Annotated in this window: 91 protein-coding genes (1 of these 91 running past the window's edge); 56 read left to right on the top strand and 35 right to left on the bottom strand. The window is 36.3% G+C overall.

Going from position 1 to position 115,343, the window contains the following annotated elements; genetic code table 11:
* From ACFS6I_RS23775 to ACFS6I_RS23730, 10 genes are all read left to right on the top strand, one after another.
* A protein-coding gene (locus ACFS6I_RS23775; protein WP_380924277.1) for a glycoside hydrolase family 16 protein crosses the window boundary here: on the top strand, nt 1–217 show its 3' end. Its footprint begins 611 nt before the window's first position; the window shows 217 of its 828 coding nt (coding positions 612–828); the start codon falls outside the window, past its left edge; the stop codon is at nt 215–217.
* A 127-nt stretch (nt 218–344) separates the two neighbouring features.
* Nucleotides 345–2,720, top strand: coding sequence for an outer membrane protein assembly factor BamB family protein (locus ACFS6I_RS23770; protein ID WP_380924275.1), 2,376 nt, complete (start codon nt 345–347; stop codon nt 2,718–2,720).
* 373 nt (nt 2,721–3,093) lie between these two features.
* Complete coding sequence (locus tag ACFS6I_RS23765; protein WP_380924273.1) at nt 3,094–3,675, top strand: helix-turn-helix domain-containing protein; 582 nt, start codon at nt 3,094–3,096, stop codon at nt 3,673–3,675.
* A gap of 180 nt (nt 3,676–3,855) precedes the next feature.
* Nucleotides 3,856–5,193, top strand: a complete 1,338-nt coding sequence (locus tag ACFS6I_RS23760; RefSeq protein WP_380924271.1) for a DUF5690 family protein — start codon at nt 3,856–3,858, stop codon at nt 5,191–5,193.
* A 14-nt stretch (nt 5,194–5,207) separates the two neighbouring features.
* Entirely contained in the window at nt 5,208–6,365 is a 1,158-nt protein-coding gene (locus ACFS6I_RS23755) for a TIGR03364 family FAD-dependent oxidoreductase (RefSeq protein WP_380924269.1), read from the top strand.
* A 212-nt stretch (nt 6,366–6,577) separates the two neighbouring features.
* A complete protein-coding gene (locus ACFS6I_RS23750) occupies nt 6,578–7,135 on the top strand; it encodes an RNA polymerase sigma factor (RefSeq protein WP_132772195.1) in 558 nt (185 codons plus the stop codon).
* Between the two features lie 115 nt (nt 7,136–7,250).
* Nucleotides 7,251–8,339, top strand: a complete 1,089-nt coding sequence (locus ACFS6I_RS23745) for a FecR family protein (protein WP_380924267.1) — start codon at nt 7,251–7,253, stop codon at nt 8,337–8,339.
* Nucleotides 8,340–8,535: 196 nt separating this feature from the next.
* The gene (locus ACFS6I_RS23740; RefSeq protein ID WP_380924265.1) at nt 8,536–11,790 is read left to right on the top strand and encodes a SusC/RagA family TonB-linked outer membrane protein; all 3,255 of its coding nucleotides are present in this window, start codon (nt 8,536–8,538) and stop codon (nt 11,788–11,790) included.
* A gap of 11 nt (nt 11,791–11,801) precedes the next feature.
* The gene (locus ACFS6I_RS23735) at nt 11,802–13,406 is read left to right on the top strand and encodes a SusD/RagB family nutrient-binding outer membrane lipoprotein (protein WP_380924263.1); all 1,605 of its coding nucleotides are present in this window, start codon (nt 11,802–11,804) and stop codon (nt 13,404–13,406) included.
* 67 nt (nt 13,407–13,473) lie between these two features.
* Nucleotides 13,474–13,947, top strand: a complete 474-nt coding sequence (locus tag ACFS6I_RS23730) for a hypothetical protein (RefSeq protein WP_380924261.1) — start codon at nt 13,474–13,476, stop codon at nt 13,945–13,947.
* A gap of 109 nt (nt 13,948–14,056) precedes the next feature.
* Here the strand turns inward: ACFS6I_RS23730 and ACFS6I_RS23725 are convergent, their stop codons facing one another.
* From ACFS6I_RS23725 to ACFS6I_RS23715, 3 genes are all read right to left on the bottom strand, one after another.
* Nucleotides 14,057–14,758, bottom strand: coding sequence for a class I SAM-dependent methyltransferase (locus ACFS6I_RS23725; protein ID WP_132844501.1), 702 nt, complete (start codon nt 14,756–14,758; stop codon nt 14,057–14,059).
* Nucleotides 14,751–15,923, bottom strand: a complete 1,173-nt coding sequence (pncB, locus tag ACFS6I_RS23720; protein ID WP_168128406.1) for a nicotinate phosphoribosyltransferase — start codon at nt 15,921–15,923, stop codon at nt 14,751–14,753. The genes ACFS6I_RS23725 and pncB overlap by 8 nt, the downstream gene beginning before the upstream one ends.
* A gap of 148 nt (nt 15,924–16,071) precedes the next feature.
* Nucleotides 16,072–17,559 carry a DUF6600 domain-containing protein gene (locus tag ACFS6I_RS23715; RefSeq protein ID WP_380924258.1) on the bottom strand — a complete coding sequence of 496 codons (1,488 nt, stop codon included), beginning with the start codon at nt 17,557–17,559 and terminating at the stop codon, nt 16,072–16,074.
* A 258-nt stretch (nt 17,560–17,817) separates the two neighbouring features.
* On the opposite strand from ACFS6I_RS23715, the gene ACFS6I_RS23710 reads away from it, so the two are divergent.
* The 6 genes from ACFS6I_RS23710 (at nt 17,818) to ACFS6I_RS23685 (ending at nt 21,946) form a co-directional block, all read left to right on the top strand.
* The gene (locus ACFS6I_RS23710) at nt 17,818–18,576 is read left to right on the top strand and encodes an MlaE family ABC transporter permease (protein WP_132772204.1); all 759 of its coding nucleotides are present in this window, start codon (nt 17,818–17,820) and stop codon (nt 18,574–18,576) included.
* A gap of 2 nt (nt 18,577–18,578) precedes the next feature.
* Entirely contained in the window at nt 18,579–19,352 is a 774-nt protein-coding gene (locus tag ACFS6I_RS23705) for an ABC transporter ATP-binding protein (protein WP_021188170.1), read from the top strand.
* Nucleotides 19,353–19,356: 4 nt separating this feature from the next.
* Nucleotides 19,357–20,361 carry an MlaD family protein gene (locus tag ACFS6I_RS23700; protein ID WP_132772207.1) on the top strand — a complete coding sequence of 335 codons (1,005 nt, stop codon included), beginning with the start codon at nt 19,357–19,359 and terminating at the stop codon, nt 20,359–20,361.
* Between the two features lie 153 nt (nt 20,362–20,514).
* Nucleotides 20,515–21,210: an RluA family pseudouridine synthase gene (locus ACFS6I_RS23695; protein WP_380924255.1), complete on the top strand. Its 696-nt coding sequence runs from the start codon at nt 20,515–20,517 to the stop codon at nt 21,208–21,210.
* A 43-nt stretch (nt 21,211–21,253) separates the two neighbouring features.
* Nucleotides 21,254–21,523, top strand: coding sequence for a hypothetical protein (locus ACFS6I_RS23690; protein ID WP_380924253.1), 270 nt, complete (start codon nt 21,254–21,256; stop codon nt 21,521–21,523).
* A 12-nt stretch (nt 21,524–21,535) separates the two neighbouring features.
* Nucleotides 21,536–21,946, top strand: a complete 411-nt coding sequence (locus ACFS6I_RS23685; RefSeq protein WP_132844492.1) for a DUF983 domain-containing protein — start codon at nt 21,536–21,538, stop codon at nt 21,944–21,946.
* A gap of 14 nt (nt 21,947–21,960) precedes the next feature.
* Here the strand turns inward: ACFS6I_RS23685 and ACFS6I_RS23680 are convergent, their stop codons facing one another.
* Nucleotides 21,961–22,245 (bottom strand): DUF4286 family protein, encoded by a 285-nt coding sequence (locus ACFS6I_RS23680; RefSeq protein ID WP_132772211.1) that lies wholly within the window; start codon nt 22,243–22,245, stop codon nt 21,961–21,963.
* A 160-nt stretch (nt 22,246–22,405) separates the two neighbouring features.
* Here ACFS6I_RS23680 and ACFS6I_RS23675 point away from each other — a divergent pair, with 160 nt between their 5' ends.
* The 9 genes from ACFS6I_RS23675 (at nt 22,406) to ACFS6I_RS23635 (ending at nt 31,243) form a co-directional block, all read left to right on the top strand.
* The gene (locus ACFS6I_RS23675) at nt 22,406–24,295 is read left to right on the top strand and encodes a S9 family peptidase (RefSeq protein WP_380924250.1); all 1,890 of its coding nucleotides are present in this window, start codon (nt 22,406–22,408) and stop codon (nt 24,293–24,295) included.
* A 7-nt stretch (nt 24,296–24,302) separates the two neighbouring features.
* On the top strand, nt 24,303–25,961 hold the full coding sequence (locus ACFS6I_RS23670; RefSeq protein ID WP_380924248.1) for a sensor histidine kinase: 1,659 nt from the start codon (nt 24,303–24,305) through the stop codon (nt 25,959–25,961).
* A gap of 13 nt (nt 25,962–25,974) precedes the next feature.
* The gene (locus ACFS6I_RS23665; RefSeq protein WP_132772215.1) at nt 25,975–26,673 is read left to right on the top strand and encodes a response regulator transcription factor; all 699 of its coding nucleotides are present in this window, start codon (nt 25,975–25,977) and stop codon (nt 26,671–26,673) included.
* 142 nt (nt 26,674–26,815) lie between these two features.
* Nucleotides 26,816–27,289 carry a transcription elongation factor GreA gene (gene greA, locus ACFS6I_RS23660; protein WP_132772217.1) on the top strand — a complete coding sequence of 158 codons (474 nt, stop codon included), beginning with the start codon at nt 26,816–26,818 and terminating at the stop codon, nt 27,287–27,289.
* Between the two features lie 118 nt (nt 27,290–27,407).
* Nucleotides 27,408–27,821: an HIT family protein gene (locus tag ACFS6I_RS23655; protein WP_132844486.1), complete on the top strand. Its 414-nt coding sequence runs from the start codon at nt 27,408–27,410 to the stop codon at nt 27,819–27,821.
* Between the two features lie 176 nt (nt 27,822–27,997).
* On the top strand, nt 27,998–28,648 hold the full coding sequence (locus ACFS6I_RS23650) for a DedA family protein (protein WP_132772219.1): 651 nt from the start codon (nt 27,998–28,000) through the stop codon (nt 28,646–28,648).
* Nucleotides 28,649–28,653: 5 nt separating this feature from the next.
* A complete protein-coding gene (locus ACFS6I_RS23645; protein WP_021188159.1) occupies nt 28,654–29,196 on the top strand; it encodes an inorganic diphosphatase in 543 nt (180 codons plus the stop codon).
* An 8-nt stretch (nt 29,197–29,204) separates the two neighbouring features.
* Nucleotides 29,205–30,518: a hemolysin family protein gene (locus ACFS6I_RS23640; RefSeq protein WP_183915732.1), complete on the top strand. Its 1,314-nt coding sequence runs from the start codon at nt 29,205–29,207 to the stop codon at nt 30,516–30,518.
* A gap of 5 nt (nt 30,519–30,523) precedes the next feature.
* Nucleotides 30,524–31,243 (top strand): 16S rRNA (uracil(1498)-N(3))-methyltransferase, encoded by a 720-nt coding sequence (locus tag ACFS6I_RS23635; protein ID WP_380924244.1) that lies wholly within the window; start codon nt 30,524–30,526, stop codon nt 31,241–31,243.
* Between the two features lie 21 nt (nt 31,244–31,264).
* Here the strand turns inward: ACFS6I_RS23635 and ACFS6I_RS23630 are convergent, their stop codons facing one another.
* From ACFS6I_RS23630 to ACFS6I_RS23620, 3 genes are all read right to left on the bottom strand, one after another.
* Nucleotides 31,265–31,741: a hypothetical protein gene (locus ACFS6I_RS23630; RefSeq protein WP_132844481.1), complete on the bottom strand. Its 477-nt coding sequence runs from the start codon at nt 31,739–31,741 to the stop codon at nt 31,265–31,267.
* A 176-nt stretch (nt 31,742–31,917) separates the two neighbouring features.
* A complete protein-coding gene (locus ACFS6I_RS23625; RefSeq protein WP_380924242.1) occupies nt 31,918–33,261 on the bottom strand; it encodes an ABC transporter permease in 1,344 nt (447 codons plus the stop codon).
* 1 nt (nt 33,262) lies between these two features.
* Nucleotides 33,263–33,925: an ABC transporter ATP-binding protein gene (locus tag ACFS6I_RS23620; protein ID WP_380924240.1), complete on the bottom strand. Its 663-nt coding sequence runs from the start codon at nt 33,923–33,925 to the stop codon at nt 33,263–33,265.
* A 266-nt stretch (nt 33,926–34,191) separates the two neighbouring features.
* On the opposite strand from ACFS6I_RS23620, the gene ACFS6I_RS23615 reads away from it, so the two are divergent.
* A complete protein-coding gene (locus ACFS6I_RS23615) occupies nt 34,192–35,430 on the top strand; it encodes a hypothetical protein (RefSeq protein ID WP_380924238.1) in 1,239 nt (412 codons plus the stop codon).
* Nucleotides 35,431–35,527: 97 nt separating this feature from the next.
* Nucleotides 35,528–38,356 (top strand): TonB-dependent receptor, encoded by a 2,829-nt coding sequence (locus ACFS6I_RS23610; protein ID WP_380924236.1) that lies wholly within the window; start codon nt 35,528–35,530, stop codon nt 38,354–38,356.
* A 47-nt stretch (nt 38,357–38,403) separates the two neighbouring features.
* Here the strand turns inward: ACFS6I_RS23610 and ACFS6I_RS23605 are convergent, their stop codons facing one another.
* Nucleotides 38,404–39,561 (bottom strand): hypothetical protein, encoded by a 1,158-nt coding sequence (locus ACFS6I_RS23605; RefSeq protein WP_380924234.1) that lies wholly within the window; start codon nt 39,559–39,561, stop codon nt 38,404–38,406.
* A 208-nt stretch (nt 39,562–39,769) separates the two neighbouring features.
* The gene (locus ACFS6I_RS23600) at nt 39,770–40,399 is read right to left on the bottom strand and encodes a hypothetical protein (protein ID WP_380924232.1); all 630 of its coding nucleotides are present in this window, start codon (nt 40,397–40,399) and stop codon (nt 39,770–39,772) included.
* 869 nt (nt 40,400–41,268) lie between these two features.
* Between ACFS6I_RS23600 and ACFS6I_RS23595 the strand changes: the two genes are divergently transcribed.
* The 3 genes from ACFS6I_RS23595 (at nt 41,269) to rlmB (ending at nt 44,836) form a co-directional block, all read left to right on the top strand.
* Nucleotides 41,269–41,988, top strand: coding sequence for an MIP family channel protein (locus tag ACFS6I_RS23595; RefSeq protein WP_380924230.1), 720 nt, complete (start codon nt 41,269–41,271; stop codon nt 41,986–41,988).
* A 154-nt stretch (nt 41,989–42,142) separates the two neighbouring features.
* A complete protein-coding gene (locus tag ACFS6I_RS23590; RefSeq protein ID WP_380924228.1) occupies nt 42,143–43,954 on the top strand; it encodes a DNA polymerase III subunit gamma/tau in 1,812 nt (603 codons plus the stop codon).
* 108 nt (nt 43,955–44,062) lie between these two features.
* On the top strand, nt 44,063–44,836 hold the full coding sequence (rlmB, locus tag ACFS6I_RS23585) for a 23S rRNA (guanosine(2251)-2'-O)-methyltransferase RlmB (protein ID WP_132772237.1): 774 nt from the start codon (nt 44,063–44,065) through the stop codon (nt 44,834–44,836).
* Nucleotides 44,837–44,998: 162 nt separating this feature from the next.
* Here rlmB and ACFS6I_RS23580 read toward each other — a convergent pair whose 3' ends face one another.
* Complete coding sequence (locus ACFS6I_RS23580; RefSeq protein ID WP_021187941.1) at nt 44,999–46,879, bottom strand: DEAD/DEAH box helicase; 1,881 nt, start codon at nt 46,877–46,879, stop codon at nt 44,999–45,001.
* A gap of 259 nt (nt 46,880–47,138) precedes the next feature.
* Here ACFS6I_RS23580 and ACFS6I_RS23575 point away from each other — a divergent pair, with 259 nt between their 5' ends.
* The 6 genes from ACFS6I_RS23575 to ACFS6I_RS23550 all read left to right on the top strand — a co-directional run bounded on the left by ACFS6I_RS23575 (nt 47,139) and on the right by ACFS6I_RS23550 (nt 55,205).
* Nucleotides 47,139–47,753, top strand: coding sequence for an RNA polymerase sigma factor (locus ACFS6I_RS23575; protein ID WP_183915706.1), 615 nt, complete (start codon nt 47,139–47,141; stop codon nt 47,751–47,753).
* Nucleotides 47,754–47,881: 128 nt separating this feature from the next.
* Nucleotides 47,882–48,844 carry a FecR family protein gene (locus ACFS6I_RS23570; RefSeq protein WP_380924224.1) on the top strand — a complete coding sequence of 321 codons (963 nt, stop codon included), beginning with the start codon at nt 47,882–47,884 and terminating at the stop codon, nt 48,842–48,844.
* 154 nt (nt 48,845–48,998) lie between these two features.
* Nucleotides 48,999–52,370, top strand: coding sequence for a TonB-dependent receptor (locus tag ACFS6I_RS23565; protein ID WP_380924222.1), 3,372 nt, complete (start codon nt 48,999–49,001; stop codon nt 52,368–52,370).
* Between the two features lie 218 nt (nt 52,371–52,588).
* Entirely contained in the window at nt 52,589–53,944 is a 1,356-nt protein-coding gene (locus tag ACFS6I_RS23560; protein WP_183915700.1) for a hypothetical protein, read from the top strand.
* Nucleotides 53,945–54,001: 57 nt separating this feature from the next.
* Nucleotides 54,002–54,817: a hypothetical protein gene (locus tag ACFS6I_RS23555; RefSeq protein WP_380924220.1), complete on the top strand. Its 816-nt coding sequence runs from the start codon at nt 54,002–54,004 to the stop codon at nt 54,815–54,817.
* Nucleotides 54,818–54,890: 73 nt separating this feature from the next.
* On the top strand, nt 54,891–55,205 hold the full coding sequence (locus ACFS6I_RS23550) for a hypothetical protein (RefSeq protein ID WP_380924218.1): 315 nt from the start codon (nt 54,891–54,893) through the stop codon (nt 55,203–55,205).
* 31 nt (nt 55,206–55,236) lie between these two features.
* Here ACFS6I_RS23550 and ACFS6I_RS23545 read toward each other — a convergent pair whose 3' ends face one another.
* The 4 genes from ACFS6I_RS23545 to ACFS6I_RS23530 form a co-directional block, all read right to left on the bottom strand.
* Nucleotides 55,237–56,580 carry a S41 family peptidase gene (locus ACFS6I_RS23545; RefSeq protein ID WP_380924216.1) on the bottom strand — a complete coding sequence of 448 codons (1,344 nt, stop codon included), beginning with the start codon at nt 56,578–56,580 and terminating at the stop codon, nt 55,237–55,239.
* Between the two features lie 184 nt (nt 56,581–56,764).
* Entirely contained in the window at nt 56,765–58,102 is a 1,338-nt protein-coding gene (locus ACFS6I_RS23540; protein ID WP_380924214.1) for an OmpA family protein, read from the bottom strand.
* A gap of 193 nt (nt 58,103–58,295) precedes the next feature.
* A complete protein-coding gene (locus ACFS6I_RS23535; RefSeq protein ID WP_380924212.1) occupies nt 58,296–59,171 on the bottom strand; it encodes a universal stress protein in 876 nt (291 codons plus the stop codon).
* A gap of 5 nt (nt 59,172–59,176) precedes the next feature.
* Entirely contained in the window at nt 59,177–60,019 is an 843-nt protein-coding gene (locus ACFS6I_RS23530) for a universal stress protein (RefSeq protein WP_021191118.1), read from the bottom strand.
* Between the two features lie 383 nt (nt 60,020–60,402).
* On the opposite strand from ACFS6I_RS23530, the gene alaS reads away from it, so the two are divergent.
* From alaS to ACFS6I_RS23515, 3 genes are all read left to right on the top strand, one after another.
* Nucleotides 60,403–63,018, top strand: a complete 2,616-nt coding sequence (alaS, locus tag ACFS6I_RS23525) for an alanine--tRNA ligase (RefSeq protein ID WP_380924210.1) — start codon at nt 60,403–60,405, stop codon at nt 63,016–63,018.
* 7 nt (nt 63,019–63,025) lie between these two features.
* Nucleotides 63,026–64,126, top strand: a complete 1,101-nt coding sequence (locus ACFS6I_RS23520; RefSeq protein ID WP_380924208.1) for a TlpA family protein disulfide reductase — start codon at nt 63,026–63,028, stop codon at nt 64,124–64,126.
* A 100-nt stretch (nt 64,127–64,226) separates the two neighbouring features.
* A complete protein-coding gene (locus tag ACFS6I_RS23515; RefSeq protein WP_132844447.1) occupies nt 64,227–64,919 on the top strand; it encodes a response regulator transcription factor in 693 nt (230 codons plus the stop codon).
* A 92-nt stretch (nt 64,920–65,011) separates the two neighbouring features.
* Here the strand turns inward: ACFS6I_RS23515 and ACFS6I_RS23510 are convergent, their stop codons facing one another.
* The gene (locus ACFS6I_RS23510; RefSeq protein WP_380924205.1) at nt 65,012–65,701 is read right to left on the bottom strand and encodes a DUF3784 domain-containing protein; all 690 of its coding nucleotides are present in this window, start codon (nt 65,699–65,701) and stop codon (nt 65,012–65,014) included.
* 361 nt (nt 65,702–66,062) lie between these two features.
* On the opposite strand from ACFS6I_RS23510, the gene ACFS6I_RS23505 reads away from it, so the two are divergent.
* The 4 genes from ACFS6I_RS23505 (at nt 66,063) to ACFS6I_RS23490 (ending at nt 70,844) form a co-directional block, all read left to right on the top strand.
* Entirely contained in the window at nt 66,063–67,400 is a 1,338-nt protein-coding gene (locus ACFS6I_RS23505; protein ID WP_380924203.1) for a dihydroorotase, read from the top strand.
* Nucleotides 67,401–67,418: 18 nt separating this feature from the next.
* Nucleotides 67,419–68,471: a S66 peptidase family protein gene (locus ACFS6I_RS23500; protein ID WP_380924201.1), complete on the top strand. Its 1,053-nt coding sequence runs from the start codon at nt 67,419–67,421 to the stop codon at nt 68,469–68,471.
* A 4-nt stretch (nt 68,472–68,475) separates the two neighbouring features.
* Entirely contained in the window at nt 68,476–69,954 is a 1,479-nt protein-coding gene (locus ACFS6I_RS23495; RefSeq protein ID WP_380924199.1) for a M14 family zinc carboxypeptidase, read from the top strand.
* Nucleotides 69,955–70,355: 401 nt separating this feature from the next.
* Nucleotides 70,356–70,844 carry a GNAT family N-acetyltransferase gene (locus ACFS6I_RS23490; RefSeq protein WP_380924197.1) on the top strand — a complete coding sequence of 163 codons (489 nt, stop codon included), beginning with the start codon at nt 70,356–70,358 and terminating at the stop codon, nt 70,842–70,844.
* Between the two features lie 71 nt (nt 70,845–70,915).
* Here the strand turns inward: ACFS6I_RS23490 and ACFS6I_RS23485 are convergent, their stop codons facing one another.
* From ACFS6I_RS23485 to ACFS6I_RS23470, 4 genes are all read right to left on the bottom strand, one after another.
* On the bottom strand, nt 70,916–72,385 hold the full coding sequence (locus ACFS6I_RS23485; protein WP_380924195.1) for a RagB/SusD family nutrient uptake outer membrane protein: 1,470 nt from the start codon (nt 72,383–72,385) through the stop codon (nt 70,916–70,918).
* A gap of 132 nt (nt 72,386–72,517) precedes the next feature.
* Nucleotides 72,518–75,715 carry a SusC/RagA family TonB-linked outer membrane protein gene (locus ACFS6I_RS23480; protein WP_380924193.1) on the bottom strand — a complete coding sequence of 1,066 codons (3,198 nt, stop codon included), beginning with the start codon at nt 75,713–75,715 and terminating at the stop codon, nt 72,518–72,520.
* A 122-nt stretch (nt 75,716–75,837) separates the two neighbouring features.
* Complete coding sequence (locus ACFS6I_RS23475) at nt 75,838–76,893, bottom strand: dipeptide epimerase (protein WP_346600433.1); 1,056 nt, start codon at nt 76,891–76,893, stop codon at nt 75,838–75,840.
* A gap of 15 nt (nt 76,894–76,908) precedes the next feature.
* On the bottom strand, nt 76,909–78,135 hold the full coding sequence (locus tag ACFS6I_RS23470; RefSeq protein ID WP_208696335.1) for a C40 family peptidase: 1,227 nt from the start codon (nt 78,133–78,135) through the stop codon (nt 76,909–76,911).
* Nucleotides 78,136–78,317: 182 nt separating this feature from the next.
* On the opposite strand from ACFS6I_RS23470, the gene ACFS6I_RS23465 reads away from it, so the two are divergent.
* Together ACFS6I_RS23465 and msrA are read left to right on the top strand one after the other, a co-directional pair.
* A complete protein-coding gene (locus ACFS6I_RS23465) occupies nt 78,318–79,343 on the top strand; it encodes an isoaspartyl peptidase/L-asparaginase family protein (RefSeq protein ID WP_132845942.1) in 1,026 nt (341 codons plus the stop codon).
* A 78-nt stretch (nt 79,344–79,421) separates the two neighbouring features.
* Nucleotides 79,422–79,937, top strand: coding sequence for a peptide-methionine (S)-S-oxide reductase MsrA (gene msrA / locus ACFS6I_RS23460; RefSeq protein WP_132772269.1), 516 nt, complete (start codon nt 79,422–79,424; stop codon nt 79,935–79,937).
* 91 nt (nt 79,938–80,028) lie between these two features.
* On the opposite strand, the gene ACFS6I_RS23455 is transcribed toward msrA, so the two are convergent.
* Nucleotides 80,029–82,728: a DNA gyrase/topoisomerase IV subunit A gene (locus ACFS6I_RS23455; protein WP_380924190.1), complete on the bottom strand. Its 2,700-nt coding sequence runs from the start codon at nt 82,726–82,728 to the stop codon at nt 80,029–80,031.
* Between the two features lie 175 nt (nt 82,729–82,903).
* Nucleotides 82,904–83,443 (bottom strand): GNAT family N-acetyltransferase, encoded by a 540-nt coding sequence (locus ACFS6I_RS23450; protein ID WP_380924188.1) that lies wholly within the window; start codon nt 83,441–83,443, stop codon nt 82,904–82,906.
* A gap of 78 nt (nt 83,444–83,521) precedes the next feature.
* Between ACFS6I_RS23450 and ACFS6I_RS23445 the strand changes: the two genes are divergently transcribed.
* Nucleotides 83,522–84,223 carry a sterol desaturase family protein gene (locus ACFS6I_RS23445; protein WP_380924186.1) on the top strand — a complete coding sequence of 234 codons (702 nt, stop codon included), beginning with the start codon at nt 83,522–83,524 and terminating at the stop codon, nt 84,221–84,223.
* A 134-nt stretch (nt 84,224–84,357) separates the two neighbouring features.
* Here ACFS6I_RS23445 and ACFS6I_RS23440 read toward each other — a convergent pair whose 3' ends face one another.
* The 3 genes from ACFS6I_RS23440 to ACFS6I_RS23430 all read right to left on the bottom strand — a co-directional run bounded on the left by ACFS6I_RS23440 (nt 84,358) and on the right by ACFS6I_RS23430 (nt 87,591).
* On the bottom strand, nt 84,358–85,554 hold the full coding sequence (locus ACFS6I_RS23440) for an AI-2E family transporter (RefSeq protein WP_380924184.1): 1,197 nt from the start codon (nt 85,552–85,554) through the stop codon (nt 84,358–84,360).
* A gap of 46 nt (nt 85,555–85,600) precedes the next feature.
* On the bottom strand, nt 85,601–86,779 hold the full coding sequence (locus ACFS6I_RS23435) for an MFS transporter (RefSeq protein WP_132772278.1): 1,179 nt from the start codon (nt 86,777–86,779) through the stop codon (nt 85,601–85,603).
* 62 nt (nt 86,780–86,841) lie between these two features.
* Nucleotides 86,842–87,591 carry a TrmH family RNA methyltransferase gene (locus ACFS6I_RS23430; protein ID WP_380924181.1) on the bottom strand — a complete coding sequence of 250 codons (750 nt, stop codon included), beginning with the start codon at nt 87,589–87,591 and terminating at the stop codon, nt 86,842–86,844.
* Between the two features lie 6 nt (nt 87,592–87,597).
* On the opposite strand from ACFS6I_RS23430, the gene tamL reads away from it, so the two are divergent.
* On the top strand, nt 87,598–89,943 hold the full coding sequence (gene tamL / locus ACFS6I_RS23425; protein ID WP_380924179.1) for a translocation and assembly module lipoprotein TamL: 2,346 nt from the start codon (nt 87,598–87,600) through the stop codon (nt 89,941–89,943).
* Here the strand turns inward: tamL and ACFS6I_RS23420 are convergent.
* The gene (locus ACFS6I_RS23420) at nt 89,940–90,467 is read right to left on the bottom strand and encodes a hypothetical protein (protein ID WP_346583462.1); all 528 of its coding nucleotides are present in this window, start codon (nt 90,465–90,467) and stop codon (nt 89,940–89,942) included. The two genes, tamL and ACFS6I_RS23420, sit on opposite strands and share 4 nt — an antisense overlap.
* A 309-nt stretch (nt 90,468–90,776) precedes the next feature.
* Between ACFS6I_RS23420 and ACFS6I_RS23415 the strand changes: the two genes are divergently transcribed.
* Nucleotides 90,777–91,034 carry a hypothetical protein gene (locus ACFS6I_RS23415; RefSeq protein ID WP_021187767.1) on the top strand — a complete coding sequence of 86 codons (258 nt, stop codon included), beginning with the start codon at nt 90,777–90,779 and terminating at the stop codon, nt 91,032–91,034.
* A gap of 255 nt (nt 91,035–91,289) precedes the next feature.
* On the opposite strand, the gene ACFS6I_RS23410 is transcribed toward ACFS6I_RS23415, so the two are convergent.
* The 4 genes from ACFS6I_RS23410 to ACFS6I_RS23395 all read right to left on the bottom strand — a co-directional run bounded on the left by ACFS6I_RS23410 (nt 91,290) and on the right by ACFS6I_RS23395 (nt 95,732).
* Nucleotides 91,290–91,703, bottom strand: a complete 414-nt coding sequence (locus ACFS6I_RS23410; protein WP_021187768.1) for a hypothetical protein — start codon at nt 91,701–91,703, stop codon at nt 91,290–91,292.
* A gap of 45 nt (nt 91,704–91,748) precedes the next feature.
* Nucleotides 91,749–93,398 (bottom strand): M28 family metallopeptidase, encoded by a 1,650-nt coding sequence (locus tag ACFS6I_RS23405; RefSeq protein WP_380924176.1) that lies wholly within the window; start codon nt 93,396–93,398, stop codon nt 91,749–91,751.
* Entirely contained in the window at nt 93,382–94,020 is a 639-nt protein-coding gene (locus tag ACFS6I_RS23400) for a SprT-like domain-containing protein (protein WP_380924174.1), read from the bottom strand. Before ACFS6I_RS23400 ends, ACFS6I_RS23405 begins: the two co-directional genes overlap by 17 nt.
* A gap of 101 nt (nt 94,021–94,121) precedes the next feature.
* The gene (locus ACFS6I_RS23395; protein ID WP_380924172.1) at nt 94,122–95,732 is read right to left on the bottom strand and encodes a DUF4139 domain-containing protein; all 1,611 of its coding nucleotides are present in this window, start codon (nt 95,730–95,732) and stop codon (nt 94,122–94,124) included.
* A 414-nt stretch (nt 95,733–96,146) separates the two neighbouring features.
* On the opposite strand from ACFS6I_RS23395, the gene recN reads away from it, so the two are divergent.
* Complete coding sequence (gene recN, locus ACFS6I_RS23390; RefSeq protein ID WP_132845923.1) at nt 96,147–97,814, top strand: DNA repair protein RecN; 1,668 nt, start codon at nt 96,147–96,149, stop codon at nt 97,812–97,814.
* 61 nt (nt 97,815–97,875) lie between these two features.
* Here recN and ACFS6I_RS23385 read toward each other — a convergent pair whose 3' ends face one another.
* Nucleotides 97,876–98,295 carry a hypothetical protein gene (locus tag ACFS6I_RS23385; RefSeq protein WP_380924170.1) on the bottom strand — a complete coding sequence of 140 codons (420 nt, stop codon included), beginning with the start codon at nt 98,293–98,295 and terminating at the stop codon, nt 97,876–97,878.
* Between the two features lie 125 nt (nt 98,296–98,420).
* Nucleotides 98,421–100,955 (bottom strand): ATP-dependent Clp protease ATP-binding subunit, encoded by a 2,535-nt coding sequence (locus ACFS6I_RS23380; protein WP_132845910.1) that lies wholly within the window; start codon nt 100,953–100,955, stop codon nt 98,421–98,423.
* Between the two features lie 182 nt (nt 100,956–101,137).
* On the opposite strand from ACFS6I_RS23380, the gene ettA reads away from it, so the two are divergent.
* The 7 genes from ettA (at nt 101,138) to ccoS (ending at nt 109,670) form a co-directional block, all read left to right on the top strand.
* Nucleotides 101,138–102,820 (top strand): energy-dependent translational throttle protein EttA, encoded by a 1,683-nt coding sequence (ettA, locus tag ACFS6I_RS23375; protein WP_132772298.1) that lies wholly within the window; start codon nt 101,138–101,140, stop codon nt 102,818–102,820.
* Between the two features lie 3 nt (nt 102,821–102,823).
* Entirely contained in the window at nt 102,824–104,014 is a 1,191-nt protein-coding gene (locus ACFS6I_RS23370; protein ID WP_132845907.1) for a PAS domain-containing sensor histidine kinase, read from the top strand.
* Between the two features lie 5 nt (nt 104,015–104,019).
* Nucleotides 104,020–105,081 carry a response regulator gene (locus tag ACFS6I_RS23365; protein WP_380924167.1) on the top strand — a complete coding sequence of 354 codons (1,062 nt, stop codon included), beginning with the start codon at nt 104,020–104,022 and terminating at the stop codon, nt 105,079–105,081.
* Between the two features lie 195 nt (nt 105,082–105,276).
* Complete coding sequence (locus ACFS6I_RS23360) at nt 105,277–105,690, top strand: Rossmann-fold NAD(P)-binding domain-containing protein (protein ID WP_021190230.1); 414 nt, start codon at nt 105,277–105,279, stop codon at nt 105,688–105,690.
* A 4-nt stretch (nt 105,691–105,694) separates the two neighbouring features.
* Nucleotides 105,695–107,068, top strand: a complete 1,374-nt coding sequence (gene hemN / locus ACFS6I_RS23355) for an oxygen-independent coproporphyrinogen III oxidase (RefSeq protein ID WP_380924164.1) — start codon at nt 105,695–105,697, stop codon at nt 107,066–107,068.
* Between the two features lie 9 nt (nt 107,069–107,077).
* Entirely contained in the window at nt 107,078–109,465 is a 2,388-nt protein-coding gene (locus tag ACFS6I_RS23350) for a heavy metal translocating P-type ATPase (RefSeq protein ID WP_380924162.1), read from the top strand.
* Nucleotides 109,466–109,490: 25 nt separating this feature from the next.
* Nucleotides 109,491–109,670 (top strand): cbb3-type cytochrome oxidase assembly protein CcoS, encoded by a 180-nt coding sequence (gene ccoS, locus ACFS6I_RS23345; RefSeq protein WP_031288414.1) that lies wholly within the window; start codon nt 109,491–109,493, stop codon nt 109,668–109,670.
* 2 nt (nt 109,671–109,672) lie between these two features.
* Here ccoS and ACFS6I_RS23340 read toward each other — a convergent pair whose 3' ends face one another.
* The 4 genes from ACFS6I_RS23340 to ACFS6I_RS23325 all read right to left on the bottom strand — a co-directional run bounded on the left by ACFS6I_RS23340 (nt 109,673) and on the right by ACFS6I_RS23325 (nt 114,843).
* Entirely contained in the window at nt 109,673–110,635 is a 963-nt protein-coding gene (locus ACFS6I_RS23340; RefSeq protein ID WP_380924160.1) for an FAD:protein FMN transferase, read from the bottom strand.
* 23 nt (nt 110,636–110,658) lie between these two features.
* Nucleotides 110,659–112,842: a PepSY domain-containing protein gene (locus ACFS6I_RS23335; protein WP_380924158.1), complete on the bottom strand. Its 2,184-nt coding sequence runs from the start codon at nt 112,840–112,842 to the stop codon at nt 110,659–110,661.
* A 5-nt stretch (nt 112,843–112,847) separates the two neighbouring features.
* Nucleotides 112,848–113,243, bottom strand: a complete 396-nt coding sequence (locus tag ACFS6I_RS23330) for a DUF2271 domain-containing protein (RefSeq protein WP_021190236.1) — start codon at nt 113,241–113,243, stop codon at nt 112,848–112,850.
* Between the two features lie 94 nt (nt 113,244–113,337).
* Nucleotides 113,338–114,843, bottom strand: a complete 1,506-nt coding sequence (locus ACFS6I_RS23325; protein WP_380924156.1) for an ankyrin repeat domain-containing protein — start codon at nt 114,841–114,843, stop codon at nt 113,338–113,340.
* Nucleotides 114,844–115,343 lie beyond the last annotated feature (500 nt).

The following is a 115,343-nucleotide window of genomic DNA, read 5'->3' as shown; positions in this document are numbered from 1 at the left end:
CATAAGCTGGTATCCTGATCGAATTGTATTCCAGTTAAATGGTAAAGATACGTTTACATATCCTCGCGTAGAAGGGGTTGATAAATCACAATGGCCATATGATCAGCCTTTCTTTTTATTAATTGATCAACAATTAGGCGGTAGTTGGGTTGGAAAAGTCGATCAGAAACAATTGCCTGTTGAAATGATTATTGACTGGGTTAAGGTTTATCAATAAAATATCTCACCGATCAGATTTAAAAACACGAGCGAACGCCTTTAAATTCAGCATGACAAAAAAAGGTAGGAATTAGGTTCATTATAAACAAAACAACTTTAAAAGTTAATATACGATAAACTGTAAAATGAAAAAAAAGTATTATCTATTGACATCCTTATTGGCACTAGGGATGGGTGTTGCAAATGCACAGTATAAAGGTCATATCTTTATCGATTCGAATGGAAATGGTCAGTTCGACAGTGGCGAACGTACTGTTGAGCATGCTGTTGTTTCCGATGGTTATCAGGTTTTGAAAACAGATGCAAATGGACAGTTCGAAATACCAGCAAATCCTGCGGCACGATTTGTATTTGTAACTGCTCCGGCTGGTTTCAAGCCTGCAAAAAGTCATTTTTTAAAAATAAGTCCTGACCGTAAAGAGTATTCAATAGGACTTATTGAGGATACTTCTCAAGATCCGGATGTTTTAAATTTTATCCAAATAACAGATACCGAAACATATTTGTATGGTCCATGGATTGAGAATGTCCGTAAATATGCTGCAAATCAAAAAAGTTCTTTGATCATGCATACCGGAGATATCTGTTACGAACCAGGTATGCGCTTTCATGCTCAGCAAGTAAATAGCCAGCTGATGGGCTTACCTGTTTATTATGCCGTTGGCAATCATGATCTCGTAAAAGGAGAATATGGTGAAAAGCTGTTTGAAGATTTGTTTGGTCCGACCTATTATTCTTTTGATGCTGGTCCTGCACACTTTGTTGTTACGCCGATGTGGGGCGGTGATTATAAACCAAGCTATACAAGAGATCAAGTTATCGCATGGTTAAAGAAGGATCTAGAATTGAAAGATAAGAATAAACCGGTTATTTTTATTAATCACGATTTTGATATCGGACCTGACTTTATTCTAAAGGGAAAGACTGAGGAAATCGATTTAAAGAAATATAAATTAAAAGCGTGGTTATTCGGTCACTGGCATAATAACTATTCTTTTGTTAATGCAAGCAGCGGTGTTCGTGTTATTAGTACAAATGCACCTAATAAGGGGGGGATCGATCATGCCGTTGGCCAGTTTCTGCATATTAAAGTTACTCAAGATGGGGTTGAAGATGTGGCTCCAAAATACAGTAATTTGTTTGATCATATTCAATTGATAGATCCTGCATTACAAAGCACTGAAAAAGGGAAAATTCCTTTCCGTGCGCAAGTATACGATAGTAATCGAGATGTAGCATCTGTCCACGTGCGAGTACTGGATAGTAAAGGCAATCAAGTAGCCTATGCACCGTTTAAACCATTATCAGATTGGTCATGGGAGACAGAACCTCTTATGGATGTAAGTAATAAAACATATACTGCTTTTATTGAAGTCAATTACAATGATGGTACCCAGGCAACCAAAAAAGAAACCTTTGGGGTGAGTGATAAAACAAATCAGCTTCAACTTAAATGGACTGGAAACTTAGGTGGAAACACTTGGAAAGTGAGTCCATTACTTGTTGAAGGTCTCGTTTTGGGAGCAACTTTTGATGATGGTGGAAATGGTAAGTCCAAAATTGTAGCTTTAGACGAAAAGTCAGGAAAGACTAAATGGACTTTTTCAACAGCTAATTCCATCAAACAGAAACTCCGTTATGAAAATGGCATTGTTGCAGCAACTGATGTGGCAGGAAATGCCTACGCTTTGGATGCTAAAACTGGGAAGCTGATTTGGAAGAAAGAATTAAGCCAGGGACGCTTACCAAGTTATGTTACAGCAGGAGCAATTTATGAAGGGGTTTATTATACCGGTTACGGTTCTTATCTGACCGCTTTAGATTTAAAGACTGGTCAAGAGCTATGGAGAAATCAGGATTGGAATGGGGGAGAGGCAATGCCAGGAGAGATCATAGTAACCAAAGATCAGTTGTTTACAGGAGCTAATTGGAACAGTTTATTTGCTCATGACCGCAAGACAGGTAAATTGATGTGGAAGAAAAATGAGGATGGTCTACGTTTTAGAAGTGGTGGAGTTGCGGTAGTAGGAAATGAAGTATATGCAACTGGATTAAATACGGTATTTGTGCTAGATAGATTATCAGGAAACGTTTTACGAAAAAAGACACTTGATTATGATTTCAAAGTAATGGCAACACCTGTAATAAGTGGCGAACAATTATTACTATCGACTTCGGATAAAGGAATTGTTGCTTTGGATAAGAATACGCTGAATGAAAAATGGAATTTCACTACTGGAGAGGCTTTAATCTATACTTCATCGTATAGTTCACCCGATCAAAATAAGTTAGTTGCAACTGTAGAAGCAGCTCCGCAGCAAGTTGGAACTGATTTTGTATTTGGCGCATCGGATGGATTTCTTTACCGTCTAGATCCACAGGGCAAATTAAAATATAAAATTAATTTAGGTGCTCCAATTTTAGCAGAGGTGCTTGTAAAAGATAATTTACTTTATGTGACAGATTTTGCTGGAAACGTATATAGTTTCAACAATAATTAGCAAATTTTTGATTTTTGAAAAGGCGAACCATCAGTTCGTCTTTTCTTGTTTTAAATCTTTATTAAAATATGCCAAATAAAAACTCTCATACAACATTTAGAGTTTATCAAATAATAAAATAGCACATCACAGGTATTTGTAAATACGATACAAACACTATGTATGCTTTACGACTTTGCAACATAAGAAATTGTTAACATATGCTATGAAACTTTCTTGTACAAAATTTTCATTCAAGTTTGCATGCTGATAAAACTTGGAAATGATTATACTTTTCACTAATTTATGGTTGTGCTATAATATTAATTGTTTTTGTGGTAATAAAAACTTAATATGCATCAGGGTAATTATTTGTGTACTTTTGAGGTTAATTATGGAAGATAATACAATATTTAAGATCAGTAATAAAATTAAGGAAATCCGAAAGATTAACGGGGTAACCATTCAAGAAATAGCCCATAAAGCTGGTGTCAGTAAAGGGTTGATTTCTCAGATTGAGAATAACCGAACGGTTCCTTCTTTATTTGTTTTGATCAATATCATCAATGCACTTGATGTGGATTTAAATGAATTTTTTAAAGACTTTAATTCCGATAGTACGTTGGGACCTATTATCGTCAAAAGGAAAGAAAATTACGAAGAGTTTGAAAAGGAACAAGCAATTGGATTTCATTATAAGCGAATACTAAGCTCTTCTGTTGATAGCTCTACTTTAGACATAGTCTTACTGGAACTTCTTCCAGATGCTAAACGGCCTATGGTGGAGACTGAAGCTTTTGAATATAAGTATATTTTGAGTGGTCAGGTTGAATATGTGTTTAAGGATCAGGTTATTGTGCTTAATGAGGGTGATTCTATTTTCTTTAATGGGCGTCTATCGCATACACCGCGAAACATCGGAAAAGATAAAGCAATCATGTTAATTGTTTACTTTTTTGAGCAGAACAAAAAATAGCGAACTCATTTAAGATGATATTATAGACTTTCTCCCTAGAAAGTCTTTTTTTGTTTTAGGCTTAATTCAATTTATTTCTATATTTGTTTACAAATACTTAACAGAAGTTTAGTGATGTGTTAATCTTTGAAGTTTACTTTTGGTTGTGGAAAAAATTCACATTTACCAAATGTCTAAATAATGGAATTAACGCAAAGATTTAAACAACGTATTAGTCAACTGGATGAACGCTCTGTTGCCATGATATTGGCATTAACAGCATTTCTTTGCTATACCTGTATGTATTCATTTAGAAAATCTTTTACTGCCGCATCTTATGATGATGCTTCAGTATGGGGGATCAATTATAAAGTCTGTTTAGTTATTACTCAGATGGTCGGGTATATGTTTTCTAAATTTTATGGAATAAAATTTATTGCAGAAAGTAAGCAAAAGAATCGTGGACGCTATCTGATTATATTGATTTGTATTTCCTGGTTAAGTTTGTTAGCATTTGCTTGGTGTCCGCGTCCTTGGAATATTATTTTTCTTTTATTGAATGGATTTCCCTTAGGCATGGTGTGGGGTTTGGTTTTTAGTTACCTGGAAGGTAGACGTTATACAGAAATAATGGGAGCAGTTATGGCTGTCAGTTTGATTTTTGCTTCAGGTTTGATTAAAACAGTAGGACGTTGGTTAATGGCTACTTTTCCAATAGATGAATATTGGATGCCCTTTTGTACAGGTTTTTTATTCTTACTACCTTTTATCGGATGTGTCTGGTTGTTAGAGCATGCACCTGGACCCACAGAACAGGATAAAGCCTTGAGAACAGAACGAGTAGCGATGGATAGTGCAAGTCGAAAAGAGTTTTTTAAAATGTTTAAACCTGGAATTTTGCTCACTGTCGTTATCTATACCATGTTGACAATTATCAGGGATGTTCGAGATAATTTTGAAATTGAAATCTGGGAAATGCTCCATGTAAAAGGCAATGGCATTTTTGCAAAAGTTGACGGTATAATTGCTTTGATTGTATTGGTACTGGTGGCATTGTTGATTGTGGTGAAAGATAATTTAAAAGCATTTAAATTGATTCACATGTTGATTATAGTAGGTTTTCTAATAGCAGGTGGTTCTACTTATCTTTTTAGCCATCAACTTATCGATGGATTAAGTTGGATGTTGCTGGTAGGTCTTGGTCTTTATTTAGCATATATCCCGTACAACGCCATCTTTTTTGAAAGGATGATTGCTACATACAAAATGAAAAGCAATATAGGTTTTGTCATGTACTTAGCAGATTCGATCGGATATTTAGGCAGCTTTATAGTCTTACTGAATAAGGAGTTATTACCTAATTCCGTGACGTGGGGAAGTTATTTCATACAATTGGTTTTTTTCGCATCTATCATCGGTGGAGGATTATCCTTACTATCTTTATATTATTTTGTGCGTAAAAAAGAAGCGATGGACAAACAGGAACAGGAGGCAGAGAAACCTTGGTGTGTGAATAGTAGTGATGTTCAAATAAGTTAATAAAAATACATAAAATGAATTTGAGTAAATATGATCTAATCGTAGTGGGAGGAGGAATCTTAGGAACCTTCCATGCCTACCATGCTTTGGTAAAAGGATTACGCGTTCTCCAATTGGAGAAAGATAACTATCCGGTAAGCTCAACGGTACGCAATTTTGGACAGGTTGTGCCATCAGGGATGTCTGGAAAATGGTTTGATTATGGTGTTAGAGGTTTAGAAATCTATAAGTCCATTCAAAATGAAATGGATATTTCTGTTCGCAATAATGGCAGTATCTATATTGCATCCGACGCAGATGAAGTACAGATGCTGCATGAATTAAGTGCACATTATAAGCAGGTTGGATATGCGCATGAGCTATGGTCAAAAGAACAGATCTTAAAGACCTATCCTATGATGAAGGACACGTATGTAAAAGAGGCTATTGTTTTTAAACAAGAGGTAAGTGTTGAACCAGATTTAATGATCCATCGCTTACATGCTTATATGCAGACTAAGTTTGAGCAGTATACATTAAAATATGATGCAACTGTAATGGCTTGTGATGATAATGCCGACCTTGTTAAAGTGACAACGAGTGATATGCAATTATTCGAGGCTGATAAGGTCATCATATGCAATGGATATGAATTCAAAATTCTTTATAGATCATTATTTGACGATAGTGGTTTAAAGATCAGTAAACTTCAGATGATGCGTACAAAGCCGATGAAAGAGCTGCATTTACCAGGAAATATTTTAACAGGGCTTACGACAAGACGTTATGAAAGTTTCGAAGAATATTGTCCATCTTTCCATCAAATAAAAGTGCCTGAACACTATAAAGAATTGCGTGAACAGGGAATACATATCTTATTTAAGCAAGCCATAGATGGTAGTATCATTGTTGGAGATTCACATGAATATGCACAAGGTAATCAACTGGATGAATTAGGATTTGCTATTAATTCAAAGATTAATGATCTCATGTTGAATGAAGCGAATCGTATTATCACTATGGATCAGTCTATGATTGCAAGCTCATGGGCTGGATTTTACGCTCAGCATGACAATGATATTTTAGAAGTGGATGTAAGTGAGCGTATTCATGTACGTACCGGAATCGGCGGAAAAGGTATGACAGCCAGTGCTGGTTATGCCGAGCAAAGCATTGAAGCGATCTGTGGATAAAAGTAAAAATATAAAGAGTAGTTTTAGAGGCCTAGCATTTAGTTGCTAGGCTTTTTTTATATATCCCGTTGAATATTGGCTTGATATCAGATATGGATTTCGATGAGGTCAATAATAATATTAACTCTTTTTAAAGATATAGTTGATAATTTTTTCTTTTATAGCTATAAAATGATACATTTAGGGAATTAAAAAGAAGTTAACCAATTATAATGAAAAATAAGTTAGGCTATAGATTGCTTTGGGAACGTGTGCGGAATGGTGATGAACAAGCGTTTTTTGATTTATATGCCGCATTATTTAACGAATTGGTGAATTTTGGTATTCGTACATGTGGAGATGCTGATCTGGCGAGTGAAGCAACAGATGAAATTTTCGTTACCATTTGGGAAAAACGAGATCGCCTCGATCGCGTAGAAAATGTGCAGGCATACCTCATTACATTTTTAAAAAGAAAAATCCTTCGGCTCTTAGAAAAACAACATAAAATACAAACTGCTTTGCGACATGTTAAAGCAGAAGATGATTGGATAGAAATGCCTTATGAAGAATTTATTATTAAGGTACAAACAAATGAATGGATTCAGATCCGATTAAAAGAAGCACTCGAAAAATTAAGTTTTCGTCAAAAACAACTCATTCATCTTAAATTTTTTGAAGGATATTCCTACGAAAAAATAGCAGAAACCACTCAAATGACTGTCAAAACTGCGTACAATACTTTGTATGATGCTTTAAAAGTGCTGCGGCAAGAATTAAAGGATCTTTAAAACTACAATAGATTGATGATTTTATTTAATTGATTTAAAGCTTGTTATATTTTATTTTAAAATTTCTTTAGGAAAAAAGTGCAATCGTATGCACTCTATAGTAAAGACCTAAAGAATGAGCCAAAAAGATTATAACAATATTGAAGACTTTTTAATAGATGATACTTTCCAAAAGTATTGTTCTGGAGAAAATACATCTTGCAAACAATATTGGGAACAGTATATTGTCAATCATCCTGAGCAGTTAGAAACGATTCAGCATGCCAAGAGATTATATCAAATTCTTGTAGGCAACAAACCTGCTGTTAATGAAAGGTTGGAGCATATGAAAGCTCGCTTTAAAGAGGAGACAAATGAACTTTCTATTTTTTCCTGGCATCTATCTCACTTATTTCGTATTGCCGCGGCTCTTGTACTTTTCGGCTTGGCTTACTTCTGGTATACACAGTTTTATTCGAAAAGAATTGAACCGTTGGATCAATTTGTGGCCGCCCAGATATTCCAAACTAAAAAAGGAGAGAAGAAAACATTTGATTTGCCAGATGGAACCACAATCACATTAAATTCAGACAGTAAACTGGAACTTGATCAGGATTTTAATGATCATGCACGACATGTCTATCTAACTGGAGAAGGCTTTTTTGAAGTTAAAAAAGATAAAGAGAAACCCTTTGTCATTTATGCTAATGATTTTGATATTTCTGTCCTCGGAACAACTTTCAATGTGAAATCCTATCCTAATGATGGAACATCTGAAGCTTTTTTAGTGGAGGGATTAATTGAGATGCGGAGTAAGGGAGTTAATGAAAACTCCATGATTATCAAACCTAATCAGAAAATTATCTTATATAAAAATCAATTTATTGAGGCTAAAAAAGACTCCGCCGTTAAAAAGGAAGCGTTAAAAAGCAGCGTTAAGGAAATCAAAATTCAAGATTTTTCAGTAGATGAACCTGCCGTTAGTTCCAAGGAGATTGCTTGGAAAGATAATCGATTAGAAATCATGGACCAAGATTTTGAATCATTGCGACATACCTTAGAACGGTGGTATGATGTGGATATAGAGATAAAAAATAGAAATCTTGAAGATTATCGCTTTACAGCGACTTTTTCAAAAGAAAATATAAACCAAGTATTAAATGCATTACAAAAAGTAGAACCTTTTAATTATGAGATATATGGAAGAAAAATAACCATTTACTAGAAAAAAATAGGATGGCGGACCAACGCCATCCTTGAAAAAAAGATTAATTCTTAAGCAGCAATTCTGGAAAAACGTGCTGCTCTTTATTGAATTTTAAACCTAATACTAAAGTATGATAAAAAATTGCTTATTGCAAATGCATAATGGCTACATTGTGCATTTTAGATTCATTATACGGATGAAACTAACCTTGATTATGAGTGCATTTGTCGTAATGAATGTTTCGGCTAATGTTTATTCCCAACAAAAAGTATCGCTTGATGTCCAAAAAACAAAATTGAGCAGAGTACTTAAAATGATTGAAGAAAAAAGTGACTATTACTTCGTCTATGGCTCAAATAACGACAATCTGAATAAGGAGGTTTCTATGCAGGTTGAGAATGGACGAGTTACGGATATTTTAGCCAAATTATTTAATAAGACTGGCCTTACATATAGTATCTCAAACGAGGGCTTGGTAGTTGTCAGTCAGCAACAGAATAAAGTTTATGACGGTATTGTAACAGATGAAAAAGGCAACCCACTCGTAGGAGCCACAGTTCGTGTTAAAGGTTCTGCAGTAGCAAGAGCTACTGATTTAAACGGTAAGTTCTCCATCAACGCACTGACGGGAAATACACTTGTTATTTCATTTGCGGGATATAACTCAGAGGAGCTTGTCCTAACAAATGATAATGCGATCAAGATCGTGTTGACTGAAGATAATCGCATGCTGAATGAAGTTGTGGTAACTGCCTTAGGAATGAAAAAAGAAAAACGTTCTTTAGGATATTCAGTGACACAAGTTCAGGGGGATGCTTTAACACAAGCTCGAGAAAATAATGTTATGAATGCCTTGGTTGGTAAAGTTGCTGGTTTGGATATTAGCAGTACTGCTGGGGGAGCAGGTGCGGCTACGAATGTCACTATCCGTGGTGTTTCCAGTATAAATCAGACAAGCCAGCCTTTGTATGTCATTAATGGTATACCTATGGAAAGCAAGCCAGTCGGTTTAAATAATAGCAATTCTAGAGGTAATTCAGGTAGCCAATGGGATAATGCACCTGATCTTGGAGATGCCATTAGTAATATAAATCCCGATGATATTGAAAGTGTATCAGTATTAAAAGGAGCCGCGGCTTCAGCGTTGTATGGATCTAGGGCTAAGGCTGGTGTAATTTTAATTACGACAAAGTCTGGAAAAGGAAATTCAATAGATTTTAGTAGTAATTATGTTACCGAAAGAATCATTGATCAAACAGATTGGCAGACCCAATATGGACATGGGGGTGGTGGAATTAAACCCACGACCATTAATAATGCTCTGTCAACAGGGGCAAATAGCTGGGGTGCAAAATTAGACGGTACACCTGTATTGCAATTCGACGGTAAAGAAAGACCATATTCCCTTCAAAAAGGAAATCTTGATCGTTTTTACAGAAATGGAAATACCTGGACTAATACGATTGCTTTAAATAAATCTTTTGAAGGCGGATCGATCAGGTTATCAGCAACTGACGTTAAAAACAAATCCGTAGTTCCTAATTCAGGACTAGATAGACAATCATTTAATCTGGCAGGTATGTTTGAACCGATAAAAAGATTAACGATTGACGCTCGTGTTAATTTAATCTATGAGCAGGTGAAAAATAGACCAATGCTTTCAGATGGAGCTGGAAATGCCAATTTCAACGTGATGTTTTTACCGACGAGTATTAATGTTGATGATCTAAAACCTTGGAAAGATGAAAATGGTAAAGAAATAGGTTACTCCGGTAACGTATACGCAACCAATCCTTGGTTTGCCGCTTACGAATTTCAAAATAATACCAGTAGAAAGAGAACGATCAGTTCATTAACAGCTAAATACACTTTGGATAATGGATTGTTTGTGCAAGGACGTGCAGGTCGTGATTCATACTCAGATCGTTATAAAAATGTTGTTGCCTCAGGAACGGCCTATTATCCTAATGGAAAAATTTCAGAGCAAAATACCAGTTTTGATGATATTAACGCCGATATCTTAATCGGTAAACAATTTGTTGTTGGAGATTATACGATCACACCAAACATTGGAGCCAGTTATAGAAACACCAAGTCTAAACAAATCACCAATAATGGAGTGGATCTTGCAGTATTTGGTAATTATAATATTGCAAATGCAGAAAACAAATCGTTGGATTATTTCGAATCTGAGCAAGAGACACAATCGACTTACGGAACGTTAGAGTTTGCATACAAGGATATATTGTATTTAACTGGTAGTCTTCGGTCAGATTGGTTTTCCACGTTAGCCGCTCCAGGTTATGACAATAAATTGAATTCTGTATATCCATCGATATCAGCATCTTTTGTTTACTCCGAGTATCTCAAAGCTCCATGGTTGAATTTCGGAAAGTTGAGAGCTGGTTATGCAACAGTTGGTCAAGCTACCGATCCATACCAAACTGCCTTAAGCTATAAATTGAGAAGTGAAAGCCTTAATGGAACTTCTTTAGGAATAATTGATAATGGTAGTATTCCCAATTCTGGTTTAATTGCCTCATCTGCTTCTGAATTAGAAATTGGTACAGAATTACGTCTTTTTAATGATCGTGTAAATTTTGATTTTACTTGGTATAGTAAAAGATCTAAAAATGAGATTACCTATATCACAACACCTTCATCGAGCGGTTATAGTGCGGCAGTTTTGAATGCTGGTGAAATGCAAAATAAAGGCTTTGAGGTCTTGTTAGGCGCAACTATAGTCAAGACTGAAAAATTCAAATGGACTTCTACGATCAATGGTTCATATAATGATAATAAAATTTTATCCTTAGCAGACGATTTTAATTTTCAATCAGTAGCGACTTCGCGTACAGGTGCCGGTTCTGTAGCTAATATGAAAGGCGAGGCAGCTTTTCAAGTAATGGCATTCGATAATAAATATGATGCCAATGGTAATGTTGTTCTGTTATCTGATAACCGCTCCCCGGCGAAAGGAGATCTAACTGCTTACGGATCGGCTTTTAATAAATGGTTTGCAGGATGGAACAATGAGTTTTCTTATAATAAATTCAATTTATCGTTTTTAATAGATGGTAAATGGGGAGGGAAGCTATTTTCAGCGACAGATTATTATGGATATATCTTTGGTTTACATAAAGGAACGTTAGATAAGCGGGAAGAATATGGCGCAAACGCACCAACTTATTATTCAAATGTCGCGAATAATACCTCTAAAATATTTGTTCATAATGCTGATTTTATAAAGCTTAGACAAGTCGTTTTAGGATACACCTTTCCAGGATTATTTAATAATAAAATTAAATCGCTTAATGTAAGTGCTGTGGGTCGTAATCTATTGGTGTTAATGAAAAAGACAGATAATGTTGATCCTGAATCCAGCTACAATGCAACATTCCCAGGGCTAGAGTTAGGTGGCGTACCTGCTGTACGTACTTTCGGAATTAATTTAAGTGCTAAATTTTAGAAATTGACATTATGAAAAGAAATTTAAACCCAATTATATCAGCTATTGCTGTATCATGTCTTCTTTCATTTACAGGCTGTACAAAAGATTTTGATAAAATTAATACCAATCCTGTAACAAATAGTTCAGAAAAATTTAACCCTAACTTCGTGCTTTCATCTGCTCAGCTAAATTATACAGGTAGCTTTGATATGGCATATGATGCTTTCCGAAGTAATTTCTCTTTGGCAGGACCAATAGTACAAGCTTTAGCTAATTGTACTCAAGAATGGCGAGGTGATAAATATTTAATTTTTGAGGAACATACTGCCGCTTATTGGGGTACCGGGGCTGTGGGGAGTTATATTGAACAGGTAAGAAATATCGTCGATGTTGTCGAAAATACTCGAGGTAAAGAGCAGTATAAAAATCTACATCAGATAGCACGTATTTGGCGTGTCGTAGTATTGTCTAGAATTACGGATTTGTATGGTGATGTCCCTGCTTCGGAAGCAGGTTTAGGTTATTATCAAAAGTTGTATCTGCCAAAGTATGATAAACAGCAAGATATTTATAATACAATGCTGAGTGAGCTTGACGAAGCTGTCAATGCATTACAAGCGTCAGGTGATATTGTAACTGGTGATATCATTTATAAAGGTGATATAGAAAAGTGGAAACGGTTCACGAATTCATTCATGTTAAGATTAGCTATGCGTCTTGTAAAAGTTGATGAAGCGAAAGCAAAAACATATGCGCAGAAAGCCATCGCTAATACTTTTACCTCTAATGCTGATAACGCGTTTGTAAAACATGATGTCAATGGTGCTCGTATTACACAAAATCGTAATAGTCAGGTTTTATTAGGCGATGTCGGTTCACAAGACTATTACTACGGTAAATGGTCCAATACTTTTATTGATTATTTGAAAAAGACAAATGATCCACGATTAGGAAAAATTGCCGTTACAAAATTGCATATTAGTCTATCAAACAAAGATCAAAATCCAAATTTTGTAACAGACCCTCTCGTTCAAAAAGGTATGCCAAATGGAAAGCAGGTAGATGCCGCAAATGGTGATGCTTTTGATATTCGTAAGGATCCAAGTTTTACAGACTATCCAGATTATTCCTCACCTAACCCTAATATGTCTAAACGGGATGGTATAACTTTTATTTTAACATATGCACAAACGGAATTATTAAGAGCAGAGGCTGCAAAACGTTGGGCAATTGGAGGTACTGCAGGTGAACATTACAATAAAGGAGTGGGAGCAGCAATAAGTTGTTTAGGTCAATATGATTCGAAGTTAACGATCTCAGATGCTGAAATCAATGATTACTTGACAAAAATGCCATACAATGATGGAAATGGTTTGAAAATGATCAATGAGCAATATTGGGCACATACCAATACGCTATTTGATTTTTATGAATCCTGGAATAATTGGAAGCGCTCGGGTTTTCCAGTTTTAGTACCAGTCAAACATCCAGATAATAGTACTGGCGGAGTGATACCTAGAAGATATCCTTATCCAATAACAGAGGCTTCTAATAATCCTGATCATTACAAAGTAGCTTCGGCTGCGGTTACAGGAGGAGACTCTTATGTCGGCCGTGTTTGGTGGGATAAGTAATTTCTTGCATCTTTAACAGAGATCAAATGCAAGTATTTTGATCTCTGTTAAAATAAAAAACCATTTTATGAAAAACCTAATAAATCAAAAGTTAATCATTTTGTCATTTGTTGTTGCATGTTCATCATGTGCGCCAGAGTCTGATAAACCTGTGGAAAATAAACAAAATATCTCAGGAACCTATCGTTTACTTGAAAGTAAAACCATAAAAGGAACAGACACGATTCTTGCTTTTACAGATACATCAAAAACAGAGATGTTTAAGATGTTTAATGGAGATCATTTTTCTTTTTTTAATCACGATAAAGAGAAAGGGAAAGGAAAAGAACCATTATTTGTATCGGGAGGAGGTCGATATACATTAAATGGAAATAAATATAAAGAACATCTACAGTATTGCAGTATGCGAGACTGGGAAAATAATACTTTTGATTTTGAATTAACTCAAAAAGGAGATACGCTTATTCAAAAGGGCGAAGAAAATCTTCCAGAATTAGGTGTTAAACAAATAATAATTGAAACCTATATCAAGCTTAAATAGCCAATTTTAATTATCAGGTTGGTAATCGTATTTAAAATTGCTACTTATTAAAAAACAAAGCCTTTCGCAATATTTCCGAAAGGCTTTGTTGTATCTCATTAAGTGGGCACTATTTTCTCTTTTCCATACGAACTAAATATTGGTCGTGCTCATCTTCAAATAGAATTTGTACTACCCAGTTTAATTCATGTGCAATTTTAATGAGCATCTTTTGATCCAGATATAACCACTTGAATTTATCTCCAAAATTTCCCTGATATTGATATTGATAATTTATCTCTCCAAAATAGTGATCAGGTCGTTTTATTTTGTATTCCTCATAAAGATACTCGATGTTTGACGTATCAAAGATAAGCTGTCCACGATCTGTCAATATAGATTCAGCATGAATCAAAAGGTTTTTAAAGCCTTCTATATCGCCCGCTAATCCAATTCCATTCATCAAGAACAAGAGCGTATCATATTTATGATCTTTGAATTGATAAAAATCGTTATGATGTATTTTTTGAACCCCTCTCTGTTGCATGATCTGACAGGCGATGTTCGATACTTCAAGTGCTTCAACGTCGAAATTTTTGTCTTGCAAATACAATGTGTGACAACCTACGCCAGCGCCCACATCTAAAACACGTCCATCACATAGGGAAAGCGCAATAAATTCCAGTTCAGGAATCTCGTCTTCGTCGCGAAAAAATATATCAACGGGCATTTCTTCAATATCACCATAACTACTGTGTAAAAGCAGAGGCGCTACCTCTTTTTGATGAATGTAATAATCGTTTAAGGCTTCGCCGTAAATATCTCTAGTCATGTATCATTAATATTTGTTTTGCTAATTTGATGGTCGCTGGATCTCCAGTGTTCTTTTTGGGTTCATCCGATAATTTAATTACCTGCGTCCATTCATCATCTTCTGGTTGTGTTTCAGTCATTTTAATCACTATATTCATTTGTGTGAGGCCAACATCATTAGTGAAGTTAGTACCCACTCCAAATGAATGTCCAATTTTGCCTTTGCAATACTGTGTTATATGAGCCACTTTATCATAATCTAAACCGTCCGAAAATATGATGGTTTTCGATAAAGGATCGATTCCCTTATTGACATAATGTGAAATGATTTTTTCAGCGAACTCTATAGGATCTCCGCTGTCATGCCGTACACCATCAAATAATTTAGTGAGTTTTTTGTCAAATTGTCTAAAGAATACTTCTGTTGTGTACGTGTCAGATAGCGCGATACCCAAGTCACCTCTGTATACATCGGCCCAATGCTCAAGACCAAGCAAATTTGCCATTTTATAACCATACTTGGCTGCATGAAACATAAACCATTCATGAGCATGTGTGCCAATAGGTTTAATTTGATATTGCATAGCAAGAAGAACATTACTCGTTCCGATAAAAGTACCAGCCCCATATTCTTTTAATGTTTCTACGACAAGTTTGTGAACCTGAAAAGAATGTCTTCTCCTTGTACCAAAATCTGCGATTGTAATATTTAATTTCTTATATTTTTCAATTTTAGTTTTAGCATCATCAATAACCTGTTCATTCGTTAAGCGCTTCTGTTCAGTTATTTCGTAATAAAGTTCACATATTAAAGCCATGATCGGAACTTCCCAAAGAATGGTGCGGTACCAATATCCCTCAATTTTAACTTCTAAATCTTCGCCATTTTGAATAATACTGATTTCATCAGGATCATAGCGATAGCCCTGTAGGAAGTCAAAATAAGTAGGGTCAATGTATGGGCAGTTTTGGGCAAAAAATGTTTTTTCAGCTTTGCTCAATTTTAGATTTGCCATCGCATCGATTGCCTCTCTTAGTTTTTTATCAAATCCTATCGGAAATTTATGTTGACCGCGATTAATGAATTGGTATCGAGCCTTTGCTTTTGGAAATAACTTGACAACAGCATATTGCATCGTGAACTTATAAAAGTCGTTGTCTAGTATGGATGTTAGTTGAGCCATTGGCCTCTTAATATAAAGTGAATAAGGATGTAAATTTAATAATTAACATCAATTTAAAGTAATTGTTCGGAAAATCCAATTTGCGTCTTATTCATAAAAAAGAGGTTTAGTATCATTACTAAAACTCTTCATAAAATTATTTCATTTCTTATCTTGTACGGGTACTGCCGCTTCTGGTAGCTCCTGACTGTGTTGAGCTTCTTTCATTGGTACTATTATTACTTCTTTCCACACTATTTGACTGTGCTCTCGCAGGTCGTTCCGTATTGGATGAAGGGGCAGTTCTACTACTTCTACTTTCGTTGTTTGAAGATGACTGAACTCTTGCGGGTCTTTCGGTGTTCGTAGGTGCAGTTCTGCTACTTCTAGTTTCGTTGTTTGAAGTTTCCTGTACTCTAGCTGGTCGCTCCGTGTTAGTTGGTGCAGTTCTGCTACTTCTAGTTTCATTGTTTGCACTCGTTTGAACGCTAGCTGGTCGATCAGTTCTAGATTGTTCTACTGTATTTGTATTTCTTGTAGGCCTTTCTGTACGAACTGAAGTATTGTTATTATTATTATCGATAGATTGTACTCTCTCCCGGGTGTTTCTAGTATTCGAAGAACCATTATCTGTATTAGATGAATTGCTTCTTGTGCTACCACCATTATTGTTTATACGTCCATCTGTTCTGTTAATTGAACTATTATTGCCTCTTGATCTATCTGTTGATCCATTTTCTCTCGATCTAACAGTAGCATTTCCACTATTATCAATATACAATTCGCGACTACCTCTCGTACTGGTCATATTATCTCTTGTAGATATCACCCGATCATTTCTATTCTGTAAAGATGTATTATTGCTACGTGTACGGGATGAAGCTTCAGCAACCCGGCTTGGTCTTGCATCAGTTCTTGAATTACGATCCACATTTGGACGATAGATATCAACACTGCTACGCGTTACACGTGATGCACCAGGTCTATCAGAATTATTAATACTTCTTACGCTTACACGTCTTCCTGTACTTCTCTCAATATCTGATCTTCTTGGACCACCATAATAGTTTTTATTATTGATGATAACAGTATTATTGATAATTGTAGTTCTATTATAAAAATTATTATAATTACGAGGGTGAACATAATAACGATCTAATCTATTGCTATAGATGTTAGATGACCCAACAAATACCCATAAATTCATAGGAAGGTTGATCGAAATATTAATTCCTAAAGGTGCCCATCCATAATAACCAGAACCTTCTCTCCAATTGACCCAGGCTGGTCCCCATTCATAATCTGGGATCCACGCCCAACCATAATTGTTGTTGTATTCCCATCTACCATAATGGAATGGTGCCCAGCCCCAAGAATAATTTGATACCCACGTATTTCCATATTCAGTCATGGTCCAGTATCCATTGGTTGAATAAGGCTGGAAGTTGGGACCTACATCAGGTATCCACATATAACCATAATTGCGGTCATTTACCCAGTCACCATAAGGCGCTAGTTCATCATAAAATGTTTGAAAAGAAACACCACTGTTATAATTAGAATATCCACGTTGTGCTAACGAAGATTTAGGCGTCGCAAAAAACAGAATACTAAAAACTGTTAATGCGATTAATTTTATATATTTAATTTTTTTCATGATATTTCTTTTTTATCGATCGTGAAAAATAGTTCTTTATTTTGTAGGTATGACACCTATAATGTACATATGGTTTAATCTGTGATTTGTTTTTTATGCAGGCAAAACTTATTCCAGATTATTTTGTTGTTTTCTAGGGCTGTAAGAAAACTTAAGAGGAAACTAAGTGATTATGGTTTGATAATAATTACCTATTTTTTGTACCTTTATCCCTTCAATCGTGTCATAAAATATTGTACACAGGAAATATTTATTTGAATGTTAAATAAACTTCGATCATTTTTTACTGAATTCGCAAATATCCATCGATTCTTAATTCGATTCTGGAAAGAACTTGTCACACCTCCTTATGAATTTAAGGAAATAATACGTCAATGTTTTGAAATTGGATGGAAATCATTACCCTTAATCAGTTTAACGGGTTTTATTGTGGGATTTGTTTTTTCTAAACAATCACGACCTTCATTGGAAGAGTTTGGAGCAACCTCTATGTTACCTTCCTTGATTTCCATTGCTATTGTTCGAGCTTTAGCCCCGTTGGTAACGGCACTGATTGCATCTGGAAAAATTGGTTCGCAAGTAGGGGCTGAATTGAGTTCGATGAATGTTACCGAACAAATCGATGCGATGGAAGTTTCGGGAACAAACCCATTTAAATTTTTAATTGTAAGTCGCATTATAGCGACAACAATAGGTATTCCTATTTTATGTTTTTATGTTGCGGGAATCGGACTTCTTGGTGGCTACCTAAGTATGGCATCCAAAGATGATCTAAGCTTTTTAAGTTTCTTTACACAAGTCTTCGAAACAATTGGTTATCAGGATTTATGGGCAATGGTTTTTAGAGCTATTGTATTTGGTTTTACTATCGGAGCAGTAAGTTGTTATTGTGGATATTATTCTTCAAAAGGAACTGAGGGAGTTGGTAAAGCAGCAAATGCCGCTGTTGTAGCTTCCATGTTTTTGGTTTTTATTGAAGAAATTATCATCGTACAAATTTTATCAATAATAAATTAGTGATGGAAAAAGTAAAAACACATATCGATTATCAAGATTCTGTCATTACAATACGCGGTGTTAGTAAATCATTCGGAGAGAACCATGTATTAAGAAATGTTGATTTAGACTTATACCGTGGGGAAAACTTAGTGGTTTTGGGACGTTCTGGTACTGGTAAATCCGTATTAATAAAACTTATTGCTGGACTTTTACAGCCTGATGTGGGTAGTATTGAAGTTCTTGGGAATTCTGTTAATGATTTGGATAACCATGAGTTGATGAAGCTGCGGTTGCGTATAGGATTTTCATTTCAAAATAGCGCTTTGTACGATAGTATGACGGTACGTGAAAATCTTGAATTTCCATTGATTCGTAATAAAAGAAATCTTACACGTGCTGAAATCAATAAAGAGGTGGAAGATGTGCTAGAAGGTGTAGGACTATCACAGGCAATCAATCAAATGCCATCTGAATTATCTGGTGGACAACGTAAAAGAATCGGTATCGCGCGTACATTAATCTTACGCCCAGATATCATGATGTACGATGAGCCAACAGCAGGATTGGATCCAATAACCTGTTTAGATATTAATAGTCTTATTAACGAAGTTCAAGAAAGGTATAAAACATCATCCATTATCATCACACATGATTTAGCTTGTGCTCGATCGGTAGGAGATCGTATAGTGATGTTACTAGATGGTAAATTTGAAAGACAGGGATCTTTTAAGGAAATATTTGAAACAGATGATGCGCGAGTTAAAGCGTTTTATGATTATAATTTTATTGTTTAAATAAATGAGCAAAGTAGAAAATAAGAGAGCAGTAATAGTTGGATTATTCGTATTTATAGGATTAGCTATTCTGATTGCAGGTATATTTATACTGGGGAGTCAACAGAAAAAATTTACTAAAACTTTCGAAATTGCTACGTCTTTCCCTGATGTTGCAGGCTTAAAAGTAGGTAGTAATGTTTGGTTTTCAGGTGTTAAAGTGGGGATTATAAAGAATATTCATTTTAAAAATTTACAGGATGTTGAGGTTGTTATGACCATTGAGGAAAAATCAGCTGAATATATCCGTAAAGATGCCATTACCAAATTAGGATCAGATGGTCTTATTGGTAATAAAATCATTGTGATTTCAGGTGGTTCTCAAAATGCGCCATCAATTGAAGCTAATGATTTTCTTCGTTCTGCGAAAGCCGCAGACATGGAAGCAATGATGGAAACCCTACAGCTTAATAACCAAAATTTGGCAAAAATTACAACAGATTTTGTTGAAATTTCACGTGGTTTAGTTGAAGGGCGTGGTGTAGTCGGATCTTTATTGACAGATACAGCCATGTTATCTTCGCTTCATATGTCTTTGCAGTCGATCAGTCAGGTTATGGCCAGTACAAATAAAGCAACATCTAACCTTGTTCTATTGACAGAAAAATTAAATTCGAATAAAGGCTTAGTTCACGATCTGACTACAGATACAGCAGTTTTTGCTAGTTTAAGAGCTTCTGCAGCACAACTGCAGGGCGTTTCACAGACAGCTAATGCACTGATGACAAATTTAAATACTGCTTCAGGTAAATTAAGTAGCAAAGATAATGCGATTGGTACATTGATCAATGATCCAGCTGTTGGCAATGAGCTTAGAGAGGCCGTTCGTAATTTAAATAACAGTACCGCTAAATTGGATCAAAATATGGAAGCTTTGCAAAGTAATTTCTTATTGAGAGGTTTCTTTAAGAAGAAAGACAAGGAAGCAAAAAAGGCAGCTGAATTAGAATTGAAAGATTCAGTGAAATAGAAATTTTAATATATTTAAAAAAGTAAAGGGCAATTTTCTTCGAAAATCGCCCTTTACTTTTTTAAGCTATTCTGATTAGGTGTATCTTTGCCTTTATACACAGGCAAGATCTCTTGCATATGTATAATTATTGTAAGATTTTATTTTAACTAAATGCATAATATTACAGATAGAGATGTTATCTATGAAGATAACCACCTCATCGCAATCAATAAAAGGGCAGGAGATATTGTTCAGGTAGACGATACCGGTGATAAGTCTTTAGAAGATATGGTTAAAGAGTATTTAAAATATAAATACAATAAACCTAATGAAGCCTTTTTAGGAGTTATCCATCGTCTGGACAGGCCTGTTAGCGGTTTAATTGTTTTTGCAAAAACAAGCAAAGCATTAGAGCGTATGAATAAACTGTTTAAAGATAGACAGGTAAAAAAGACTTACCTTGCTGTTGTGAGACAACGTCCACAAGAACCTACCGGTAAATTGATCAATTGGCTTGTGCGAAATCGTGAAAAAATGGTAACAAAAGCTTTTAATAAAGAAGTGAAAGAAAGCAGCTATGCCGAATTGGATTATGCTTTGATCGGTGAACTGAATGGTTTTCATTTATTAAAAGTTGAGCCATTAACAGGACGTACTCATCAGATTCGGGTGCAATTATCCACGATGGGATGTCCTATAGTCGGTGACAATAAATATGGGTACCCTCGGGGCAGTTCAAAGGGTAGTATATGCCTTCATTCTAGATCACTTACTTTTGTTCACCCAATCAAAAAAGAGACGATTACATTAAAGGCTCCATTGCAGCATGACGGTTTCTGGGAGAAGTTTTCTAAGTTTAATGACTAGAGTAGCTGTAAAATAATCTTAATTTTTTAAGTATCTTTGTATTATGAAAACGCTTAAGTATTTGCTAGTTACAATTGTTCTGTTTTGCACGATTACGGTAACACCAATCAGTTCAGTATATGCCCAGTGTGCTATGTGTTCCTTAAATGCTGAAAATTCTACTCAGAACGGCAATACACAAGGTAAAGGCTTAAATGATGGAATCTTATTTTTGCTTGTCATTCCTTATTTGGCAGCCGCAGGTTTGGGCTTTCTTTGGTATAAAAAATATCGTACTGTAAAGTCGAGTAAATCTCAGGAAAAAATTCTTTAAAATTAATAAGATATGCCAACATCTAAAATTCATGCGCTTGTACATTCAAAATGTCCAAGATGTCATGTCGGAAATATGTTTGTCGGACCTGCCTATGGTTTACGTAAACAAAAAACAAATGATGTATGTCCCGTTTGTAATTTGACTTTCGAAATCGAGCCAGGTTATTTTTATGCGGCCATGTATGTCAGTTACGCGATGTCGGTGGCTGAAGTGGTAACATTTGCTTTGGCAACAGCAGTATTAACAGGAAGTGAGTCCCCATGGACGTATATGGTAGTCCTTTTTGCAACAATTATTATCTTTTCTCCATTTAACTTTCGTTATTCAAGATTGATATTATTGCATTACATGACTCCAAAAATTGTTTATGATCCCAAGTGGGAGCTACTAGAAGAAAATAAAAATAAGAGCGATATTTAGTATCGCTCTTATTTTTACAAGTATTTCATTGTACTGTCAAAAATGAACGCTTTATCCTTAAAGTTGGATGAAATTTCATGCTGTAAATGGCTAAGATGATCTTGTTGAAATTGTGCAATGTCCTCTTCGCTGGAAACCTGTATCTGAATGCAGTATGTTACTCCTTCATGAGGAGAATTAAGCATTTCCAAAAAACGAGGATTGAAATTAGTGCTGTTTAGAAGATTTTCTTTTATCCAGGAAACTATTTCCTGATGTACAGATTCTTCTGATATGATGGATATGTTATATAAATACATAAGTGCAAAAATATGAACTTTAATTGCCTTATTGAAATATATATCTGTATATTATCGTGGTACAATAAATGTTAGCTGTTCTTGTAAAAATAAAGTTGCACATGATTTGTTATTGCTAATTAATTTTAATCTTTGAGTAGGTTGACGAATGAGTTTGTTTATGCGCGCATATATTACATTTTCTATATTAATTACCTTGCTGTTTCTAGGCATTAGCTGTTCGAATAATAAAACGGAGCGTATACCTATTGAAAGTTTTTTTTCAACTCCTGAAAAGACATCATTTAAAATTTCCCCTGATGGTAATTATATCGCTTATATCGGGTTAGATAATCATTGCAAGAATATTTTTTTATTAAACTTAAATAATCAGGACAGTTCCAAGCAATTGACGTATCAAAATGATATGAATGTTAATAGTTTTGTTTGGGGAGATAATGAAGAGATTATATTTTCTATAGAACAAACCTCTAATGACAGCCTAAGACTATATGCTGTAAATATTTTTACGGACGCCCTTCAACCATTGATTAAACCCATGAAAGCAAAATTTCGTTGGGTACAGCCGGCAAGATTATATGATAATGGAATTATAGTAGCTATCAATGATCGAGATTCTTCAACGTTCGATCTTCATAAGTTATTTATTGATGGGCGGAAATCCGAGATGATCCTTCAAAACTCAGGAAGCATCAATTCTTGGTATCTTTCTCAGGATGGTCAAGTAAGACTTGTCATGGCTAATGATAGTGTGGAAGAATCAATGATGTATAGGGCAGATAATGAGCAACCCTTTCATCAGGTCTTAAAAAATGATTTTGCTTCTACTATTATACCGATGGGCTTCGTTAAAAACTCGACAACAAATATTTACGCACTTTCAAATATCGGCAGAGATAAGCTGTCGTTAGTTGAGTATGATTTGGAGCAGAAGAAGGAAGTATACGAAGTTTTTAATAATAAGGAAGTAGATCTCGATTGGGGTGGATATTCTTCTTATACCAATGAAATGCTCTATGCCTCTTATACTCTTTCAAAAAAGAAAAGATTTTTTTTCAATGATAAGATCGCAGGAATATTTAAAAAAATATCTGAAAAGGCAAAGGGATCAGAATTTGATATTATAGACTCAGATTCTTCCTTTAATAAAATCATCATAAGAACATATACAGACACCAATCCTGGTGCGATTTATTATTTTGATTGCCAGGATAACGAATTACATAAACTGACCGATAACAATCCTAATTTAAAAGATCGTGAGTTATCGCAAACAGAATCTGTGAAATATCAAGCCCGCGATGGCAAGATCATTACAGGTTTTATTACCTACCCTTTGCATGAAGATAGGAAGAATCTTCCTGTTGTTGTAATGCCACATGATGGCCCTAATCAGCGAGAAATTTGGGGTTTTGATCACGAAGCACAGTTCTTAGCCAATCGAGGTTATGTTGTGTTTCAGATGAACTATCGTGGTTCAGTAGGCTTTGGTAAAGAATTTTGGTCGGCAGGTTTTAAAGAGTGGGGAGGTAAGATTCAAGATGATATTACGGACGGCGTAAAATGGTTAATCAGAGAAGGTATTGCGGATAAAGATAGAATAGCAATTGTTGGAAAAGGCTTTGGGGGGTACTCAGCTTTGCATGCGGCGTGTTTTAATTCTGATATGTATGCCTGTGCAGTATCATATTCGGGGTACACGAACTTGTTCACATATTTTAGAGACATACCACCATATGTAAAACCCTATTTGCAAAAATACTATCAGATTATTGGAAATCCAATTCGCGAATCGAGCATGTTTAAGCAGATTTCTCCCGTATTTCATTCTAATCGTGTCAAAATTCCAGTTTTAATAGCACAAGGGGGAAAGGATCGATTAAGTTCGGTAACAGATGCCAATCAATTTGTGCAGAAACTTAAAAATAATAATATTCCTGTACAATATATATTGAAAGAAGAAGAGGGTAGAACTTTTAAAAAGGATGAAAATGTCATTCAATATTATCAGGAGCTGGAGAAATTTTTAGATAAATATATCGGTAAATAGTGGGACGATGAGAGGAACAGGTTATAATTATCGTAAGAATTTTGGTTTGCTTTTTGTCTTCTTTGCTTTCGTTACGTTATTGTATTTTGTTGTCATATTTGCAGCAAGAAATTATACTGTAAATCTCGTTAATAATGAGTTTACGAATCGCAAATCGGAGGTCTTTGATTTGACATTGGTACCCTTCAATGATTTTTTTCAAAATCGTGTTCCCGAAGTTTCTTTTTATCAGGGATACTTGGATTCTTTGGAAGCAGGAAAATATGCTTACAGCGTCTTAAGCTCTTATCCATTCGTTAAGGAGATCGCTTTTTACGATATGCTTTTTAGTAATGATAATAGAATACTTGCCGGCTTTTCGATCAATGGATTAAATATCAGACCTAAAACATTATCCATATTTACAATTAATAACCGAGGTTTAGATAAAAGGTACATCACCAAACGTGAAGAAATGGGGCCTTTTAACGAGGAATTGAATAGTATGGGGATCAAGGTGGCAAGTTATATTGATAAATTGCAGTCCAGCTCAAAATTAACAGATCGTGACATTCTTCGTGTTTTCTATTCTACGCAACCAGGTCGTATTACTTATCTCAATATTCCGCGCATCAATGATCTATTGGTATATAAAGATATCATGGATACAAAATTAGATCATATTGTGAATTATGAACAGGATATGTTTGTCTTTAGCGTCGATCCGACCTTATTGGATGTTAAAAATATATATCCCAATCTGTATGAAAGAATTGAAGTCGTTCCTATAGTACGTGCTCCTGTAACCTCCGATGTCAAAGAATATGTGACCGAAATGCTTTTACCTGGAGCTCTGGCAGATTATAAATTGTTATTCCATTCCAGCGAATCATTTATCTCAAAAGAAGTGAATCGTAGTTTTCTACCTGTTGTGCTGGGGATCTCATTAGTTTATTTGATTTTATTGGTCATTTTATATTTGATTTACCGTAATTTAGAAATTAATGGTAGACTGTTTAAATTGCAATATGATTTTATTAATAATTTGACACATGAGTTTAAAACCCCTGTTAGTGTAATAAAAATAGCAGGTAACAATATTAAAAGTGCACAATATTTATCTGATGAAGAGCGTATAATGTATGGAAACATATTGGATCAAGAATCAGATCGGCTGAACAATTTGATGAACAAATTATTGTCATTTAGTCAAATTGAAAATAAAACAATCAAGCTTAAAAGAGAAGAAATTGATTTAAATACATTTGTCGATAATATTGTGACATCCACACAATTAAAACATGCAGATTTTAAAATAACAAAAGAAATTAACGTCAAATCCAGTCTACTTGCAGATCCTGTATTATTAACAAGTGTGTTTCAAAATTTAATTGATAATGCCTATAAATATTCGGATCAAAAGAGGAAAGTATTAGATATTAAAATACAACAAAATAAAAAGAATTTTGTTATTATCTTTAGAGACGAAGGAATAGGTATAAATAAAAATGAGTTTTCAAATATATTTAAGAAGTTCTATCGGATCAAAAGTCAATACAATCAACAAGGAAGTATTGGTTTGGGTTTAGCCTTTTGTAAAGAGATAACAGAATTTATGGGGGGAGAAATTTCTGTTAAAAGTGAAATCGGTAAAGGAACTACCTTTACTCTCATTTTTTCAGTTTAAAATATAATTAATTATGAGCAAAGAAATAACTGTAGCTGTTATTGAAGATGATGAAAATCTACGCTTTTTAGTTCGTCACAGATTAGAAACGGAAGGGTACAATGTTGTTCAAACGGGGGATGGAAATGAGGCTGAAAAGTTGATTTTAGAGAAAAAACCAGATGTTGTATTGCTAGATTGGATGTTGCCAGGTAAGGAAGGTAACGAGATTTGTGAAAATATACGTAAAGCAGGATTTGAAAATATTGTTATCATGATGACTGCTAAATCACAAGATATTGATAAGATCGAAGCTTATAGCTTTGGTGTGACGGATTACATTAGTAAGCCATTCAATATGGACGTATTAATCGCCATGATTGAGAATAAGGTTCGTTTCTTTTTACCTAAAAATACGCCTGAGATCTATCATTTTGGTAAGACTGAACATCAGCCAAACATTCACTCACTTGTGAGAGACGGTAAGAAAATAGAACTTACCATTTTAGAGAATCGTATTTTACTGCATTTTCTACAGAATGTCGGCAAAGAAATAACACGCGAAGAGCTGATGGAAGTCGTTTGGGGGTACAGTTCAAATGTCAATACACGGACCTTAGATATGCATGTGGTTAGATTAAGGAAGAAGATCGAAAAGAATCCAGATAAACCCTATTACTTGCAGACTGTTAGGGGTTTAGGCTATAGATTTGTTGATGAAGAAGAGAATTAAAATGAATTAATGGGTTTGAATTTGTTTTGTTAAAAACAATTCTTACCTTCGTATTATAGACAGCGAGACCATGTTATCCGACAAGGATAACATGGTCTTGTTTCATTTTTGAATAATTAAGATAAAACAAATAACAATAATTATGGCAGAAGTAACTTATTACACCGCAGAGGGATTACAAAAGCTCAAGGAAGAGTTGCACTATCTTAAAACTGAAGGAAGAACTAGTATCTCGAATGCAATAGCTGAAGCAAGAGATAAAGGTGATTTGTCTGAGAATGCAGAATATGATGCTGCAAAAGAGGCGCAAGGTATGCATGAAGCAAAGATTGCAAACTTGGAAAATACGCTAGCTGGAGCTCGTTTGATTGACGAATCCAAATTAGATACATCAAAAGTATTGGCCTTATCTATCGTAAAGATCAAGAATAAGAAAAATGGCGCTGAAATGACGTATCAATTGGTGTCCGAAACAGAAGCTGATATGAAACAAGGTAAGATTTCTGTTAAGTCTCCTATTGCCAAAGGTTTACTAGGTAAATCTAAAGGCGATGTAGCTGTAATCGATGTCCCTGCAGGTCAGATTGAATTCGAAATCATAGAAATTACAAGATAAATTATATGCGGTTATGTGCGGTTTTGCCATAACCGCATATTAATAAAACGTTATATCATTATTTAAGGTTGCATTACATGCAGCCTTTTTTTATATTTGGGTTATAAACAATTGAAATATGTCTACGATTTTTTCAAAAATAGTGTCAGGAGAGATTGCTGCTTATAAGGTAGCTGAGAGTAATGATTTTCTAGCATTTTTAGATGTTAGTCCATTAGCCGAGGGGCATGTTTTGGTCATTCCAAAGCGTGAGACCGATTATATTTTCGATATCAATGACGATGAATATATGGCACTTTGGGTTTTTTCAAAAATTGTAGCTCAAGGTATCAAACGCGTTTTCCCTTGTAAGAAAGTCGGTGTTGCTGTTATCGGATTAGAAGTAGCCCATGCTCATATCCATTTAGTCCCGTTAAATAATGTTTCAGATTTAAATTTTTCTCGACCTAGATTGTCGCTTACTCATGAAGAATTTACCCAAATTGCGGAAACAATTAAAGAGTCAATTATCAATGTTACAACTGATAATTAATCGAAAACAACCTCATCTAAAAGTAGTATTTTAAATATAAATATAAAAAAAGACTATAATATATCATATCTTTGCAGTCTTATATAGAAATTATATGTCTATATGAAATGTCATAGATAGGGATTATATTATAATGACATTTTTCACAAAATAAGTGAAAACGTAAAAAAGAAATTATGCAAGATCTTTTGTTGTCTTTTCAACAATTACTGAACCCAGAGGAATTATTAAGCTCTGGCGGTTTTTATTTAGTTTTACTCATTGTATTTGCTGAAACGGGTTTGTTTTTTGGTTTCTTTCTACCGGGAGATTATTTGTTATTTTTAGCTGGACTATTTTGTGCATTAAATAAAATTGAAGTTGATATCGTGACGCTTTGCGCAGGTTTAATTGCCGCTGGCGTACTCGGAAACTTTGCAGGATATTGGTTTGGTTATCGAGCCGGTCCTATGCTTTTCAAACGTAAGGATAGCCTTATCTTTAAGCGTAAATACGTTATTATGGCTGAAGAATTCTACCATAAATATGGGGGTACAGCTTTGATCATCGGTCGCTTTGTACCTATAGTACGTACATTTGCACCAATTTTTGCAGGCGTTGTTAAACTCGATTTTAAAAAGTTTGTAATCTTTAATATATCAGGAGCACTGCTTTGGGTACTATTATTAACTTTATCAGGGTATTTCTTAGGTATTGAATTTCCTTGGATTATTAATTATGTCGAATATATTATTGTTGGATTGATTGCAATTGCCTTCTTACCGATCGTCATTGCTTTGATCAAACGTAAAATGAATGAAAATAAAAACAAACAAAATATACAGTAAATCAAATGAGTACACAAAATCCTTGGCATAAAGTATCTCCTGGTACAAATGTGCCAAATTCAGTAAATGCTATTATTGAAATTTCAAATGGTTCAAAAGGAAAATACGAATTAGACAAAGAAACTGGTCTTTTATTATTAGATCGCGTTTTGAGTTCTTCTGTAGTGTATCCTGCTAACTATGGTTTTATTCCACAAACATATTGTGATGATAAAGATCCATTGGATATTTTGGTAATCTGTTCTGTTGATATTCTTCCTTTGACATTGGTTGAAGCACAAATCATTGGTGTGATGAACATGGTTGATGGTGGTGAGCAAGATGATAAAATCATTGCTGTTGCTAAGAATGATCCTGTGTACAATTACATTACAGATATTGAACAACTATCTCCACATAGTATGAAAGAAATTGTTCAATTTTTTGAAAGTTACAAAGCATTAGAAAAGAAAAATGTTGTAGTTGAAGGCGTTCAAGGCCGTGAAGTTGCACAACAAATTCTATTGGATAGTATAGAATTGTACAATAAAGAATTTGGTAATAAATAAACCCCATAATGGCCCTCGATATTTTTTGGACAATATTTTTAGTAGTTGCAAATGGTTTTTTTGTTGCGGCAGAATTTGCTATAGTCAAAGTAAGAGCTTCACAAATTGAGCTCCAAGCAAAATCAGGTAGCAATGTTGCTAAAATTGCAAAAAATATTACGGAGCATTTGGATAAATACCTAGCTGCAACACAGCTAGGTATTACTTTAGCATCACTAGGCTTAGGCTGGAAAGGTGAAGCAGTCATGACCGAAATCGTATCTAATCTGTTTTCTTTTTTTCAGGTAGATACTTCACAAAGCTGGGCTAAATGGACCGGTTTCGCACTTGCATTCGGAACTATTACGTTCTTGCATGTTGTATTAGGTGAGCTTGCTCCTAAATCTATTGCTATTCAAAAACCTGTAGCGACGACAATGAAAGTAGCCGTACCATTGCGTATATTTTATTGGTTATTGATGCCCTTAATATATGTATTCAATGGTTTTGCTAATTTTTTATTGAGATTAATAGGTATTCAACCGCATCCTAGTGAATCTTCACACTCTTCAGAGGAACTTCAATATTTATTGGATAAAGGTAAAGAAAGCGGAGCATTAGAATCATCTGAACATGAATTGATTAAAAACGTTTTCGACTTTAATGAACGGATCGTGAAAAACATCATGGTTCCGAGAACAAAAATCGTAGCGGTTGAAGAGGATTGTGCAGCCATTGATTTTATCAATACGGTAACAGAAGAGGGCTATTCACGTATTCCTATTTATGCCGACAGTATCGATCAGATTGTCGGTATTGTACACACAAAAGATATCTTACCGATCGTTATGAAAGGTAAAGAGGTGGTATTAAAGGATATCATGCGTAAGCCCTACTTTATTCCGGAAACCAAAAAAATCAATGATTTAATGGCCGAATTTCAATTAAAAAGAATTCAGTTGGCGATTGTATTGGATGAATTTGGAGGTACGGCCGGTATGGTTACTTTAGAAGATATTGTCGAAGAACTTGTTGGTGAAATTCAAGATGAATATGATGAAGAAACTCCAGTTGTTGAACGTATTTCTGAAACAGAATATATGGTGGACGCTGGTGCGAGCATTCATGATGTGAATGAATTTTTACCATTGGAATTGCCAGCAAGTCAAGATTATGATACCGTTTCAGGTCTAGTAAGCGATTTGTTTGATAAAATTCCTGAGGTAGGAGAGTATAAAGAAGTATTTGGTTATACTTTTACGATTATTCGTAAAACGCAACAGAATATAGAATTTGTAAAATTGGAACTTGTTGAGTCGATGGATGATGATCAAGATAATTAGCGATTATGCAACTATTTTTTACAGAAGAGATTAAACCTGATTTTAAAAACTTTATTCTAAGTGAAGAAGAGAGTAAGCATGCCATTCGTGTGCTTCGACTTCAAGTAGGTGATAAAGTTCACTTGATTGATGGAAGAGGCGGATTGTATGAAGCTGAAATTTTAGACCCACATCCGAAAAGAACAGTTTTGACTATTTTAAATGTCAAAGAAAATTATCAGCAATCCTCCTATCACTTACATACTGCAATTGCTCCAACTAAAAATATCGATCGTTTCGAATGGTTTCTAGAAAAAGCGACAGAGATTGGTATTCATGAAATTACACCTTTAATCTGTGAGCATTCTGAGAGAAAAGAGGTTAAATTAGATCGTCTTAATAAAGTGATTGTAGCAGCAATGAAGCAATCATTGAAAGCCTATATTCCAAAATTGAATCCTGCGATTACTTTTTCTCAATTCTGTAAGCAACAGGAATCGAATACAGCAACCAAAGTTATCGCACATTGTATAGATAGTGAGAAACAGTATCTAAATGAAGTTATACAACCGGGAAAGCATTATATCTTACTGATTGGTCCTGAAGGAGATTTTTCGACACAGGAGATAGAACAAGCATTAAACCTGGGCTATCAACCGATTTCGTTAGGAGAAGCACGTTTACGAACCGAAACAGCAGGGATAACATCTTGTGTTGAGGTTTCTCTCGTAAACAGATCAAAATAAAAGCCGCAACAGCGGCTTCTTTTATTTTATAATTACTGCATCAACTATCGTAATTTCCGAATTACCTTTTAAAGGATCCTTGTTAAAGACCATTTTGCCTTTTAATTTGATAGGCTCTTCTGTAAATTTTATGGCGTCACCTTTTAGAAATACCTCCACCATCGGCGGGATTCCATTAGAACCGCAAAACATACATTGCGCTACAGGAAGTACCGATATCATAAAGTTTTTATGTGTTCTGCCACTGGTCAAAGGCACCATATAACCGGGCATCTCAACGATTTTATTTTCTAAGGCTTTCAACTCTGCAGGATAGAAAGGAGTATAGATCTTTTTACTGCCGCTATAAGAAACTTTATAAGCCATTTTATCAACAGCTTCCCAAGTTTTATTCATCATTGGCGTATGATCGGGTGTATTGGGATCACGACCTATCTGCGCATTTGCTGTAATACAAAAGGTAATCAGTAAACTAAAGAAAGCGAGTATCTTTTTCATTATAATTGTTTGTTTGTACATTTAAAATTTGCTTTTTGCTGGGCTCTTCAACTTTTCACCTTGAAAATTCCCGTTTTATAATTCCATATTTATATGCAGAAATATTTCGAAATAGTGCGTAAAAATCTTAGTTCAGTTTGTAAAAATACAAAACCTGATGATAATATCATTTTACATTAATTGTTTGATAAAATATGCGAAATCGTTGTTTTATATGCCTTGATCGCAGGAATTAGTGCTGAAATAATACCAATTACACAGGCTAATAAAACAAAAATCAGTTCTATGGGATCAAGCTTAAATGCATCTATAAAGTCAGCACTTTGGCTTGTTTGTGTATTGATATAATAAAGCGCTATGTGGGCGAAAATCAATCCTAAGAAACCCCCAATTACAGTAATGACCATTCCCTCACAGATTACCAGAGAGAAAAGTTTGAGCTTGGAAGCACCCAAGGTACGCATGATCGCTAAATCATATTTCCGTTGTTTTAAGGCATTGTATAAGCTGATAAAGACACTTAATCCAGCAATTGCCATGATGATATAAGCTAATATCTTTAATGAGTCAATTCCCACCCCTAAAAGAGAAAATAAACGTGTGCTCTCTATAGCTGGTGAGGCGGCCTGCATTTGTGTATTTTGTGCGATGTACTTAGGTAATACCGCAATTGCAGCTGGTGAACGGTACTGCACTAACAATGCCGTAATTTCAAGACCAGAAGAATGAATCATATCTGCACCAATTGATTTTACCATCATATCGGGTTCATGTTGATCATCATCACGATGTTCCTCCTCTTCTGCTTCACCATGGTGATGGAGATGTGCATTTTTCGTCTCTTCAAGATCCTCTTTAGCCTGCGCTTCAGCAGGAGTTAATTCATGGTCATGATCGTGGTGTTCAATTCCATGCACATCCCAGACACTACTTAGACTAGTCAGAATGAGATTGTCCGTAATATTATTGTTGTATGATAATATACCTACAACAGTGAACGGTTGATCATCATGACTATGACCGCCTTTACTTAATCCATGTGAACTATGAATCTGATCTCCAATCTTAAGATTTTGCTTACGGGCAACATCAGTTCCGACAACAACTTCATAGTCTTTATCAAATAGCTTTCCTTGTTGTACTTTGGTTTCATACAAAGTAAGAAAGCTAGAATCCGTGCCTACTATGCGATGTCCTCTATAGTTATCTCCCAATGATACAGGAACAGCCAATTTTATTAATGGGTTATGCTGCAATTTTTCAGCTTCAGCCAAAGGGATATTACCAGTAGGATTGTCGATGTGATAAACACTGGATAGAATCAATTGTAAGGGACTTCCTTTAGCTCCGATTACTAAATCAATATTCTTACTATTATTTTCAAGTTGCTTTTCAAAGCTATCGCTGGTTATAGAAAGTACACATAGTATGGCAACACCAAAAGCAGTCAGTAATATGCTGAGTGCTGTTGAGCCTATTTGTTTACTAATATTTTTCCAAACTAATTGAATAGTATTCATGCTATTTGCTATTAGGATTGAGTGTATTTAAATCGTAAGTATTCGAAAAGTTATTTTTAATTCTTTTATCATGCGTAGCGATCAGGAGGGTAGCGCCCTGTTGATCGGCAATTTCCATTAATAGTGTTAATACCCTAGTTGTATTCTGATCATCCAATGATGCAGTAGGTTCGTCAGCAATTAAAAGCAAAGGCTTATTAATAACAGCACGTGCAATAGCGGCACGTTGTAATTGGCCTCGACTTAATTCCTGTGGATATGCATGGGCTTTATCAGACAATTGTAGTTTGTCTAGCACGCTCAAAACTTCATTTTTATTGACTGTTTTCTTTGCTAAAGACTGCGCAAGCTGAATGTTTTCAAGAATAGTTAAGTTTTTCAATAAATGGGCTTCTTGAAAAATAAAGCCGATATGTTGCGATCTAAATTTATCCATTTCAGATGTGCTCATGGCATAGATATCTTTTTCATTAATCCAGACTTTTCCTGCTGTAGGTTTTGAAAGTCCCCCCAAAAGATGAAGCAATGTTGTTTTACCAGTTCCCGAATTTCCAAGAAGCAGTGTATGTTGAGCTTTTTGAATTTGAATAGCAGGAAATTTGATTGGTATACCTCCTTTGTATTGGAAGGAAAGTTCCTGCGTTGCTATGATTGGATTGATCATGAAATCAGATATTGAAAAAGTATTCAAAAATAATAAAATATAAAAATAGCCTAAATATGTTAATAAATTGTGCGGTTAATAATTTTATTACACTTCTTTTATATAGTAGCAATTTCAATCATAAATTTAAATTGAAAATCACTGATTTATATATATATGATTTATACAGTATGTTAACTTAACATATATGTAATGTATTAATAATCCTCAAATAACATAAAGTTAACATACGCAAGGTTACTTTGTGGAGTCATAAAAATTAAATCATGAGAAAGAAATTTTTACCAATTTTCGGAGCATTAGTAGTAAGTTTAGCGACAGTAGGTTGTAGCAGTGATGATCCGATCAGTCCGGGACCTGGTCCAACACCAGAGCCAGGAAAGGATATTGTGAAAACCGGCATCTTAAAATCTAATGAAACTTGGACTTCTAATAATATTTATGTGTTAGATGGCCGTGTTGTTGTAGACGAAGGTGTAACATTAACGATTGAACCTGGGACTATAATTAAAGCAAAGGATGGTCAAGAGTCAAATGCTTCCGCATTAATTGTTGATCAAGGTGCAAAACTTGTTGCGAATGGTACAGCTGAGAAGCCAATTATCTTTACAAGTGTAAATGATAATATTAAAGCGGGTGAGAAAAACAGTACATTAAAAGCTAGTGATGCTGGACAATGGGGTGGTGTGATTGTACTAGGGAAAGCCCCTATCTCGGTAGCCGCTTCATCAGGTAAGGGATATATTGAAGGTATTCCAGCAGGTCTTAGCTATGGAGAATACGGAGGAACAAATGCAGCTGATAATTCAGGATCATTAAAATATATTTCAATTCGTTTCAGTGGTGTTGCTGTTGCACCAAATAGTGAGATTCAAGGTTTGACTCTTGGTGGGGTAGGTAATGGCACTACAATAGAAAACGTAGAGATCTTTTCTAATAAGGATGACGGAATTGAATTTTTCGGTGGAACTGTTAACGTGAAGAATGTTGTTGTTTATGGTCAAGAAGATGATGGTTTAGATGTAGATCAAGCTTATTCAGGGACAATTGATAATGCGCTTATCATCCAAACAGAGAAATCAGATTCAGCATTAGAAATTGATGGTCCAGAAGGAAATGGTACAGGTTCTTTTACCTTCAAAAATATTACTATCAATATGAATAATATTGCGGGTAAAAAGATTGCAGATTTTCGTGATGGAGCTACAGGTAAATTGGAGAATATTTTCGTGAATAATATCAATACTACAGGTAATGTTGTGAATGTTAATGATGAAAAAACCATCGTTACATTAAATGGCAGTAAATTGAATTTTGTGAAATGGGAATTTGTTTTACCAGCAGGTAAAACTGTAGCAAATCTATTTACATCAAAAGGAACAACTGCTCCAGACATTACCAAATTTACAAGCAATAGTATAGGCGTAGAAAATGGTAAGCAAACAGTAGGTGCTAATACTTCAGTTTTTGCTTGGACTTTTACTAAAAGCCTCAATCTGTTTTAATTAAGAAACAGTATATATTCATCTTTCAAGCTGTCCAATCAACTTGAAAGATGAATAAAAAAAACAAACACATTAATCCAAACAAACTAAGATTTTAATGAACAAGCATTTTTCGGTTTTACTATTTGTATTAGTAGTATTGCCAAGTTTATTATTTGCACAAACAGGTAGAATTTCTGGCGTTGTCAAAGACGAAGGGTCCAACTCAGCCCTATCAGGAGTCAGTGTATCTATTGTTGGAGCTGCAAATCAAGCTACAAGTTCAGATTTTGAAGGAGATTATTCTTTTAATATTGCTCCAGGTACATATAAACTCGTATTTAGCTATGTAGGCTATATAAACAAAGAAATCACCGATATTAAAGTGGAGGCAGGCAAGTCAGCTATTGTTGATGTTTCCTTAGCTCCGTCATCAAATCAAATTGGTGAAGTAGTCGTTACCGTTTCGGCTCGAAAAAATACTGAACTCTCTATATTAAATATGCAGAAAAACTCTGGTGTTGTTATGGATGGTTTATCTTCACAGGCTATTCAACGTTCTGGAGCAAGTAATATTGCTTCTGCAGTTCGTGTTATTCCTGGAGTATCTGTTCAAGAGGGTAAATATTTATATGTTCGTGGACTTGGAGATCGTTACACTAAATCAATCTTGAATGGTGTTGACATACCAGGATTAGATCCAGATAAGAATACTGTTCAAATGGACATATTTCCTACTGGTGTATTGGAAAATATTGTTGTTATGAAAACAGCTTCTGCTGAATTGCCAGCAGACTTTACCGGAGGTGTAATCGATATTGTAACTAAAGATATCCCTGCACAAAAGAACTTAGGTGTTTCGATGTCATTGGGTTATAATCCGAATGCTCACTTTAGAAATGATTTTGTTAGTTACAAAGGAAGTAAAACAGATTTTCTAGGGTATGATTACGGTGATAGAAACCTTCCTGTGGTAAAGGATTATACAATTTTAAATCCGGTTGTTCCTGAAAATAGATATGCTGTTGAGCAAGTTGCAAAGGCATTTGATCCGGTAATGGCTGCACAACGTAAATCAAATAATCTTCCCGATTTGAATATGGGAGTCGATTATAGTAATCAATTCAATGTTGCTGGTAATAAGTTAGGTGTTATTGGATTATTGAATTATAAGCGAAATACAATGTTTTACAAAGGATTTCAGAATGGTATCTATCAAAAGCCAAATCAGTCCGACGCTAGTTCTGAACTTAAAGCAGATAAAATTAGCCAGGGAGATTTAGGCGAGCAAAATGTGTTACTTTCTGGAATGTTGGGCTTGAATTATAAAACCGATCGATCTAAATATTCATTGACAGCGCTACGCATCCAAAATGGAGAATCAAGAGCTGCGATATTTAATCAGACAACTGCAATTTCAAATTCAAACGAGACCATGCGCCATACTTTGGAATATACAGAGCGTGCAATTACAAACTTATTACTAAGCGGTAAGCATAGTAATGAAAATGCAGACTTTATTACAGAATGGAAGCTTTCACCAACGTGGGTTAAAGTAAATGATAAAGATATGCGTCAAACTACCTTTGTTTTGAATAGCAGTGGTAATTATGTTATCAATACAGACGCTGGTCTTCCAAATCGCTTTTGGAGATATTTAGATGAGTTTAACGGTGTTTCGAAATTGGATTTTACAAAAAAGTTAAATTTATTTGAAAGAGAATCTGCATTTAAGTTCGGTGGCTTGTATAGTTATAAAAAGAGAGATTACCGTATTAATAATTATAGTATAGAATACAGAAACAATAACAAAGATATTACTAATGGTGATCCCAACGGATTCCTGAATCCGGAAAATGTATATAATGCAAGTGAAGATAGTGGTTTCTGGGTAAGAGGTAATTATCAAGCTGCAAATACCTTTGAAGCTTCACAACAAACTGGTGCTGCTTACGCTTCATTAGAAATACGTCCTATAGAAAAGCTTAAAGCAATAGCAGGACTTCGTGGTGAAAACTATACAACAATTTTTACAGGACAGAATATTGATGGATTGAAATATGATAAAGTAAAAACCATCAATAAATTTGATTTATTTCCTTCATTAAATTTGATATATAATACTTTTGCAAATCACAATTTAAGAGCATCATATTCCCGTACTGTTGCTAGACCATCATTTAAAGAATTATCAGTAGTTCAAATCTACGATCCTTTAACAGAAATTAGATTTTTGGGTAATTTGGAATTGGTTCCTACTTATATTAATAATATAGATTTACGTTATGAGATCTTTGCTAAGGATGCGCAAATGTTTGCTCTAAGTGGATTCTACAAAGGATTTAAAAATCCAATTGAGTTACAAGCTTATAATGATGGAGTACCTTTAGATATTACGCCAAAAAACTCACCATCAGCCACAGTGATAGGACTTGAAGTAGAAGGACGTAAGAATTTTGGATTTATTTCTGAAGATTTGAAAGATTTGACTTTAAACGTAAATGTTACTGTTGTTAAATCTGAAATCGAGATGAGAGATGAAGAGTATGCTTCTAGAATATCATTTGCTCGTGAAGGACAGGAAATTTCAAAAAAGAGAGAATTACAAGGTCAGTCTCCTTATTTAATCAATACTGGTCTGTCTTATAACAGTTCAAGTAAAGGATTCGAAGCTGGTGTTTTTTATAATGTACAAGGAAAAACTTTACAGATAATTGGTTTTGCGAGAAACTCAGATGTATATACTAAACCTTTTAATAGTTTAAATTTGAATTTATCCAAAAAGATAGGAAAAGAGTTTAAAGCAGGTACCATTTCATTTAAAGTAGATAATCTTTTAGACAGTAAACGTCTGAGTGTTTATGAAGCCTTTCAAGCAGCAGATCAAATCTATCAGCAACGTATTCCTGGGCGGAATTTCAGCGTAGGGTATAGCTATAATTTTTAAGACATTAAATTCGATATAAGTCCCGCTAAGTTACTATTAGCGGGATTTTATTTTTTGATTAAAGCGGGTTCGTAATGATATACGATTTCATATTTTTGTTTTTGGTGATTTAGAGACAGTTCTCCAATTCGCAGTTTAATATCTTGAGGTGTGGGCTCACATAAAGTGTAATAGTTTCCATTATAAAGAATACTTTGTCCAATAGGTTTATCAAATTGAACAGCAAGAGTAACATGAGTTGGATATCGCAGTGCTATCATGGGTAAATCATATATTTCTTTGACTAAATAGAAGAAAAGAGCAGCTCGGTCGTCACAATCGCTAATATCATTAATTAATGTCTGTTCAGGCGCAAAGCGTTTTTCAGCCCCGTAAATTTCGCGGTCATCTTCATAAAGAAAAGAATACCTGGTGAATTGCATTAAATAGTCAATTCCCTTTTTTGTTGACATTTTTGATGTATACTCTTTTAAATAAGGGATTATTGACTCATAAGTTTCTTTACTTAATGGAATATTGAAATATGTCTCAAAGTCAACAATTGGATAATTTGCAAAGATATCATTCACTTCGGAGTTGACCTTTAATTTGAAATGATATGCTTTACCATTATACTTAAACCCAATTTCTTTATCAACATAACTATCTGGTCTAAAATCCGGGAGTCTAGTGACTTTATAACTAAAGCTGTTTTTGGCCTCAGGAATTTTTACATCAACTAGCTTATACGGTTCTTGATAGTTGAAAATACTCTTATAATCATGATAATTTAAGCAAACATAATTGTCATCGTTTAAATGGAAAAATGGAAGATCTGATATGTCGTCTTTGCTTTTAATGTAAAATATAGTTTGCTTTTCTCTTAATCCTAATCGTGCATCATAACCAGATTTACACATCAAATACCATTTGTATAAAGTATATCGACTATAGTTTTCCTGTTTGGGACTTATTGCTTGCGCTGTGTGACGTACGAGCTGGTAGTAGATCCAATCATTTAGATTGTATTTCTTTTTGTAAGCAAGTAATGAATTGACGACCATAGAATCATGAGATGATTCTATTTTTTTATAAAAATCAAGAACATTGTTCTCGCTGATTTCAGAAGGAACATTTATAATAAATGTGGAATCTAATGAGAATATAAACGGTGCATTATAGAAATCAACTTTGTATTCTTGCGCATAGCTTTCTCGCTTCTGCATAAAGATAAACAGCAGTGAAAGAGCGCTTGCGACCAAATATGAATATAGAGATTTCAATTCCTTAACAATTTATTAATAATGAAGTTACATAAAAATAACATCAAAAGAAATACCTAAATTCATTACTTACAGCTAAATGACGTTAGAGATCCACAATAAGGTACTGTGATGCAGTTTTCGAACAATAATATTTGGAAGCTTTTATTTTTTATCCGACCATAAATAATAGAGGAGCCGTCCAATGACTTTGACCATGTTTATTGCGCGCTCTAACTTGAAAATAAATATAGTGGCCAGGAGTAAATCCTGAATAATACGCCCTGAACGAGTTTGTTTTATAGAATATTTCTCCCCATTGTGGGAGTCCATATGAGTCAACCTCTGTTGCAAACCTATAATCATAAAACATATCCCGTCCTACAGGTTTAAATCCAAAGGCGACTTCACCACTTGTACGTCCATCACAAAGAAATGGGGCGGATGGAGTATTAGGAACTTGGCCTTTACGTTTTTTGGTGAGTACAGGGAAACCCGAACTGTGTAGTAAAGATAACTTTCCATCACTGACTAAATTGACGTAAGCAACAAGCTGTTGCAACAGTTCACAGAGTTTCCGCTTGCTTTCTCGCTTATAAGACTTCTTTTCTCGGCTTCCGCTTTCAGCCTCGATCACTTTCTTCTGGTAATCTTGGTAAGCATCTTCAATAGTTGGCAGTGGCAAAGTCGGATTAATAAAGACAGTAGAATTCTTCATGCACGATAAAATATAGCTTGCTCTTAAAAGTAGTTTTTCGTCAGTATATCGAATAAAATTGGCTTTTGCACGAATATATTTCATCAGAATATCATCTAGGTTTAATCACTAAAATAACTCTTTTTTGCTATACCTCACAATTGAAACGATAGATAGTAAAGATTATACGCGATGCAACGGCTCTTCACGCGATGGAATTCCTAACAGACGGAAAGGCCGAATTCTTACGCACTATTTCCGATACCCTGAGCATAGTGGGGAGATCATTTTGCGCCATTGCAATTCAGTAATACCGTGCTTCTGAATGCTATCTTCTAGTTTCTTTATGATAATGAAGAGGACAGGAAGGTTTCTTCTTATAACAAGCTTATATCTCCCAACGGCTTGATTATATTGCGCGATCTCTCGTAGATAGTTCTACGTAACATGCTTTTAAGGAAATAGTTGTTTACTCACAGAATGGATAAGTTTATTGAAAGGAAAGTGTTTGGAGCCATTCACCAGTCTGTCAAGATAAAAGTAAACTCCTGTATTGTCTCGGTGCATGCAGGGAGATACTTTTCATTTGACTTATTTATGTTCAACCATTTTGGCGGACTTATATTTCAAGAAAATGTAGCGCATCATCTTAAGAGGATCATCGATTTGCAATACAACAAAATATCTACGCCATACCAGTTTATGGCACCGCCATCCCTCGGCAACATTAATCAATTGCTCTTCGAATCCATGTTACGTAGAAAAGATCACACTAAAAAAACAAAATTTTTTCTCACCCAAAGCATTATTATCTCATGATCTTAGTATTAAATTTTACCTGTTACTATTGTATATTATTTGTACGAAATAATATACATGTAGCTATATCCTTACTTTAATTTAACTCATTGAAAAACAGGTGTAAAAGAGGCAAGATATTTGACGCAAGTTTGACCATATTATAACTTAAAGAAATGGAAACAAATATTTCTACAAAATTTGTTGCTGAACTAATTGGAACTTTTGGTTTGGTACTATTTGGTTGTGGTGCAGCGGCTGTTGCCGGCGCTACGACTTTAGGCGGATTGTCGGGATTGGGATTACTGGGGATTGCGCTAGCATTCGGTTTATCCGTTGTTGTTTTTGCCTATGCGATAGGCGGCATTAGTGGGTGTCACATCAACCCCGCGGTAACAATCGGTGTACTTGTTGCAGGAAAGATTTCTGCGAAAGATGCTGTTATTTATATTGTAGCACAATTAATAGGAGCATTATTAGGTGCTTTTGTTCTACAGCAGATTTTAGGAGGACAGCTAGCTGGTTTCTCTCCAGGTGAATGGGCATATGGGTCGAATGGATGGGGGAAAGGCTATCAGAATGAATACGGCACAACCGCTGCATTTTTAACAGAGGCTGTTTTAACCTTCATCTTTTTATTTGTCATCTTAGCGACTACCTCCAAAGTTGGAAATTCCACTATGGCTGGTTTGGCTATAGGGCTGACCTTAGTTTTGATTCATTTAGTTGCTATTCCCATCACAGGTACTTCAGTCAATCCGGCACGTAGTTTTGGTCCAGCTATACTAGCTGGGGGCCAATCCCTTTCACAACTTTGGTTATTTATTGTAGCCCCTATTGTAGGAGCTATAATTGCCGCAGTCGTTTGGCGTGCTCTTGAACCCAAAGGGAATTAAAACTTTTATATCATGATATTGGATAGCTTCATCGAAAAATGAAGCTATTTTTTTGTCTTCTTGTTTCTGTTATCTAACAGTTTTAAGAGCACACTTTTTTGAAGTATCGCTTTTTAATTTTGTGACGGAGTTACAAAATTTGTATCTTCGTACAATGGAAAATTTTATTGTTTCTGCTCGTAAATATCGCCCGGTCACCTTCGACTCGGTTGTCGGTCAGCAACACATCACCGGTACACTTAAGAATGCTATTCATAACAATCAGTTAGCACAAGCATTTTTGTTCTGTGGACCAAGAGGTGTGGGTAAAACAACTTGCGCGCGTATTTTAGCAAAAACAATAAATTGTGAAAACATTTCAGATATTAGCGAAGCCTGTGGTGTATGTGATAGCTGTAAATCTTTTCAGAATGGTAATTCATTTAGCATTCATGAATTAGATGCCGCATCTAACAACTCAGTAGACGATATCCGAAATTTGATTGATCAAGTACGTATTCCACCACAAGTGGGTAAGTTTAAGATCTATATCATCGATGAGGTTCACATGCTGTCGCAGCAGGCATTCAATGCTTTCCTAAAAACATTGGAAGAACCACCTGCCTATGCCATATTTATCTTAGCAACTACAGAAAAACATAAAATCTTACCGACGATTTTATCACGTTGTCAGATTTTTGATTTTAACCGTATCCGTGTTGAAGATATGGCCAATCACTTGGCAAGCATTGCAACACGTGAAAGTATTCAGTACGATAAAGATGGCCTTCATATCATCGCTCAAAAAGCAGATGGAGGGCTTCGTGATGCATTATCGATGTTTGATCAGATCGTTAGTTTTTCAAATAAGCAGGTCACTTATCAAGCAGTTATTGATAATCTGAATATTTTAGATTACGATTACTTCTTTAAATTGACAGATGCTATATTGATTGAAAATCCAGCAGATACCTTATTAATATTAAATGATATTTTAAATAATGGTTTTGATGGCAGTCATTTTATTTCAGGTTTAGCATCGCATTTTAGAAATCTATTGGTAGCAAAAGAACCGTCTACCTTAAAGTTGTTAGAAGTAAGTGAAAGTATAAAGGCTAAGTATTTAGATCAAGCACGTAAATCTTCAACGGGATTATTATTATCAGCATTGAATATTGCTAATCAATGTGAGATTAATTATAAAACAAGTAAGAATCAGCGTCTTCAGGTAGAATTAGCACTTTTAAAAATATGTCACTTATCAAGTGCTATTAAGTTAAGCCAGATTGGAACCCTTCAGGCTCCCAATACTGTTGAAGGATTAAAAAAAAAACTCCCTAATGTAGCTCCAGCCACAGAAACAGCTGTCGTTGATGCAAAACCCTCATTACCAGTAGTAGATAAAAATATTGCTATAACTCCGATTACAGTACCTCCTGCAACACCAGTAGTAGAACAAACGAAAAGCCCAGAAGTCTCTAACTTACCGCCTAAAGTGAAAAAGGGTGGGTGGGGAGCTTCCAAAAGTTCTATGCCATCACTACCCGATCTAAATTCAATTTTTGAATCTAAAACTGAAGAAGAAGATAGTAATGAGCCGAGTTTAGTTAAAGGTACTGAAGAGGAAGTAGTGACTTATGAAAAATTTATCCAATTTTGGAAAACGTTGGCAACAGATATAAAAAAGCAAAATAAGATTAATCTGTATACCTTGATGACAGCTGTGCCCCCAAAGTTAGTTGGAAATCAAATAGAGGTAGATGTGGAGAATATGGTCCAGATGGATGTTCTGAATATGGCAAAGGTAGATTTATTAAATTTCCTTCGTCCTGCACTGCATAATTTTTCACTAGATCTACGTGGTATTGTTATGGAGCATGATGTTGTACGTAAACCTTATACCTCGCAAGAGAAATATCAAGCTATGGTACAGAAGAATCCACTTTTAGAAACGTTAAGAAAAGAGCTTAATTTGGGACTAAGTTAAAACTTAGACCAACTTTTTCTTGCACTAACCCATATTTCTTTTTGTATCTTTGCCTTTCAAATTGGTTAGCTAATTGCTAGAAACCAATTCTTATTTAGAATATTAAGCATGCAAAATTTTCAAAGACACGATAGATCATCAGATCGTGAAGCCAATCAGATGGTTTTCGGTATTCGTGCCGTTATAGAAGCGATAGATAGTGGTAAAGAAATTGAATCATTATTTATACAAAGAGGTTTAGCCGGAAGTTTAGTTTTAGAATTGAAAGCTCTTTTGAAAGAGCACGACTTAGGGTTTCAACAAGTTCCAATTGAAAAACTAAATCGTATCACACGCAAAAACCATCAAGGTGTTATAGCCGTTATTTCCCCGATTATCTATCAAAAAATTGAAGACATTGTTCCTGAAATTTATGAAAAAGGAGAAGTGCCTTTATTTTTGATGCTAGATGGGGTTACAGATGTGCGCAACTTTGGTGCTATTGCACGTACAGCAGAATGTTCAGGTGTACATGCGATCATTGTACCAAAAAAAGGATCTGCAGAGGTGAATCCTGATGCAATCAAGACATCCGCAGGTGCATTATATAAAATACCAGTATGTCGTCATGAAGGTTTGGCTAAAGTGGGTAAATTTCTTATTGAGTCCGGCATACAGTTAGTTGTAAGTACTGAAAAGACAAAAGATAGCATCTATGATGTTGATTATACTGTACCAACATGTATCATCATGGGAGCTGAGGATACAGGTGTATCAGACGATTTAATTCGTATTGCAGATCATCTTGCCAAAATACCTATGTTCGGAGAAATAGGATCATTAAACGTTTCTGTTTCGGCTGGAGTTGTATTATACGAGGCTATTCGTCAACGCGTGAAATAATACTTGTATAAATACTATATAAAAAAAGAAGAGTGGCTATCTTTAGGGTTAGCCACTCTTCTTTTTTTATGTTAATCACATTAGGAAATAACATAACTGTTGTATAAATAATAAGAGCGGCTATCTTTGGGATATCCGCTCTTATTTTATAAGATGAATCGATTAGTATTTGTTACTAGATTCTTTTCTTTTTCCAGAAAAGTCTCTAAAACCACCACCATTTCCTTCTCTACGATCTCCACCACGGTATCCACCTTCACGTCTTTCACCGCCACCGCTTCTGCGATCACCACCACCGCGGTAACCACCTCCACCTTCACGTCTTTCACCACCGCCAAAGCTTCTACGTTCGCCACTTCCACCACGGCTTCTGTTTCCACCACCACGGTTTTCAGTTTTTCCGTCTCCAGAAACTTCGATACGTACGTTACGACCGTTGAAATCAACGTCTTTAAATCCTTCGAATACTTTTGTTACCTCAGCATCTTCAACTTCAAAGAAAGTGAATACTCCTTTTAAATCAATTTTACCAATTGATTTTCCAGAAATTTTAGCGTTGTTACAGATAAATCCTAACATGTCTCCACGGCTGAATTCATCTACAGAACCAAGGTTCATGAATAAACGAGTAAATCCTTTAGAGCTACCACGTTCTCCTCTTTCACCACGCTCGCCTCTTTCGCCACGTTCGCGGCCATTGCTGCTGATATCACGTGCTTCGATATTTAAATCATGAGCACCTTTGTAATAATCTAAGAATCTATTGAATTCTAATGAAGCAAATCTTTTTACGATATCTTCTTTCGATAACGATTCAAAACCTTCCATAATAGCTGGTAAGAATTGATTGATTTGATCCTCATTAACTTCTACATTCTGAACTTTATTGATGATCGTTAATAATTGTTTTTCAACAACATCAGCTCCTTGAGGAACTTGTTTACGCTCAAATTGTTTTCCGATAACTTTTTCAAGTTGACGGATTTTGCTTTGCTCTTTAATGTTGATCAATGAGATTGAAATACCAGTTTTACCTGCACGAGCTGTACGGCCAGAACGGTGAGTATAGTTTTCAATTTCATCAGGTAAAGAGAAGTTAATCACGTGAGTTACGTCGTTTACATCAATACCACGGGCTGCAACGTCTGTAGCAATTAATAATTGTAAACTACGGTCACGGTAACGTTTCATTACTTTGTCACGTTGTTGTTGAGATAAATCTCCGTGTAATGAATCAGCGTTGTAACCATCTTTAATTAAAGATTCAGCAATTTCTTGCGTTTCAATTTTTGTACGACAAAACACGATACCAAAGATATCAGGATTTGAATCTACAATACGTTTGAAAGCAGCGTATTTGTCTTTAGCTCTAATTAAATAATATTGATGTTCAATATTAGCATTACCAGTGTTTTTCGTACCTACAGTCATTTCAACTGGATCAGTCATATAGTTTTTAGCTATACGGCGAACCTCAGATGGCATTGTTGCAGAGAATAACCATGTTTTTTTAGTGTCAGGAGTTTCTGACAGGATGTTGTTGATGTCTTCTTTGAAGCCCATGTTAAGCATTTCATCTGCTTCATCTAACACAACATATTTCACTTGAGAGAAATCAATAGCATTACGGCCAATGATATCTAACATACGACCTGGGGTCGCTACTACAATTTGCACACCACGTCTGATTTGACGAAGTTGGTCACTAATATTTGCACCTCCATAAACAGCAACAACATGTACGTTGTCGAGGTTTTTAGCATATCTTTCTATATCTTTCGAGATTTGCAAACAAAGCTCACGTGTTGGACACAATACCAACGCTTGAGGATGTTTCTGAGAAAAGTCTAATTGCTGTAATAATGGAAGACCAAATGCTGCTGTCTTACCTGTGCCGGTTTGGGCTAATCCGACAAAATCGTCGTTACCAGTCAATAAAACAGGAATGGCTTTTTCCTGAATTTCAGAAGGTTTTTCAAAACCTAATTCTGAGATGGCATTAACAATTTCCTCACGGATTCCCAGTTCTAAAAATGGGTTCATGAATTAATTTATACAATAGGCTCTATTGCCTAAGGCGATGCAAAGATAGTAAAATAATATTTACAAAACTAATTTATAAGCTAAGTATTTGATATAATGTGTTTTTTGAATGACAAATAAATATTTTTATATCTGTTAAACATAAATAAACCACATTGAAAAGAATTATTTGGATTGTGAAACTAATTTATAACTATTCTGCTTTTTTGATCATTTGTTAATGTAGACTTAATATTTCAACCTTACTTTTGATAGTAGTATGGATCAAATACCAATTATATATCAGCATTGGCTTCAAGCTATTAAAGAGCGAAATGATACAAACGCTTTTGGAGAGCTTTATCGCTATTGTTGGAAAGATCTTTATCAGCATGCTGCCCGGCGGATTTTGGACGCTCAGGATGTAGAAGATATTCTCCAAGAATTATTTGTACAGTTTTGGGAAAAGCGTCATACGATCGACATCCAAATGAATCTTCCAGCTTACCTCAAAGGAATGCTCAAGTATAAGATTATCGATTTTTTTAATGCCAATAAAGTTAAAAATAGACTGTTGGACCATTGGAGCAACCATATTTTTGACTATGTACAACAGCATCCTGAAGAATTGGAAACTTACCTTGCATTAGAAAGATTACTGGAAGAGGAATTAGAAATTATGCCGCATAATATGCGTCAGGCACTCTTACTTAAATGGGAGCATCTGCCAATTCGAGAGATCGCCCTGCGTATGGGGCTTTCTGAGCAGACCGTGAAAAATAACCTGACAGAAGCTTCCAAAAGAATGAGGAAAGCAATAAGTGCAAGACAAAATGTTCAAAATAGCACGCTTAGCGTATTTCTTGTTCTCGCTCTGGAGCAACTATCTAAGTAAATATTATGTACAGCAGACAATGACTGCCACCAACAGTATACTTAACAATTCTTTTATAAAACATTAACTATTTCTTGAAGTACTTTATAGCTTTTTTGCAGACTTATATATAAACAGCAGGCAAAAAAGTGAAAAGAAGAATATTTGAATCCCTGATCTACAGATATCAGCAGAACAAAGCTACAAAAGCAGAGCGTATGTTGGTCGATCGCTGGTATGAAACACTAGATCGGGAAGAGATTCCTGAATGTGTAATTGATGAGGTCCAATTATGGAATAGGATACAACAACAGATTGAAAATACAACTCCTCAAAAATCATCAATTCGGAAAATGGTCTATTGGATTGGATCTGTGGCGGCTACACTTTTGTTTTGCTTTAGCATATTGTTTTGGGAAAACCAAACCGCTCTGGATACTGTAAAACAGGAAGTGAATGTAAAACCAGGGTACCGGATTTTTGAAACAGGAGTTGCACAACGGAAGAAGGTATTATTGGCAGACGGATCAACGATCATTTTAAATGCACGTTCCAAAATTAAATTGGATACCGTTTCATACGACAGAAAGGACCGTGTAGTAGAGCTTCTTGCCGGAGAAGCATTTTTTGAAGTTAAAAAAGATTCCACAAAACCTTTTGTTGTCAATACACAGCAATTACAGACAAAGGTATTGGGTACATCGTTTACGGTAAAAAACTACAGCGAATCGGATGAAATATCTGTCTCTGTATTTACAGGTAAAGTACAAGTAGCGGCCGACAACAAGTCATTAGGCACATTGGAGCGCGGCAGACAGATTCGCTATACCAAAAAGAACCACAGCAGTAACCAAGAGACTTTTGACCTCACTATACGTAATAGTTGGATTGAGGGAAAGATTTACCTAAAGCAAAGCAGTTTTGCAGAAATGGCATTAGCAGTTAAAAATATCTACAATGTAGATCTGAAAGCCGGCGATGATCAGATTGCCCGACAGCGTTATAGCATGCCGATATCGAAACAGCTCTCTTGGTCAGCAACCTTGGAAAGTATAAAAGCTGTCCACCATAACAAGTCTAGGAAGGAGGGGAGTACGGTGCATATCTACTAATTCGGGAATAAAAAAGAGCTGACGACTGCCATCGTCAACTCTGGATCCTATAGCATCCATAAGGTGCTATAAAATAACATATACAAAAACTTATAGAGCTATTATATACGCATACAAATTTATGAAATACGTTACGAAAAACAATATTAAGTTTATGATCAAGTCATCATTGGTGGGACTACTTCTTTTAATCGTATCGGCAGAAATGCTTTTAGCATCAGGTGCATACGGCCAGTTGCTCAATAGAAAGATTTCAGTTTCTTTTAATGAATCTAATATTCCAGCAGCTTTCGAGCAATTGGAATCGCAAAATATACATATTGCCTTTGATGCCAATAAATATAATCTGTCAAAGGAAAAAGTGAATGCCAAAATTTTTAAAAATAGCAGTATAGGAGAAGTAGTGCGCTATCTTCTTAGGGGTACAGATCTGATACCTCAAGATAATGGGGTTTATATTACATTGGTCAAAAAACCAATACAGCAGCTAGGACGCATTTCCGGGAAAGTAATTGATGATCGAGGTCAGTTGTTGGCAAATGCCAGCATTAAGTTGGTCGGAACCAATAAGACGACACAGAGCAGTATTGATGGTAGTTATATTTTAACCGCTGTATCGGGAACCTATGCCTTGGAAGTCAGTTATCTATCATATCAGACACAGCGCATAGAAGGCGTGAAAATAGAGGACGGAGAACTTACAGCATTAAATATTGCGATGAAAACGCAGACCAATAAGTTGGAAACGGCGGTCGTTAGTGTGTCGTTTAAAAAAGCATCTGTAGCAGGACTGTATGCCGCACAAAAGAACGCTGCCTCGGTGACTGATGGTATATCTGCCGAGCAGATTGCACGTACACCTGACAATGATATGGGGCAGGTGCTAAAGCGCGTTACTGGATTGACGACCGTCAACAATAGAAATGTGATTGTGCGGGGTATGTCCGATCGTTACAATCAAGCCATGTTGGATGGCGTAGTCATCCCAAGTACTTCGCAAAATAGACGTGATTTTTCTTTTGATATTATTCCAACCGAGATGGTGAGTTCTGTGGTGGTCAATAAAACGGCAACACCGGATGTATCGGCCGAATTCTCGGGCGGACAGGTTTCTATTAATACGTTAGATATCCCGGATAAGGATTTTACCACAATACAATATGGCGTTGGAGGAAATTCCCGCACAACAGGAAAAGACTTTTATCGTCTTGGTGAATGGCATACCAGCGAATATTTTGGTTTTAATCATTCCTCTTCGAAGCAGCCCGAAGGGATCCAACCTTGGTTTTGGAATGGTGAAGCAAGACGTCTAGATGCTCCTCCAGGATATATATTGAACGATCCAAAGTTGAATGAAGAATTTTTAATGCCAGGTTCAAATCTCAAGTATAATGACATTGATGCAATAGCCCAGTCCAAACAGGTTAACGCAGATGCGATGAAATTATATCGCTACAAGGCCATTCCTAATCAAAATTTAAGGTTTGCATTGGGAAGGCGGTATAATTTTTCAAATGGATTACTGTTCGGTTTCTCTGCTTCTGCTAATATTCGAAATGAACAAAATATTGTCGCCTTTAATAATGTGCGAGGATCTGGTATCATTAACGGGTATGGAGAGAAGCAACATATGATAGAAAGTGACACGATCGGTCAGAATGGTGCAGGAACCTCCTATCGCTTTAATAGTAGTAGCGGATTGGTGGCGAATTTTGGACTAAAAGGACAGGATTTTAAGCTCGCATTTAAAAATATGTACGCTCGGACTTTTAACAATAATTATAGTGAAAATATCCGGTCAACCTTTACAAATTTAAATAACCCTCCGACCAAAAATCAATATCAATTACCTGAAACAATGTCTTTGCAGCAGCATCAGTTAAGCGGTGAATATCAGTTGCCGTGGAAAATCAAGGCTGAGGGTATGTTTGCCTATAATAGAATCAAGCAGCAGATTTTGGATGAACGTAAATTGCGATATGGATTAACGACAATATTAGACGGAAATTATATGTTTCAAAGTCCTAATTTATTAAGTCTTTCTAACTGGTCTAACCATTCCGAAACGGGTTTTGATTCCCGCATGTGGACCGAGATTAATGAAAATGATTTTAACTGGGCAATGGCATTTTCTCGAGTCTTTGGTGAAGGAAAATCCGTTAGCACTTTGGTTAAGGCTGGATATCAAGGCTGGAAAAAAAATCGTAATCTTTCGGTTTTTCGTTTGTTGCCATTTACCCGCTCTTACATGCCCGATGATCCTTCTAAATCGGCACCTGCTATTGAAAAACCTTATGATATATTGTTCTCTCCAGAAACTATCGGAAACGGAGTTGGTCAAGCTTATTATTATCCTGAGCCTATCGGTGGTAATGTTTATGATGGTGATATGAGTTCACATGCAGGGTATCTGATGTTGGATCAGAAATTTTGGAATAAGCTAAGATTAGTCTATGGATTCCGTGCCGAATACTACAATCTGTTAAATCGTCAGGATGAAATGTTTAGAAAGCAGAATGGCGATCCAGATGCAGATAACAATAAATTACTATTGTATAAACTGATGATTCGTGAAAATAATTGGAAATTTCTACCGTCCATTAATGCAACTTATAGTGTAACCAATACCTTTAATGTGAGAGGAAGTTATTCAAAGACGGCCATTCGTCCAGACTTTAGGGAGTCAGGTTTTTTTGGATTTTATGACTTTGAATTGGATGCTATTGTTTCAGGGGATAATGTCGAATCAACTTTTATCGATAATGTTGATCTGCGATTGGAATGGTATCCAAGTCCAGGTGAAATTATATCCTTAACCGGATTTTATAAATATTTAGATAAGCCAATAGAACTGATTGAAAATGAAGATGTAAGTCCCGGAACTGCATATGTTTTCAATAATATGGAGTCCGCAAAAAACATGGGGTTGGAATTTGAAATTCGTAAAAACTTGAGTTTTATTGGTGAGGCCGATTGGCTATCTAAAGCTTTTCTAAATGCCAATGGGACATTGTTGAAATCTGAAGTTAATGCATTAAGTCAGTGGAGACATAAGTTGGTAGATGATCGTACAATTGCAGAACGCGAAAAAGAAAGAGCGCCTAATCAAGATCGTCCACTAATGGGACAATCACCTTGGTTGTTGAATTTAGGTGTCGGTTATTGGGGTGATAGTTTTGGTATAACAGCAAGCTATAATCATAGAGGCTATCGTACAAATACGGCCTCCTTCAACCCAAATAGGGTAGAGTATGAACTTGCGCCAAGGCAGGTTGATTTTCAGGTGTATAAACGTTTTTTGAAACAGAAATTGGAAGTGAAATTTAATGCTGCCAATCTTCTGGATGAATGGACAAGGTATTATCAAAATCAATCAGCGTATAGTAATTCTCAAGGAGAAAAAGGAGAAATAATTTATGAGCTTGTTAAAGGAGATAATAAATATAATAGGGCGGACGACGATATTATAACCTATCGTAAAAAAGACGGTCGAAGATTTAGTCTTTCAGTGACCTATAATTTTTAAAATAATAAAAAATAACTGCGCGAGGCAGCTTCATGCCTCCCTTAAAAAATTGCACATGAGTTCCAAGTTTGTCCACATCGCACAACAGGAAGATAAAATAGAAGCAAAATAAGGGGGGATGAAAACAACTATGCAAACTTATGAAATGCTATCCCATAGGGATGCATAGTCTAAAAAATGATCTTGTGATGGCAAAACTAGTAATTATTTAACATAAAATGAAAAAAATCTTAACAGTAGCAAGTGTATGCGCAATCGCATTGGCTTCTTGTAACAAAGACAACGTAGGACCTAATTCAGATTTGAATGCTGGTTTGCCAAACAAACCTCAAGCAACTATTCCAACAGATGCTTCAGGTATTATTACTAAAACAACTCTTTCTGCGGATACCGTATGGAAAATTGACGGTGTAGCTTTTGTAAAACCAGGGGCAACATTAACTATTCAACCAGGTACGTACATTACTTCTGGTTTGACTAAAGCATACAACGATCAGATTACCGGATTGACACAAAATATCAAAGGAGTTTTGGTTGTTCCTAAAACGGCCAAATTGATTGCCAATGGTACTGCTGCAGCACCAATTGTATTTACTTCTCCGAATGCTGCTAACTCTCGTAATCCAGGTGATTTTGGTGGTGTTGTATTACTGGGTAGCGCAACCACAAATCAAGCTGCAACAAAAAGAATCGAAGGAATTCCTCAACCCGTAGGCGTAGATGTGACTTATGGTGGTACAAATGCAGCAGATAATTCAGGCTCATTAAAATATGTACGTATTGAGTTTGCTGGTTACAATTTAACTGCCGACAATGAAATCAATGGATTGACTTTAGGTGGCGTTGGTACTGGTACTACGTTAGAAAACATTCAAGTATCTTGGGGTAAAGATGATGGTTTTGAGTTCTTTGGAGGTACCGTCAATGCGAAATACCTAGTAGCATTATCAAATGACGATGATGATTTTGATTTTGATCATGGTTATACCGGAACAATCCAATATGCCTTATCATTGAAAGATCCTAATTCTACAAACAGTCTATCAGGCGGTAACTCTGATTCGAATGGTTTGGAGTCTGATAACGAAGGTACAGCTCCATATGCTCAAACACCTAAAACACGCCCAGTTTTGAAAAATTTCACATTCTTGGGTATTAAAGATGTTACTGTAGCCGGAACTAAATTGAAATTTGGTAACCGTTGGAGAAGAGCTTCAGAATATGATATTCAAAACTCGATTATCGCAGGTTATGCAACAGGTGCCGCATTTCAAGACGGCGCAACAGGTACATTTACTGGAAATGTCGTACATGCATACACTGCAGCTTTCAGTGGTGCTACTCCGACAGGAAACCAAACAAATGTGTCAACAGATGCTACAACTTATTTGAAATTGGCCGGTGCTGCTAATATCTTTTATCCGACATCATCTACATTTAATCCTGCTGTGTTAAGACCGTTGTCAACATCACCAGCATATGGTAATGGAACTACAACTTATAGTGGTGCTTTCCATCCAACAAATCCAGTTTGGACTGCGGGATGGGCTCAATTCGCTCCCAAAACTTATTAATACTTATTTTCTTAAGTGAGCCATTTTTATGGCTCACTTCTTTTAATTAACAGACATATGCTTAAAAAATTATTTATCTATTTTATTGTACTTTGGACAGGTTGTGCGTTATATTCCTGTCAAAAAGGAGAAATAGTTGAAGATCAGCGACAGTTGGCGCGTGTGGCCTTTAAATCTTATTCAGGTGAAAATTTAGGAATAAAAAAAATCTCAATAGATGGCGAGTTTACCAATTATGATGGACCGAAAGATAGCTATCTTTTTATCTTTGATAAGAGTAAAGATACTTCTGTTGTAATTGCCTTTGGTAATGAGGATAAAATTGTGCTAAAACAGCGGTTAGCATTGAAAAGTGGAAGCAACATTTTCGGCGTTTATCCAAAAAGTCCACTTGATCCGACATTGGTAGTCGGGAAAAACCCCTTAGAAGGAGCGCAATCAGATGCTACAAATTATCAAATAAAAATATTGAATTATAATAAGATTATTTCTCCCAATGGCGAGCCGGTACGACTGGCTATATATTCAGGAACTTTAGTTTTTGATGAAAATACATTTGAGGAAAAGATGGTGTATGCAAAAGAACCTATTCTAACAACCGATCTAATAACCGATCAAATTCCTGATGATTTTATCAAAATACCTGTCGCAATACCCTATTATAGAGCTACAGTCCTGGATAAAGATTCAAAACCGCTATTGATCAATGGTCAACAAGTCTTTTTATTTTTAAGATTAGCGGCTCTTGGTTCGGATCCGATTGCCTTAATATATCTCCCACAAAAAGATCCTGATGTAATTTTTGAAGATGATTGGGTGACCTTCGTGGATGGATTGGGATTTGAACTGTCAAATGTTTGGCTAAAAAAGTAGATCCTCTTAAGAAAAACAAAGCCTACTATTATTGCGCAGAACGTAAACTATCAATACCATAAAACTAATCCTTATGAAAGGAATCAATGATTTAAAACATCGAAAACTACTGGCGCTCTCCCTGAATTTTCAGGGAGAAATTAAGCATGATATAGATGCCTCCGTGCTATTTGCCTTGGGTAAAGAGCTTAACGACCTGAATCAACTTTATAGTCAATATCAAGAAGTATTACTACAGTTGGAAATATTGGTCAAGGAATATGAAGTAAAAGAGCGTAATATTCGTTCCGGCATATTATCGCGTTCACTTCGTAAGCTTGTTAGAGAAGGACAAACCGGAATTGACCTTCGCACCGTGATCAATTCTTTCAATTCCTGCGCACGCTGAAGAACGAATAGGTATTTTGATGCCTACTTTTCTAACGTGGACTTATTTCAATTGGAATCGTCTCATAACTGCTGCCTAGATATTGATGAATATTAGAATTGGTTTTATGCTTTTTATCAGAAGCGTTTCTAGCTTGAGGTTTATGTGCATTGATTGTATGTAACACTTCCTCAATAAGTGGATCTTGTATATCGCCTATGGGCACCAATGGTAAAAAATCAAATTCATTTATAGGCTTTTGTGGTAGAATTCCCGCATTGTAGTTCCCTTGGTCCAATTTGTTATAAATTTTATAAACCATTGGCAGCAAATGCCAGCTACGTTCGGAACCATGTATTTTTTTCGGTGTAGATATCGTGGAAGAAGCCATGTCCTTTCCGTAGGTTTTATCGCCAACTTGAATGACCTGTATGTAGGGCTGTAATCCATTAATGAGCATTTCGGAAGCCGAAGCTGTGTTGAGACCCGTTAGGATATATATTCTATTTAGTCCCAGGCCTTCTTTTAAAACTTCTTTGGCAACAAAAGAATAACCCTCTGGCTGTCTTTGTAGCGCAGCTGAAAAAGAGTCCTCCAGCTTTTTGATGTTTTTGTTTCCCTGATATTTTGCAAAGATCTCATTTTCTCTAATATTAGCGAATAGCAGCGCACAAAATGAAGCAAAAGCAACCTGTCCACCAGGGTTATAACGCAAATCGACAACAAGATCCTTTACCTGTTTGGATTTAAAATTTTGTACAGCTTCCAATAATAAATAAGCACCACTGAAGTCAAATTGACTTAAAAAAATGTAGCCTACTGTGGGAGACGACGAGATAATCTTAGACATATAAACAACAGGTTGTGAAATATAGGAGGCGGGTAGAATAAATATTTTCCCATCTTTTCGCTTCAGATTGATTGCAGGCAAATGAAAGGATTTATTTATCAGAGCTTTCATATTACTCTTATCCAAAAGCTCGTTGTTCATATAGGATAAAGTATCACCACGTTTTAAACCCAGTAAATCTGCTTCGCTAAATGGAACCACCTGAGTTACGACTTGTATAGTACCCGTTGCAGCCTGCAGCTGCACCATGTCGAAGCCAAAAGTATTTGTCAAGGTATTACCGTAGGTGTCACTGTTCAGGGTTTGCATAATCATTGAATAATGGTCATCTTGAAACAAAATACTTTTGAAGAATAGATCCGGACGTTGCTGATAATCGTTTGTTGTTTTGATTTCAGTATTCCAGTAATAATACTGTTGCATTTGATCCAGAGTCCAGTGATTGATGGCCTCGTTTGAGCCGGGCTCTTTCAGCGAGTCCTCTTTTTCACAGGAGAAAAGAATCACTGAAAAAAGGGCTAAAGCAAAACGATTTAATTTCCACATTTTTTAAAATCTTAACGACATAAAAATACGTATTATGGAAATGATATTGGCGTTATCTTTATGTTGTTCAAATGTTTATTTGGTTTAAACAACTTATCAAAGCATTCATATTGCGATGTTTTTATTTCATAAAAAAAGGCTACTCTATATAGAGTAGCCTTTCTATGCCTGATGTTAAAATCTACTAATATATTGTAAACTCAACACGACGGTTTTGTTGGCGACCTTCTGCAGTTTTGTTAGATGCAATAGGTTGGTTTGGACCGTAACCAGTAGCTTCTATACGAGAAGGATTAGCGCCTTTAGATACTAAATAAGCTTTTACTGACTCAGCACGCTCTTTAGATAATCTTAAGTTCAATTGTAATGAACCAGTGTTATCTGTGTGACCAGCTAATTTTAAACTGAAATCTTTTTCAATTAATAAAGCAGCAACTCGATCTAAAGAATTGTATGAAGTAGAACGGATAACTGATTTACCAGTTTCGAATTCTAAGTTTTTGATTGCCTCATCAACAGTTCTTCTATCCGTCTCAGTGATAACTTTCTCTACAATTTTAGTTTCATTTTTAACAAGAATTGGACAACCAGCACCATCTACTTGAACACCTGAAGGTGTACCTGGACATTTGTCAAATTTGTTAGCAACACCATCACCATCATCATCTTGTAAGTCAGCGTTCAATGACTCTACTTTAGATTGTAATGCTTTATTAGCAGCATCCAATGCATCACGTTGTGCTTTTAAATCATCATATTTTGCAGTATAATCATTTACTAACGTAGCAACTGGATTTGAATTGTTCAAAGTAGGTTTCGAACCATCTCCTAAAGCAATCTCTAAACCAGCATGTGCATACGAGAATAAATCATTTTTGAAGGTAGGCTTTGGATCCACTGCAGGATTAGATCCGTCAAACTTCTGATTTGCCCAATTCAACTGGTACCCTAAATCTAAATTAATCCCTTTTGCAATGGCGAATTTCAATCCGAAATCAGCAGGAACAAATAACTTCGATTGAGAATCATATGTAGTGCTTGTTGACCCCATTGTTACTGTAGCCTCAGAATTTAATACCCCAATACCTAATGATACATAAGGTTTGATAAAACTGTTGAAAAATCTCCAGTTGGTATTAGCCATTGTCCACTCTCCAGATAAAGCTGCCGACCAAGGTGTTTTAGTTTCGAAAGATTGTGAACCATCATCATATGCTCCACCAACTTTACCGCCTAAATAAGAAGCTTTAAATCCAAATGAAGGAGATATTTGTTTCTTAATGTATGCCGAATAACCAACATTGTGGTCTAAGTCATTGTAATCTTTACGGTTGAAACCAAAAATATTAGTTTGATTTAAAACCCCTGCACCAACACCGATAGACCAAGTTCTGTATTGGGTAGATGGTCCTAGCGGTGTAGTGCCCTCTATAGAACCAACTTTTGCATTTTGTGCAAATGAAGCAGATGCAAATAATCCAGCTGCTACTAATAATCCACTTTTCTTAAGGTTAATCTTCATATTATTTAAATTTGATTTTAAATTTCTTCATAGTGCTCTAGACAATAATGTTGCCAAATATTGGACGTCTATTAGAATCAGAGTCACATTTATCCCCTCTTGTAGACAATTGTCTACTTTGCCATTTTATTAATTTTTAAAAAAAAACGCTATAATGTATACTATTAGTAACATTACATCGTTGGATTGTACTTTATTTAGGAATAGTGCTATTCGGATTCGTTTTGCCAAAAAAGTTAGGAATAACAATTCCCATAGCCATTTCCTTAATTATATTTTCATTAAATAAGTTCTGAAAAAATGTTTTACGGCTCTTTGTTATTAAAATAATATCAATATTTTCATCACGAATCATCGTTTGTATTCCATTCGCAATTTTCTCAGCAGAATTTGCAAAATGACTTCTGTTTTTTACGGTATAAGAAACGTCGTCAATGCCCGTTTCTATAATGATATTGTCTATCCATTCCGTAAGCTTTTTATCCAGTATTTTAATATCAACCTCTTGTTTGTTAATATGAATCAATAATAAATGAAATTTACTACCAAAGACAGGAATCGCCTGCTTTAACACCTCTAATTCACCTGGTTTGAAATTCGTTAACAAAGCAATCGTATCCTTTTTATATGCGGTTGCATTAGCAGGTATGGCTAAAATTGGAGTTTGTGAATCACGGATTACATCATAAGTATTACTCCCTATTAATACAGACTCTAATCCAGAGGCACCCTTTGTACCCATAACAACAACTTTATACTGATTTCTTGCCGTTTCTTTACTAATAACTTCAGCAAGAATCCCTTCATCGAAAAGTTGGCTTATGACCAAAGTAGGCCATTTTTCTTTTACCACGCCGACAAGTTGATTGAGTTGTTCCTCAGATTCCTTTATAGTTGGATCAACAATGTGTTCCCCATGGACCATAAAATTGGCGTATTTGTTTACATGTCGGGTGTAAACATGTAAGAAAACAAGTTCATCTTGATTTTCAAGAGCAATTTCTCTTGCGTATCGTGCAGCAATAATCGAGTTTTCAGAAAAGTCGATCGGAACTAATATTTTGCCCATAATAATTAAGCTTTAGAAAAAAATGTTGGAATAATAGGATGATGAATGATTTGTTTGGCGACAGATTTTTTGAACAATCTTTCAAAAAATGACTTACGTGTTTTCGTGATCAATACAACATCGATTTCTTCATCTTTGATGATATCATTGATTACCTCAGGAATAGTGTCCAATTCTTCTACATCAGTTTGTATAGAATCTACTTCTATATCCACATCGGTTATTTCAGTGTGCTTTTTGATTTGATATTTCCAAATTTCTAGTTTATCCTCAATGTCAGATTCAGACTCCGAATGGTAGTGTACGTGAATGATCTGTACTTTGACATCAGATCCGAATATTTTGATGTATTCATTTAACGTATCCAATTCAGCATATTTAAAATTGGACAATAAACCTATTTTCTTAATATCTTTTGTTTGGTAATTAAAGGGGATCGCAATAACGGGAATATTACTTTTCTGACTAACAGCATATGTTGTACTGCCCACTATCACACTGGTATCATCTGTTTTCCCCTTAGTACCCATGATAATAGCCGAATAAGTCGTATTTTTCGTTTCTTTCAACAGGGACTCCGTAATAATGCCGCGCTCACATTTTGACGTGAAAACGATAGTAGGATTATTGGCCTTTAGTTTCTCGATTAAATCAGCCATTAAAACATCTGCTTTGAAATTATCATCAGAACTATCACTGTTTACATCATCAAAAGTACTGGACGAAACGGTATAGTTATGATATAAATGAATATCAAACCCTCTCTTTTTTGCCAAATCAATTGCAAATTGAACAGCCGTGTTAGCGTTCTCTGAAAAATCAATCGGGACTAAAATTTTATTGCTCATGTTGTTTGGTAATTAGTTTTATTACGTACACTTTCTTTAATTAATAATGATATAATTTCATCATTGTAGCTTAACACATTTTGTATCGGTTAAGTTTGTTTTTGACTGTTGTAAAGATATTTTTTCCAATGATCTAAACATGTGCTTAATTTAATGAAATAAAGTGATTTTAAGCACAAATTTAAATAAGACGTATCACGACCATTAATTTTCCTTGTTCCTATTGTAGAGTGAAATTGAATTATTCCTAAAAATAGTCAAAATTTATTTTATTTCATGACACTTTTAGTACATTATTATGAACTAAAAGACATCCGTCTAATTGCATAACGAGGCAATTTTAAGTAAGTTTGCAACATCATAATTAGACAATTAGATTTTCAATGACAAGTAGAGAAATTCGTCAGGCTTTTTTGGATTTTTTCAAAAGTAAAGGACACCAAATCGTACCATCTGCACCAGTTGTGGTGAAAAATGACCCCACATTGATGTTTACAAACGCGGGAATGAATCAGTTTAAAGATTTATTTTTAGGCGAAGCCGCCATTAAATTTCCACGTGTCGCCGATACACAGCGTTGTTTACGTGTTTCTGGTAAGCATAATGATTTGGAAGAAGTAGGTATTGATACCTACCACCATACCTTATTTGAAATGTTGGGCAATTGGAGCTTTGGCGATTATTTCAAAAAAGAGGCTATTCAGTGGGCTTGGGAGTTATTTACTGATGTATACAAATTAGATAAAGACCGTCTTTACGTAACGATTTTCGAAGGTGACGATTCAGAAGGATTAGCAAAGGATACTGAAGCCTATGATTTTTGGAAAGCTTTAATCGCTGAAGATCGTATTCTATTAGGAAATAAAAAAGATAATTTTTGGGAAATGGGAGAGACAGGACCATGTGGTCCATGTTCTGAAATCCATTACGATATGCGTACGCAAGAAGAACGTCAAGAAGTAGCTGGACAGTCACTTGTTAATGCCGATCATCCGCAGGTTATTGAAGTATGGAATTTGGTTTTCATGCAGTTCAACCGTCTAAAAGATGGTTCATTGCAACCTTTACCAGCAAAACATGTGGATACAGGAATGGGTTTTGAGCGTTTGGTACGTTCTATTCAAGGGAAAACATCTAACTACGATACCGATGTTTTTCAGCCTACTATTCAGTTCATCTCTCAAAAAGCCGGGATAGCTTATGGTGCGGATGAGAAAACAGATATTGCAATGCGTGTCGTTGCAGACCATATCCGGGCGATTAGTTTTGCCATTGCCGATGGTCAGCTACCTTCTAATAATAAAGCAGGTTATGTAATCCGTCGTATTTTACGTCGTGCAGTGCGTTATGCGTATACCTTCTTAAATTTCAAAACACCATTCATCAATGAGCTAGTCCCTTTGTTGGCGACACAGTTTGATGGTGTATTTAACGAATTGAAAGCACAGGAAAGTTTTGTTCAAAAAGTAATCTTAGAAGAGGAAGTATCTTTCTTAAGAACTCTAGTCACAGGAGTACAGCGTTTCGAAAATTATGCTGAAGCAAATACAACTGTTGATGGTGATTTTGCATTTGAATTATATGACACTTATGGCTTTCCAATAGACTTGACCGAGTTACTGGCGAGAGAGAAAAATCTTTCCGTTGATATGGTCGGTTTTAATAAAGCATTGCAGATCCAAAAAGACCGTTCACGTGCAGCAACTGCCATTGATACAGGAGATTGGATTTTAGTCAATGAAGATGAAGGTTTTGAATTTGTTGGATACGATACACTAAGTGCAAAAACAGAAATTGTAAAATACCGTAAAGTTTCAGCAAAAGGAAAAGACCAATTTCAATTGGTTTTATCGGTAACACCTTTTTATGCAGAAGGTGGTGGTCAGGTAGGAGATACCGGTGTTTTGATTTCTGAAGCTACAGGTGAGAAGATATTTGTAACCGATACAAAAAAGGAAAATGGGTTGTTCGTACATTTTATAGATACCCTCCCACAAAGTTTTGAAGGCCTTTTTGTAGCTCAAGTCGATCAGGCAAAAAGACAAGATACAGAGAATAATCACTCTGCGACGCATTTATTGCACGCTGCATTAAAGCAGGTCTTAGGCGATCATGTGAATCAAAAAGGTTCCTTAGTAAATGATGATATTTTACGTTTTGATGTTTCTCACTTCTCTAAAGTAACAGAAGAGGAAATCAAACAAGTCGAAGATATTGTCAATGCTAAGATTCGTGAAAATATTGCATTGAAAGAGGAACGCAATATTCCTTACCAACAAGCATTAGATTCAGGAGTAACTGCGTTGTTTGGTGAAAAATATGGCGATTATGTGCGTGTCATTACTTTTGATGATCAATTTTCAAAAGAACTATGTGGTGGTACGCATGTTAAAGCTACCGGTCAGATCGGTTTCTTTAAGATCACATCAGAGTCTGCCGTTGCAGCAGGTGTACGTCGTATCGAAGCGATTACAGGAACGAAATCTGCAGCAGTGATCCGTGAACATTTTGAATTAGTGGACCAAATCAAAGGGTTATTAAATAATCCAAAAGACTTTGTTGCTGCAATGGGTAAAATCGTGGACGAAAACAGTGCTTTGAAAAAGGAAATTGAAAAAACGATTATTGAAAAATCATTAGCGTTAAAATCAGACCTAGAAAGCAAATTACAACAAGTAGGTGATGTTAATTTCTTAGCCACAGTTGTTGATTTGCCAAACGCAGAAGCTGTAAAGACCTTGGCTTACGCATTAAAAGGAGCCGTTAATAACTTATTCTTAGTAATAGGAGCAGACTTTGAAGGTAAACCAAGTTTGACCGTTGTCATCTCAGATGAATTAGCAAAATCAAAAGGCTTGAATGCTGGAAATATTATCCGTGATTTAGCAAAAGACATCCAAGGTGGTGGTGGAGGACAGCCGTTCTTTGCAACAGCCGGAGGAAAAAATAGTGCCGGATTACAAACAGCGATAGATAGAGCAATAGAATTTATAAAATAAAACGAATATGATGAAGCAGACGTTGCTAGTGGTGGGTTGTTTATTTTTATTTCTAATCGGATGTAAAAATAAAGATGAGTTTACAATATCTGGCCAAATTGAAAATCCAGGAAATATTAAAGTAATATCGTTATACGAAGGCGAAAGAAAATTGGACTCCATGTTTTTTGGAGACAAGAATGCTTTTCAATTTAAAAGACCTACTAGTCAGGCGCGTCTATTATCACTTCGTGTAGGTAAAAATCGTTATGATTTAATTGCCTCACCAGGAGAGGACATTGTTTTCAAGGCAGATCTTCAGAAAGATGTTAACGATTATCAATTAGAGGGCTCTGAGTTGTCATCATCGATTCAGAGTTTCTCAAAAATGAGAAATCGACGTGATGCAGTGCGCGATTCCTTACAGGCAGATTTTGCTAAGAAATCGATTACAGCTGATGTGGATGATATTGAAAATCTGCGTAGTGAGTATAAACAAAAGTTTACAGAGCAATTGCAGTATTATACAAAAGCAGCGGTAGATTTTGCTGAACAGCATGATGATATCGCTGGTTTTTATGCCATCAGTACACTAGATCCGGAAATTGCAGAAGCTGAAATCATAACCTATGCCGATAAGATAAAAGATAAGTTCTTAGATAATGGCTATGTTACCCAGTTTAAAGAAGAAACAAATAAACTGAGAAAGTTGGCTGTAGGTCAACCAGCTCCAGACTTTGAATCGTTCACACCTAACAATAAATCGATCAAGTTATCCGATTTCAAAGGTAAATATGTGCTGTTAGATTTTTGGGCGTCATGGTGTATGCCTTGCCGTCAGGAAAATCCGAATATTGTCAAATTATATAATCAGTACAAAGGAAAAGGGTTTGACGTTTTCGGAGTATCTCTTGATGATAATCCGGGACCATGGATGCGTGCCATAGCAGATGATAAGTTACAATGGACGCAGGCATCTGATTTAAAAGCATGGGGATCCGTAGTTGTTGGTCTGTATCGGATAACAGGAATACCGGCCTCCTATGTCTTAAATCCAGAAGGGTTGATCATTGCTAAAAACTTACGCGGTAAAGAATTGGAAGATTTTTTAAAGAAAACTTTAAAATAGCGCAAATTAAATATTAACTTTCGGAATGTTACTTAACAATTTAATAACACTTCGTTAATGTTTTGTTGTCATTTTGTTCATAATTTAGCAAAAAAAAAAGATGAGCATTGCAAAGCAAAAAATATTAGTAGTTGATGACGAGCAGGATATTCTAGAGTTAATTGCTTTTAATTTAAAGCGCGAAGGATATCAAGTATCAACTGCCTCGAATGGTCACGAAGCTATCAATGTAGCAAAGGATATTAATCCAGATCTTATTATTTTGGATGTTATGATGCCTAAAATGGATGGTATCGAAGCCTGCCGACTAATGCGTGCCATGCCAGAGTTTAAAAATACATTTATGGTATTTTTAACGGCTAGAAGTGAGGAGTATTCTGAAATTGCAGGTTTCCATGTTGGAGCCGACGATTATATTGCAAAGCCTATCAAGCCTCGTGCTTTGATGAGCCGTATTAATGCCATTCTAAGAAGAAATGTCTCGGAAGAAGCAGCACGATCACAAGATAAATTAGAGATTATGGATTTGGTGATTGATCGTGATTCTTTTTTAGTATACCGTGGTGAACAGAAAATTGTACTTGCAAAAAAAGAATTTGAATTGATGTACTTATTAGCATCAAAACCAAATAAAGTTTTTACAAGAGAACAAATTTTGAAAAGCATTTGGGAAGATTCAGTCGTTGTTACCAACAGAACAATAGATGTACATATCAGAAAGCTTAGAGAAAAAATTGGTGAAGATTATGTAACCACCGTTAAAGGTGTTGGATACAAATTTGATGTAGCTTAGAAATTACAGAAATATAATAACAGAAAAGGGCTGTATCATCATGATATAGCCCTTTTCTGTAAAAAATCAGTTTCTAAATCCCATTTAAACACTTAACGTTCGATCTTCTCGAACAATTTATTCTTAAGATCAGCGCGATAGTCCAGGATATATGTATTCCGTTCGGTAGTCAGGATAATAAAACAACTATCTTTTCCGTTACTCAGAATCGTTGCGTTCCCGCCATCAGAAAGCTTAAAAATACCTTTTCTAACCTTTCCCATTTCAAAACCCTCAATCTTACCCTCAATAGTGGGCATTTTTTCAATAGTGATAGCTTTTATTTGATTACGATCAATAGCAATAGCATATGGACCAGAAGTATATATTTTATTTCCTTTAATAGTAACGTTGACCTCAGCCAATCCAATACCGATACCCGCCATAATCGCGATGATGATCATCAAGCCAAATGTCAATATAGCCCAAGACCATTTGTTAGGTTTATAATAACCAATAGATTTATAAATAATAAAAAATACACCAATTAAGGGAAACAAAACACTATAAATGATAAAAATTAGCGGGTTCTTAACACAGGCAGAAATCAGTAAACCAATAATCAGATACGATACACCCAAAAGGAGGAAAGATCTTTTAAAAAATTTAAGAAAATTAACGAGATCAAAATGATTACGTTCCTTCTCAGGAAGCATATTGTATCCACTCAATAAGTACTTCGCATTCTCTTTATTAATAATAAGTCCGATCAATATTAAGATAAAAGAAAGTAAATACAACATGTTTATTTCCATTTTTAGATGAATTGTTTAATGAGCGAATAGTTTTGTTTAACAAATCCGATTTAGGGAAATTGATTATAACATAATATGATCTTGTATCATAATAGGGCTATCCCTATTAATGGGTAAAGCAACTTAATGTACAAAAATTTAATAGTATTTCAAACTCATAAAATATGCAAGCAAGCATCCAATTGTGTATTTTTAGGCTGTAAATATTCAAATGCTTATATTTCCTCAATAAAATAGTCCTTGATGGAAGAGGAGAGATTGATAAATTTGTTGTATTTTTTTGCATTAAAAATTGAACATAAAACAAATTTATCTAAGTTTGTTATCATATTAAACATTACCATCATCCATGTCAACAATACTTATAAAATCTGCACAAATCGTTAATGAAGGGAAAATTACCACTTCAGATGTCTATATCAGTAATGGCCGTATCGAGATGATCGCCGCAGAGATTAACCACCCTGCCGATAGAGAGATTAATGCCGAAGGATTACACCTTTTACCCGGATTAATTGACGATCAAGTACACTTTCGTGAACCAGGATTGACGCACAAAGCTGATATCTGGCATGAAAGCCGTGCCGCAGTGGCGGGAGGTACAACATCATTTATGGAGATGCCCAATACAGTACCCAATACTTTAACACAATCTTTGTTACAAGATAAGTACGATATCGCATCTCAAAATGCTTTAGCCAACTATTCATTTTTTATGGGTGCAGCCAATGATAATCTGGAAGAAGTACTCAAAACAAACCCTCGTGATGTCTGTGGTGTCAAAGTATTCATGGGATCATCAACTGGTAATATGTTGGTAGACAATGAGCGTGCATTGGAACAGATATTTGCTAACTCGCCCACATTAGTAGCCACACACTGCGAAGATGAAGCCACTATCCAGGAAAACCTTGCCATATATAAAGAGAAATATGGAGAAGCAGGATTGACAATAGATATGCATCCCCTTATTCGTTCGGCAGAAGCCTGCTACATCTCATCCTCCAAAGCTGTAGAATTAGCAAAAAAAAACAATACCCGCTTACATATTCTGCATATCTCTACTGCTAAAGAAATCGGACTATTCAGAAATGACATTCCATTGGCAGAAAAATTAATTACAGCTGAAGCATGTATTCACCATATGTGGTTCTCCGATGTCGATTACAAGACAAAAGGTAATTTTATCAAATGGAATCCAGCTGTTAAAACAGCAGATGATAGAGATGCCATTGTAAAAGCGGTATTGGATGGACATATCGATGTAATTGCTACCGATCATGCCCCACATACCATTGCTGAAAAGACGCAAGCTTACAGCGTCGCACCATCAGGAGGGCCATTGGTGCAGCATGCATTGCAAGCTTTATTGGACATGTACCATGAGGGTAAGATCACTTTAGAGCAGATCGTTCAGAAGTCAGCACACAATACAGCAATTTGCTTCCAGATTGAAGAACGTGGATTTATTCGTGAAGGATACTGGGCAGATTTAGTATTAGTAGATTTAAACAAACCCTATACGGTTACAAAATCAAATATACTATCAAAATGTGGCTGGTCTCCATTTGAAGATCATACCTTTAAATCTTCTATCGAGCACACCATTGTATCAGGACAATTAGCCTATTCCAAAGGGAGCTTGATCGAGTACGGCTCTGGTAGACGTCTATTATTTAACAGATAATCATGATCATCCAGGACTATGGATAAAAGAACATTTTTAAAATCTTTAGGCTTAGTCGCAACAGGAATACCTGCACTGTCATTTGCACAGGAAGATTTCTTTATAACAAAAGCAGATCAAAAGAAATTACTAGCTCAAGTATTGCGCAAAGGAGATACCATTGGATTAATAGCTCCTGCGGGAGTTATTGATACCGAAGAAGCCATTGTTATGACCCGCGAAATTTTTGAAAACTTTGGTTTCAAAATCAAGGAAGGAAAACATATCCGAAGTAGATATGGTAATTTTGCAGGAAAAGATGAAGAGCGCCTAGCCGATATCCACAGCATGTTTGCAGACCAAGAAGTGAAAGCCATTGTCTGTATACGCGGAGGGGCAGGAGCATCCCGTTTATTACCATATATTGATTATCAACTTATCGCCAATAACCCCAAAGTATTATTAGGTTATAGCGATATTACTGCACTGATCATGGCCTTCTATAAAAAGACCGGTTTAATATCCTTTCACGGCGCAGTCGGTATCAGTACATGGAGTAATACCGTTGCTAAAAATTTTGAAAATCAATTTTTCCTTAATCAGCCGGCACAATTTGCAAACCCAACAGAAAAAGGCGATAACTTTATCCAGTACAAAGAGCGGATCACGACCTTAAAGTCAGGACAAGCAACAGGTACACTATTAGGAGGAAACCTGACATTGCTCAGTGGGTTATGCGGGTCAGCCTATTTGCCAGATTTTAAAAATGCCATACTCTTCCTAGAAGAAGTAGATGAAAATATAGAGCGCGTGGACCGGATGTTCTGTCAATTAAAATTAGCAGGAATTTTGGATCAGATCAAAGGTTTCGTCTTTGGTAAGTGTACGGACTGCGGGCCAGCAGGAGGTTATGGTTCGCTTACGCTCGAACAGGTATTGAACGATTATATCAAACCGCTCGGGATTCCGGCATATTCAGGAGCCATGATCGGACATATTGCCAATCAATTTATATTACCGGTAGGAGCACAGGTCAAAATAGATGCCGACAAAGGAACCATGACACTTTTAGAGAAAGTACTAAAAGATTAAATCGATGAAAATTATCTCCCTGATGAAAATTATCTTCTTTTTGATCTTCATTACTTCGGGAATTACAATTTCTGCCCAAACCATGAATTTAAATAAAAATGATTTTGATGAAGCCTATTCATCCTATAAAGAAACCACGTTAACAAAACGTAGATTTAAACATTTGACTGTAGTCGATCTCATCAATAAGCATCAGGAGGCATCAATCCTAAAGATTGATCAGATCGGACTGTCAGTTCAAAAAAGATCAATCTATAAATTAACCTACGGTCAGGGGAAAAAAAAAGTAATGCTTTGGTCGCAGATGCATGGCGATGAACCGACCGCAACAATGGCCCTTTTTGACCTGTTCAATTTCCTGGAAGGAAAAGACAGCAGATTTCAAAGCTTAAGGGAAATATTAAAATTAAATTTAGAAGTGCATTTTATCCCTATGCTCAACCCAGATGGAGCTGAAGTCTATACCAGAAGAAATGCGCAACACATCGATCTAAATCGCGATGCCAGAGATACCGCAACACCAGAAGGTAAGCTATTAAGAAATCAGGCAGAACTGATCAAACCACAATTTGGTTTTAATCTACACGATCAGAATATCTATTATAACGTTCCAGGAACTAAAACTCCAGTTACCATTTCCCTTTTAGCACCGGCCTATAATTGGGAGCGTGAAGTCAATGAAGTGCGTGGTAATGCAATGAAGATCATAGCTGGGATGAATCAGTTGCTTCAAGACTATATCCCAGGAGCCGTTGCCAAATACGATGATGAACACTCACCAAGAGCTTTTGGAGATAGCTTTCAGAAATGGGGTGCAAGCACCATCCTGATCGAATCAGGAGCTTTTGCTGGAGATCCGGAAAAACAAGAAATTAGAAAATTGAATTTTATTCTGATTCTTAATTCCTTACTGCAAATCGCGCAGGATAGTTATCAGCAATTTCCAATCTCAGAATACCAGCAGATACCATTCAATGCCTCGCAGCTGCACGATGTGATCCTTCGTCGGGTGACTACAATATCACATGGACTTCCTCTGATAGTAGATATTGCTATCCGAAGAGATGAGATTACCGAGGGCGAAGATTACTATACAAAAGGATATATTGAAGACATTGGAGATCTTCACGACTTTTATGGATACGATGATCTAGATCTGACAGATTTCGAATTTGTAGAAGCTAAGGTTTACGAAAAGGAATTTAATCGCCTGAGCGATCTTGAGAACGTTGATATAAAAGCATTACTGAAGCAAGGGTATGCCGGCATAAAGATAGATGCATCCGAGCCCAAAGTACTACATTATTTACCCATCAATGTGCTATCTAAAAGCAAGTTGAATACGATCAGAACATTAAGTCTTGGTAAAGAAGCAAATTTTTTCTTAAAGAAGAATGAAGAAATCCAATACGCTGTTATCAATGGTTATCTCATTGATTTGAATCAAGAATTGCCACGAAATATGAAACAGATTGTCCGGTAGTTTTTTAGATGGTTAGGTAGTTAGTAAGTTACACCTTTCGTTACTTCGTCACTAGTCACTTCGTTACTGCTAAGAAGTTAGAAGGTTACATCTTTCGTTACTTCGTCACTGGTCACATCGTTACTGCTAAGAAGTTAGAAGGTTACATCTTTCGTTACTTCGTCACTGGTCACATCGTTACTGCTAAGAAGTTAGAAGGTTACATCTTTCGTTACTTGGTCACTAGTCACTTCGTTACTGTTAAGAAGTTAGAAGGTTACATCTTTCGTTAATATGTCACTAGTCACTGCGTTACTTGGTCACTGCGTTACTTGGTCACTGCGTTACTTGGTCACTGCGTTACTTGGTCACTGCGTTACTTGGTCACTGCGTTACTGATAAAATAAAAGTTTATTGTAAATATGGATATTAGAAAAACAAAATTAGAAGATTTAGATCAGGTGATGGCTATTATTGACATTGCACGAGGTTTAATGCGTGCTAGTGGCAATACCATTCAGTGGACAAATGGCTATCCCTCTCGGGAATATATCCAGTCAACAATAGCGATCGGAGAGAATTATGTCGTTATAGAAGATGATGCAATAGTAGCCACCTTCTGTTTCTCACTAGAACCTGATCCAAATTATACCATAATTGAAGATGGGCAGTGGCTGAATAAAGAGCCATATGGTGTAGTACATCGTCTGGCTTCCAATGGTCAAGTAAAAGGAGTAGCGGCACAATGCTTTCAATGGTGCTTTGAACAATGTCACAACATCCGGGTGGATACCCATGAAACAAATATCCCGATGCAAAAAGTACTGACAAGATTAGGTTACATACGTTGTGGCATTATCTATGTTGGCGATGGGACACCTCGGGTAGCCTTTCAAAAGATAGATTCATAAAAAAGATAACTCACAAAAAATGGCTTCCGATCAAGATCAGAAGCCATTTTTTATTGCGTCAATCTTGGAGACTAATATCCCGGATTTTGTTGTGCTTTTATCGGAGGATTGGCATTAATCTCTTCTTGAGATATAGGCAAAATCGTTTTGAAGAATGATCTATTGATCGCATGTTCTCGAGTAGGAACGCTGATACCGGCAAATGCATCATCAAAATTGATTGTCTTATTTAATCTGATCATATCAAAATAGCGAATGCCTTCACCAAAAAACTCCTTACTTTTCTCTGCTAAGATCAGTGCTTCCGAAACAGACGCAGCATCAATAGCCGGTAATCCTGCAGCCCGTTTACGGATCGCCTGCAAATAAGTTGCTGCCTTAGTCGGATTAGGTGTACTGGCCTTCAATGCTGCTTCCGCCGCAATCAGATAAAGTTCAGAAAGACGGATCACTTTAATATTGACAGCCGTATAATTAGAAGTTCCTTTATCCCCAGAAAATGTCGTAGAACCAAGGTACTTATAGCAAGAGCCAAGACGATCAGCAGATGATTCATCTCTAGCCATCACACCTCTTCTTACATCAGAGGGATCAGCATTAAGTGCATTTAAGAAAGGTGTACTTGCTAGGAAATTTCCTAAAGCACCCGTCTGGTGGTTTCTTCTCATAAAATAGAAACCCAATGAGTTTCGAGCGAGATCCGCTTGATTAGGTTCGATTACAAGTTCATATATAGATTCCGATCCAAACTGGGATTGCCACGAACTGACCCAAGCTGCATTGGTATAAAGAGAGTAAATAGGATTATTATTGATCACTTCCTCCGCAGCCAATAAAGCATTATTATAGTCGGCCATCGTGAGGTAAACACGTGCTTGTATGGCTTTGTTGGCATAGTAATTTAAGTAGCCATCTCTTTTGGTCTTTGGAAGACCAGTTTCCGCAGTTTTTAAATCCGAAAGAATCTGTTTGTAGTTTTCATCAACCGTAGCACGTAAACTTTGCTCATTGAAAGCCAGTGTTTTGGTCACGTTAGGAATTCCAAAGGCATTTTTATCATCGGTGTAAGATTTACCGTAAAGTCTAACCAGGTCAAAATTGGCCAATGCACGGATGGTTAATGCTTCCGATTTTGCAAGATCAAAGTTCTCAATACTTCCTGATGCTTTTAACTTTTCAATATTTTCGAGTAGATTATTGGTCTGGTAGATGATATTATAGATCGAAGTCCAAAAGCTCGAAAAACTGTTCGTTTGCGCATTATGATTAAAAGTATAAAATGCATCCAGTCCACGGCCTTGGGAGTAAAGCGTTACATCGCCACCTTTAGCGTCGCCATAAGCGATGAAATTACGTCCATAATAGTTCGAAGAAGTCATTTGACGCTGTATACCGTTGATCGCAATCTGAGCATCGTTGGCCGTTACAATGGCCTTATCAGCATCAACCGCATTAGTCGGTTCCACATCTAAAAAATTCTTACACGAGTAAGTTGTACTCAGAACAGATGCGAAAAGTAAATAGTTTATATATTTTTTCATCAGAATAAGCTGTTTATTTATTAATCAATTTGTTTATTAATGACATTAGCAATGCCTATGTCGGTTAAAAGCTATTATGATCATCAGGTTTGTTGCAATAAGCTATCGTTCACCCTATGATCAACAAAAAAACTAGAAGCCGATTTCAATACCAAATGTATATGTCTTGCCATATGGTGTTTCCCATCCACGAGTTCCGTATTGGTTAACCTCAGGATCCGCTAGTTTAAATTTAGATGCGGTGAATAGGTTTGTACCATTGAAAAATAAACGTGCATTACTGATTTTAACTTTTTCCAACCATTGTGAAGGCAATTTATAAGCGACATTGATGTTTTTTAGACGGATAAACGAAGCATCATATAAATGGCGGCTACTGAACTGAATAGCATCAGTTAAATCGTTACCATCGATTTTTGGTTGTGTACCATCTATATTGCTAGGTGACCACATATTATCATAGTAATACTGTGAACGTATTCTTTCCCAGTAGTAGCCATCATCCATCACATCCTTCTCAGCACCATCATACAGCTTTCCGCCGATCTTGTAACTAAAGTTTAGACCAAGTGAGATGCCTTTATATTCCACATCTGTATTGATTCCTCCGAAAATTTTAGGCGTAGCCGAACCCAAGATGATCTGATCTGCTTTCGTATAGCTGTAAGAAGCATTTCGGCCATTATATTCGAAATCGGATTTATCATTGTTTGTATACCAGACGTTTTTACCATTAGTTTTATCCACACCGCCCCACTCATAACCATAGAAGGCTAATACCGATTCATTTTCACGGTAGATAAACTGTGCACGGGCATCACCACCTGTAGGATCAGTCCAGATAATATCTTTACCAGCATCTAAAGTCTTGACTTTGGAAGTTAAAAATGAACCATTGACCCGAGCCGACCATCTGAAGTTTTCTTTACTGATGATATCGCCGCCTAAATCAATTTCGACTCCACTATTATTAATGACACCCACATTTTGGAGCACCTTTGTAAAACCAGTTGTACCAGAAGTAGGCACATCTTGAAGCAAGTCTTTCGAATCTCTATTAAAGTATTCGATGGAACCCGTTAGTCTATTGTTAAATAAACCATATTCCAAAGCGAGGTCGTAAGTATTACTTTTTTCCCAGGTTAGTTTTGTATTTCCTAATCCTCTGTCTATAGCCCCTAATGAACCATCGCCAACGACACCTCCTGGGTTACCTTTGTAATTGTATTTATAATACATTAAAGTTCTCCAAGCATAATTATCTGTTGGTAGCGTACCATTAACACCATACGAAGCTCTTAATCGTAAGGTGTTGACGATATCATTTTTAAAGAACTCTTCTTTATGGATACTCCATGCGCCAGATACAGACCAGAAGGTACCCCAACGATTATCTTCACTGAAACGTGACGAACCGTCCCGGCGGATAGAAGCTCCTAAAAAGTATTTCTCATTATAGTTGTAATCGACACGTGAAAGATAAGACATCAGATTATTACCGAACTGATAGCTGTCCGCTTTATAATTTGCTCCCGTACCGATAGATGTCAAAGAACTTGATCCGAGATTAATCGAATTGCTGTACTGAAAATCAGTGACATTCTTTTCAACTTCATAACCCGCTAAAATATTGAAGTTATGCTGCTCAATACTTTTGGCATACGTTAATGTATTGGACGAAACATATTTCCGCATATTTGTATTCCATTTGCTTGATGAACCCTTATCGGTCAAGCCAATGAAGTGCAATGCTGAAAAATTCAAAGCATCTTTTACTTCCGTGTTATCAAATGAGAAAATTGTTTTTGCCGTTAGATTAGGAACGATTTCCCACGATAAGGATTGTACAGCACCTAATTTGAGCGTTTTTGTACTGTTACCCCATTGTTTATTGTAATAGTCAGAATTATAGGCTAAGCTACCATATTGAGCGGTCCATGGATTTCCTGTTTTGTAGTCAGTAGGCCAATAGAATGGAAATAATAGATTTCTAGATTGAAAGAAAGGATTAGATCCCGTACTTCGAGTATCATTAAACCCAGTTTTATCCGTATTAGCAACATTCAAATTTACATTATATTCAATATTGCTTCTTATTTTTTGATTCAGATTGATTCTTCCCGATATTCTTTCATATTCGTTGATCGTGGCACGGCCCTTATCTTTTGTATAGTTTAAAGAAGAGAAGTATTTTGTTGTTTCAGAACCTCCGCTCAAAGAGATATCGTTTGTATTAAAAATACCGGTTCTAAATAAGTAGTCCTCCCAATCAAAGAATTTACCTTCCCGGTTTTCGACACCATCAGTAATTCCAAGAATTTTAACATTGTTCATACGGGCAGGGCCATCTACTTCAAAGCGATATCCATGTTTATTAAATCGGTTGTTGATCTGTCCCAGAGCATAAGTACTTGCCTCCTGATCTGTATAATTGACTCCAGTAGCACTATTTTTATTTGAGGTTCTATAATCATGGAAAATCTGATATTCCATATTGATCTGTGCCTGCGGATCCGCTACTTCATAATTATCTGTCGCCCACGATGGAGTAAAACCAAGAGAAGACCTAAAATTTATGCGTGCCTTTCCTTCTTTACCACGTTTCGTTGTAATCACGATAACACCATTGGCAGCTCTAGACCCATATAATGAAGATGCAGCAGCATCTTTTAATATGGTGATCGATTCGATATCCGATGGATTTAGCGTACTCATGACATTGGAAGAAGAATTGATCTGGCCGCTCATCTGTCCCACATTTCCCGAAACAACAGGAACACCATCGATCACATATAAAGGATCGTTAGAAGCATTCATCGAACCGATACCACGTATCCTGATACTAGATGTCGCACCCGCCTGGCCTGAGCTGGAACTGATCTGAACACCAGCAACGCGTCCGTTCAATGCATTTTCAAATGAAGTCGTAGGTACATCTTTAATATCACTTTCCTTTACCACCGCAGCAGAACCCGTGTAGGTACTCTTTTTAGCCGTACCATAAGCGACCACCATCACCTCATCGAGAGCATTTTCTTCTTTCTGTAAGGTTATTGTTAGTGTTTTTCGGCCATTCAGTTTGATTTCTTGTTTCTGATAGCCGACAGCACTGATGATAACTGTTGCATCCTGATTCGCATTGATCGTAAACAATCCACTGGAATTTGTGGATGTTGCGGTAGTTGTTCCTTTGACCGAGATCGTCACATCTGGAATGGCAGCGCCATTTCCATCTGAAACTTTCCCCGCAACCTGGATTTGTTGTGCATGTACGACCTGCAGAGTCCCGCAAGCCATCGTACATAACGAGGTAAGTAAAATTTTATTCATAAGAGTATTGGTTAGTTGTTGCTTTTAATAGATGATCTATTTATACCCGTAAGGTACAAGATAAGAATAAGATCATGATATTTTTTATGAAAATTCATGATCTTATGAAAATTTAATGTGTTTTATTCTGCTAGGATACCTATGCCAGGACGATCTGGTAAGATACATTGTCCGTCAATGACTTTCATGCCATCGTAAATATCATTTCCGATAAGAAGTGCACCATCTAGGTCTGCCCAATCTACCAAAGGAGCCAACTGAGCCGCGGCAGATATGGCACAAGAAGTTTCAGTCATACATCCGATCATTACTTTCATTTTTAATGACTGCGCTAATTCTGCCATCCTTTTTGCTTCACGCATTCCAGTACATTTCATCAGTTTGATATTAATGCCCGAATAAACCCCCTGCAATGCCGGAACATCAATTAATCTTTGGCATGCCTCATCGGCAATAGTCGGTATGGGGCTATGTGCTGTTAACCAGGCATTATCATCGATCTGTTCTTTTGGCATCGGCTGTTCCAAAAAAACTACGCCTCTTTCAGCGAGCCAATGTGACATTTCAAGTGCCTGTTCCTTTGTTTTCCATCCTTGATTCACATCCGCGCACAAAGGACGATCCGTACATTGGCGAATAGTGTCGATAATCATTTTATCCGTTTCAAGGCCCAACTTTACTTTGAGGATTTTAAACTGATCTGCCTCCATGACCTTTTTACGGATCACCTCCTCCGTATCGATACCAATGGTATAGGAAGTAGCGGGAATTAATGCTGGATTTAATCCCCAAATTTTATAAAATGGCTGTCCCAGTATTTTTCCTATTAAATCATGAAGTGCAATATCAACTGATGCTTTTGCAGCCGTGTTTTTAGCACTTATTTGATCCACGTAAGCCAATAACTCCTCCGTTTGAAAAGGAGAGTTGAATCCGGATAGGTCGATTTTGTTTAGAAAATTGATAACGCTTTCCTGCGATTCTCCTAGATATGGAGGCATACTTGCCTCTCCGTAACCAATAATGCCGTCATATTCCAATTGTGTCAATACAACCGGAGTAGTCGTTCTGCTGAAAGATGCAACAGTAAAGACATAACGCATTTCTAAAGTGTAAGGCTTATATCTCAGTTTGAAAGCCCCAAAATCTTTAGTAATCCAGTCTGAATGTGTACTCATGATCGTTGTTATCTTTTATTTGATGCTATAATAAGGGTTATTTTGTACTTTCTGTATTTGTGGATCGTTTGATCCCAAATATCTTTTTGCAGCAACGACAGTGCGTGTCTGAAAATCATCGTAATTTGCAGCATCTTTCAACATACTATTGATTCGTACAGATCCCGCTGCATGAATAAACGTTCCGTTACCGATGTAAAGTGCTACATGCGTAACACGGGCATTGGGATTCGTGTTTTTACCAGCAGCAAAAAACAAAAGATCAGCAGGTTTTAAATTTTTAAGCGCTTTTTCTGGATCAAAGTGACCTTCAGCATCCAGGATATCCACAGATTCGCCAGCTAATACCTGTTGAGAAGCATCACGCGGAATAACATAACCGTTCATGAAGTAAGCTGTCTTTGTAAAGCCGCTGCAATCGACTCCCTTTACAGAAGTACCTCCCCAAAGGTAAGGAAGTCCGAGCATAGATTTGGCACTCGAGATCAAGTTGTCAGCTGTAGGATTGCGTGAATCAACCCATTTTTTTAGCGATAAAGCTTCTTCTTTTTTGATGTATGCTTTCCTTTTATCAGGATAGGAAACTTCGAAATAGTTATTTTTCTCACCCGTCAGCACCAGAATATCGCCATATACAAGATCCGATACACGTTGGCTTTGCGCATGCGGTTCGGAAAGTGATTTTCCAAATTCGGCGGTATAGATTATTTTAGGTTGACTGTTCCATTGTGCTGCCTCTTCCTTTGTCATCGCTGTAACCGAAGAAGTTGGTAACCAGGCAATGTATCCTTCCGGAGTACGGATGCGGTATTCACCATGATCCTTTTGTAAGAGATCAACCTGTGTTCCCATTAATACCTGACTCGCCATTTCAGCCGCATTATCAGGCTTAGTTCTCATATTTCCGACAGATAAATGTACGATACCGATCAGTTTATTGCCTAAGTTTTGTTCGGGCAATAAGTTAATGGCCACCGTTGCCGGAATATTTTTAAATTGCTGTTCGAAAGCTGTTTTGGCGGCTGGTTCTGTCGTTTCTATCAGATAGTCATTTTTGGCAACATCTGTTTTTGTGAAGGCAAATAGCTTTGTACGCTTATCAGGAGCATATGCTTTTCTTACGGTTTCTTGCAGTTCTTTAACCTGAAGATAAACAGTGGAATCTAGTGCTTGTGAAAAGGCATGGTTAATCGTAAAAAAGCCTGCACAGGTAAGAATAGCATATTTTAGTTTATTTGTCATGCTGATTAGTTTGGTTTTTAAAGATAGTCTAAATTGTATGTTTTCACAAGAAATGTTGACGATTTGTGAATTAATGATCGATTTTTTTGCATAAATACGAATGCGGAGCCTTGTCAGAATTAAAAAATTCTTAAAAAGAAAAATGCAATTGTGTATACTTGTATTGCTAAATCGATTAAAATATGAGTTCAAGACGCCAATTTATTAGACAAGGTATTATTGGAGCAACAGCTATAAGTACTGTAGAGACATTATCAAGTTTTTCAATTCCGCAGAAACGGTCGGGAATGAAACCGATCGTTATTTCGACTTGGGACTTTGGTATCGCGGCAAATCAGGCAGCATGGGAAGTGCTAAAAAAAGGCGGAAAAGCAATTGATGCCGTAGAGCAGGGAGTGCGTGTACCGGAAGCTGATTTAAAAAATATGACAGTAGGAAAAGGTGGATATCCAGATCGCGATGGTATCGTTACCTTAGATGCCTGTATCATGGATTCAGAAGGAAACTGTGGTTCCGTGGCAGCCTTAGAGCATATCGCACATCCAATTTCTGTAGCTCGTCTGGTAATGGATAAAACACCACATGTGATGCTTGCAGGAGATGGGGCATTGCAGTTTGCGCTGGAGAATGGTTTTGAAAAAGAAGACCTGCTTACCCCAGAAGGAGAAAAAGCATGGAAAGAATGGTTAAAAGAAAAGAAATATAAACCGGTTATGAATATTGAGAACAAGTCATTCGCGGTGGAGCGTTTGCCAGGTAATCAGTATAATCATGATACAATAGGTATGCTTGCATTAGATGCTCAAGGCAATCTATCTGGTGCATGTACAACAAGCGGTATGGCTTTTAAGATGCATGGCCGGGTAGGAGACAGCCCGATTATCGGAGCTGGACTTTATGTAGACAATGAAGTAGGCGGGGCCACTTCTACAGGAGTAGGAGAGGAAGTCATTCGTACAGTAGGTAGTTTTTTAGTGGTCGAGTTGATGCGTCAGGGATATTCACCGGAAGATGCCTGCAAAGAAGCTGTAAAACGTATTGTTAAGAAGAAACCTAATATTGCAAAAGATATTCAGGTAGGATTTTTAGCATTGAATAAAAAAGGTGAATATGGATCTTATGCTTTGCAAAAAGGATTCTCATACGCGGTATGTCATAACGAAAAGCAGGATCTGCTGATTCCAGGTTCCTATTATTACAAATCATAATTTTTCAAAATCAGTAAACTATTATGACGCTTTTTCTGTCATTTAATTTCTAAGTTTGAATATAAAATATATTAAGATATGAAAGCAACATTTGGAGGCGGCTGTTTTTGGTGTACGGAAGTTATTTTTCAAAATACTGAAGGTGTAAAATCCGTTTTACCAGGATATATGGGTGGGCTAAATGATAATCCTACCTATGAGCAGGTATGTACAGGTACCACAGAACATGTTGAAGTGGTACAGATTGAATACGATGAAGATCTTGTTAATTACGAAGAATTATTGAAGATCTTCTTTAAAACGCATAACCCAACGACTTTAAACCGTCAAGGTAATGATGTCGGTACGCAATATAGATCGGTCGTATTTTTCCACGATGAGGAACAGGAAATACTAGCTAAGAATTTTATTGATGAGTTAGATAGTGAGGATGTTTTTGAAGATCCTATTGTGACTACTGTAGAGCCAGCGGTTACTTTTTGGGTAGCAGAAAACTATCATCACAATTATTTCAATACGCATCCTGAAAATCCTTTCTGTTCTGTTGTTATTGCACCAAAACTTCAAAAATTCATCAAAGAGTTTAAAGATTAAAAGATTAAAAGATTTTAGAATATAAAAAAAACCGCTTAATAGCGGTTTTTTTATGTTCTAATATAGCTGTAAAGTTATTTGCTTCTAAGCTTTAAAATAACTCAATCTGTCCGCCATTATCCGTTTGGATATCGTCAGGATTTGTTATTTCCAATTTAATATCACTTTGGCTATTCGTTGCTTCAGCTGTCTTTTCCGTTTCCTCACCAGATTCAGAAGTTTCAGTAGGAGCTGTCACCTCTTCCTTAGCATTCACGGCCAGATCAATTTCATCAGTAGTCAGTTTAACACTCTTCACCGTATGAAAGGATAGGCGGTTACCTTGCGCTTTCAAACCTTTAACATCAATGATCTCATTCAAAGGTTGATCTAAACTCTCCTCTGTCTGCGATTTTCCTTTCAGAACTTCCAGGTGTACCACAGGATCTGTACTGTTTGTCAGCACGATAAGTTTTGATCCAGGTTCGTCATTAATAAATGACACACTTTTACCGACAGGAATATCATCAAATTTAAATCGCTTCACATAGTAGGTGCCCGATTTACCATCTTGATGGATTGCAGTATAAACATGATCAGGGAAGTATTTCTCGATGCGAATCATCTTATCATCGAAATAATTGCTCAGATCAAAATTAGACAGCTCGTAAGTACCGTCCGACATGACGATCAAAATTTTGTCGTCACCATCAAACTCCCCTAAATATTGACCTCTTTCATCAGCATTTAAACGTTTGGTGATTTTATCAAACCAGATCTTACGGCCAGCTAAGGTCGAAACCCCAGCGCTTTTGAACGTGATCTTTTTAACCGGATATTTCGAAACAATATTTCCTTGAGATGCACGGCCTTTAATGGCTATTTCAGCAAAATTCATGTCGAAATTAAGCTTTCTCAATTTCGTATGCGGTTTCAGTTGAATATTGACTACCTCTGCCTCTCCATTCGGATTTGCAGTGAAGTAAGTTACTTTAGAACCCTTTGATCCTTTGCTGATGTCATATTCTTTATCACGTGTCACACCGACAACAGCAAAACGTTTGATGAAACTTGTACCTGTATCACCTTCTTTATAGATGGCATTGTAAATTGTTCGCTCATCGCCCTTTTTAAAGACAGCGACATGGATGATATCTTTTCCGACAAATACTTTGTCCTGAATTTTGGTGACTACATATTTGCCATCTGCACGGAAAACAATGATGTCATCGATGTCCGAACAGTCGCACACAAACTCGTCTTTCTTCATCCCCGAGCCGATGAAACCCTCTTCACGGTTGACATATAGTTTTGCATTGGCCAAAGCTACCTGTGTAGCTTCAACGCGATCAAAAGCTCTTAATTCAGTCTTGCGGCCACGACCTTTACCATATTTATCACGCAATCTTTCATACCATGCAATTGCATAGTCAGTCAAGTGTTTAAGATGGCGTTTAACATTCTTGATTTCATCCTCTAGAGAAGCCATCTGATCATCAGCCTTTTTCACATCAAAGCGCGTGATGCTACTCATCGGTTTATCGATCAATCGCTTATAATCTTCAGGGACGATAGGACGGTAGAACTGGGAGAAAAACGGTTCGAAAAGACCATTTAGCACGTCAACAACCGTATCGAAATCTCCAGCATTTTCGTATTGAGGATGCTTATACATACCCTCTTGAATGAAGATTTTCAGTAAACTGCTGAAGAATATCTTCTCTAAGAGATCATGTAATTTGATTTCAAGTTCTTGTTTTAATAAGTTCTTTGTATTGATGGTGTTTTCAATCAAGATATCATTAACACTTAAAAAGTGCGGCTTATCTTCTTTGATCACACAGGTATTTGGTGAAATGGAAACCTCACAGGCTGTGAAAGCAAATAAAGCATCAATCGTAACATCAGGAGATATTCCCGGAGCTAGATGCACTATAATCTCCACAAACTCTGCCGTATTATCTTCGATTTTCTTGATTTTGATTTTCCCCTTATCATTCGCTGCAACTACGCTGTCTATCAATCCACCGGTAGTTGTTCCAAAAGGAATTTCAGTAATCGCTAACGTTTTCTTATCACGCTCCTCAATTTTTGCACGGACCCGGATCTTGCCACCGCGTTGTCCTTCATTGTAAGCCGAGCAATCTGCCATTCCCCCCGTTGGAAAATCAGGAAGGATATGTGGTCTTTCGCCATTCAAAACCTGAATGGAACCATCAATTAACTCCAGGAAGTTATGAGGCATAATTTTAGTAGCCAAACCTACAGCAATACCCTCAGCACCCTGAGCTAGCAATAGCGGGAATTTTACAGGTAATGTAACCGGTTCTTTATTACGGCCGTCATAACTCAATTGCCAGTTTGTTGTTTCTGGATTGAAGACAACATCCAGAGCAAACTTCGATAGACGTCCTTCGATATAACGAGGAGCAGCAGAAGCATCTCCGGTAATAGGATCACCCCAGTTTCCCTGACAGTCAATCAGTAGATTTTTTTGACCGATCTGAACCATAGCATCGCCGATTGAAGCATCACCATGAGGATGATATTTCATCGTGTTACCGATCACATTTGCGGCTTTGTTATATCTTCCGTCATCCATCTCTTTCAATGAATGCAGGATACGTCGTTGTACAGGTTTAAAACCATCATTGATATGAGGTACAGCGCGATCTAAAATAACATAAGATGCATAGTCCAAAAACCAGTTTTCATACAAACCCGAAAGTGGAATTGTTTTACTGTTATTTGTCTGTCCGTTATTTAATTCTTCTTGATTATCGTCTGCAGGATAGTTTGTTTCTTCACTCATGTAATCAATAATATGGTGTTTTTATTCTAATTTGCTGCAAGAAAGCATCGTTTTTTGCAAGCGTAAAAATACGAAAAGCATTTCGTTTTATCCAAAGGATATACAAATAGATTTACATTGAAAATTTCAACATTCAAAAGTGGCATTCTAAATTCAGAAAAGATGCATTCAGGTCTTATTTAGCATCTTCAACCCGATCATACCAATAACAATCCATATCCCAAACGGTAAACTTAAATGTATCGGTGATCTTAAACCCAGCCTTCTCTAATACATTTCGTGAGCCTTGATTATCGACATGCGTAATCGCATGGAGAGGTATATGCGTCATGTTTTCATAGTAAAAGGCAATACAGGCCAATGCCGCTTCTGTGGCATAACCTTTACCCCATGACTCTTTACGGTAGCGATAGCCAAAATCTAGAAAATTGACGCGATTATTCATCGGTTCGTCGATAAACTTAAATCCGGTCCAGCCTATAAATTGATTTGTTGCTTTTTCAATAACAGCAACACGTCCTGTACCATATGCGTCATATTGCTGCAGCAAACTAAGAATATAATCTTTTGCCTCTTCACTCGATTTTAAAGGAGATCTGTTTAAATAAAGATGAACTTCCGGTTGCGAATCCATCGCATAGAATTCTTCAACATCATCTAAAGTTATCGGACGAATAAGTAGTCTCTCCGTTTCGAGTGTAGGTACGTATTTCATAAAAATATTATTTAAAGTAAAGTTAATAGAAATTAATTATCTTCAACTATTTAAAGCGTCGTGAAGAAAATGGATACAATGGGGAGAGAAATTGTTGATTACTTACATCAGGCAGATTTTTCAGTAGTCGTACAAATAGCATTTCTAGGGAATTTTCTGCTATTTTTCTTATCCATTACATTTTATGCTGTGGTGCACTATCTGTATAACAGCAAGCAGGAGTTGGTTGAGCGTCATCCCATATTGAAAGCAGATATAGGAAATGCAATTTTAAATATCTCCCTTAATGCGGTTATTGCCATTGCTGGCATTTATATGTTAAGAATTGGATGGATTAAAATAGTTGATCTTGATTGGATGGTATTTCCAATCAAATTTTTAGGCGTATTGTTTCTTGTGGATTTTTTGATGTTTATACTGCACTGGCTTGTTCACAAATCCTTTTTATATCGTTATTTTCATTACAGGCACCATACCTTCGAACGTACAAATGCATTGAGTCTCTTTGTGATGCATCCACTAGAGAATGTAATGTTCGGAGTCATTCTGGTCATCGTCTTTACGCTAATTTCCTGCGATATCTTTACGGTTGGTTTTTATCTGGGATTCAATCTACTATGGGGAATATTAGGACATATTGGATTTAATCTTTTTGAGTTTAAAAATCGATGGATAACCAATGGTCTTTTTCATATGAATCATCATCATGATATTCATATTAATTTTGGTTTTTATACCTCAATCTGGGATAGACTATTCAAAACTCATCGGGAATCCTGAAACCAGGAATAGACTTAATTCAGCAATGTCAACTATTAAAAATCCGATTGCAATAGAAGATCATATAAAATAATTCGTCCAAGAATCATTTTTTAGATCCTTGGACGAATTGCGTTATAGCTGTAAAAGAGTGTCTACACTTTTTTATCCGTACTGTTTGTATCATCCGGCGAAGCCGATTCCACAACAGTTGGTGTAAGAAACTTTTTAGGTTTCCGTACGATTCCCCATTTTTGAAGCAATTCCTGTGTTGCATTTCGTTTGAGATGCTCTTTTTCAGGCTCACCGATTAAATATCCGATAGGCTCCATGCTAGGGATCGCATCAAAAATAACCTTTAAGGTTGCGAACATTGGTAGCGCTAGAATTAATCCTGCTAAACCAAAAATCATTCCGCCCAGTAAAATAGCAATAATAGCCATCAGGGGGTTAATACTTACTTTGCTGCCGACGATATTAGGAGTAATGATATTACCTTCTAAAAATTGAACTACCTGAAACCAGGCAATTACACCGACCGCATATAAAGCGCTATCTTTTGTTGCCAAAGCAAACAAAGCCGGTAAGATTGAGCCAATAGCGATACCAATATAAGGCAATAACATGAGCAAAGAAGCCATTGAGCCAAAAAACCACGCGTATTGAATACCCATCAACATGAGGCCCACTGTATTCAGTACAGCGACAATTCCCATCACCATTACAAGCCCCAAACAATAACTTTGTACTACCTCATAGATTTTGCTCAGTACAGCATGAATTTTCTTGTTATCCGTGTTTTTAAATGCTTTAAAGAAAAACTCTTTGAAAAAATCACGGTAGTAAAGGAGAAAGAAAATAAAGATAGGAACTAAGATAACACCAGCTAATGTACTTCCTATTGAGCCAAAAGCTGTTGACATATAACCGCCAACATTCTCTAAAGCATTATTTCCCTGCTCTTTCATCTTTTGAATCACCTCACTTCGCTCTAATCCAAATTGAGATTGAATCCAGTTCTGTATCGATTCTACAGCGGCCAATACTTTTTCCTGAATCGCCACAGCATCTTTTCCAATGATAATACTTTGATGTACAATAAACCAGATCAAAGTGCTGATAATTAAGATGGCAATAATAACAGCCATGATAGAAGCTGCCGCCTTTCCAAATCTCAATTTATTTTCAAAAAATGATGCAATCGGGTAAAGTGTCATTGAAAGAATGATCGCAAAAAGTAACGGTACGATAACACTTTGAGTGACATATAAAAATCCGATGATTAATGCCAGGGCAAACAAACTTGAGGCAAGCTCAACTGAATACGGTTTTTTTCCTGATTTACTTTCCATATATGACTGCTAACAAATAAAGGGTTAATCTTAATTGAGAATACAATTAAGCTTTTTTCTTTCTATAGCTAAATCCTTGCCAAAAAAACATATACAGTAAAGCGATACCTAAAAACAAAGCATTAAAATACATCACTTGCGGTATCCTGGTGATAATATCCTGATAGTACATCCCTGCAAATAAGGCTCCTAAACCAATACCTGCCTCCATCGATATGTACATCGTCGCTACCGCACGTCCACGTTGATTATGCTTACCAAGGTCTATGGTCCAGGCATTGATCGCAGGAGATAAGATTCCTGTACCGATACCGTATATACTTGCTCCTAACATCAGTTTGTTAAAGGAATCTCCCTGTCCAATGAGGTATAAAGAAATACCAACAATAAATAACCCGATCATAATTACTTTGGTACGTCCATATCTGTCCGATGCTTTTCCTGATATGAAGCGGATCAAAATTGATGCAATCGTATATGCGGCAAAGAATATCCCCTTATTGCTCAGATTGAGGTGATCACTCCAATCGGGGATTAATGTCAATATGGCTCCAAATGCGGAGTAAGATAGAAACGTTACAATTCCCGCTGGTAATACACCGATATCAATGATGTCGGTACGCGAGATTTTGAACATGGATAAATTGAGCTTTTCTTTTTTTGCAAGTGTTTCCTTCATATTCATGACAATAACAATAGAAAGAAGCGCAAAAAGCGATGAGCTATAGAACATGATATTGATACCAAAATACTGGAAAATAGCACTACCGATAGCGGGACCTACTGCACCGCCAATTGCAAAACAGAGACCATGCATCCCTAAAGCTTCACCCCAGCGTTCGCGTGGTATGATATCAGCAACGTAAGCTGAAGTAGCAGTAGGTTTGAAACCTGTTGAAAAACCATGAATCAATCTCAAAAGAAGAAAACCGGAGACTGTCGTGAGCACAGGATATAGAAAACCGCATAAGAAACAAACAATAGACCCGATGGCCATGACCGGCACGCGACCCCATCGATCGGTCAATTTACCACTGAAAGGACGCGAGATACCAGCTGTTAAAGTAAATAAGGCTATGATTAGACCCTTATGTTCGGCTCCCCCCATTTGGCTCAAGTAGTTCGGAAGCTCTGGAATAATCATATTGAAACTCGCTGAGAACAGTAGCGAACTCAAGCAGAGAAGGGCAAATTGTAATGTATATATGGATTTATTTTCAGTCATGTTAAACGGACTCTTGTTTGTGTAAAAAATGAATCGCCTTCTTTTTGAGAGAAGGCGATGTCTTATAATTTTTTTGTTCGCGCTATTTCCGAACAAAAGATGGTGGTTGCTACAGCGACATTTAAAGATTCTGCCTCACCGATCCTCGGAATCGTGACAGGTTTGTCGACCAATTCGATTAGTTCATCCGAAATGCCATTTCCCTCATTTCCCAGAATAAGGAGACCTTCATCTCTCCAGTCGGTTTCGTAAATACTATCGCCGTTGAGTAAAGCACCAAAAACAGGTATTTGAGCCTCTTGAATAAAAGCTTTTAAATCGAGATAATGGATCTCAATACGTGAAAGAGAACCCATTGTAGCCTGGACAACTTTAGGGTTATAAGCATCTACAGTACCGATTGAACAAAGGATCCGTTGAAAACCAAACCATTCGGCTGTGCGGATAATGGTACCGAGATTTCCAGGATCTTGAATGTCGTCCAAGAGTAAGGTATGCTGTCCTTTGAAATCTTTTATGGCTAATGCCTTCTGTTTCGGTATATGTACCAGAGCCAGTATACCCTGAGGAGATTTTAAGCTGCTTATTTTTTGAAATTCGTTTTCAGTCAGCACATAAGATTTTATTTTTCCCGATATTTTACCCACTTTTGCGAGTACATCTTCTGTATAAAATAAGCTGTCAACTTGATAGGAGGAAGATAGAAATTCGATAACAGATTTTATTCCTTCGACAATAAAAAGACCATGTTGTTTGCGAAACTTTTTATTTTGAAGTGATGATATTAGAGTAATTTGTGCTTTTGACAACATTTTTTAATGATAAATAATCAACGCCTTTTAGCTTTTACAAGTATAACGCTTTTGTTGCTAATTTTCACATCTTGCCGTACAGCACGTTTCTTAAATGAGGACCAAGCTTTGGTAGATCATGTGGATATTCATGGTGTAAAACCTGAGCTCAAAGAAACAACCTCGCTCTATATTTCAAATGAGATTAAGGTCAATTCGCGGGTTAACTTATTTATCTATAATCTTTTTAATACAAAAGATGGAAAATATAAGAAACGTAATATCAGAAATGTCGGTGAAGCCCCCCATTTATTGGATTCTGGTTTAGTTGATTTATCTGCGACACAGATAAAAAGATTTTTATTTACAAAAGGTTATTTTGGTGCTAGCGTAAAACCTGAAATAGCGGTAAAGAATAAAAGAGCGGCCATTCATTTTAATGTTACGCAGGGCGATCCCTATTACATGAACAAAATTACGTATAATTTTGCTGATTCTCTTGTTGCCGATCTTTATAAAAAAGAAGTAAAACCAGCTACAGTTATCAAAGAAGGAGATCAATATGATGCGGTAAACCTGATCACAGAAAGAGAAAAATTGTATATGGCTATGCGTGATCATGGCTATTTTGATTATATCCGTCAATACATGCGTGTCGCTGTCGATTCGATGTCAAAGAAAAATCAGCTAAATTTAGAAGTGCAGGTTGAAAATCCAAGTGATTCAACAAAACATCAGGTATATACCATTGATAATGTATTCGTTACTATTCGAAATTTTGGAACTGCAAAGAAAGAAATTAAACAGACATTCGACAGCATCAACAAGATCCATTTCAAAGATGAGACAAACAATTTTCGACTGAAACCATTGACCCGATATATGTATATCAAATCTGGGCATCCTTACAATCTGACGAAAGAAAATCTTTCTTACGATCGTTTGTACGAAATGAATGGATTTCGAAGTGTTAAAATTCATTATCAAAAGACAGATTCAAACAGATTGGATGCATTCTATGAGATGGTACCTCGTCCGTTGATGGGAAATCAGATTGAAGGTGAATTTACATTGAGTTCAGGGATGAGCGGTTTTAATATCGGAAATACATTTTCTCATCGTAATATCTTTGGCGGAGCCGAACTATTGGAAGTAAAATTACGTTATGGTATTTTATTTGATCCTAGACTTAGCGGTAGCATTTCTAACAAAATCTTTAATAATGATATTCAGATCGGTGTAAATCTGATTGTCCCACGTATGATGACACCTTTTCCTGTTAGCAATAACGCACAGTATGGATTAGCTAAAACAACTTTTTCGACGAGTTTACAGATTTTCAATCAGGATGCCACCTATTCAAACCGTTACTTTATCAATACATTAAATTACTCTTGGCACGAATCTGCAAACAAATTCCACAGCTTTACGCCAATTGTGTTGGAATATAGACAAGGACGTTTAAATGATAATTTTGCTCAGAACCTGATAGATCAGGGGTACTTATTATATGTACGAAGTAATAACCGCGAGTATTTTGGTCTGGGATCCCAATACGCATTCACTTATAACGCCAAGAAGCTGACCAAGAAGGAAAATTTTAATTATTTCAAAGGCTCAGTAGATTTGAGTGGTAATATTTTAGATCTTGTAAGCCGGGTAGTTAAGTTTGACCGGACGGCGGATGGCGAAAAAAAGGTTCTTGGAGTACCTTATTTGCAGTATGCCAAAACGGAATTAGACTATCGTCTTTATCGTAATCTAGGGGGCAATAGACAATTTGTTTTTAGGATCAATCCAGGTATCGCTATTCCTTATGGAAACAATTCGACGCTCATGATTTTCGAAAAAAGCTTTTACGGTGGCGGGATGAATGGCATGCGTGCCTGGCAAGCGAGGACATTGGGCCCTGGAAGTTATAATCGGGAAAGTGTCAGTGAAGATTTACGGTTGAACCTTCGGAACTTAGATCAATTAGGGGAAATCAAAATTGAAGGAAATGCTGAATATCGTTTCCGTATATTAAATAGCGTTTTAGGGGCTAAGATGAATGGCGCTACCTTTGTAGACTTTGGAAATGTTTGGCGATTAAAAGAGAATGAATTAAATCCAGGCGGAGAGTTTAAGTTTGATAAATTTTTAAGTCAGATTGCAATAGGAACAGGTTTTGGACTTCGTTTTGATTCCGACTATTTTATTATCCGATTGGATGCAGGACTTAAAGTTAAAGATCCGCAATTCTCAGGAAGCGATCAATGGGTGTTAAAGCATTTTTTCGATTCCAAAGAATTTAAGGATCAGTATTACCAGACGCACAGGCCTGACCGTTATAATTTTATTCAGTATAACTTTGGTATTGGATTACCTTTTTAGAAAATCAAATTTTTTAAACTTGCAAAAATAGACTCTATAATAGACGAGATATTTAGGCCCTGCGAGTGATTGAAGAAAAAGAAACATACCGCCAGTACAATTGCCGTCAATAATAGTTTCTTAAATGCATAAGCAATAAGTAAGATCACAGCCGGGATAATCAGAAACATAAGTCCGCTGATAGCAAAAGCAGACAATCCTTTGTCAGATTTATAGATATAAAATAGTCTACCTTTTGATCTGTCTTGATTCTTATGTTTGAAGAATACAAATGTGGAGGATTCAATTTTATCATTTGGAACCCCAATTCCATCGTGGAACTGTAAGTCTTGGGTAAACCCATTAATGCTAAATTTATACGTACCGTTGATACGTTCATTTGTTTTCTCTGCGGAATCTACAGCTATAACGGCAAGTTTCCCATTGCCTGATAAATTTTCTTTGACTATAAAATTCTCTATTTTTTGCATTTGTGCATGCCCCAAAAATGGAATTAACAGCAGGAGAAACAATAATTTTTTCATTGTACAATTTGTTTTTTAACGGTTATGAAGCGATCATGATCTGCACTTAGCTATCTGTAAGATCATGATAGTTTCATTATATAATTTGTTTTTTATCAATAATGAAGCAATCATAAATCCAGTATTCTTCAAGATTTGAACTGATTTAGTTCATGATGTTTCATTAAAAATTGTTTGCGTTGCAATTTTAGACATTTTCTATCTCTTTATAAAATAGATAGCCTTAATAATTCAATAAATGTTTTTGTTATTTTATTTCCGAAACAATGAATAATTTGTACCTTTGTCTTGTAAAAAAATTAAATCGAAATGGCAGAAACAGTACAACATAGAGAACCAAAAAAGACTGATAATAACGCAAATCAAACTCATTATTACAAGACTTTAACAATAGCTATCGTTTTGGGTCTTATAGGAGTATTCATTAGATTTGTACCAGATGTTTGCACAAACTTTGATCAACATGTATCGATGTTTTCAGCAATAGCTAACATTAGCCTTGTAGTAGCATCTCTTATCGCTTTTAGAACAGTTTTTGGAATTTTAGGATTCGGAAAAAATAAATAAGTCTTTATAAAAATATAGTAAACGTCAATTCTCTCGAATTGACGTTTTTTTTACGCTGTTTTTTCTTCGAATTGCCTTGGTATGGTTCCATCTAGATGACAGGTAAACCCTTTTTGGAGGTTATTACATAACAACGCATAGGACTAAAAGTTTTAATTATTTATTTACCCACAACAAGATAAAATGTCGATAAAAAAAGACGCTGTTTCCCTTAAGAGAAACAGCGTCTTTTTTTATAGTACGAATAGCAATTAATTATGCAAATAATGACCAAGTTCCCCAAGGAATACGAGCTAAGATTAAGATTAATCCAAGAATGTAAAAAATCAAAACAGTTTTGTTTGCTTGTTTAGCATCAGTCAATTTTTTAGCTTTTATATAACCAATAGAAATTAACACAATCGCGATAATCATCGTAAGCGGATGCTCGATAATTTTAAAACGCATGGTAGGGTCTTTCATAATAGAACCTGAGATCATGGATGGGTATTTTAATACGAAGAATAAAATCAATCCAATTAATAATTGCAAGTGAGAGGCAATAAAACCTAGCAGCGCAATTTTTCTATTATACGGTTTGTTACCTGAGAAGTTTACAAAGGTAATGATGATTGAAACAATCAGAGCTAACAATAAGATAATTGCTAATGTCGAGTGTAAGTGTAACATAATTTCTTCTTTAATTAATTCTTTGAATACAAAAGTATAAAATAACTAACGCTTTTCGCCTATTTCTTTAAATTCAGATTTTTCTTTCCATTTTGGGAAAGTCGCTTCTTGACTTAAGGTATAACCAATATCAAAAAATAGTCGAATATCGGCTAACATACCTTCAAAATTCCACTCCGGAATCACTTCATCGTTGACAGCATGATAACGGCCCTCCAATGCTTTTTTTCGTTTTTCAGTAATGGACCGATCTTTTTCCAGATAATCATTTCCACTACCAGCATAAAATGCAGGAACACCAACCTTCGCAAAATTGAAATGATCAGAACGATAGAAGCCTCCGGATCCAGGATTGCCCTCTGATTTCGTATAGCGGTCAAATTTGAGAGCAGAACGTTCGGCGTAGTCATCCATATCCGATTGCCCTTTTCCAACAATAGATACATCTTTGGTAGCACCCGCAGCACTGAAGGCATCCATATTGATATTAGCAACTGTTTTATTTAAAGGGTAAATCGGATTTCTAACATAATAATCCGATCCCAGTAATCCGTCTTCTTCCGAAGTCACAGCAAGAAATACAATGGAACGTTCGGGAGCTTTTTTAGCTGCTTTAAAAGCTTTAGCAATCTCAAATAGTGCTGCTACCCCAGCAGCATTATCAATGGCACCATTATAGATTGAGTCTCCATTGACTGCTTCGCCAATGCCGAGATGATCCCAATGTGCGGTGTAGATAATATTTTCATCTTGACGGCTTTTACCTTCAAGTCTGGCGATGACATTATTTGACTTTGATCTTTTTATTTTATTGCTGACCTCAAAATTTGTTGTTATTCCCAAAGGAACTGCTTTGAAGCCTTTTTTCTTCGCTTTTTCAATTAGTGAGTCATCATAACCTGCTAGTTTAAAAAGCTTGGATGTACTTTCTGTAGATAACCAGCCCTCCACTTGTGCATATTTATGAGGGTCGTTCACATTGTCTAAGTCCATCTGCGGCGCATTTCCCCAACCTGTACGGATCACATTCCAACCGTAACTAGCTGCCTTTGTCTGATGGATTATCATAACGCCAGCGGCACCTTGACGTGCTGCTTCTTCATATTTGTAGGTCCATCTTCCATAATAGGTCATTGTATCACCTTTAAAAAGAGACTTATCATAATGTCCAGGATCATTGACCATGACAACGACAGTCTTTCCCTTTACATCAAGATCTTGATAATCATTCCACTGGTATTCCGGAGCAACGATACCAAATCCTACAAAAACGAGCTCTGTATTTTTCAATTCCACATGATCCTGCAGGCGACGGCTTGTTAACACATAATCTGTAAGATTATTTAGTGTGAGTTCGTCTTGCGGAGATTTTAAAGATAGGGTTACATTGGGAGTGGAGGTAATCTCTACCATCGGAACTTCCTGAAAGTAACTGTTGTCATTACCGGGTTTTAGCCCTAGCGCTTTAAACTGAGTTGCTATATAGTTGGTCGCCAAAGTATCCCCCTTTGTAAAGGGTTTTCTACCCATAAATTCATCCGATGAAAGTTTGAGGATGGTGCTCTTATAGCTTTTTTCAGTAATGCTGCTGAGTGCTTTTTGATCGAGGGTATTTTGCTTCGTTTGCGCTGATACAAGATGCGGTATACCCATGCATGCTATACCTAGCGCTATGTATTTAAATTGTTTTTTCATGTTGATGTGTTGTTTCAATAGGATAAATCTCCGCAATAGGATGGAAAAGATAAATTTTGTTACTGCTCAATTCTACGCATTTGTAGCGCTTTCTCACTTTTTCCTGCTTTTGAAACACCCGACCATTCTGTAATTTGAAATGACTTTTCTCAGGTAACATTTCAACAGTTAATACCTGATCGGCATGTTTGTCAAATTTTTTAAGGGTACGAAAAAGATGAAGGTCAGTACAACTGGATGCTGCCGGATTTGCTAAATATTGCGCTACAGCCGTGGCAATTTCAGCAGGAAAAATCTGAAGCCCCAAAAATGGATTCATTAAATTTTGAAAATTAGACTTCCATTCATTACCATGCGGCTTCACAGCATGTTTATGCTGTTGCCAAGTCTGCAGATGTGCAAACTCATGAATGGTGGTGATCAAGAAGGAATAGGGGTTGAGATCATGATTCACCGAAATACGATGGCCAGCTGTACGAAAAGGTGCACGATAATCACCAAGTTTTGTACTTCGGGTTTTAGATATTTTGAATAAACAGCCCGTATCATTGATCCATCTGGAGATAATAGGAGCAGCCTCTTCGGGCATAAATCTTTTCAATGTAGCACTATAATCCTGCATAACACAAACATAACTTTTTTTATTATTATAGCACTTATGCAAAAAGAAATTAAAAAATAAAAGCCGCACTATCACTAGTGCGGCTTAAAAAAAAGAATACTTTAATAAATGTTTACCTGTTTATCTTTCGGGTATTTTAAACTATAGCCAAATCGGACCTTTTTAGTAGCGCCAGCAGGAACTGTGACATTCCATTTCAGGATACCGGTCTCTTTTGTTAATTCGGCGCCGTCTTGATCATCGACTGTGATTTCCATCGATTTGTCTGTCGAAATTGGTATCTGGTCCTGCAGGTTGATGGTTACACTGCTCTTCTTATTATTTTTTATGGTGATCTCATATACCAAGCTTTGCTTTTTGCTTCCACCCAATATCTTGGTTTGAGATAGATCATTCACCTTGTCACGCTTTATGCTGATCATCTTGTCTCTCCCCATGCTCATTTTGAGCGTATCGGTAGAAGCATTTGGATCAATAAAGGTTTTGCCAACCAGCATGTTTTCGAACATGACATTTGCAATTCCGGGCATTAGATTTAGTTTTTCATAATCCGTCAGCTCCGCCATGAGATAAACATTAGGATCTAAACGCGGTACTGCTAGATAACTGTAATTAGCCGGATGTTTGTATTCTTTTAACGATACACTATGTGGCTTACCGTTGGATGCAATATCGTATGGGATAGTAATATCAAATGTCGTATTCAGCTGATTTTCGTTTTGCTGGGTATAAGTATTGATACCATTTGTCCCGCGAATGCGGATATTTTTTTTGTCTTTGACAACTACTACCTCATCAAGCACAAGGCCTGAAGCCTTATTTTGCAAAGCTTGAGGAAACGTGGGTTGATTATAATACAGTTGCCAAGGGACTAGCGTTGGCGCTATTCCGTATTGAGAAGGAGCACCCGTTGACAAGGTAAGATGAACCTGTTTCCAGTCGATCCCGGTTTCTTGCGTGACATTCGCTTTGTAAATGATTTCCAGCGGTGCAGTAGTACTAGCGGATCGTAGATCATATGATGCATTCCAGGATGCCTGTGAAGATGTGTACGTAATGTCGAAAGGTTGATTTCCAGCTTGGTTATTGATAACCTGAACAATCAGTTGTCCCCCCGAACCCGTTGTTTGTCCCTGTACCTCATCTAGCTGGACTTTCGCTCTGTTAACGACATCTTGCTGGCTAACGATCTTATCTTCTAATATGGTAATATTACTTTTTACCTCCAGGTATTTAGTCTTATAATAATCAGCCATTTTAGCAAGTTCAGCAACGGTGGTATTACCATTTGTTCCTGCTATTTTTTGATTGTTTTCCAGTAATTTTAAGATACTTTCTTCCGTTGCCTTTTGATTTTCAAAAGCTTTTAAAGCGTTAGCCTCCTTTTTGTATAAATTCTCTGCTTTTAAAAATGCATCACTTTTAACATCAGCACCAATATAATTGACAGCTGACCTTACGGACATCACCGTTACGTTAGGAGAGCTTCCGATCTGAATACTATTTTCATCGATACCATTTGCAACATGTGTAAATACAAGTTCACTAGTTCCTGTGGGCAGGTTTACGGTAGCATGATGATTCAGTTCAGCAGCATTGGTATACAGCATAACCTCTTTTAAATCCGTCTTGATAATTTTGGGGCTCTGTGCAAATAAACTGCCACTGATGATGACGCTACCAATTGTTAATGAAATCTTTGTTATCTCCATCTTGTTCATTTAGTAATTTATATAAAGATGCGGTAATTAGTTTTATTTCATAAAAATATTTAGATTTCCTGCATTTTATTGACGTTCTAGATAAACACAAAATTCTCTCCAATTATTTAATTTTCAAATGAATTACTTGTATGATCTTAGGTTGATCGATATGAAATACATGCTAATATAAATAGATTTTTAGCTATTTATATTAGTAAATTATCATTTATTGTTTTATCTTAGTGCTGGAAATTTTTATAGTTAGCTCGTTTTCAGTTAGCTTATAAAATGATAATATTTATTATCTTTCCAATATAAAATAATTCTTGATGATAACGGAGAGAGCGATTTAATCGTTTAAATTTGATAGCGTTCAAGATTAATCTCAAATAAATTAAGTCAAAAAGTAGACACATAAAAAATATGCTAGCGAGATTAGATATTAAGAATTACGCATTGATTGACGAATTATCAATTCAATTTGATAAAGGATTGAATATCATCACAGGTGAAACTGGTGCGGGTAAGTCAATTATCATGGGTGCGCTATCCCTTATTTTAGGAAGTAGGGTAGAAGGAAAATATTTTTTTAATCAAAATAAGAAATGCAGCATTGAAGGTTTTTTTCAAATTGAAGCATACGATCTGAAAGGTTTTTTTCAGGAACATGATCTGGATTATGAAAATGAAACCATTATTCGTCGTGAAATTAGTGTAGATGGTAAGTCGCGTGCTTTTGTGAACGATTCACCAGTTACCTTAGCTATCCTTAAAAGTTTAGGTGAAAAGTTGATTGATATTCATTCACAGCATGCCACCTTGCAGATCAATACGGAAGAATTTCAGTTTTTGGTCGTGGATAATGTCGCAAAGTCCACTGCTTTAAAAGCGGGTTACCTAACCTCATTTTTAAGGTATAAAAAAGTTAAAAACGAATTAAGAAAGATAAAGGAACAAGCCAAGCAAGCTCATATTGAAGCAGATTTTAATCAATTTCAGTTTGATGAGCTTCATCAAGCATCGCTAACTGCAGATGAGCAGGTAAATTTGGAGGCCGAGCAGCAACAACTTGAGAATGCAGAAGAGATAAAAAGAGGCTTACTTGGTGCCGTACATATCTTAGAGGAGCAGGAGCAGAACGTAATCTTACAGGTGAAAGAATCTTTAGGTCAGTTAGAGTCTGTAGCTTCTTATCTTACAGCTTTGCCCGATCTGGTCAATCGACTTCGGAGTGTCTGGATAGAGGCCAAGGATATTGCTACAGAAATTGGTTATCTGGAGCAGGGAACAAATTTGGATCAGGACAAATTATTGTTGATCAATGAACGTTTGAGTTTGATTTATAACCTTCAAAAGAAGCATCATGTCGATACAGTTGAAGACTTAATAGCAATCAAAGATGCTTTAGAACAAAAACTACTGGATGTTAATAGTCAGGATGAGCGAATTATTGCCTTAGAGAAAGAGCTGACCGAGACTTATCAGCAGGCTTTAGAAAAAGGAAAAGCATTAACTGAATTGCGGAAAAAAGCTTTACCTCAAATTGAAAAGCATGTCGTTTCAATCTTAGCGGAAGTAGGCATGCCAAATGCCAAACTGGAAGTCAGGCTGGAGGATTTAGCGGAAAATGAACTGAAAGAAAATGGAATGAACAGTATCCAATTTTTATTTTCGGCAAATAAAGGACAGGAATTACAGACAATTCATAAGGTTGCTTCAGGTGGAGAGTTATCGCGTGTTATGCTTGCGATTAAATCTTTGATTGCAAAGAGTTCAGCATTACCGACGATTATTTTTGATGAAATTGATACCGGTATTTCTGGTGAAGTAGCATTGAAAGTTGGGGAGATTATGGAACGCTTAGCCGGAGATATGCAAGTTATTGCGATTTCTCATTTACCTCAGATCGCATCAAAAGGTAGATCTCATTTTAAAGTCTATAAAATTGATGAAGGTGATAAAACAAAATCTAATATTGTGCTTTTAAATCAAGAAGAGCGTATCAAAGAAATCGCTCAGATGTTGAGTGGAATAAAACCTACCTCTGCAGCACTAGCGCATGCTAAGGCCTTGTTAAATATTGTTGATTAGTAGAGTTTTTAAAAGGAAGAAAAAGAAAGAGCCTCAGCGTTATCTGAGGCTCTTTCTTTTTCTAGTTACCACCATTGTCTGCATCAGTCAATGTGATCTTTACCGTCATATCTTCAGGAGACTTGATAATTGAAGAAGTTCCAATATCTTTTGCATAGATTTTAACCTTACCAATTGAGTAATTTGCCGAATAGCTATAATTATCTATTTCTGCTGGTATTATTTCATATTGATTAGGATTGCTTTTTGTTTTCATAGCAACGGTAACTGTTCCTAAATCGAAATATTTCTTATCTAATTCGGGAAAATCTAATTCAACAACATACGTGTCAGTACCTGCAATTAAATCCCAATCAGCAGTAGGAACTGCTGTTGTATATGTTACTCCTGGGAGAAAATTTGTAATATACTCTTTCGTGCAAGAGCTAAGTGAAGTTAAGGTTGCACCACCTATTAATAAGGCTAATAAAATTCTTTTCATATCTGTAGTTTTTTGTTCCTTAATTTGTAAGACTGTTTGTAACTAAAATAGTTTAACAATCTTTTAACACTTCTAACAAAAAATGCACCATTTCTGGTGCATTTTCTTAAATAAATCAAATTCTATTAATCTTCTTTTTTATCTGCTGGCTCAATCGGTCTTTCAGAACGATCAGCAGTGACTTCAATTTCTTTAGTTTCAGCGTTTAAATCAACTTTTAAACGATCGCCAGCTTTGACATCACCTTTTAAGATTTCTTCAGCGATTGGATCTTCTAAATATTTCTGAATTGCTCGTTTTAATGGACGGGCTCCAAAATTAGTGTCGTATCCTTTCTCTGCGATAAACTCTTTTGCAGTTTCAGTCAAATCTATTGTGTAACCTAAATCTGTGATTCTACCGAATAGAGATCTCAACTCAATATCAATGATTTTGAAGATATTCTCTTTCGATAACGAATTGAAAACAATCACATCGTCGATACGGTTCAAGAATTCAGGAGCAAAAGCACGTTTCAACGCTGTTTCGATAACAGTTCTTGAATGTGAATCTGCTTGTGTTGTTTTTGCCGCAGTGGTAAAACCAACACCTTGACCAAATTCTTTCAATTGACGTGCTCCGATATTAGAAGTCATGATGATGATGGTATTTCTAAAATCAACTTTACGACCTAAACTATCTGTCAATTGCCCTTCGTCCAACACTTGTAATAATAAGTTGAAAACATCCGGATGTGCTTTTTCAATCTCATCCAATAAGACTACAGCATATGGTTTGCGACGAACTTTTTCTGTTAACTGTCCACCTTCTTCATAACCAACATATCCCGGAGGCGCTCCCACTAAACGTGATATCGCAAATTTCTCCATGTACTCACTCATGTCTATCTGAATCAATGCATCTTCAGAATCAAACATAAAGCGTGCTAACTCTTTTGCCAACTCAGTTTTACCAACACCGGTAGGGCCTAAGAAGATGAATGAACCAATTGGTTTCTTCGGATCTTTAAGACCGGCACGTGTCCGTTGAATAGCTTTCACTAATTTCTGAACAGCATCATCTTGTCCGATGATTCTATTTTTCATTAGGTCACCCATGTTCAACAGTTTTTGACTGTCTGTTTGGCTAACGCGCTGTACAGGAATTCCTGTCATCATCGAAACAACTTCTGCAACATTATCTTCAGTTACGACATAACGTTTTGCTTTCGTTTCCTCTTCCCATGCTAATTTTTCACGGTCAAGTTCCTCTAACAGTTTTTTCTCCGTATCACGTAGTTTTGCAGCTTCTTCATATTTTTGACTGCGAACAACACGATTTTTCTCCAATTTGATCTCTTCGATTTTCTCTTCGATATCAATGATCGATTGTGGAACATGTATGTTTGTTAAATGCACACGTGAACCAGCTTCATCTAGCGCATCGATTGCTTTATCGGGTAAGAAACGATCGGTAATATAACGAGTCGTTAAACTTACGCAAGCTTCGATAGCTTCAGGAGTGTAGTTGACATTATGGTGTTCTTCGTATTTCTCTTTAATACGATTTAAAATCTCAATAGTCTCATCACGAGTTGCAGGTTCAATGGTGACGCGTTGAAAACGACGATCCAAAGCTCCATCTTTCTCGATGTACTGACGGTACTCATCTAATGTAGTAGCACCGATACATTGAATCTCACCTCTTGCTAAAGCAGGTTTGAACATGTTGGATGCATCTAATGAACCCGAAGCTCCACCAGCACCTACAATGGTATGAATTTCATCAATGAATAAAATCACATCTGGAGATTTCTCCAATTCGTTCATCACAGCTTTCATACGCTCTTCAAATTGGCCACGGTATTTTGTACCAGCCACTAAAGATGCGAGATCAAGCGTAACGACGCGTTTGTTAAACAGTACACGTGATACTTTACGTTGTACAATACGTAATGCTAATCCTTCTGCAATGGCAGATTTACCAACACCCGGCTCTCCGATTAACAAAGGATTGTTTTTCTTACGACGTGATAAAATCTGAGAAACACGCTCAATTTCTTTTTCACGACCTACAATAGGATCAAGACGACCTTCTTCCGCAGCTTTTGTTAAATCGCGGCCAAAGTTATCCAAAACCGGAGTTTTAGATTTAATGTCAGATACCTTCTTCGGTTGGATGAATTGCTCTTCTTCAGGATAATCGTCATCACCAGTGGACGAACCTGGAGCTTCATCTCGGATAGTTGTTTTATTTTGTTCTACTTCCGCTTTGAAGATATCATAACTCACCTGATATTGTTGTAGTATTTGAGAAGCGATATTGTCTTCATCTCTCAAAATAGCTAATAACAAATGCTCTGTTCCTATGATTTCACTTTTAAAAATTTTAGCTTCTAAATATGTGATTTTTAGTACTTTTTCTGCTTGTTTAGTAAGTGGCATATTGCCAATTGGAGCGCGAGATACAGCTGAGCTTTTCACGGCCTCCTCTACAGACTGACGTAAAGCCGCAGTGTCAATTCCGATATTTTTCAAAATCTTAATTGCCATGCCATCACCTTCACGAATCAAACCTAACAACAAGTGTTCTGTGCCAATATAATCGTGACGCAACCTCAAAGCCTCTTCTCTACTGTACGATATGACATCTTTTACGCGCGGTGAAAATTTTGCTTCCATGTAATTTACCTTTCTTTTAATGACCAAGAATGATATAAATGTAATAAATTTACTTTATCAATCCTTAATATTTTAGTAATATTTATCAACAATTAAGCCATGCTATTAAATCGATCAAAATGTCAGTATAAAAGTTTACATTTGTGTGTATTTATTGTCCAAACAAAGAATAATTGATTAGTATGTCAGACGAAAAAATAATCTTTTCAATGGCGGGTGTCAACAAAATCTACCCTCCTCAAAAACAAGTTTTAAAAAATATTTACCTTTCTTTTTTCTACGGTGCAAAGATTGGTGTAATCGGTCTTAATGGTTCCGGAAAATCTTCACTGTTAAAGATAATTGCTGGTTTAGATAAATCTTTTCAAGGTGAAGTAGTATTCTCACCAGGTTATTCTGTGGGTTATTTAGCGCAGGAGCCTATTTTAGATCCGGAAAAAACAGTACTTGAAATTGTTCAAGAAGGTGTTGCCGAGATCACAGGTATTTTGAAAGAGTACGAAGAAATTAATGAAAAATTTGGCTTACCTGAAGTGTATGAAAATGCAGATGAAATGGATAAGCTATTGGCTAGACAAGGTGAACTTCAGGATATTATTGATGCAACCAATGCTTGGGAAATTGACTCAAAATTAGAACGTGCCATGGATGCTTTACGTTGTCCAGAACCTGATGCTAAGATTGCCAATTTGTCAGGAGGGGAGCGCCGTCGCGTGGCAATGTGTCGTCTTTTGCTACAAGAACCAGATGTTTTATTATTAGATGAGCCAACCAACCACTTGGATGCCGAGTCTATCGATTGGTTAGAACAACATTTAAAACAATATAAAGGTACAGTTATCGCTGTGACCCACGATCGTTACTTCTTGGATAACGTTGCTGGATGGATTCTGGAATTGGATCGCGGTGAAGGTCTTCCTTGGAAAGGAAACTATTCATCTTGGTTAGATCAAAAATCTAAACGCCTAGCGCAAGAGGAAAAAACAGAATCAAAACGTCAAAAAACATTAGAACGTGAATTGGAATGGGTACGTATGGCTCCTAAAGCTAGACATGCCAAATCTAAAGCGCGTCTTCATAATTATGAGAAATTAGCTTCAGAGGAGACAAAAGACCGTGAAGAGAAATTAGAATTATTCATTCCACCAGGACCACGCTTAGGTAATGTCGTGATTGAAGCAGATAATATTTCAAAATCTTACGGTGACCGTATTTTATTCGAAAACTTAAGTTTCTCACTTCCTCCTGCAGGTATTGTGGGTATTATTGGCCCCAATGGTGCCGGTAAAACTACTTTGTTCCGCTTGATTACAGGACAAGAACAGCCTGATACGGGTACATTTAAAGTCGGTGAAACGGTAGCTCTTGGTTACGTGGATCAAAACCATGATGACTTGGATCCGGAGAAATCAGTATGGGAAAATATTACTGATGGCAATGAGAATATCATGTTGGGCAACCGCTCATCAAACTCGAGAGCGTATGTTTCAAAATTCAACTTTAATGGAGCAGATCAACAGAAAAAAGTTGGTGTGTTATCTGGAGGTGAGCGTAACCGTGTACACTTGGCCATTACATTGAAGAAAAGTTCGAACGTACTTCTTCTGGATGAGCCTACCAATGATATTGACGTGAACACGTTACGTGCTTTGGAAGAAGGTTTGGAGAATTTTGGTGGTTGTGCAGTTGTCATTTCCCACGATAGATGGTTCTTAGATCGTATCTGTACGCATATTTTAGCATTTGAAGGTGATTCTCAGGTATATTTCTTCGAAGGGAACTATTCAGAATATGAAGAAAATAGAAAGAAAAGAATTGGCGATGTCACTCCACACCGTCTTAAGTATAAAAAACTAGTGAAATAGTAAATGGATAGTGCGAAGCTTTTAGAAGCAATTATTGATCATGCTATTGATGGAATTATTACGATCGACAATCGGGGATTGATCGAATCTATTAATCCGGCAGCGTCAAGTTTATTTGGTTATTCAGATCAGGAAGTTATCGGTAATAATGTTTCGATGTTAATGCCCGAACCGGATCATAGTCGCCATGATAGCTATATTGATAATTATAAAAGAACAGGGCACAAAAAGATAATTGGAATAGGAAGGGAGGTTCTTGGAAGAAAGAAAGATGGAACCACCTTTCCTTTTCGTTTGGCAGTGAGTGAGGTCTGGTATAAAAATAGAAATATTTTTACAGGATTTATTCATGATCTTACAAGAGAAAAAGCCGCGGAAAACCGATTGAAAAAACATGCTGTCGAGCTTGAACAGAAAGTGAGCGAAAGAACGAAAGATTTGATTATGCTTGTTTCGGAGCTGGAGAAAACAAAGGCTGAAGTTTCGAAATCGCTTGAGAAGGAGAAAGAACTTGGTCAGCTAAAATCGCGATTTGTTTCCATGGCTTCGCATGAATTTAGAACTCCCTTGAGCTCTGTACAGTTATCAGCTTCATTGATCGATAAGTATATTGAAAAACCAGATTTTGCAAGTGTATTGAAACACACCGGTAAAATTAAGAGCTCTGTTCAATTGCTAACAAGCATCTTAAATGATTTTCTATCACTGGAAAAGTTGGAAGCAGGTGTTGTTACGGTCAATAAGCAAATGATCAATGTGGTTGGATTAGCAGAAGAAATTACCGAAGAGATGCAATTGATCTGTAAAAAGAATCAACATATTGTTTATCAGCACACAGGTGAGGTTGGACTGTTTATGATGGATTCTAATTTACTTAAAAATACGGTTGTTAATTTAATTTCAAACGCCATAAAATATTCTGGTGAAGATACCTTCATTGAGTTTAATACTATAATCGAGGATAATATTTGCATCATCACAGTCCGTGATAATGGAATAGGAATTCCGGAGGAAGATCAGATCAATTTATTTGAACCGTTTTTTAGAGCTCATAATACAGGTAATATACCAGGTACAGGTTTGGGGTTGAACATTGTAAAGCGCTATGTTCATCTTATGGACGGATTATTGGAATACAAATCTGCTATCAACGAAGGAGCTTTTTTTAAGATGATATTTACCCAAAATAAATAATTGAGGTGGAAAAGAAGACAATATTAATTATAGAGGATAATACAGATATACGAGAAGGAACGACAGAGATTTTGGAGTTAACAGGACGTTATCATGTACTGGCAGCGGAAAATGGCCGTGATGGTGTTGATTTAGCAACAACTCATTTGCCCGATTTGATTCTCTGTGATATTATGATGCCTGAGTTAGACGGCTATGGCGTTTTATATATTCTAAGTAAGAACGAAGAAACGGCACACATACCTTTTATTTTCCTTACGGCTAAAGTTGAACGTTCTGATATGCGAAAAGCAATGGAGCTAGGAGCAGATGATTATTTAACAAAACCTTTTGATGATGTTGAGTTGTTAAATGCCATTGATGTGCGCTTTAAAAAGCGGGGACAGATAGGCGAGGCCATAACAGTTAAAAACTCCTTGTATTTAAGTCCTGAAGAACAAGATTTTTTGTTGAAAGAACTCATTGAAAAATCTCGTGTTAAAGTATTCAAAAAGAAACAAAGTATTTACGAAGAGGGTGATGTACCCGTATTCGTCTATTTTGTGTTGAGTGGACAGGTTCGCAGTTTTCTATGTTATAATGATGGACGGGAGCTTTCGACAGATATTCAAATTGCAGGTACATATATCGGGTATGAAGCGATGCTGTTGAATGAAAATTATTCTGATAATGTTGAAGCTATTGAAAAATCCGAAATAGCACTGATCAGTAAAGAAGACTTTTTTGAATTAATTTATCGCAAACCATTGATTGCAGGTAAATTTATCCAGTTGCTATCGGGAAATATTAGAGAGAAAGAAGAGCAGTTGTTAGGATTTGCATATGACACGGTACGTAAACGTATTGCCAATGCATTAATTAGTGTCGCTGAGAAAACGGTGAATATAGCAATTGAAGATGAATGTGTTATTCAAATATCAAGAGAGGGAATCGCAACAATTGCAGGTACTGCAAATGAAACGATCTCACGTGTTTTAGCCGATTTTAGAGAGGAAAATTTAATTGCAAAAGAGAAAAGTGCCATTCGTATTTTCTCAGTTAAAAAACTTCGTAAGGTAAAGCAATAAGGTCTTTTAGTACCACGATATTTTGATCAGAAGGGTCGCATCCAGTAAGGATGCGACCCTTTTTCGTTTTCAGAGCATTTTTAAGCTTAAAAATGTGACGTAGATCACTTTTTAAGCTGATGAACTTCATGTGTAAGTATTTGAAGACTATTTACTTTTGTTCTAGTTCGGATTTAGAATATCAAAAAAGATAGCATGAAAGTAGTTGTTTACAGTATTCAGACCTATGAAAAGGAGTTATTAGCATTAGCTAATGGTAAAATGCATGATTTGACATTAATTTCTAATGGGCTAAATGAAGAAACAAAAGTTTATGCTACAGGGAAAGATGTTGTTGTCATTTCGGCACAGGATATTCTAGAAGCTTCCATGCTCCGGGTGTTAAAAGATATGGGTGTAGGCCGTATTCTGACACGTACTTTAGGGACAGAACACATCGACTTAGTTGAAGCCGGAAAGTTGGATATACAAGTTGCTAATACACCTTATGAGGACCAAAGTCCAAAAGGTATTGCCGAACAGACAATTCGCAATTTGAATTTGTGGGGTGCTGGCAAATGTGTGGGCACTGCTTGTTGTTGTTTAAAAGTATGTCCTGTAAAATTATAATCTCATGAATTCGAACAATAGAATAGATTTGCAGTCTTTAGTACGGAAGTACAATGTTGCAGCCCCTAGATATACGAGTTACCCAACTGTTCCATTTTGGAATAGCGACCAATTCTCTGAGAAGGAATGGTCTAGTCGCGTATATCATACCTATCAAAAATCAAAAAAAGCAGGGATAAGCCTCTATATTCATTTGCCATTCTGTGAAAGTCTGTGCACATATTGTGGTTGCAATACCCGAATTACGAAAAATCATAAAGTTGAAATACCTTATATCGACAGTTTGCTAAAAGAGTGGGGGATGTACACAGCAATATTAAAGGAAGGTGCGCCTTTGATTTCTGAAATTCACCTTGGCGGTGGAACCCCTACCTTTTTTGCTCCAGAGAATTTAGCAAAATTACTGGCGGGTGTTTTATCGAAAGCTCAGGTCGCAGACGATGCATCATTTTCTTTCGAAGCACATCCTGGCAATACGACTTATGAACACTTAGCCGATTTATATCAGTTGGGATTTCGAAGATTAAGCTTGGGAATTCAGGATTTTGATCCGCTTGTGCAGTTTACCATAAATAGAAAGCAGGATGTGAAAGATGTACGCCGCGTTATGCAAGAAGCTCGTGCTATCGGATATACTTCTATTAATTTTGATCTGATTTATGGACTGCCCAAACAAAGTTTGAAAACAATAACAGAAACGATCAAAGAATCGCTGTTGCTTGATCCGGATCGTATTTCTTTCTATAGCTATGCGCACGTGCCATGGTTAAAGCCTGGACAGCGTCATTATACTGAATTAGACTTACCTCAAGGAGAAGAAAAGCTTGCGCTTTATACCGTGGGAAAGCAATTTATTCAAGATGCTGGGTATAGAGATGTTGGAATGGATCACTTTGCTAAACCTGGCGATGAATTGTTCATTGCATTTCAAGAGGAAAGGCTTCATCGCAATTTTATGGGATATGCAGATCGATACCGTCCCTTATTGATTGGTCTCGGAGTATCTTCTATCAGTGATTCGTGGGATGCTTTTGCACAAAATGTTAAAAGTGTGGAGGAATATCAAAAGATGATTGAAAACAATCAGTTGCCGGTTGTGAAAGGGCATTTACTTGATGACGAAGATCTGATTATAAGACGCAACATTTTAGATCTGATGTGTAAAGGAGAAACAAAATTGGTAGCAGATTTTGTTAAAAATGAAGGCATCGTAGAGCGTCTTGAAGATATGATAAAAGAAGGTTTAGTGCATGTTAATGAAGATCATATAATCATTACCCCATCAGGAAGGTCCTTTCTACGCAATGTTTGTATGGCATTTGATCTGAAGTTACTGCATGCAAAAAACGAGAAAGAATTATTTAGTCAAGCTATTTAAGATGATATAATGGTAGAAGTCAAAAAAGTTCAAATAGATCAGCATTGTTTTCATTGTGGTGATGAGGTAGTTTCTACCGGTTATCAGCTTGATGATCATGATTTCTGCTGTTTAGGTTGCCAAACAGTATACCAGATTTTACATGATAATAATATGCAAAGTTATTATCGCTATAACCAGCATCCAGGAAAATCAAACCTTGATAAAACTGCTGATTTGTCTTATCTGGATGAAGCTATTATTACCGATAAACTGATTGACTATAAAGATGAGCAGATCACGATCATAACATTTTACATTCCTGTAATTCACTGTAGCTCTTGTATCTGGTTATTAGAAAACCTGTATAGAATAAACCCAAATATACTTGTCTCGAAAGTTGATTTCATGAAAAAGCAAGCAAGTATCACATTTAAGCATACGGAATTATCACTCCGTGATCTTGTACAGTTACTGCGAAGTATCGGTTATGAACCAAAGATTACATTGCAGGATGTGGTTAAGGCGGGCAAAAAAATTAATGCTAATCCATTGATAGCAAAAATAGCGGTAGCAGGTTTTTGTTTTGGAAATTCAATGATGTTGAGCTTCCCTGAATACTTTGGACTGGCAGGATTTGAAAAAAACTATTCGGTGTTTTTTGGGTATGCAAATCTTTTATTTACACTGCCTGTTTTACTGTATAGTGCTTCAGATTATTTTAAATCGGCATTTTTAAGTATCCGTCAAAAAAGACTGAACTTAGATGTACCATTGGCATTGGGAATATTTATCTTATTTGTACGTACCGCATATGAAGTGATCTCGCAGACCGGGGCTGGCTTTGGGGATACACTTTGTAGTTTGGTCTTTTTTATATTGATTGGGAAATGGGTTCAGGAAAGAACATATTATCACATTTCTTTTGAACGTGATTATAGAAGTTATTTTCCTGTGGCTGTAATAAAGATACACGATGAAAAGGAAAAACCGATTCAGCTGGCCGATTTAAAAGTTGGGGATCGGATATTAGTCCGAAATAATGAGATCATACCAGCAGATGCGGTGTTGCTCCGCGGGGATGCCTGTATAGATTTTAGCTTTGTGACTGGAGAGTCAAAACCTGTGACTAAAACACTAGGTGAAGTGATTTATGCGGGTGGACGTCAAATGGCTGAAGCGATTGAGCTTGAAGTGGTCAAATCGGTTTCGCAGTCTTATTTGACCAAGCTTTGGAATAATGAAAATTTTAAACAATATGATAAACAGTTTCAGACATTTATAAGTTATATCAGTAAATATTTTACGGTTGCTTTATTGATTATTGCCCTATCTGCAACAGTTTTTTGGATGATGGACGCAGATACCGATAAAGCTTGGGGTGCATTTACAGCAGTATTGATCATTGCCTGCCCTTGTGCTTTAGCATTGAGTTCTCCATTTACATTGTCTGCAGCTTTAAGTGTATTTGACCGAAACAAATTCTACGTTAAAAATACAGATGCCATTGAGCAGATGGCATCAATTGACACGATAATATTTGATAAAACAGGGACAATCTCGTCACCTACTGTTAATGGAATTGTTTTTGACGGATATTTAACAGAAGAAGAAAAAATATTGGTGTATTCTTCTTGTCGAAATTCAAGTCATCCGTTGAGCCGGGAGATTGCAAAATGGTTAGAAGGAGTAGATGCTGTACCGGTTAATCGGTATGAAGAAAAAATTGGAGAAGGATCAGTAACTCATATTGGCCAATATACAATCAAGATAGGTAGTGCCCGTTTTGTAGATGTACCTACTCGAGCAGCAGAAGCTTCATATGTATTTGTTTCTATTAATGGAGAAGTAAAGGGGAGTTTTGCAATGGAACAGTCTTGGCGTGCCGGGCTCTCCGGTATTATTCATGATTTAAAACATTATGATCTTCACTTGATATCGGGCGATAATGATCGAAAAAAAGATTTATTAAAGGAGATTTTTCCTTCAACAACACGATTACTATTTAATCAGTCTCCGCAGAATAAATTGGATATTATCAATTTATTTAAGGAAAATGGACATCGAGTCTGTATGGTGGGGGATGGCCTTAATGATGCTGGAGCCCTAAAGACTGCCGATCTAGGGATCGCAGTCAGTGATGATATCAATAATTTTTCTCCAGGTTGTGATGCAATCTTGGATGGCGAATCTTTTGATAAATTACCTAAGTTTTTTGCTTTTAGTAAAGATGCAGTCCGTGTTATTCACTTAAGTTTCTGTATCTCTATTTTTTATAATGTGATTGGACTGAGTTTCGCTGTTCAAGGAGAAATGTCTCCCTTATTTGCAGCAATACTGATGCCTATAAGTACGATAACGATTATATCATTCACCAGTATTTTGACAAGGTGGTTCGCAAAAAGAAGGGGATTATAGAAAGTGTTTATTTTAAAATAGTGTTATGAGTATCATCTTTATGTTGATTGGCTGTAGTGTATTTGTTGCGTTATTGTTTTTAGGTGCTTTTTTTTGGGCTAATAAAACGGGACAAAATGATGATACCTATACGCCTTCTGTTCGAATTCTGTTTGATGATGATGTGGAAGAAATTGAACCGGAACCAGAAAAGAAGAAGCGCTAGGTTTATCTTTGGCTTTTTATAACAGTTCCGTTGTCAGTGATCAGAAGATAATGATAGAGGGGAAATCTTTTTGCTAATAGAATACCTTCTTCTTGACCTAGAACCATAATCGAGGTGCTTAGCGCATTCGCAAACTCAGCAGAAGGGCCGTAGATCGTAACACTGGTCAGTCCAGTTGAAGGATAGCCAGTTTTAGGGTTGATGATATGTGCATATCGTCTGTTGTCAATTTCAGCATACTTCTCATAATTGCCCGATGTCGCAACAGCATTTTCCTGCATTTTTAATATTTTAATCGTTTTATAGGCTTTGAAAGGATTTTTTATGCCTATTAACCAAGGCTTATTATTTGGTTGAAGCCCCCAGGTCGATAGATCTCCGGATGCATTAACGATGCCAGCTACAACAGATTTTTCTTGCATCAAAGCTCTTCCACGATCTGCTGCATAACCTTTTCCGATAGAGCCAAAACCTATTTTCATACCCTGGAGCGGTAAGTAAATACTGCAATTGACACTATCTAAGATAATATGCTGATAACCCACTTTTTCAACTGATTTACGAATAGCTTCTTCCGTAGGTAATTCGGTCATACTGCCATCAAATTTCCAGATTTTGTCTAAAGCAACTATACTGATATCAAAAGCTCCATTTGAATTGCGGGAATAGCCGATTGCTCTTTTGGTCAGATCAAAAACTTCACGATCTACTTTTACAGGTCTAATACCTGCATTGCGGTTTACTTCCGAAATCTGGGTTTCCGGTCTCCATTCTGAAATCAGATTCTCAATACGTGTAACTTCTGCTATTACAAGATCAATATGATTTCGGGCAGATGTGGTATCCCGGTCTACAATAGTGATTTCAAAGACAGAGCCCATTAAAGTCACTTGCTTTTTTTGTAATACCTGTGCCTGACTAAGCGTTATAATAAATAGGAAGGTGATCGTACAAAGAAGTCTCATGAGCAGTAGTATTGATTTGTCTTTTAATAACAATCGGTTAGAATCTGTTTCTTCTCCTTATAATAAAGCAGTGCTTTACCTTTTTGCGATAGGGTCATTTCTTCAAGGACCTTTTCGACGTCACGTTGCATTTGAAGCGATCCACAGATCATAATGACACCGTCATTCTCTAAATGTTCTACAAATAGTTGTACGTCATGTTTGATTAGATCCATCACGTATTGTGCTGTTGATTCTCTTGAATATGCAAACTGATAGGCTGTTAAATGTTTTTTTACAATTTCTTCTTGTGCAAATTGTTGATAGCGCTGTGTAAGTGTATTGTTGTATCTAAAACCAGCATATAAAAGAAGAGGTGTTTTTACATTGTTTTGAATCATACCTAAAAAAGGTGCAATTCCTGTCCCGTTTGCAATCATGATAACAGCAGGAGCTTTAGGAAAGTGGAAGTCAGGATTCGTCATTACCCGGGCATCAATATGGTCATTTTCCTTTAATTCATATAGAAAATTTGATCCCAACCCATTGGGATGCAGCTTAACTTCCAGTTGAATCGTCCCATTATTTGCACCAATGGAATAAAAGCGTTCCCTATTATCATGTGCAGGATATATCGCTAAAAGATCGCCCGACTGAAATTTTAACTTTCTGAGAGGTTTAAATACGACAGTGAATGTCGCGTGATCTTCGCTTGTTTTTTTAACAACCTGAAGTTGCTGCAGATTGGCAACTTTTGACTGGTATAAAGATGGAGCAGTAGCTAGAGCAATGCATGATTTTTCACTCCAGTGATGTACCCAATTTGTAAATTCATGAGCAGATCGATCATTAATTTTATGAAGATCTGAGAAGCGGGTAGCCCATTCTTTGGTCGCAAGAAGTTTATCTATATGTTCTGCGTAGGCACAATAATCTGGGTAGGCTTTCGATCCGAATCCAATTACACTGTATTGGACTGTCTGTTCTTGAGGAAATTTCTCAAGCAGCTCTTCAAAATTTGATGCTCCAGTCGGTGCTGTTCCGATCCCATATGTCGAAGTGAATATTAAAATATGTGTCGCATTTGGATAGTTTTGGTATTGGTTCATCGCTGTAACAAACGAACGTTTACCATCTGCTAGTAGTTGCTTATGAATCTGATTTGCAAAAAATAAAGTACTGCCATTTTCTGAGCCAACTAAAATAATAAATTCAGCTTCATTGGCTTTGTATTTATTTTTAATCTTTGTTTTTGTTCTTCGGAATGTGATGACAAAGCCAGTATAGATAAAGAATACAATGTTTAAAGAAGCAAGAGCTAGAATAATAGCCCAAATCACATTTGTTCGGCCTGTATGGATATCGAGACTTAATTTCTCTAGTGCTGCAGTATAAGGATATTTTGTTTCTTTAACGATTTCGCCATTAAACTGATTAACTGTAACAGCACGATCCTTAAATTTGATCGTGTAAAATTCTTCAGGATCATCATCCATAAAAGGAAATTCAATCTTTTCAATTGTACTTAAAGTGTGCTTTTGAAAAATCGCAAATTCCTTGAAATCCTTTTGATTCTCAGTTTGCGTATCCTGATGTTCAAGCTCTTCGTTCGATTTCTTGATCAGTTCCATCCGTGCCATAAATAAATATGTGCCTGATAAAGCAATGATCAAAATAGGAATGAGGAACAATCTTCCACTGACAACATGAAAATATTGAGCAAAAAAATCACGGTTTATTTTAGAAAAGAAATTGCGAAGACCCTGCTGACGTTTAAGGATCAAGATGAGTCCACTAATGGTAATCAATAGCAATATGAAGGAAACCATGCCGACTAATATACGTCCTGTTTCGTGTAGAAATAAGGAACGGTGTAAGGCGGTTGTCCACTGGATGAACTGGCTTTTGGGTTTGATTTCACCTAATACTTTCCCTGTGGTCGGATTGATATAAGCTTTAATGGTATTACCCTCTTCATCTAAAGCATCTATACTGACAAATTTATTGTGATCGACTGCTATTTCAATGATTTCAGGGTAAACCTTGCGCAAGGCCGTTATGGATTGCGCAAGGGGTATGGTATTGGAATCTTCTACTCGGTATGCTTGTGTTTTTTCGTTAACTGCATCTATTGCTAATATAATTCCTGTTACGGAAAGTATGAGTAAAAATAGGGATGATACTATCGCAAGAGCTAAATGTGCATACCTCCATATGGATAAGGTCATTTTAATTATTGAACTTTACTTAATTTTACAAATTTAATATATCCTTTGCCGCTAGCACGTTCCGCTAATGCTTCTGTTGTCAAGGGAATTTCTACGTCAGTGACATGATACTTTTGTTCTTCAACAGCCGATTCGAAACGTAATTTATAACCTTTGTTCAATTTTGTATCGTCAATTTCTATTGTTCTCATTGCACGGTCACCACCACCAACAGAGGCGCCTGTAATTGCACTAAGTTTGTTGTTGGATTTTGTTTGAAACTTATGCCATTCTTTAAGCGTATTATACCATTGTTTATCTGGGCCTAATACAGAAAGCGTTTTTTCGTAAGCGCCTTTTGGATTGATTAATGATATAATGATATATGCTCCCTCACCCTCATAGCTATTCATTTGAATCATGCACTTGAATTTACTTGATTGTGCAAATGAATTTGAGCTAAATAGTGTAATCAGAAATATAAGTACAGTAAATTTTAAAGAGGTTTTCATGCCGTTATTTTAAGAAATCGATAGATACATTATTTTTTGCTAAAAAGTCATTTTCCTTTGCAATGTCGTAAGCTGTTTCATCAAGTGATGTTAGCAGGTCTTTTTTAGCACCGATTGAAATCAATTCTTTAAGAATAGTATCATCTTTTGCTATTAAAGCCGCTTTATGTAAAGCGCTCATGCCATCATTGTCCTGAGCATTAATATCAGTTCCTAAGGCAGCGACTCTTTTAATCAGGTTTATATTCTCTTTTGCAACCGCTAAGTGTAATAAAGAGCTTTTATTTTTTTGAAGATCAGTGACTGTTAAGCCATTATTCTTTAATAAGGTTAATTTTTCTTCAAAACTATCTCCTTGTGGATTGCGTTGCTGGCTACCTTGTGGTTGAGGATTAGGTTCTGTGTATGAATTTAACCAATAATAAGCAAGATTGTTTCCATCTTTATTCAGCACTTTGATGTCAGCACCATTTTTAAGTAATAAAGCTGCTACTTCTGAAGAGCCATTTGCAATTGCTTTTGTCAATGCAGATTCTCCTTTATCATTTACAGCGTTAATATTTGTTGTTTTTGACAATAGAAGCTCTACCAATTTCGCATCTTTACCGGCAGCTGCGACCATAAGTACGGTATTTCCTTCATTGTCCGCTTTGTTGATCGCAACGTCCTTTGCCAGGAAATAGTTGATAACTTCCATATTGGGTCTACGTACTAATGCATGTAGAATTGTAGCACCATCTTTATTTGTTGCTTTTGGATCTAACTTTAGAGTTTCTACCAAGTATTTATAGGTTTCAATACCATTAGTAACCTGTCTAGATCCTTGAGTAGCGAAGAAAAGAGCATTATTTGTTGGTTTAACTCCTCTTTTTATCAGTTTTTCGATAAGTTCAATATGACCAAGTTTAGCAGCATAGTCGACTGCAGTACGTCCAAAGTTATCCTTATCTGTTAGCGATAACCCTTTCGATACAAAATAATCAGTAATGCTTAAATCATTATCTGATGCGACTGACAATAAAAGTAAGGTCGCCCCATCTTCATATTTTTGCTTTGGATCTACACCTGCTTTGAATAAAGCATCGTAAACAGCTGTGTTTTTGTTTCCTGTTGATGCCGCATAGGCTGCAATAGGAAAGCCATGACTATCTTGATAATTGACGTCCGAGCCTTTAGCTATTAAATATTTGACAAGCTCAAGATTTCCCGTAGAAGCAGCCCAATGTAAATAACTGCGGCTATGGTGTGTTTTTTTAGTAACACTATTTCCTTCTTGTTCAATTAGATATTGGATAATATCATTAGGAGCTTTATTTAAAATAGCGGTAGTAACAGGATCGAATGAAGCCGCATTTGGTTTTGAAGGGCTATTTCCTTTTGCGATTTCAGTTTTAACAGTAGCTAAATTTAGCGAACCTTTCCAAAAATCCGCATTCATCAAGGTGTTGTTATTTTGGGCTTTTCCGTATAAAGCCGATAGTAATAAAGCTGCTAGAAAAATCTTTTTCATATTATGATTGGAATATCTTGAGTTTGGAATTTATTTATACTAAATCTAAATAGAAGGCAAATCTATTAAATTTAATTATAGAAAAAAAATATTATTTATTGAAAATTACACTATTTAAAGGCATTGCAGTGATTATGGTAACAGGACGCTATTAATAATATCTTGTACAATCTGACTTTGTACGTTTAGCTTTTACTTTTGTTCTAAAATAACTTTGTTATATCGAGGGGAATTGGATCATTAAATGAATTTAATTACTGCCGTTATGCTATTTGTAAGTAAACTAATATCCTCTTATTACTTTTTCACCTGTTAGAAGTTATTTGTATAAGCTTCTATGGTGTGTATTTGTATGAATAATTTGTATAATGGGCTATTGGGATCGCAATAATATAAAAGAAGGAAACATAAGGATACTGACTGTTACGAAAGTGATCATAAAGCAGCTCTTTAAACCAATTGAATCTGGAGAAATCTACCGCTGGTATCAGGGTGATACC

This window comes from Sphingobacterium anhuiense, assembly GCF_042686355.1.
In the GTDB taxonomy this organism is placed as follows: domain Bacteria; phylum Bacteroidota; class Bacteroidia; order Sphingobacteriales; family Sphingobacteriaceae; genus Sphingobacterium; species Sphingobacterium anhuiense.
Note: the sequence above shows the minus strand (reverse complement) of the source record. Positions and strands in the feature narration are given on the sequence as shown.

Coding starts and splice junctions, on each gene's coding strand:
- ACFS6I_RS23350 (WP_380924162.1), top strand. CDS start 107,078: ATGGTAGAAGTCAAAAAAGTTCAAATAGATCAGCATTGTTTTCATTGT.
- ACFS6I_RS23645 (WP_021188159.1), top strand. CDS start 28,654: ATGAGTACACAAAATCCTTGGCATAAAGTATCTCCTGGTACAAATGTG.
- ACFS6I_RS23680 (WP_132772211.1), bottom strand. CDS start 22,245: ATGTATTTATATAACATATCCATCATATCAGAAGAATCTGTACATCAG.
- ACFS6I_RS23520 (WP_380924208.1), top strand. CDS start 63,026: ATGATGAAGCAGACGTTGCTAGTGGTGGGTTGTTTATTTTTATTTCTA.
- ACFS6I_RS23465 (WP_132845942.1), top strand. CDS start 78,318: ATGAGTTCAAGACGCCAATTTATTAGACAAGGTATTATTGGAGCAACA.
- ACFS6I_RS23430 (WP_380924181.1), bottom strand. CDS start 87,591: ATGTTGTCAAAAGCACAAATTACTCTAATATCATCACTTCAAAATAAA.
- ACFS6I_RS23685 (WP_132844492.1), top strand. CDS start 21,536: ATGCCAACATCTAAAATTCATGCGCTTGTACATTCAAAATGTCCAAGA.
- hemN (WP_380924164.1), top strand. CDS start 105,695: ATGAATTCGAACAATAGAATAGATTTGCAGTCTTTAGTACGGAAGTAC.
- ACFS6I_RS23555 (WP_380924220.1), top strand. CDS start 54,002: ATGCTTAAAAAATTATTTATCTATTTTATTGTACTTTGGACAGGTTGT.
- ACFS6I_RS23755 (WP_380924269.1), top strand. CDS start 5,208: ATGAATTTGAGTAAATATGATCTAATCGTAGTGGGAGGAGGAATCTTA.
- ACFS6I_RS23335 (WP_380924158.1), bottom strand. CDS start 112,842: ATGACCTTATCCATATGGAGGTATGCACATTTAGCTCTTGCGATAGTA.
- ACFS6I_RS23600 (WP_380924232.1), bottom strand. CDS start 40,399: ATGAAATATATTCGTGCAAAAGCCAATTTTATTCGATATACTGACGAA.
- ccoS (WP_031288414.1), top strand. CDS start 109,491: ATGAGTATCATCTTTATGTTGATTGGCTGTAGTGTATTTGTTGCGTTA.
- ACFS6I_RS23400 (WP_380924174.1), bottom strand. CDS start 94,020: ATGCAGGATTATAGTGCTACATTGAAAAGATTTATGCCCGAAGAGGCT.
- ACFS6I_RS23640 (WP_183915732.1), top strand. CDS start 29,205: ATGGCCCTCGATATTTTTTGGACAATATTTTTAGTAGTTGCAAATGGT.
- ACFS6I_RS23380 (WP_132845910.1), bottom strand. CDS start 100,955: ATGGAAGCAAAATTTTCACCGCGCGTAAAAGATGTCATATCGTACAGT.
- ACFS6I_RS23745 (WP_380924267.1), top strand. CDS start 7,251: ATGAGCCAAAAAGATTATAACAATATTGAAGACTTTTTAATAGATGAT.
- ACFS6I_RS23765 (WP_380924273.1), top strand. CDS start 3,094: ATGGAAGATAATACAATATTTAAGATCAGTAATAAAATTAAGGAAATC.
- ACFS6I_RS23530 (WP_021191118.1), bottom strand. CDS start 60,019: ATGAGCAATAAAATTTTAGTCCCGATTGATTTTTCAGAGAACGCTAAC.
- ACFS6I_RS23580 (WP_021187941.1), bottom strand. CDS start 46,879: ATGAACCCATTTTTAGAACTGGGAATCCGTGAGGAAATTGTTAATGCC.
- ACFS6I_RS23385 (WP_380924170.1), bottom strand. CDS start 98,295: ATGAAAAGAATTTTATTAGCCTTATTAATAGGTGGTGCAACCTTAACT.
- ACFS6I_RS23710 (WP_132772204.1), top strand. CDS start 17,818: ATGTTAAATAAACTTCGATCATTTTTTACTGAATTCGCAAATATCCAT.
- ACFS6I_RS23420 (WP_346583462.1), bottom strand. CDS start 90,467: ATGAAAAAATTATTGTTTCTCCTGCTGTTAATTCCATTTTTGGGGCAT.
- ACFS6I_RS23535 (WP_380924212.1), bottom strand. CDS start 59,171: ATGGGCAAAATATTAGTTCCGATCGACTTTTCTGAAAACTCGATTATT.
- ACFS6I_RS23540 (WP_380924214.1), bottom strand. CDS start 58,102: ATGAAGATTAACCTTAAGAAAAGTGGATTATTAGTAGCAGCTGGATTA.
- msrA (WP_132772269.1), top strand. CDS start 79,422: ATGAAAGCAACATTTGGAGGCGGCTGTTTTTGGTGTACGGAAGTTATT.
- ACFS6I_RS23575 (WP_183915706.1), top strand. CDS start 47,139: ATGGATCAAATACCAATTATATATCAGCATTGGCTTCAAGCTATTAAA.
- ACFS6I_RS23615 (WP_380924238.1), top strand. CDS start 34,192: ATGAGAAAGAAATTTTTACCAATTTTCGGAGCATTAGTAGTAAGTTTA.
- ACFS6I_RS23435 (WP_132772278.1), bottom strand. CDS start 86,779: ATGACTGAAAATAAATCCATATATACATTACAATTTGCCCTTCTCTGC.
- ACFS6I_RS23340 (WP_380924160.1), bottom strand. CDS start 110,635: ATGAGACTTCTTTGTACGATCACCTTCCTATTTATTATAACGCTTAGT.
- ACFS6I_RS23715 (WP_380924258.1), bottom strand. CDS start 17,559: ATGAAAAAAATTAAATATATAAAATTAATCGCATTAACAGTTTTTAGT.
- ACFS6I_RS23405 (WP_380924176.1), bottom strand. CDS start 93,398: ATGAAAAAACAATTTAAATACATAGCGCTAGGTATAGCATGCATGGGT.
- ACFS6I_RS23630 (WP_132844481.1), bottom strand. CDS start 31,741: ATGAAAAAGATACTCGCTTTCTTTAGTTTACTGATTACCTTTTGTATT.
- ACFS6I_RS23610 (WP_380924236.1), top strand. CDS start 35,528: ATGAACAAGCATTTTTCGGTTTTACTATTTGTATTAGTAGTATTGCCA.
- ACFS6I_RS23325 (WP_380924156.1), bottom strand. CDS start 114,843: ATGAAAAAGATTTTTCTAGCAGCTTTATTACTATCGGCTTTATACGGA.
- recN (WP_132845923.1), top strand. CDS start 96,147: ATGCTAGCGAGATTAGATATTAAGAATTACGCATTGATTGACGAATTA.
- pncB (WP_168128406.1), bottom strand. CDS start 15,923: ATGGCTCAACTAACATCCATACTAGACAACGACTTTTATAAGTTCACG.
- ACFS6I_RS23560 (WP_183915700.1), top strand. CDS start 52,589: ATGAAAAAAATCTTAACAGTAGCAAGTGTATGCGCAATCGCATTGGCT.
- ACFS6I_RS23620 (WP_380924240.1), bottom strand. CDS start 33,925: ATGATCAATCCAATCATAGCAACGCAGGAACTTTCCTTCCAATACAAA.
- ACFS6I_RS23440 (WP_380924184.1), bottom strand. CDS start 85,554: ATGGAAAGTAAATCAGGAAAAAAACCGTATTCAGTTGAGCTTGCCTCA.
- ACFS6I_RS23330 (WP_021190236.1), bottom strand. CDS start 113,243: ATGATTCAAATGAATAGCTATGAGGGTGAGGGAGCATATATCATTATA.
- ACFS6I_RS23605 (WP_380924234.1), bottom strand. CDS start 39,561: ATGCAGAAGCGAGAAAGCTATGCGCAAGAATACAAAGTTGATTTCTAT.
- ACFS6I_RS23500 (WP_380924201.1), top strand. CDS start 67,419: ATGGATAAAAGAACATTTTTAAAATCTTTAGGCTTAGTCGCAACAGGA.
- ACFS6I_RS23495 (WP_380924199.1), top strand. CDS start 68,476: ATGAAAATTATCTCCCTGATGAAAATTATCTTCTTTTTGATCTTCATT.
- tamL (WP_380924179.1), top strand. CDS start 87,598: ATGATAAATAATCAACGCCTTTTAGCTTTTACAAGTATAACGCTTTTG.
- ACFS6I_RS23565 (WP_380924222.1), top strand. CDS start 48,999: ATGATCAAGTCATCATTGGTGGGACTACTTCTTTTAATCGTATCGGCA.
- ACFS6I_RS23675 (WP_380924250.1), top strand. CDS start 22,406: ATGCGCGCATATATTACATTTTCTATATTAATTACCTTGCTGTTTCTA.
- ACFS6I_RS23505 (WP_380924203.1), top strand. CDS start 66,063: ATGTCAACAATACTTATAAAATCTGCACAAATCGTTAATGAAGGGAAA.
- ACFS6I_RS23550 (WP_380924218.1), top strand. CDS start 54,891: ATGAAAGGAATCAATGATTTAAAACATCGAAAACTACTGGCGCTCTCC.
- ACFS6I_RS23695 (WP_380924255.1), top strand. CDS start 20,515: ATGCATAATATTACAGATAGAGATGTTATCTATGAAGATAACCACCTC.
- ACFS6I_RS23480 (WP_380924193.1), bottom strand. CDS start 75,715: ATGAATAAAATTTTACTTACCTCGTTATGTACGATGGCTTGCGGGACT.
- ACFS6I_RS23760 (WP_380924271.1), top strand. CDS start 3,856: ATGGAATTAACGCAAAGATTTAAACAACGTATTAGTCAACTGGATGAA.
- ACFS6I_RS23475 (WP_346600433.1), bottom strand. CDS start 76,893: ATGAGTACACATTCAGACTGGATTACTAAAGATTTTGGGGCTTTCAAA.
- ACFS6I_RS23700 (WP_132772207.1), top strand. CDS start 19,357: ATGAGCAAAGTAGAAAATAAGAGAGCAGTAATAGTTGGATTATTCGTA.
- ACFS6I_RS23455 (WP_380924190.1), bottom strand. CDS start 82,728: ATGAGTGAAGAAACAAACTATCCTGCAGACGATAATCAAGAAGAATTA.
- ACFS6I_RS23650 (WP_132772219.1), top strand. CDS start 27,998: ATGCAAGATCTTTTGTTGTCTTTTCAACAATTACTGAACCCAGAGGAA.
- ACFS6I_RS23625 (WP_380924242.1), bottom strand. CDS start 33,261: ATGAATACTATTCAATTAGTTTGGAAAAATATTAGTAAACAAATAGGC.
- ACFS6I_RS23670 (WP_380924248.1), top strand. CDS start 24,303: ATGAGAGGAACAGGTTATAATTATCGTAAGAATTTTGGTTTGCTTTTT.
- ACFS6I_RS23770 (WP_380924275.1), top strand. CDS start 345: ATGAAAAAAAAGTATTATCTATTGACATCCTTATTGGCACTAGGGATG.
- ACFS6I_RS23750 (WP_132772195.1), top strand. CDS start 6,578: ATGAAAAATAAGTTAGGCTATAGATTGCTTTGGGAACGTGTGCGGAAT.
- ACFS6I_RS23735 (WP_380924263.1), top strand. CDS start 11,802: ATGAAAAGAAATTTAAACCCAATTATATCAGCTATTGCTGTATCATGT.
- ACFS6I_RS23730 (WP_380924261.1), top strand. CDS start 13,474: ATGAAAAACCTAATAAATCAAAAGTTAATCATTTTGTCATTTGTTGTT.
- ACFS6I_RS23360 (WP_021190230.1), top strand. CDS start 105,277: ATGAAAGTAGTTGTTTACAGTATTCAGACCTATGAAAAGGAGTTATTA.
- ACFS6I_RS23590 (WP_380924228.1), top strand. CDS start 42,143: ATGGAAAATTTTATTGTTTCTGCTCGTAAATATCGCCCGGTCACCTTC.
- rlmB (WP_132772237.1), top strand. CDS start 44,063: ATGCAAAATTTTCAAAGACACGATAGATCATCAGATCGTGAAGCCAAT.
- ACFS6I_RS23690 (WP_380924253.1), top strand. CDS start 21,254: ATGAAAACGCTTAAGTATTTGCTAGTTACAATTGTTCTGTTTTGCACG.
- ACFS6I_RS23515 (WP_132844447.1), top strand. CDS start 64,227: ATGAGCATTGCAAAGCAAAAAATATTAGTAGTTGATGACGAGCAGGAT.
- ACFS6I_RS23370 (WP_132845907.1), top strand. CDS start 102,824: ATGGATAGTGCGAAGCTTTTAGAAGCAATTATTGATCATGCTATTGAT.
- ACFS6I_RS23510 (WP_380924205.1), bottom strand. CDS start 65,701: ATGTTGTATTTACTTTCTTTTATCTTAATATTGATCGGACTTATTATT.
- ACFS6I_RS23485 (WP_380924195.1), bottom strand. CDS start 72,385: ATGAAAAAATATATAAACTATTTACTTTTCGCATCTGTTCTGAGTACA.
- ACFS6I_RS23415 (WP_021187767.1), top strand. CDS start 90,777: ATGGCAGAAACAGTACAACATAGAGAACCAAAAAAGACTGATAATAAC.
- alaS (WP_380924210.1), top strand. CDS start 60,403: ATGACAAGTAGAGAAATTCGTCAGGCTTTTTTGGATTTTTTCAAAAGT.
- ACFS6I_RS23705 (WP_021188170.1), top strand. CDS start 18,579: ATGGAAAAAGTAAAAACACATATCGATTATCAAGATTCTGTCATTACA.
- ACFS6I_RS23410 (WP_021187768.1), bottom strand. CDS start 91,703: ATGTTACACTTACACTCGACATTAGCAATTATCTTATTGTTAGCTCTG.
- ACFS6I_RS23665 (WP_132772215.1), top strand. CDS start 25,975: ATGAGCAAAGAAATAACTGTAGCTGTTATTGAAGATGATGAAAATCTA.
- ACFS6I_RS23445 (WP_380924186.1), top strand. CDS start 83,522: ATGGGGAGAGAAATTGTTGATTACTTACATCAGGCAGATTTTTCAGTA.
- ACFS6I_RS23470 (WP_208696335.1), bottom strand. CDS start 78,135: ATGACAAATAAACTAAAATATGCTATTCTTACCTGTGCAGGCTTTTTT.
- ACFS6I_RS23395 (WP_380924172.1), bottom strand. CDS start 95,732: ATGGAGATAACAAAGATTTCATTAACAATTGGTAGCGTCATCATCAGT.
- ACFS6I_RS23740 (WP_380924265.1), top strand. CDS start 8,536: ATGAGTGCATTTGTCGTAATGAATGTTTCGGCTAATGTTTATTCCCAA.
- ACFS6I_RS23545 (WP_380924216.1), bottom strand. CDS start 56,580: ATGTGGAAATTAAATCGTTTTGCTTTAGCCCTTTTTTCAGTGATTCTT.
- ACFS6I_RS23635 (WP_380924244.1), top strand. CDS start 30,524: ATGCAACTATTTTTTACAGAAGAGATTAAACCTGATTTTAAAAACTTT.
- ACFS6I_RS23655 (WP_132844486.1), top strand. CDS start 27,408: ATGTCTACGATTTTTTCAAAAATAGTGTCAGGAGAGATTGCTGCTTAT.
- ACFS6I_RS23490 (WP_380924197.1), top strand. CDS start 70,356: ATGGATATTAGAAAAACAAAATTAGAAGATTTAGATCAGGTGATGGCT.
- ACFS6I_RS23595 (WP_380924230.1), top strand. CDS start 41,269: ATGGAAACAAATATTTCTACAAAATTTGTTGCTGAACTAATTGGAACT.
- ACFS6I_RS23450 (WP_380924188.1), bottom strand. CDS start 83,443: ATGAAATACGTACCTACACTCGAAACGGAGAGACTACTTATTCGTCCG.
- greA (WP_132772217.1), top strand. CDS start 26,816: ATGGCAGAAGTAACTTATTACACCGCAGAGGGATTACAAAAGCTCAAG.
- ettA (WP_132772298.1), top strand. CDS start 101,138: ATGTCAGACGAAAAAATAATCTTTTCAATGGCGGGTGTCAACAAAATC.
- ACFS6I_RS23725 (WP_132844501.1), bottom strand. CDS start 14,758: ATGACTAGAGATATTTACGGCGAAGCCTTAAACGATTATTACATTCAT.